The sequence below is a fragment of the Bradyrhizobium sp. I1.14.4 genome (genome assembly GCF_050435825.1).
Classification (GTDB): Bacteria; Pseudomonadota; Alphaproteobacteria; order Rhizobiales; family Xanthobacteraceae; genus Bradyrhizobium.
This window is the reverse complement of the sequence record NZ_JBNDLA010000025.1, coordinates 1-102,504: the sequence shown is the minus strand read 5'-3', so window position 1 is coordinate 102,504 and position 102,504 is coordinate 1. Positions and strand designations below refer to the sequence as shown.

The window sequence follows — 102,504 nt, the reverse complement described above, 5'->3', positions numbered from 1 at the left end:
CCGATGGTGAACGCACCGGAGAAGTCCTCGGTCGCGATCGTCGCCGACGCATTGGTGTCGTGGATATCCTGGGTGCCGGTGAAGTTGCCGCCGGCAAGCCCGCCGTCGAACGTCAGCAATTCTCCCGTCTTCGACCCCGACACCGTCACCGTTGGGGTCTGCGGGCCGTCATCGCCGAACCGGATGTTGCCACCCAGATCCAGCAGCGCCGAGATCGTTGGGGACGAATCACCATCGCGGTCAGTGGTGACCGCGCTTGCCTTCAAGTCGATCAGGTTCGCAGCGAGCTGCTGGATGTCGTTGATGTAGGAGCCGTTGTAGGTGTCGGTCTGCGAGTGATCGATCGACTCAAGCTGGGTCAGCGTCACGATGCCGGTGGTCAGGCCCACGCTCAGCGTGAACACCGTGTTGCCGGCGTTGATGCCGCCTGCCGTGGCCGAGGTCGAACCGGTGATCACACCGCCGACATCGTACAGGAAGATCGCGCTGCCCGCATGGGTCAGCCCGCTCGCGGTGCCGTCAGTCACGCCGGCGTGGAAGCCCAGCGTGTAGTCGATCGTGGTCGCGCCGCCGTCGGCACCGGCAACGCTCAGATCGCCGAAGGTGAACGCCCCGGCGAAGCTCACCGACGCAACCGTCGGCGACGGGTTGGTGTCCCCGGCCGTCTGGACGCCGACGAAGTTGCCGCCGGCCAGGCCGCCGTCAAAGGTCAGCGCGACCGGCTCAACTCCGGATACGGTCACCGTCGGGCTGACCGGGCCATCGTCCAGGATCGTCAGATGCGAACCGACATCGGCGGTCGCGGTTGCGGACTGGCCGAAATTGTCCGTCACCGTCGCGGTCAGCGTGACCAGGCCGGACGCCAGCGTGATGCCTTCATTGAAGTCGCCGGGCGTTGCCTCATGAACGGCGCGCAGATCCGTCAGCGTCACATGGCCCGTGGCATCGACCGCGACCGTGAAGACGAGATCGCCACCGATGGCCGTGCGTCCTTCCACGACGCCGGCCGCATTGACCGTCAGCAGCACGTGCTGACCGGTCGCCGAATCGATCAGACCGGAGTCCTCGTTCGGTGAAGTGACGGACAGCGCATAGGTCAGCGATTGCAGGCCGCCCGGCGCATTGACGTTAAACGACACCTGAACGGACGCGACCGTTGTTCCTGCCGGCCCAAGACCCGAACCGGCAACACCATGGTTGGTCGCAGCGGTCAGGAAGCTCTCGTCGACGATCAGCGACGGTACGAGCCCGCCGGAAATGGTGGGAGCAGGAGTGGATTGCGTGAGGACAAAGCCGGTCGGCTGCTCGCCGGGCTGCGAAGGTGGTATCTCTTCCTGCGGCGCCAATGGATTTGTGGGCACAGGATCCAGCGGATCAACCGCGAACGGACTGAAGTTCGCACCGCTCGCCTGCGCATTGCCGTTCGAGTTGCCGCCATTGTCGGCCGCCGGCAAGACGGAGCCGTCCGTGCTGATCGGAAACAGACTTGCGAACTCCTGGACCGAGACGTCGCGACCGGGCGCCATCTCGATCGTGACGTTGCTCTGCCCATCCGCACGGGAGTCGAAGAACGGCTCAACCGTGACGGTCGACTGGTTGTCGAACAGGATGATCAGCTTTTCGCCGATGTGAACCAGCGTGATCTTTTCATTGGCGATCGACGAAAAGTCGACCTTCGCCTTCTGGTCATATCCAAGATTGACGACCACCGCCTGATCGGTCAGCGGCTTCGTCAGCTTGTAAATTCGTACTGGAGCCGAATTGGTGGAATTGCCGGTGCCGGTAGCCTGAGCGACCTGAAACGATCCCTGCATTATCAACTCCGCAAAATGCGATTAGAGGAAAACTTGTAGAAAAATTTAGTTTTAGGCTATTGTTAACCCTCCCCCCGGTCAAGAAATGTATTTGGTTAATCAATGCTTTCCCTGCGAGTGTGGTAAAGATCGAACACGTCGCAGCTGCAAGAACAACGGCTTAGCCGGTTCGGCTTGGCCGAAAGGCTATATTGGCCGCCTGGCCCAGTTCGTCCTTGTCGGCAATTTGGAGTGGTCGATGCGGGTGATTCTTCAGGCGTGTGCCGCGGCCCTGATTTGCGGCTTTGTCAGCGCGGCGTCCGCGCAATCAGAGGCCGCAAAGCCGGTCCCATCCGAGACCACGGTCGAACGTCAGGTTCGCGCCCAGGCCAACCGGGACACCCAAATCGGCATTTATCTCAACGTACTACCCGACTGCACGTCGGGACCGTTGCCGACCATCCGTCTGGTCAGTCCACCGGCCGCCGGAAAGGTTGTGGTGAAGTCGGCGAAGGCCAAGGCGACCAATTACAAGGCCTGCCTGGCGCTCGAGGTGCCCGCCTATGTCGCTTTCTACAAGGCGCCGCCCGAATTTCTCGGCGACGATACTCTCACCATCGAGGTCAAGTATCAGGGTGGCCGCACCGAAATTCAGAAGATCACTGTCAAGGTCAGCGGGCCAGGCGGTCAGCAAAAGATCTGATGTCGCGACCGGCGATCTTGAAGGCCCGCCGTTCTAGCTAGCTTGTTGTCAAAGCATGATCTTTTCGGAAAACCGCTTCGCACTTTTCCGGATCATGCTCTAGCAAGAGCATCGGCATCCAGTCGCCCCGGGCCTGAGCACCGCCTTAGAGCGGCTCGCCGTCTGCCGACTCCTGCTCCACTTCGTGCGAGACCTCGCTCGGTGCTGCGGCCGGCTGGCCAAGCGAAGCCCTGTCCTCGTGGCAATCGCTGATCCGGCGCGCGACCACCCGGTCCATCCTCGGCGCCCGGCCGTGGACTTCGTTGACCTCGGTATAGGCCTCGTCGCTCAGAACCGTGATCACGGTGCTGACCGGCCCCAGATAGTCGCATCTGTTGGAGAAGACGTATTTGTTACTGACCTTCTCCGGCCTTGAAGAATGGCAATTTCCAATGGATGGGGATGAGAACGTCGCCTTCATGGCCTGGGTCGGGTCGACACACCGCGTCATCTCGCGCTCGAGCAGCTTTTGCCGCCCGTTCGAGGGCGACACTAGCTCCAGCGTCCGCACGAATCGCCACATGCCTTTCCGGAAGGTCGGCCCGCTGAAGTTCTCCTGCGCCGCGGCGCATTGAGGGGCAAGCACCGACCCGGCGAGCGCGATCACAGCGCCAAGCGCGCATGTAAAGACCTTCGACCGCACGCAGCCTTCACGCGAAGTCATTTGCTGAATCCTTGTCGGCCGCACGATGCACATCGCGTGACTTCACTTGAACCACGCCCAACCTCACGTCATTCCAGAACACTTCGCGTTAAGGTCGAGTAAATGCTCGCCCTTTTTGGCTAGGTTCTCCGCGGCCAAATGCTTGCGCCGGCGCGAGGCAACATCAAGGCGGGACGCGGAAAACCTTCTCCGGAAGAATACAGTCTGGGCCCGTCGCCAATCAGGCGTTGCCCCGACCCCTGATGAGCCCGATGCCGGCAAGCTGCCCTGGCTGATCGCGGCTAGTGCTGCAACCGCGCCGCGGCGGATTTTTCGGAGTTAGCCCCAGCGCCATCATCGCAGTCGCCAATCCTCGTCGCGACGACTGTGTCGGTCCTGGGATGCTCACCCGTGCTGACCTCGTTCAACTCGGTATAGGCCTCGTCGCTGCGCACGGTAATGACGGTGCTGACCGCGCCCATATAATCGCATCGGTGCCCGAAGGTGTATTGATTGCCGACCTTTTCAGGCTTGTCCGAGACGCAGCTTCCGACCGGTTCTGTCGAAAAGGTAGCCTTCATGGCGTAGGTTGGGTCGACGCAGCGCGTGGTCTCCGCGTTGACCACCCGGTACTTGAAATTCTTGTTCGCACTCCTGACGACGTCGAGCGTTCGTATGAAGCGCCACAAGCCCTTGCGAAAACTGGGGCCAGAGAACGATTGAACGTCCTGGGCGGGCCGTACCGCCGCGTCCCGGCCGCTCGCCGGTTGAGGAGACGGCGCCTGCGCATGAGCCGTCGGCGCCGACGCAGGGACAATCATCAACGTCAGTAGCGAACCTGCAATGGCACCACGGAAGTTCATTCCCACCCCCGATGTTCGTCCGAAAGCCGTTCGCGATGCGATCCGGTCAGGCGCTTGAAGCAGTCCCACGAAACGACTCAAGCACCCCTCACCACTTGCAGGCCAATTGTGGCCAGTAAAGGCAGGTTGTCGCAGCTGGACAGCCTTTAGCTCAATTCCGCTCCACTGCAGCAAACTTGCAACACTTGACGCTCACCCCCAAGGCTTCGGGCTTAATCCGCTCCACACCGGGTGGCGAGGTTTGACCTTGGAGGTTTTTTTTGCTCATTTAGCGCGAGATATTTTTCCTCAATGACTTAGCCTATCGCTGGACGAGGGGGCACTGATGCGTATTCGATTTTGCTACACGGTTGCGAGCGTAATGGCGTTGGGCGCGACGCTATTTGGTAATTCCACGCCGGCGGCGGCCGCGGACCTCGGCCTGATCACCAAAGGTCCGGCTTCGGTCGGCAGCTGCAGCGAGATCGTCTTCACCTGCGAGAACGGCCGTCAGTATCCACTGTGCCCGCGTGCCGTATCGGTCGAGGGCGAAGTGGTCACGGCCTCACTGCTCACCAGCCATCGCGGCGGCGTGCATGTGCGGCTCGTTCCGATGGGGGTCGGATATCGCTATGCCGGCCGCGGCATCTGGCTGGACGGCTTCCGGGAAAACGCGCTGCTCAACTTCGGCAAGCACCACCAGGTGGCGTGCACCATCGCGCACTCATGAGGGCGCGCTCCGCGCCGAATCGATTGGCGTGACGCGGAGCACTCCAAGTCGCGGATCCGCTCCTCACCCCTTGGTGCGGAGCACGACGCGCGACGATCGCGAGAACATATAAGCCTTTGGATAGACGTAAACCGGGCAGCGGTCCTGCCACTGATACAGCTGCCAATTCCATTTCCAGCAGCCCGATTCGATCTGAGGCTCCTGCACATAGTCCAGCCGGTACGGTGGATCGCCGAACGGATAGTCGCCGCATCGCGCCGCGGTCGACGACAGGACGACGATTGAAGCAGCCGCAGCAATGATGACAGAAAATGACTTTTGCATAACGCCCTCGATCGAATGACGTGACAGTGCGAGAGTGCCAAATCCGCAGGCCCTTATCAAGGTGGCGCCGGCACCACGACGAGCGCCGACCTCCCTAGACGGCGCGATTTTGCGTCGGCGAGCGGCCGCCGCCGTCGGCGACAAGTACCGCGCCCGTCACGAAGGATGCCTCGCCGGAGGCCAGGAACAGGCAGCACGCCGCGATCTCGGCAGGCTTGGCCATCCGTCCCAGGGCGATTCGTCGTTCGACGCCGCGAAACTCGGCATCGGGCGTGGTGCCGTTCTGGTCCGCCAGCAGCTGCATTTCATAGCTGCTCATCGGCGTCCGCACCCAACCAGGTGCGACAGCGTTGGCGCGGATGCCGTCGGCGCCATGCGCGTAGGCCAGCGAGCGCGTGTAGGCAACGACCGCCGCCTTGCTGGCGGCGTAGCTTGCGCTATCCGGGCTGGCGTTGAACGCGGCAACGGAGGCGACGTTCACGATCGCTCCTCCGCGCTGCCGGAGCAGCGGCAGGGATGCGCGACAGATGCGCATTGTCCCGGTGAGGTTGACATCGAGTGTCCTGGCCCAGACCTCGTCGGAGATGCTGGCGGGCTGATCCGGCACGATCAGGCCGGCGGCATTGACGACAATATCGAGCCACGCGCCGCAGGCGGTGACGGCCTTGGCAACGTCGTCCGGACGGGTGACGTCACCATGGACCGCCTGCCCTCCGCACTCTGCCGCGGCGGCCTGAAGCTCGGCGTCACCGAGGCCGAACAGCACGACGCGCGCGCCGCTCAACGCCAGCAGTGTTGCCGTGGCCCGGCCGATCCCGGTGGCTGCGCCGGTCACCAGCGCCGTCTTTCCCTCCAGCCGCGGCATCTAGAGCCCCCACTGCCGTTCGACGGCAAGTCCGGTCTCCGGCAGCGTCGAGCCTCCGTCGACGACGATGGTTTGCCCGGTGACATATCTGGCCTCGGTCGAGGCGAGATAGAGCATCGCACAGGCGATGTCATCGGCGCTGCCCATGTGCCCCATCGGAATGAAGCGCTCGAGCTTCGCCTTGTTCTCCGGCGCGCTCATGGTGCCGCGGCCCGGCTTCTCGATGAAGCCGGCCTCGACGCCGTTGACCGTGATGCCGTCGCGCGCCAGTTCGAACGCGGCACCGCGGATGAACGCGTTCACGCCGGCTTTCGCCGCCGAGTAATGCGCGCCGCCGCCCATCGCGACGCGCGCGGAGACCGAGGATGTCACGAGGATGCGCCCGAAGTGGATAGCGCGCATGTGGGGAATGGCGGCCTGCGCGAGCCAGATGCCGGCGTTCAGATTCAGCGCCAGCGTATCGTTCAGCTTCGCTTCATCAAGCTCTTCAAGCGAGGCCCACGGACAACCGCCGGCATTGTGCACGACGATATCGAGCCGGCCGTACTCCACCGCGACGCGGTCAACCATCGCGCGCAAGCTGGCTCGATCGAGCCTGTCAAAGGGTACGCAATGCGCAGCCCATCCATCGGCCGTCAGTTCGCGTGCCAGCGCCTCGGCCACATCAGGCGCCCGGTTGGCAATCACCAATGTCGCGCCGGCCTGCGCAAGCCGTCTCACGATGGCCGCGCCGATACCCCGGCCGCCACCGGTGACGATGGCGACCCGGCCGTCGAGATTGAACGGCAGCCCCTGCATCAGATTGCTCCTGCTCCTCGCAGCAAATCGATGAACTGCGCGAACACCGCGGTGTGCCTGTCCACGTCCCGCGCCGACGTCGCCGGACACATCAGCAGCATGGTGTGGAATGGCGTGACCAGAATGCCCTCGTTCATGTAGAACGCGTGCAGCAAGGTCTCGAGATCGGGTTGCCGGCCGGCAATGACATCGGCACCGCTGCGCGGCGGCCGCGGCATGAACATGATCTCGGCGCGCGCGCCGATCTGCGTGACGTGCCAGGGCAGACCGGCCGCCTCGATCAACGTGCGGCTTTCCTGCGCGAGCCGGGTCGCCGTTCCAATCATCCGCTCGTAGTTCGCTGATGTCAGCACCTTCTCGAGCACTGCGCGCATGGTCGCGACCGTCAGCGCGTTTCCGGCGAGCGTGCCGCCGAATCCGAGATGCGCGGACTGCCGCTCGCGCGGGTTGACGTGGGGGACGAGTTTCCAGAGCCGCTCAGCGATGTCCTGACTGAGGCCGAACACTCCGGCGGGGATGCCGCCCGCGATCGCCTTGCCTGCGACGAAAATGTCGGGCTCGAGCCCGTGGCTCTCCGTGTAACCGCCCGGTCCGCAGGATAGCGTGTGGGTCTCGTCGATGATGAGGACGGTGCCGGCGCGACGGGTCAGGTCGCGCAGCGCCTGGTGGAACCCCGGATCGACCGGGATCATGCCGAAATTCGTCATCAGCGGCTCGGTCAGCACGCAGGCGACGTCGCCATGTGCAAGCGCCGCCTCCAATGCAGCGACATCGTTGAACTCGACGACCCGGCTCACACTGTCATGATCGATGCCGTTGGGATGGATCATGTTGCGGAGGCCGACCCGACCGTCGCGGATCTCGACATGCGCCTCCTCGACGCCACCATGGTAGCAGCCGGAAAACACCAGCACCTTGCGCCGACCGGTGATCATGCGCGAGATGCGGATCGCGGCGCGGTTGGCATCGGTCGCCGATGTCGTCAGCGTCCAGTATTTCGGACCGAAGCGGCGCGACAGCTCGGCGCCGACCCAGAGACTGTCTTCCGTCGGCAACATCATGGTCGCGCCGCGCTTAAGCTGATGCAGCGCGGCCTCCGTCACCGCCTCGGGCGCGTGCCCGCACATGCCGCCGGTATCGCCGAGGCAGAAATCGACATAGTCGCGTCCGTCGATGTCCCTGATATGTGCGCCACGCGCCTCCTCGACATAGACCGGGAAGCCGCCGGACCAGCGCCGCATCCAGTGCGACGGGCCGCCATAAAGGTAGTGCTGCCTGCCTTCCTGCCACGCCGCCGCCGATCGCGGATGCAGGTGCCGAAAACGCTCTTGCTCGGCATCGAGCAATCGGTTCAGAACGCCTGCACGTTCGGCAGTTGCTGATGTCATAGCGCGATCCAGACGGTCTTGAGGTCGGTATAGGCGTCGAGTGCGTGGAGCGACTTGTCACGTCCGAAGCCGGATTGCTTGAAGCCGCCGAGCGGCACCGTGATGTCGGCGCCGCCATAGGCATTGACGTGCACGACGCCGGCCCTGATGGCGCGCACCATGCGATGCGCCGTCGATAGACTTCCGGTCCACACCGCCGACGCAAGCCCATAGGGCGTCGCATTGGCGAGCGCTGTGGCATCTTCTTCGCTGTCGAACCGCGTGACTGATAGCACCGGGCCGAATACCTCCTCGCGCCAAATCTCCATCGACGGCGTCACGTCGGCGAGGATCGCGGGCGCCATGAAGTTGCCGCCGCTCTCGGCACGGATCTGCTCGCCGCCAATCAGCCGCTTCGCGCCCTGCTGCTCCGCGCGGGCAACGGCGTCCAGGTTCTTGCGCAACTGCACTTTGCTCGAAATGGCACCGATATCCGAGGTCAGTTCGAGAGGATCACCGACCCGCAGCCTTGCGGTGGCGTCGAGCAGCTCATCCATGAAGCGATCATAGATCTCGGATTGCACAAGCAGCCGCGAGCCGGCAACGCAGACCTGGCCCGAGTTCCGGAAGATGGCGTTTGCCGAGACTTTGGCCGCATGCTTGATGTCGGGCACATCGGCGAACACAATATTCGGCGACTTGCCGCCAAGCTCGAGATGGACGCGCTTCAGGTTCGACCGCGCCGAGCATTCGAGCAGGCGGCGGCCGACCGCGCCCGAGCCGGTGAACGCGAGCACGTCGACATCCATGTGCAGCGCGAGCGCTTCGCCGGCCGATGCGCCGCGGCCGGTGACGACGTTGGGCACGCCGTCCGGCAAACCCGCCTCCGTCGCAAGCTCGGCAAGCCGCAGCAGCGTCAGCGATGCAAGCTCCGGCGGCTTGACCACGACCGAATTGCCGGCAGCGAGCGCAGGGCCGATCTTCCACGCTCCGATCATCATCGGAAAATTCCAGGGCACGATCACGCCGACGACGCCGAGCGGCTCGCGATGCACGAGCCCGAGCACGTCGCCGCCTGTCGGCGCGATCTCGCCATACACCTTGTCGATCGCCTCGGCGTAGTAGCGGATAGTGCCGGCCGCCGACAGCGGCTCGGCCTTGTAGGCCATGCTGATCTCGGTGCCGTTGTCGCGCACACCGAGCACCGCGATCTCGAGCGCGTGCCGCTCGATGAGGTCGGCGAACCGCAGCAGCACTTTCTTGCGCTGCACCGGCGCGGCGCGCGACCAGCTGCCCTGCTCGAAGACCTGCTTCGCCTGTTGCACCGCGAGGTCGACATCGGCCGCGTTGCCGTCAGCGATGCTCGTCAGCAGCTGGCCGTCGATCGGCGATACGACATCGAGCCGTGCCTCGCTGACCGCCTGCGCCGGCCGGCCACCGACGAAAAGTTGTTGGGCCGGAATTGCGGCCGATCGTAACGGATCGATCTGGGCTTGCTGCATGCGAGATCATGATGACGAGGACAAAAGCGGCCCCCGACCGGGACCGCTGGCATGGCGCAATCCTCGCCAAATCAAGGCTTTGGCAGCAATCAACCGATAGGTGGATGTCACCGCGGCCAGCGCCCTCATAGCGTGATCGCACGATGGCCGAACGCCTTGCACGCTCGGTGCAAAACCAGTCGCCCACCCTCATTCACGCCTGCCGGCGAGCACTGACAAGGTCATGCCTGAGATTACGCAGCCCCGCATTCTCCTGATCGGAACGGGAGACACCAAGACCGACGAACTGCTGTTCATGAGCGAGTGCATCACGCGCGCCGGCGGCAGATCCATCATGATGGACATCAGCGTGCTTGGCGATCCGCCGTACCAACCCGCGCATGACAAGCACGCGGTGGCGGCCGCCGCGCACACCACGATCGCGGCGATGGCATCGAGCGGCGACGAGAACTCCGCGATGTCCCTGATGGCGGTCGGTGCCGCCAATCTGGCGCGCGAGCTCGCGCAGGGCGACGCCATCGACGGCGTGATCGCGATCGGCGGCACGATGGGAACCGACCTTGCGCTCGACGTCGCGCAGGCGCTGCCGCTCGGCCTACCGAAGCTGATCGTCTCGACCGTCGCATTCTCGCATCTGATCCCGCCGGAGCGTGTCGCCGCCGATCTGATGATGATCCTGTGGGCCGGCGGTCTCTACGGCCTCAACGGCACCTGCACGGCCGTGCTGTCGCAAGCCTGCGGCGCGATCGTCGGCGCGGCGAAGAGCGCAATCAAGCCGAGCCAGGACCGGCCGGTCGTTGCGATCACATCGCTCGGCAAGAGCTGCTTGCGCTATATGGTGGAGCTCAAGCCGCAGCTCGAGCGGCGCGGCTACGAGGTCGTCGTCTTCCACACGACAGGCATGGGCGGCCGCGCGATGGAGTCGATCGCCGCGCAGGGTGGCTTTGCCGCGGTATTGGACCTCAGCCTGCAGGAGGTCGCCAATCAGCTCACCGGCTCGGTGGTCAATTCCGGCGCTGACAGGCTGGAGAATGCCGGCAGAGCCGGCATTCCGCAGATCGTCGCCCCCGGGGCGATCGACATGGTCGACTTCCCGGCATGGCTCGGGGTTCCGAACGAGCTGTCGGATCGTCCGTTTCACGCACACAACCGGCTGCTCGCGTCGGCGACTTCGGGATCCGCCGATCGTCGCCGGATCGCAAGCGCGATTGCGCAGAAACTGGCTGGCGCCAGCGCGCCGGTCGCCTTCGTGCTGCCGGCCGGCGGCATCCAGCAATGGGACCGCGAGGGCGAAGCCTTGCACGATCCCGACGCCCTCGCCGCGTTCGTCAATGCGATGCGGTCGGCGATCCAGCCACCGGTCGAGCTGCACGAGATCAAGGACCACATCAACAGCACGACATTTAATGAAACGGTGCTCGGCATCTTCGACCGATGGGTCGCGGCCGGCATTGTCCGCCCTGGCCGCGCGACGGCTGCGGCATGACGCGGCCGCTCGCCCGGGCGCTGGTGCTCGACTTCGGTGGGGTGATTTCAAAAACCCTGTTCGAGACCCATGACCTGACCGAGCGCGCGCTCGGGCTCGCACCGTGTACGCTGAAATGGCTCGGACCATTTGCCCCCGACAGCGATCCGCTCTGGACGGCGATGCAGCGCGGCGAGATTTCGGAACGCGACTACTGGCTGACCCGCAGCCATGAGGTCGGGCGCATGGTCGGCGAAGACTGGCGCGACATGGAGACCTTCGTGAAGCGCGCGCGCGGTGCCGATCCCGACACCGTGATCCGCCCCGAGGCGGCGCGTGCGATCGCCCTCGCCGCCGACGCCGGGTTCCGGCTTGCCATCCTCTCGAACGAACTCGACCTGTTCTACGGTGCCGATTTCCGCACCCGCCTCTCCATCCTCAAGCGCTTCGACACCATCGTCGACGCAACCCATACCGGGATCCTGAAACCGGATTCCCGCGCCTATCAGAGCGTGCTGGACGAACTGGCGCTGGAGGCAGAAGATTGCGTCTTCGTCGACGACCAGCGCCGCAACATCGCAGGCGCCGAGGCGTGCAACATGCGCACGGTACTGTTTGACGTGCGCAATCCAGCCGCGTCCTACAGCGAGGCGCTGCGGCATTTCGGGCTGCAATTCGACTAAAGCGTTTTCGAGCGAAGTGGGTACCGGTTCGCGTGAAGAAAACGCGTCAAAACTCGAATCTGGAGCCCCGTTCCGATTCCATCGGAACGGAAAAGGCTCCAGCCGGACGGAGAGCGATCATGCGCGACAGAAACTTCCTGGTTGAGAACAACGCCAAGCCGATCTGGCACCCGATGGCCCATCCCGCCGAGATGCGGGCGCAGCCGCCGCGGATCGTGATGAAGGGCGACGGCGTTCACGTTACCGACATCGACGGCCAGACCGTGATCGATGCGGTCGGCGGGTTGTGGAACGTCAATCTCGGCTACAGCTGCGATCCGATCAAGCAGGCGATCGCAGACCAGCTCAGCGCCCTGCCGTATTACTCGGGCTTCCGTGGCACTTCGAGTGGTCCCTCGATCGAGCTCGCCTACGAGCTCACGGAATGGTTCAAGCCGGAAGGCATGGTTCGCGCCTTCTTCACCTCGGGCGGTTCGGACTCGGTCGAGACCGCGCTGCGGCTGGCGCGGCAATACTGGAAGATCAAGGGCCAGGCCGACCGCACCAAGTTTCTGGCGCTGAAGAAGGGCTATCACGGCACCCATTTCGGCGGCGCTTCCGTCAACGGGAACGCCAATTTCCGCCGCAACTATGAGCCGATGCTGCCCGGCGTATTCCATATCCCCGCGCCGTCGAGCTATCGCAATCCCTTCAACGAGACCGATCCCGGAAAGCTCGCGCAGCTTTGCGCGGCGGCGATGGAAGAGGAGATCGCATTCCAGGGCGCCGACACCATCGCCGCGTTCATCATGGAGCCGGTGCTCGGCGCCGGCGGCGTGATCGTGCCGCCGGACAGCTTCATGAAGCTGGTGCGCGAGATCTGCGACCGCCACGGCATCCTGATGATCGCGGACGAGGTCGTCACCGGATTCGGACGCACCGGCGCGTGGTCGGGTTCGCGCCTCTGGGGCGTGAAGCCCGACATGATGACGATGGCCAAGGCGATCACCTCGGGCTATTTCCCGCTCGGCGCGACGCTGATCGGCGAGCAGGTCGCGGAAGCCTTCGAGACTGACACGACCAATTTCGGCTCGATCGGCCATGGCTATACTTATTCGGGCCATCCGGTCGGCTGCGCCGCGGGCCTCGCGGCGCTCGCCGAGACCCGCCGCCTCAGGCTTGACGAGAATGCCGCCGCGCGCGGCGAGGACCTCGCGCGGGCGCTGGCCGCGCTCAAGGCGAAGCATCCACTGGTCGGCGACGTCAGGGGCAAGGGTCTGATGGCCGCGCTTGAACTCGTGGCCGATCGCGACAGCAAGAAGCCCGCCGACAAGAAGACCATGGCGAAGGTGGCCGATGCCGCCTACGAGGCCGGCGTGATGCTGCGCGTCTCGGGCAACAACCTGATCCTGTCGCCGCCCCTCATCCTCACCTCGGCGGACGTGAAGGCGATCGCCGAAGGGATCGACGCCGGCCTCTCAGCGGCCGGCTGACAGCGCACTCACGCATGCCATGGCGCGCTCGAACGGCGCACCATCCGCCGCGTTGCGGTCGAGGCAGTCGGCCAGCGATGCTGCCGACATCCTCTGATCGGTGCAGAATATCCGCATGAAGTCGGCCGCGAGCGCGACCTTGCGCGGCGCGGATTGGCGCGCCCAGTCGCCGCTGCTCAGATAGAGCAAGGACGCATCGACAGCTCCACTCTCGAGCGTCGCGCCATGCGCGACTGGCGTTGTCGCCAACAGCGCCAGCAGCGCGCTCTCTATCGCTCCGATGCGATGCACGCGGCCACTCATTTGGTGTCCTTGGTGGTATCCTTGGCATTCACCATCGGCGGCACATCGAGCGCGGGATTCCGATCGAAGAAGTTGAATGGACGCAGCCGGAAGCCATGCCACAGGCCCGGCATCACCGGCCAATCCTCGGCGCGCGGCACGTGGCGGAAGCCGACCGTGTACCACAGCACGAGGTCGCGATCCTCGATCGGCCGCTTCGCCGCGGTCCATTTCGGCAGGCCATCGACCTCAGGGTTTTCATTTGGGTACTGGCCCGCGGCGTAGCGCTCGTCCTTTGCGTAGGCCGAGGCCCACAGCGTGTAGGCGCTGAAGCCTGCGCGCAGCTGGATCGGATCGTCCTTGGCGAGCAGCGAGACGTCCGAATGGCCCGGCATCAGCTGATAGCTCGTGCGATAGCCGCGGCTGTTGGTCTTGCCCGTACTTTCGATCCTGAACTGCGCCGCGCTCAGCGGCGTCGTGATCGGGCCTTCGGTCGCGACCGGCCTGGTGTCGACCTGCCAGAGACTCTTGCGCTGACCCTGGTCGAGCCGCCGCACGCTGAAGCGGTCCTCGACCAGCCGATTGCCGGTGCCGTCGACGTCCATGTCGATTCGGAACGTCATGTAGTGATCGTGATTGACCGCAAGCAGCCGCTCGTCGACCAGCGTTCCGTAAGCCGTATCCTGCGCGGCCGTCGGGTCGCTCAAATTGCGGCTCGCGACGCCCTTGGTCGCGTCGATGCCATAGGCGCCGAGCCGGACATCGATATTGCCGGCACGGTCGAACACGTAGTCCACCAGATAGTCGTAATTGCCGACCACCGGCGCCATCCGCACCACCAGCTCATTGTTCGGCCGCACCTCGGCGGTGTTGTTGATCAGCTCGCTGTGGCGCCAGATCGGATCGCCGGTCGCGCGCTCGAAGATGCAGACCGCGCCTTTGGAAACAACCGGATTGCCCTTGGTGTCCGAGATCGTCAGGTCGAGGAAATGCGCACCCTCGGGACAATCCACGCCGCGCTGCAATTCGCTGGAGAGCACGCCGAAGCCGTATTCGCCGATATCCATATAGGCGCGGAACGACCAGGTCGGCGACGGGTCCATATAGGGCACGAACATCTCGCTCGCCGAGATCTGGTAGGCGATGTCGCGGAACGTGCCGTGGTCGTCGTAGCGGATCAATGACAGCACGGCACCGACGCGTGGCTCGAGACGAACATGGAACGACCAGTTGTCCCAGCGGACCTGGCCGCCCTCCACCTTCACATTGCTGCCGTCCGGCGCGGTGATATCGATCGGCTTCGGCGGCTTGCGGTATTTTCCGGAGTCGGCATAGGCGTGCGACGGCGTCTGCGGCGGCGGCGGCACCACGCCGAGATCAGTCACCGACAGCACGGTCCTGCTCTTGAGATCGACCTGGGCGAACAGGTTCTCGATCGGCTTGCCCCAGAGGTTGTTGGCGGCGCCCGTCGTGTCGACGCAGGGAACGTTGAGCAGGCGGCGGCCTTTCATAGCAGGATTGGTCACCGGCCCGACCGTCAGCGGCAGGCACATGATATTGCGGAAATCGGTGATGCCGCGCTTGGCCATCGCGGCGACCCAGCGCGGGTCCTGTTTCGGCAGATCACCGGCTGACATCAGCTCGTCGATGGTCAGCGCGGCCTCACGATCCCTGATCTCGTCCCAGCCGAGCAGGCTGCGTGCGGCAAGATCGATATGCGCTTCGCAGAGATGACCGCCGCTCAGAAGCGTCGCGTTGGCGCGGCGCGCGAATGGCTGCCCGGGCCGCCACGCCCGCACCCCGTCCTTGGGATCCTCGTCGACCGTCATGGAGACGACCCGCGCCGCGTCGTCGAGCTTGCCGGCGGCGCGGAGGATTTCGGAGACCGAGCGGATTTCGTCCGTCGTCAGCCCGTCCATTGGGTGCGTCGCGGCCGCCTGCGGCCACATCCTCCGCTCGGCCTGCGCGGGCGGAGGCGCGGCCAATGTCACCGCGACCAGGCCGGCCAATGCGCATGCGTTCACCCGGAATATCAGAGCCATTCCGTCTTCTCCTCAAGCTGGGGCCGTCAGAATACAAGCAACGGTGGCGGCGTGAAGGCCTGCCTCATCCGGTAACCCGTTCCGACGCACCCGGCAGGATCGCGGCCGCGGCCGGGCGCGGCGAAGCGCGGTGCACGTCCAGCAAGCGCACGCCGAAGCGATCGCGCAAGGCCGGCCAGATGCCGCGCGGCGCCACAATCATCACGACGACGGCGATGATGCCGAGCCCGACCAGATACCAGCCGCCGGACAGGCCGAGCGGGCCGGTCATCAGCTCGCGCAGGCCGAAGAAGATGATAACGCCGAGGATCGGGCCCTCGAGGGTTCCGATGCCGCCGATGATCACGATGAACATCATGTAGACCGACCAGTTGACGTCGAATGCCGCAAGCGGCGCGATGAACAGATTGCCCATGAAGCTGAGCGCGCCTGCAAGCCCGCATCCCGCCGCCGACAGCACGAAGGCTATGAAGCGATTGTGGCGGACGTCAACGCCGACGCTCATCGCGGCGAGATCGTTGTCGCGCACGCTCATCAGCCCGAGCCCGAAGCTCGACGTCATCATTTTGTACAGCGCCGCGATGGTGACGAGCGTCAGGCCTCCCGCGAGCCAGAACATGGTCGGCTCGAACCAGTCGAAATCGATCAGTTTGCTGGTGGCGAGCGGCAGCCCCGACGTGCCGCCGACGGCCTGCGATTTCATCGTGAACGCGCCGATGATCTCGGCGAACACCCACATCGCGATCGAGAAATAGGCGTCGCGCAGGCGGAACAGCGGAAAGGCGATGACGGCCGCGACGGCAGCCGACACCAGCGGCGCCACCGGCAGCACCCAGACCGGCGTGACCTCGAGCCAGCCGGACGTCAGGAACAGCGCATAGGCACCGAAGGCGATGAAGACCTGGTGACCGAGCGACACCAGCCCGGCATAGCCCGCCAGCAGGTTCCACATCTGCGCCATCGTCAGCAGCAGCAGGCACTCGGTGGCGAGCCGCAGGATGCCCTCGTTCAGCACGAAGGGCGCACCGGCGACGACCGCAACGAGAACGGCGGCGCAGGCCAGGAGAATTGTCCGCGTCGGCATCGGCGTCACACCCTGCTCGACACGAGACCCGACGGCCGGATCAACAGCATAATGAAGAACAAGAGATGCGCGTAGAGCAGCCCGGCGTTCGGATCGATCTTCAGCCCGATCAACTGCGCCATGCCGAGCGCGATGCCGCCGAGCAGCGCACCCCAGAACGAGCCGAGCCCGCCGAGCACCACGACCTCGAAGGCGATCAGCAACCGCTCGGCGCCCGAGAACGGCGTGAAGCTCGAGCGCACCGCGAGCAGCACGCCGCCGATCGCGCCGAGCGCCAGCGACAGGCCCATCACATAATTATAGACCCGGTCCGGCTTGACCCCGGACAGCCGGACGATGTCGCGGCGATCGGCGGTGGCGCGCACGATCCGCCCGAACTCGGTATGGCGCAGCACGAGTTGCAGCGCCATGAACAGCAGTGCGGCCAGCACCAGCGTGAGCAGCGGCATGATGCCGATGCTGAGGCCGGCAATTTCGAGGCTGGCGCGCGACAGCTCGCCGACCTGGAGGCTGCGCACGTCGGCGCCGAACATTTCGACCATGACGTTGCGCAGGATCACCGAGACGCCGAAGGTCAACAGCAGCGGCGACAGCGGATCGGGCGACGTCACGACCCGGTTGACGATGGCCGCCTGGTAGAGCCATCCGACCGCAAACGACAGCGCGATCACCGGAATCAGCATCAACAGCGGCGAGACTTGCGGAAACAGATTGGCGAGCAGCACGGCGCAGAACGCGCTCAGCACCATGAACTCGCCATGCGCGATGTTGACGACGCGCATCACGCCGAACACCAGAGCGAGCCCGATGCCGAGCAGGCCATAGAGCCCGCCCAGCAGGGCCCCATTGATCAATGTCTCAACCCAGATCATGTCGTGCCAATCCTGGCTAGTTACCGAAATAAGCGTGCGTCAGCTGCTCCGGCTGCAACCCTTGCGCCGGGCCGGTCAGCGACACCCGCCCCTTCAACAGGCAATAGATCCGCTCGGACGTCGCGAGCGCGCGCTTGACGTCCTGCTCGACCAGCACGACCGCGGTCCCCTCGCGGCGGATGTCGGCAAAGGAGCGATAGATCTGCTCGACCACGACGGGCGCGAGCCCGAGCGAGATCTCGTCGCACAGCAGAAGCCGTGGATTCGACATCAGCGCGCGGCCGATGGCGGCCATCTGCTGCTGGCCGCCGGAGAGCTGCCCTGGAACCATCCGCCGCCGCTCTTCCAGGATCGGAAACAGGTCGAACACCCGCCGCAGCGTCCAGCTTCCCTTGCGCCGGTTGACGCTGCCCATCAGCAGGTTCTCCTCGATGGTCAGCGAGTCGAACAGCAGCCGGCCCTCCGGCACCATGATGAGCCCGAGCCGCGACACCTGTTCGGCGGGCATCTGCGAGATGTCGATGCCGTCGAAATGCACTGCCCCTTGCCGCTCCTCGTTGAGCCCGACCAGCGCCTTCAGGAACGTCGACTTGCCGGCGCCGTTGGCGCCGACCAGCGCCACCGCCTCGCCGTCCGCGACCGTGAAGTTCATGTCGAATACGGCCTGGAGATCGCCGTAGAATATCTGCAGGCCGTTCACATCAAGCAACGCCATCGGCCTTCAATCCCATGTAGATCTCGCGCACCACGGCGCTGTCCATAACATCCGCCGGCGGACCTTCCAGCACCTTGCGGCCGAAATCGAGCACCAGGATGCGATCCGACACCGCGCGCAGGGCGTGCGGAATATGCTCGATCCAGATCATCGCATGATCTGCTTTCACCGACTGGATGATGGCGACGAGACGCTCGACCTCGGGCTCGGTCAGCCCGGCGGCGATCTCGTCGAGCAGGATCAGCTGCGGCTTCGAGGCCAGTGCCTTGGCGAATTCCAGCCGCTTGCGGTCGATCAGCGGCAATGCGCCGGCGAGCTTGTCCGCCTTGGCGTCGAGCCCGGTCCGATGCAGCACCTGCATCGTCCAGTCGGACGCCGCCTCGCCATGCAGGCCCGCGCCGTAGGACGCGGCCACCAGCGCGTTCTCGTAGACCGACAGATGCGGGAACGGCTGCGGGATCTGGAATGCTCGCCCGAGCCCCATCCGCGCCCGGCGATGCGGCGAGAGGCCTGATATCTCCTTGTCGTCGAGCATGATCGAGCCGCAGTCGGTCGCGAGCAGGCCGACGATGAGGTTCAGCAGCGAGCTCTTGCCGGCTCCGTTCGGGCCGATCACGCCGAGGCATTCGCCGCGCGCCAGATCGAAGCTGACGTTGTCGGCGACCACGATCTCGCCAAAACGCTTGCACAGTCCGCTGACGCGCAGAAGTGCCGGGCGATCACTGATGGGCTTCGGCACGATCAGTATCTCCGCAAACTCGTCATGCCCGGGCTTGTCCCGGGCATCCACGTCTTCATTTCGGCAAGAAGAAAGACGTGGGTGGCCGGGACAAGCCCGGCCATGACGGTGCCAAACGGTCCGTTCATTCCAAACGCGATAGCCGTGCGCAGAAGCGGTGCCATCTCAGGCCAGCTTGGAGAGCAGCGCGAGGTCGGCCTGCTTCGGGATAAACGGCGCGGTTCCGTTGTGCACGATCAGCAGCTCGTATTTCGACTTGCCGCCCTTGGTCTTGCGCCATTGCCCGCCCGACAGCGAGGTCACCGCGACACTCTTGATCGGGCTGTCCTTGAACTTGACCCGGCCGACGACGGTCTCCATGTCGAGTCCGGCGATCGCATCGCGCAGCGAGTTCTTGTCCTTGGGGTCGCTGTTCTGCAGCGCCGCCAGCGCGACCTCCCAGAGCGCGTGGGCATAGCCGATCGGCTGGGTCCATTGCTTGCCGGTGGTCTTTTCCCATTCCGCGGCCAGGTCGCCCGCGCTCTGCCCGGTCAGCGACGACTTGAACGGATAGGCCGGCGTCCACCACACCTCGGTCGACATGCCGTCGCCCCGATCGCCGAGCGCGTTCACCGCGCTAGGGAACAGGAAGGCGGCCGCCACCGTGCAGATCTGCGGCTTGAAGCCGGCCTGTGCCGCTTGATTCCACAGCGTCACCCAGTGATTGCCGTAAGTGAATCCGGAGACGATATCGACGCCGTTGTTCTTGAACGCCGAGACCTGGTTGGTGAAGTCGTCCGTCGCGATCTGGAATTTGCCGGCAGAGAATTCCTGATAGCCGGCTTTTGCGATGCCGCCGGGCAACCCGACCTTCGGATCGGAGAACGCCTGTCCGGCCGGGTTGTCGATATAGAGCGTACCGACCTTCTTGTTGGTGTCCACCGATTGCCACATGCCGAGGAAGTTCTTGACGACGTCGTCGGCGCCCCAGAAGAAATGGAAGCTGTAGGGGAAGCCCTTGTCCGGCGTCGATTTGCGCGGAAACATCCAGCCCTGCCACGGCACCATGGTCGAGATCGAGGGTATGGCCCGAGCGTCCGAAAGCTCCTGCACCGGTGCCTGCGCGTCGCCGTCCTCGACCAGGATCAGGTCGCATTTCTCGCGCAGCACCAGTTCGCTGGCGACCACCGACGAACGGTTCGGATCGGACTGGTTGTCCTTGAACACGAATTCGATCTGATAGGTCTTGCCGCCGATCTTCAGGCCATCCTTCACGCGCGACTTGATGCGCTCATGGATCCAGGTGTCCGGCTCGGCAAACGGCGCGCGCACGCCGGAGAGGCATCCGACCCAGCCGATCTTGATGGTGTTGCTGGCAGCACGGGCGATATTGACCAGCGGCACGTTCATGGCGGAGGCGAGACCGGTAGCGCCGGCCGCTTTCAAGAGCGTGCGCCGGTCGAGCCGGCCGGAGGACGGTATCGTCTTTGAATTCTCGGTCATGTCCCTCTCCCTGAAACAATTGTCTGAAGTAAGCGCCGCCTAGGCCGCCGATCGCCGGATCGCCGCACGGCTCACCGCCGCGAATTTGCACAATGTGTTTTCGATAATCTGGCGCGGGATGCCGCGCACGATGAAGACGAGCCGCGAGCGCCGGTCCGCCGACGGCCAGCCCTGCAGCGTGATCGGCGGATGGAAGACGTGCTGCACGCCATGCACCACAATTGGTGCATCGGGCTGCTCGGCGACATGCACGATCGCCTTGAAGCGCAGCAGGTCCTCGCCCTTGAGCACGGCGACATAATCGAGCCAGCGTGCAAACGCCTCACGCCGGATCGGCTCGTCGATGATCAGGCTGTAGGACGACACATCAGTGTCATGCGCGTGGTGGCTGTGGTGGCCGCACTCCTCGCCATCGCAATGGTGGTCCGTATTGTCGTGCGGTGCGTTCGCCGCCTGCGATGCCAGATCGAACCAGCGCACGACATCGGCTGAACGGGCCGACGGATCGAACAACCCGGCATCGAGGACTTTTGCCGGGTCGACCATTCCATTCCGGACGTGGTGACGAACCGCGAGCGGATTGATCGCAGCGAGCCGCGCGTCGAGCCGCGCCAGCGCGTCGGCGGCGGCAAGGTCGGTCTTGGTCACGAGCAGCCGGTCGGCGACCGCGATCTGCCTGACGGCTTCGCTGTGCGCCTCGAGGGTCCGCGCACCGTTCACGGCATCGACGGTCGCGACCACGCCGTCGATCCGGTAGCGGCCAACGACGCCGGGCGCCGTCATCAGCGTATGCAGCACGGGCACGGGATCAGCGAGCCCGGTGGTCTCGACCAGCACACGGTGGAACGGCGGTATCGTGCCGGCAGCGCGGCGTGACGCAAGGTCCGTCAGCGTCTCGATCAGATCCTCGCGCACCGAGCAGCAGACGCAGCCATTGTCGAGCAGCGCCAGCCGGTCCTCGCTGCTCTCGACCAGGAGGTGATCCAGCGCCACCTCGCCGAACTCATTGATGATGGCGACGACGCCGTTGAGCTCCGGCTGGCGCAGCAGGTGGTTCAGCACCGTGGTCTTGCCGCTGCCGAGGAATCCGGTGAGCACCGTGACCGGGATCTGATCCACCCGGCCCATCACGCGCCCCGCTCGTAGACCTTGCGGCCCTCGAAGAAGGTCATCTCGACGCGTGTGTCTGCGAGCTGATCCGGCGGTATGTCGAAGATCATCTGGTCGAGCACGATCAGGTCAGCCGATTTGCCTGTTTCAATCGAGCCGATCGACTGGCCGAGACCGGCCGCACGCGCGGCGTCGATGGTGTAGATGTCGATCACGGTGGCGAGATCGAGGGCCTGCTCGGCCCACAGCGACTTGCCGGGAAAATCCCCAGTGGGATTCTGCCGGGTCACCATGCCCTCGATGCCTTGCCAGGGATCGGGGATCGGGATCACCGGCCAGTCTGAGCCGCCGGCCATCAGCGCGCCGGCCTCTTTCAGATCCTTGTTCGGCCAGAAGCGCTGCGCACGCTCCTCGCCCATCGCGGCCTTGTGCGCCTCGAGGAAGATGGTCGGATACCAGATGATCGGCGACAGATCGGCCGCGACACCGAGCTCGGCGAAGCGCTTGATGTCGTCGGGCGCGATGTAGCTCGCATGCGCGATCTGGTGGACCAGATGGGTCGGACCGTTGAAGCTGCGTACGACATCAACAGCGTCGAGCGCCTGCGACACGGCGGCATCTCCCGCGCAGTGGATCTTTGCGGCAAGGCCCAGCTTCTCGCAACGTCCGAGCCAGCGGATCAGGTCCGGCACGGTCAGCATGGTCGCGCCGCGGAAGCAGCAGCCGCGTACGGCATCCGCTAAATAAGGCTCGTGGAAGGCTGCGGTCTTGGCGCCCGGGACGCCGTCGAGGAACACCTTCGCATAATCGGGCTTCACATGCGCGCCGCGATACTGTTCGCGCAGCGCAAACAGCTCCTCGCCGGCCTTGCCGAACATGAAGCCCGGCTCGACCACCGGCATCGCGCAGACCGCCCAGGCGCTGAGTTCGCCGCGGTCGTCGAGCCCCTTCAGCGCCGCCATGATCGGCTGCATGCTGGCAGCGTCGATGAAGGCAGTGACGCCGTAGGCGTTCAACACCGAGATCGAGCGAGCCACCGCGGCGCGATCCATCTCGGCCGTGTAGTGACCGGAGGCCGCAAGCGCCCGCTCGACCAGGCCCGAGGCGGCCTCGATCATGATCCCGGTCAACGTCCCGGTCTTGAGGTCGCGGCCGATCTCGCCGTCGGTGGGATCAGGGGTAGCGGCCTGAACGCCGGCAAGCCGCAGCGCCGCCGAGCTCGCCCAGCGATTGTGATAGGTGTCGTCGCGCAGCACGACGGGATGCCCGAGGCACGCCGCGTCCAGCAGCGCGCAGGACTCCGCGGTGTTCATCTCGTTCAGCAGATTGTTGCCGAACTGCCCGCCGACGATCCAGGCGCCGGGCGCAGCCGCCGACGCAGCCTTGTGCAAGGTCTCGGCGATCCTTGGAACGCTGTCGGCGTTGGAGAAGCGCAGCTCGTAGAGATCGGCCTGCCCGCCCATCATGATGTGATTGTGGATGTCGACGATTCCCGGCATCGCCATCCGTCCGCTGAGATCGACGGTTGCGGTCGCCTCGCCGACCCGCGCCGCAACGTCGCGCTCCTCGCCGACGGCGACGAACCGTCCGGCCTTGACGGCCGCGCATGTCGCCCAAGGCTGCTTGCGGTTCGACGTGTAGATCCGGCCGTTGCGGAAGACCGTGTCGGCGAATATCCTGTTCATGCGGATCAACTTCTCGATTGGGAAAGCCTGCAGCGACCAGCCTTTCGCCGCGCGGTGCACAGCGGCGAACCGCGCCTGACGCCGGCATGATGGCCAAACGTTCGGCATGTCGGCATTTGGAACAATCCACCATCCGGTGGATGCTCCGCCGCCTCGCGCAATGCGGGCAGGCGGCGCCGAGCCGGAGCGTGATCACTCTATTTCGAACGGAGCAGCGGGCCCCGCTTCACCTCGCCCCCAGCGCCAGGCCGTCCTTGCGGTGGTCGGACGCACCGAACAGCCCTCCCCGCGCGCATGGTCGATGCGGATCGCCGACGATATCGTCGTCTCCAGCGACAACACGCCGTCGAAGGCAAAGCAGCGCGGCGCTTCAACTAATTTTGTTCGGCTTTTCCGAATTTAACTTGACAAGTGACCCAACTCAGATGTTCAATGTTGCCGTCTCACCCGACACGAGGGGCGGATCGCGATCGTCACGAACGCGGTGTGAGATGCGGTGGACGCCGGGCGTGCAACTGACGAGTGCGTGCAGGGCGGACGGTGAAGTCGTGTGGTCCTGACGCCCTAGTGGCAGGTGTCTTTTCGCATTGCGCGATGCGCGTTGTGAAGGCGGTGACAAGCAAGCCCAGTCTCGCCGGGGAGAGCACGAAGTAAGCCGTAGCCCATCGCGCAGGGAAAGCCGGATTGCTCCGGTTACACCTGTGGTCCTACCCCCGAGCTTTCTACCCTTTGCTCGGGGCCCATGGGTGCGATCGGCACCCGGCTTTCCCTGCGCCCTCTGTACAAGAGAGGGTGAAACCAAGAGCAAAGCTCGGGTGAAACCAAGAGCAAAGCTCGGGCGATTCATGTCGCGAGAACGCGAAGCTGCGTCCCATCCTCATCTGTCATCGCCCGGCTTGCCGCCTTCGCTAATGCTCCGGCGTGCCAGGGATTCGTGGCCTCGTCGAAGCCTTGGCGTAGAAGCCGGCGTAGACGGGACCGGGCGACCCAGTACGCCGCGGCCCATCGATTCAAGCGCAGGCGCCCCTGGAATACTGGATCACCCGCATGGGCGGGTGATGACACCGAACAACTGTTTGACAGTTGAATCAGAACACACCGCCTCAATGCGGCCGCGACATCAGCGCGACGACGGCGGAGCGGGTCTCAACGCCGAGCTTCTCGAAGATATGGATCAGGTGCGTTTTCACCGTCGCAAGACCGATGTTCAGGCACTCGCCGATCTCGCGGTTGGTTCGGCCGCAGCACAGAAGCTCGACGACCTCCATCTCGCGCGAGGTCAGGCCGTAGCGCGCCGGCTCGTCGGCATTCGACGACAGGCGGCTGGTCAGGTTGAACTCGAGATAGTCGTGGATCTTCTCGGCAATGTGCATGCTGCCGTCGGGGATGGTGCAGCCCGGCGCCCAGAGCACGCTCATTCCGGCGACGATCCGGTCGTTGCGGCGGAAGAAGAACTCGATCATGTCGGCGACACCACATTGGCCGGCGAAGGCGCGGTAGGTCGCCGCCTCCTGGGACGCGCATTGGTCGAGCGCGACGCTCAGCCGCGCAATCGGCCGGTTGCTCGCAGAGCGCGGATGCAACGGATCGAGCCGGTTCATGCCGGCGAGGTACTGGTCGTGGAAGCTCGGCGGGACGTTGCTGCTGAGCACGAAGCGGTTGAGCGTCAGGTTGCCGTCGACCTCGTAGAACGCGGTCGCCGACCCTTCGAGAATCCCCCGTGCGAACTGAATGGCTTGCGTGGTTGCCGGATCCGGTCGGCCCAGAAGCGCGATCATGACCTACCTCCCGATGTTTCCCGATGGCGAACGTCTGCGCGTCGCATGGTCGTCACGCTGGGGCAGCCGCGGGCTACAGTCAAGCAAAATGCGGGCCAACCGCACGGAGCACACATCCCGGAAACGGTTACGCTGAAGTAACCCGATGGCCACCTCCACCATCCGGTTGATTGCAAGCGACGCGGCGCATGCGGAACTTTTGCAGGTCTCCCAATGTCATTGCTGGATCAAGAATGAATTCGCGTCGCATCATGGCCGCCTTCCCATCGGCAGCCGACGAACAGGTCACGCTCGCCAACTGGCGTCAGCATCCCTTCAGCGAGTGGGCATTTCGCAACGTCCGCGAACTGCTACCCACCGCGAACATCGCACGCGCCCAGACGCCGGCGCCGCTGTCCCTTGCGCCGCGCTATCTCGACGACGTCAGCTTCGCAAACCCGCGTGGCGAGACGGTGGGCGTCGGCGAGGCACTGCGCGCGAGCCATACCGACGGCATCGTCGTGTCGCATCGCGGACTGATTGCCTTCGAATGGTATGCGCACGGCCTGACACCTGATACCCCGCACCTCATCTTTTCCATCAGCAAGTCGGTCGCAGGAACGCTGGGCGGCATCCTTGCGGACCGCGGCAAGCTCGATCCAGACGCGTCGGTGACGCGCTACATCCCGGAGATGGAGGGATCGGTCTATGGCGGCAGTTGCACGGTGCGTCACCTGCTGGACATGAGCGTCGGCATCCGGTTCGACGAGGACTACATGGCGCGCGACGGCGACGTCATGAACTACCGGCGTTCGACCGGCTGGGAGCTGCCGGATCCGACCGTTCCGCCGAGCAACCTGCGCGACTATCTGCGCACGCTGCGACCGAATGGCGCGCCGCATGGGCACACCTTCCACTACGTTTCGACCAACACCGACGTGCTCGGCTGGGTCTATGAGCGCGCCTGCGGCCTATCCTATGCGAAAATCCTCTCGCAATATCTGTGGCAGCCGATGGGCGCCGAGCACGACGCCTACATCACCGTCGACTCGCGCGGCGCGGCGCGCATCGCCGGCGGCGTCTGCGCGACACTGCGCGATCTCGCCCGCTTCGGCGAGATGATGCGCAATCAAGGGATCAGCAACGGACGACAGGTCGTGCCAAGCTGGTGGATCGACGACATCAGGCAGAACGGCAATGCCGAGGCCTGGTCGCGCGGCGACCTGACCAAGGTGTTTCCAAACGGCAATTACCGCAACAAGTGGTACACGATCGACCGGCGCGAGACGCCGTTTGCGGCAGTCGGCATCCATGGCCAGTGGATCTACATCGATCCGGCCAGCGAGACCGTGATCGCCCGCGTCTCCTCGCAGCCGCTGCCGATGGATCTCGATCTCGATCACATGTGGATGCGCGGCTACCGCGCGATCGCGGCCAGGCTTGGCGGCAAGGCCTAACCGGTTGCGACAGGCGGACGTTTGACGGCTATCTCATTCGACCGGCGGCCGCCGCGTATGCCAGTCGGTCACCGCCTGGAACGCAGCGCCGGCGCGGACCAGCATGTCCTCGGAGAGATGCGGTCCGACCAATTGCATGCTGAGCGGCATCCGGTCCGAGGCAATGCCCATCGGCAGCGTGATGGTCGGGCTGCCCGAGAAGTCGAACACCGCGGTGAAGCGCAGAATGCTCAAGAGAACGTTGGGGTCGGCGCCGTATTCGCTCATCTTCGTGAGCGTCGGGATCGGCACCGGCATCGTCGGGATCAGCAGCAGGTCGATATCCTCGAACATAGCCGCCAGGCTGCCGCCGAACTTCAGGCGCTCGTGATGGATCGCCGCAATATCGACGCCGCTTACCGACCTGCCCTGCTCGATCAGCTGGGCAAGATCCGGTCCGTAGTCCGACTTGCGCGACGGGTAGGTGTCCAGATGCGCCTCAGCCGTCTCCACCGAGCACATCGCAATCCACTGGCTGACGAGCTTCTGGTAGGGAGGGAAATGCACCTCGCGGATGTCGGCACCGAGACTGGCGAGCGTGCGCTCGGCTTGCAGCAAGGCAACCACAACCTGCCGATCGATTCCCTCCTGGGTGTACCTGCGATCAACGCCGATCCTCAAGCCCCGGATGCCATCGCCTGCCTCGGCCAGATAGTTCGGCACCGGCGCGCGCAACGCGGTCGGGTCGTTGGCATCTGCACCCGCGATGACGCCCAGCATCGCCGCGGCATCCGCAGCGCTCCGGCACATCGGTCCGATGTGATCGAGCGAGTCCGCCAACGGAAAGATGCCGTACCGGCTCACGCGACCCCAGGTCGGCTTGATGCCGGTCAATCCGCAGGTTGCCGACGGAAACCTGATCGAACCGCCGGTGTCGCTGCCGATCGATCCGTAACAGAGCCCCGCCGACGTTGCGACGCCCGATCCGGTCGACGAGGAGCCGACCCAATAGTTCACATTCCATGGATTGAGCGGCGCCTGAACGGCAGGATGGTGACTGGTATAGGCCCCCTCCGTCATCTTGAGCTTGCCGAGCGTCACCGCGCCGGCGAGTTCGAGCCGGTCCACGATCGTGGCATTGAAGGACGGCACGAACTTCGCGTGGATCGTCGTGCCGCCCGCGGTCGGAGCAAACGTCGTGTAGCAGAGGTCCTTCAGCCCGATCGGAACGCCATGCAGCGGGCCGCGCCAGATGACCTTGGCGATCTCGGCGTCGTAATGCTTCGCCTGGGCCATGGCCCGCTCCGCAAGGACGAGTGCGTAGCCATGAAACTGTCCATCCAGCTTCGCGATCCGGCCCAGGATCGCCTCCGTGATCTCCGAGGGTTTTGCCTCCCCGCGGCGGATGAGCCCGGAGATCTCGGTGATCGACTTGTAGTGCAATGGATCCGCTGACATCTGACGCCCTGTGGTTATCGGAAAATACCCGCCCGGACTACCGCCGCCGGCGGCGATCGCGTCGCCGTGCTGGTAGCCGCGCCTAGAACTGGACGCCGCGCGTCAACGCACCGTCCACCACGAGGTTGGTGCCCGTGATGAAACTCGCTGCCTTGCTCGCAAGGAATACCGCGGCGTTTGCCATCTCCTGCGGCGTGCCCATCCGGCCGGTCGGGTTCAGCGCCAGCGCGGACTTGTACAGTTCGGGATTGCCGTCCTTGATCATGTTCCAGACACCGCCCTCGAAATAGGTGTTGCCCGGCGACACGGAGTTGGCCCGAATGCCCTTGCCGGCGAGCTGGTAGGCGAGGCCCTGTGTGTAGTGGATGATCGCGGCCTTGAATGTCCCGTAAGGACCGCTGGCAAAATCGACTTCGCGCCCCGATACGCTGGCGATGGTGACGATCGCGGCCGCGGCGCTCTTCTCGAGATACGGCATCGCCGCGTTGACGAGGCGCACCGTCCCCATCATGTCGGTGGAGAATTCCTTCTCCCAGCTCTCCTCGTCCTGCCCGATCGACAGCGCGCTGACATTGGCGACCACGACATCGATACCGCCGAGCTTCGCAGCCATGTCGGCGACCCAGGCCTTCAGCGCCGGTCCGTTCGAGACGTCGACGGCAGCGCCGAACGCCGCAACCCCTTTCGCCTTGATCGCGGCAATCGCCGCATCGACATCCGCCTGGTTGCGGGCACAGATTCCGACATTGGCGCCCTCGGCCGCAAACGTGTCGGCGATCGCCCTGCCGATCCCCTTGGTGCTGCCGGTAACGAGAACCTTTGCTCCCTTGAGTCCCAGATCCATGTCCATTCCCTCCGTGATTATCGATTATGGAACGCGCACTTCCTCACCACATGGCGCGGCCGATCAAAGCAACAGCTGCGCGCGAACATTGTCCGCGTTGACCTCCTCGCCGGCCAGCGATCGCGTGATCTGGCCCTTTTCCATGATGTAGCAGCGCTGGGCGATCGCCAGGATGGTGTCGAGGTTCTGCTCGACGAAGATGATCGTCGTCCCAAGCTCGTCCCGGAACGATTTCAGCGCCTCGCAGATGTGCTGCACGATCGACGGCTGGATCCCCTCGGACGGCTCGTCGAGGATCATCAGGGACGGGTTTCCGATCAGCGCGCGACCGATCGCGAGCTGCTGCTGCTCGCCGCCCGACATGGTGCCCGCGATTTGCCGCCGGCGCTCCTTCAGGCGCGGAAAATACGCATAGACCAGCTCCGGCAGCTTCTTGCCGTCAGGGCCGCCGATCAGCTCGCCGACCTGCAGGTTCTCCTCGACGCTCATTTGCGGAAACACGTCGCGGCCCTGCGGGATGTAGCCGAAGCCGGCGCGCGCCCGCGCATCGGCCTCGAGTTGAGTCACATCCTGGTCCATGAAGGTGATGGTGCCGCGCCAGGTCTGGAGCAGGCCGATCAGGCATCGCATCAGCGTCGACTTGCCAACACCATTGCGGCCGATGACGCCGACGATCTCGCCGCGCGAGACCGACATGCTGACGCCCTGCAGGATCGGCGTCGCGCCGTAGCCCGCCCAAAGTCCCGACACGTCCAGAATGCGATCAGTGGGCATGGGTCTTACCCAGGTAGATTTCCGCGACCTTCTCGTCTTCCAGGATCGCCTCCAAGCTGCCGCGCGCGAAGATCTTGCCAAGATGCAGCACGGTGACCCGTTGGGCGACCTGGCGCACGAACGCCATGTCGTGCTCGACCACCAGGACGGTCATGCCCTCGGCATTGAACGACTTGATCAGTTCGCCGGTCTTGTAGGTCTCTTCCGGCGACATGCCGGCGGTCGGCTCGTCCAGCAGCAGGAGCCGCGGCTCCAATGCCAGCGCCATCCCGATCTCCAGCCATTGCTGCTGGCCATGCGACAGCGCACCGGCGAGCTTGCCGCTGTCATCCGCCAGATTGAGCAGCAACAGCAGCCGTTCCTCTTCAGCCACGCGTTCAGCGCCCGAAAGACGCTCTTGCAGCGCGATCTGGATGTTCTGCCGCACCGGCAGTTCCTTGAAGACGCTCGGCGCCTGCATCTTGATGCTCATGCCGCGCTGCACCCGCGCGTAGGGACGCTCGGCGGTGATATCGATGGAATCGAAAAAGATGCTGCCCGTGGTCGGCGGATAGAGGCCGACGATCAGCTTGAACAGGGTGCTCTTCCCGGCTCCGTTGGGCCCGATCAGGCAGTGGACCTCGCCGGCATTGACCGTCAGGTCGACATCGGAGACGGCGGTCAATCCGCCGAAGCGCTTGGATACGCCTTTCACATCGACCAGTGGCATGGATCAGGTCTCATCCGATTGCAAACGGCCGGTATCGGCCAGCGCGGGAGCCTCGTCACGCCGCCGGCGTCGGGTCCACCAATCGACGACGACCTTTCCGATCCCCAGCACGAACCCCTGCGGCGCCAACATCACGGTGGCGAGCAGGAGTACGCCCATCAGCACCAGCGCCGCCTGCTGGCTGTAGACCGTGATGGTCTGGAAGCCGAACAGCAGCAGGAACGACCCAACCAGGGTCGCGGTCAGATCGTTGCGTCCGGAGAACGCCACCCACACGATCGGCATTGCCGCAGCCGGCAGGCCGATGCTGGATGGGGTGATGAACTGCCCCCAGGACGTGTAGAGCGCGCCGCTGAGGCCCGCGAGGCCGCTGCCGATCACGAATGTCAGAAGCTGATACTTGCGAACATCGTAACCCAGCATCTCGGCGCGCTGCGGATTTTCCCGCGTCGCCACGATCACGTTGCCGACGCCCGAATTCACCAGCATGCGCAGCGCGATGTAGACGATCACGATCAGCGCGATCAGGACGTAATAGAGCGCAGATCCCTCGATGTCGAAGTTTCCGACGGTGAGCGGGTCCATTCCCTTCATGCCATTGAAGCCGTTCAGCCGGGCCGGACCGATATGCCATTCAGGTCCCGCGGTCTGCCCGAGGAAGAAGGCAAGCACCAGCGTTGCCGACAGCGTCACGATGCCGAAGAATATCCCGCTGATGCCGCCCCAGATCATGAAGTATCCGAGGACCCCCGCCGCGATCATCGCGATGACAACCGAGAGGACGAGCGCGGCGATGGTGGCCGTTCCCCCGCCCATGTTGATCGCGAGCACGCCATAGCCGTAGCCGGCGATACCGAAGAAGAAGGTCTGGCCGAACGACAGCATGCCGCCGTACCCCCACATCAGGCAGAGGCCGAGCGCCATGAAGATCCAGATCAGGAAGTAGGCGAAGTTGCCGACATCATAGGAATCGGCAAACAGCGGATAGATCAGTGCGCCCGCCAGCACAAAATGGAAGCAGGACCAGAAGATCTTGCCTCGTCCGAGCGTCTGCGGACCGTCGAGCAGCTTGAACATCCAAAATTCCCGTCTAGCGCCCACGGCGAACCAGCACGCTGGATAGTCCCTCGGGCAGGACACGTATGATCAGGATGACGGCAAACAGCATGCCGATCTGTCCGATGATCTGTCCGTAGCTTGCATTCAGTGCCATCCGGATCATCGCCAGAAACACCGCGGCCGGTGCGGTTCCGAGCAGCACATTCGCGCCTCCGATCACCACCGTGACAAAACTCTCGACCACGAAGGTCGCTCCCATGGTCGGAATCAGCGTCATGGTCGGCGCGTAGAGCGCGCCACAGAGTCCCGCGAGCGCCGTTCCGATCCCGAAGCTGATCGAATAGATCCGTCCCGTGCGCGCCCCGAGTGCCTTGGCCATCGCCGCGTTCTGCATCGTTGCGCGCGCGATCACGCCAAAGCGCGTCTTCATGAAGATGATATAGAGCCCCGCCAGCACCGCCACGGCACAGCCGAACAGAACAAGGCGGTAGGTCGAGAACGTGTAACCACCGATCGCAAAGCTTCCCTCCGGCGTGCCGATACCGCGCACCGCGGAGCCAACGATCAGCAGCATCGATTGCGTCACGATCAGGCTGAGGCCCCAGGTCGCGAGCAGCGAGTCGAGCGGACGCTTGTAGAAGCGCCGCACGATCAGGAACTCGACGATGACGCCAAGGATTCCTGCCGTCAGCGCGGCCAATATCTGGGCGATCGGCAGCGGTACGCCGAGATTCACAAGCCCTACGGTCACATAGGCGCCGCACATGATGAACTCGCCATGCGCCATGTTGATGACGCCCATCATGCCGAACACGATGGCAAGGCCCGCCGCCGACAGGATCAGGAACGCGAAGACGTCGGCGAACTGATAGAATACCGAGAAGAGTTCAGCCGACATTCCTGTCTCCCTGATCGCGGCGCCGCAGCATTGCGGCGCCGGTTCGGTTCAAAGCCGTGATGCACAGCACGAGCAAGATTCGTGCCCGTCCGCATCACGATTTGCTGGGAAGATGACTCGGCGTGTACTGGTCCTTGTCGTTCTTCTTGGTGAGGTCGCAGCCGATCTCGCCAAGCCAGTACGGCTGGATCGTCCCGTAGTCCTTCTCGACGGTCACCTCATGCTTGGGCCCGACTGAGATCAGGCGCATGCGGTGCGACGTATGCTGACTCTTCGGATCGATGCAGACCTTGCCCTCGGGGGCGTCGATGCAGGCATCGCCGGTTGCGATCACCTTGCGCAGGTCCTCGAGCTTGGTCGACTTCGCCTTCTCGACCAGCGTCTTGTACATGTAGAGCGCGTTGTAGGCGTTGTAGCCCATGTCATTGATGTAGAGCTCGTCAGGGAATTTCGCGTGCCAGCGCTTTTTGAAGTCGTTGGCTTCGGGCGTGTCGATCTCCTCGAACCAGTTCGCGGTCGCATGCATGTTGTTGAGCGCCGGCGGCTTGAACCGCTTGTGCTCGAAGCCGAGCATGATCTTGATCGAAGACCCCATCGGCAAATTGAGGTTGGCCGCGGCCGCCTGCTCGAAGAATGAGTCCTGCGCGGCGCCGACATTGATCGTCAGCAGCCAGTCCGGCTTCGCCTTCTGAATGTTCTGGATCGTCTGCGCGAACTGCGACACGCCGAGCGGGATGAACTCCTCTCCCACCACCTCGCCGCCTAGATCCTTCATGATCTTGCGGTTCCACTCCGCGGAGATCTGGCCGAAATTGTAGTCGGCGGCGATGACGTAGACCTTCTTGCCGAACTTCTGGACCATCCAGGGGATCAGGGTCGAGAACTGCTGCTCCGGCACCGCGCCCATGCTGATCATGCTGGCGTCGCACACGCCGCCTTCATATTGGTTCGTATAGAAGTACGGCGTGGTGGTGCGATCGACGATCGGACGCAATGCCTCGCGCGATGCCGAGGTGATGCCGCCGATCAGCACGTCGACTTTGTCGCGATTGAGCAGCCGCCGGCCGAACTCCTGATAGCGGGCGTTGTCGCCCTGCGGATCGAGGTGGATCAGCTCGATCTGTCGCCCGAGGATGCCACCGCTCTTGTTGATCTCCTCGACCGCAAGCTGCGAGCCGTGCAGCTTCGGCATCCCCATGAATGCGAGGTCGCCGGAGACGTCCTCCAGCAAGCCGATCTTCAACGGCGGCTCGGCCGCCTGAGCAGCACCAATTGCCGCCGTCCCGAGCACTGCACCTAGCAGAGCCATTCCGACTACACGCCCCGAATACATCGCGATATCCCCTGTCGTTGAAGGATGTTTGAAGTCACGCCTTGAGGTAATTCTTCAGGATCGACGCTCCCATCGTGTATTTGGGGTCGACCATGTTGCCGAGCCGCATGCGGCCGGCCTGGCTGAGCAGCATGTAAGCGTCGATCTCATCGAAGCCGTAATCGGCGCTCATCCACCGCACGAGCTCGCGATAGGCGATACGCGCCGCGTCTTCGAGCGGACGCGCACTGCCGATCGTCATGATGAAGTCGCGCGTCTCCAGCCGCGGCCAGGCAAAGCTCCAGTTCTTGATCAGATCGATCTGCAGCGTGACGGTCGCGCGTTGTTCGAGCGCGACGCCCGACAGCTCGCCATCGCCCTGCGTGGCGTGGCAGTCGCCGACATAGAGCAGCCCGCCTTCGGTGTGTACCGGCAGATAGAGGACCGCACCGGGCGCAACGTCAGGCAGGTCCATGTTGCCGCCGTGATAATCGGGCTGCAGCGAGGAGATCGCCTCGATTTCGGGCGACACGCCGATCGTGCCGATGAACGGTTCGTAAGGCAGCGTGATCTTGTCGTTCCAGCGCACGCCATTGCGGTCGACATGCAGCTTCCTGACGCGCTCGGGCAGCGGCGGATTGAGCATCGCGGTTGAGCTCGTGCTGACCAGGCCGCCAAACTCCGGAATGATGCAGGTCGTCCCGGCCGGCTGCGCGCCGCGGGTCTCGACGTCGCGGATATAGACGGCGAGACAATCGCCTTTCTTGGCGCCCTTGACCGCGATCGGCCCGCATTGCGGGTTGAGGTAAGGGAAGTTCAGCTTCGCCGTGGGGCTGTCGCTTTCGCTGGTAAGCACGCCGCCGAAGGCGTCTTCGGTCTCGACCACGACCACGCCACCGGGATCGATCGACAGGGTCGGCTTGGCATAGGGTCCATAGACGTAGTGGAAGCCGCCTTGTTGCTCGATCGTCAAACTATGGGTCGTGCCCGGCGCGCCCCTGGCAACGGCCCGCGTGGCCATGATGGAATTCTTCAACCAGTCTTCGGTCATACGAACGGCTCCTCAACTCAGATCGCGGGATGGCGCTTGTGCCAGTCGGTGACGCGCTGGAAGGCATCCCCCGCGCGAACGAGACTTGCTTCGTCGAAGTGACGTCCGACGAACTGGAAGGCGACCGGACCGCCGTTCGGCGCGAAGCCGCCGGGAAGCGTCACAGTCGGGCTGCCGGTCATGTCGAACGGACAGGTGAAGCGCAGCAGCCCGGTAATCAGCGACGGGTCCTCGCCGAGCGCCGCCATCTTGGCCAATGTCGGCGCGGCAAACGCCTGAGCCGGGACGGCGATCAGATCGACCGTCTCGAACAGCAGCCGCACGGCGCCGCGAAACGCTTCGCGCCGCAGCACGATCTTCTGATAGTCCATGCCGGATTGCGCCCGACCGAGATCGAGCAGGCCGGCGAGTGCCGGACCGTATTCATCCTTGCGTGCGGGATAGGTGTCTTCGTGCGCAACGGCCACTTCGATGCCGCACAGCGGGAACCAGTCCTCGATGACGGCCTTCGGATCGGGAAACGTGATGTCCTTGATCTTCGCGCCCAGATCGGCGGCAACCCGCAGGCCTTCGCTGAGCACTTTGCCGGCAGCCTCGTCGGTCCCCTCGCTGGTCCAGCGCCGATCGACCCCGATCGTCACGCCGCGCAGGTCTCCGGACAGGCCGGCGAGATAGTCCGGCACAGGCAGCGGCACCGACGTGGTGTCCTTGGGATCCTGACCCGCGATCACCGCCAGTATCGCGCCGCAATCGGCCGCGCTGCGCGCCATCGGCCCGATGTGATCCAGCGTTGCGGCGAGTTCGAACGCGCCGTAACGGCTGACGCGGCCCCAGGTCGGCTTCAGCCCGGTGATGCCGTTGGCGGCCGACGGAAAGCGGATCGAGCCGCCGGTGTCGGTTCCAAGCGAGCCGAAGCAAAGCCCCGCTGCCGTGGCGACGCCGGAACCGCTCGACGAAGCGCCGGACCACAGATCGGCATTCCATGGATTCTTCGGCGGATCGATCTTCGGGTGATGGTCGGCATAGGCGCCCTCGGTCTGCTGCAGCTTGCCGAGGATGATCGCGCCGGCACCCTTCAACCGCGCGACCACCGTGGCGTCCTCGCTCGGACGGAAGTCACGGTGGATGGTCATGCCGTGCGCGGCTGGCGCGCCCTTGACCCAGCACAGGTCCTTGACGGCGATCGGCACGCCGTGCAGCGGCCCCTTGATCTTGCGGGACGCGATCTCCTTTTCGGCTGCCGCGGCCTCGGCAAGCGCTGCATCGCCCATCAGGTGGGCGTAGCTCTTGAGCTTGCCGTCGAGCTGCTCGATACGCCCGAGCATCGCCTTGGTCACCTCGACCGGCGAGAGCTTCCTGGCCTGGATTTGCTGCCCGACCTCAATGAGTCCGAGATAGTGAAGATCCGTCGTCGGCATTGTTCTCATCCCCCCACTTGACATGACGCAAGCGCCGGCACTGCCCATCACCGCGCATGCGCCTCCGGCAGGCGACACGGACGTGTCGCCGATTTGTTTGGCGGCAAAAGCAAAAAGCCACCCGCCCCTCCGAAACGAAGGCGACGAATGGCCCAAATGCCGCGGCTATGAACTATCGCTTGGGGCTCAGGATCGAACGGAGCACTCTGCGCGGCGATCGGGACGTCATCGGCCAAATCGACGCACGCAAGGTTCGACAGGAAGCCCTGTAGGAGAAAATTCTAAGGAGATGTCCTGCGCATTGTCAACGAGGCTGGCTGCACAAATTTCGCTAGGTGCATGCGCAGCAAATCGGCATGATCTCTTGCCCCGACCTCTGCGATGATGATTTCCTCCATGCGTTGCGCCGCAGAAAGCTATCAATGACAAAGCCGTCGATTCCAGTTGGCATCATCTGCTCGCAGCACGGGCCCTACCAGGCGATGGGCCGTGAGCTCCTCAAGAGCACCATGATGGCGGTCGACGAGATCAACGATCAGGACGAGTTCGACTTCTCGATCGCCGCGCATGTCCGCGATCCGCGCGGAGTCGTTTCCGAGTATCACACGGCCTGCGACGACCTCATTCGCAATGTCGGTGTCGAGCATATCGTCGGCTGCTACACCTCGGCATCGCGCAAGCAGGTGTTGCCGATCGTCGAACGTACCGACCGTCTGCTCTGGCATCCCGCCCGCTATGAAGGGTTCGAATGCTCGGACAACGTCATCTATGTGGGCGCCTCGCCCAACCACAATGTGCTGCCGCTCGTGCGCTATGTGCTAGACAACCTGTCGCGCGAGATCTTCTGCGTCGGCTCCAACTATGTCTGGTCCTGGGAGACCAATCGCGTCACCCGCGAGCTGGCGACCGCTGCGCACGGGCGGATTCTCGCCGAACGATTGCTCGAGCTCGGCGAAAGCGCGGTCGGTCACATCGTCGACGAGATCATCCGCCGCAGACCGCCGGTCGTCTTCAATACGCTGGTCGGAAGCTCGAGCTACGATTTCATTCGTGCCTTCCACGCCGCGACCACGGCTGCGGGTCTCACGATTCCGATGGTAAGCTGCAGCCTGTGCGAACCGGAGCTCAAAATCGTGGGGCCTGCGTCGGCCGGATGCATCACCTCGTCCGCCTATTTCGAAAGCATTCGCCTGCCCGAGAACCGGGCCTTCGTCGCGCGCTGGAAGGCACGTTACGGCGAACACAGCAGCCCGTCCGTGGACGGGCAATCCGCCTATGTCGCGGTCTTCCTGCTGGCCCGTGCGCTGCAGCGCGCCGGCACGTCCGATATCGGTGAGGTGCGACGCGCCGCAGCCGGCCATCGCTACAATTCGCCACAGGGTCCGGTCTGGATCGACGGCAGCAACAACCACTGCGTCCTGACGCCGCGGCTGGCCGTATCCAACGCCGAAGGACAGTTTGACATCTTCTGGGAAGCCGAAGCTCCGGTTAGACCGGATCCTTATCTAACGCAGCTCGACGTCGCCGCCAGTCCTGCAAGGGATCGGACGTTACCGAATGCGCCACACTTGCGGGTTGTGAAATGAGCAAGCCGTCTTCATTTTCGCTCCGGGGGCGCAAGGCACTCGTCGCCATCAAGGATGAGCGCGACGCCACCATCGTCAGGCGCCAGTTCGAGCGTCTCGGGATCGACATCGTCACATGGGATGGCAGTGCCGATATCGACTGCCGGCCGGATGTGACGCTGATCGACGACGAGTTGCTGCCGCTCACCTCAGCGGCGCAGCGTGCGTCGCTTGGACGAAGCCCGGTGATCGCTCTGCTCGGCACCGAGACGCCCAGCCGCCTCAAGCTGGTGCTCGACCTCGATCCGGCATCGTTCCTGGTCAAGCCGCTGCGCTCGGCCGGCATCTATGCCGCGCTCGTCCTGGCCTTCGAACGAAGCGGGCGCACCAACGAGCTGAAGCAGCAGGTGCTCAAGCTCGAACAGCGTCTTCGATCGCGCCGTGTCGTGCTCGCCGCCGTCCTTCAGGTCATGCACACGCGTGCGCTGGCGGAGCCGGCCGCCTTTGCGCTGATCCGGCGGGCCGCCATGGAACAGCGCAAGACGATCGAGGAGCTCTCGGCCGAGATCACGGCAAGGGGCTCCCTGCCCCGGGCAATCGGCTAGATTCTACGACTATTTCTTCAGTTCCGCGTAGAGCTGCATCACCCGTTGCGGCAACACCTCGATGCGCGGCACGCGGAGCGTGTAGCGTTCACCGAAAATGCGATCGAGCTGGGGAAAGCTGTCCTCACCGATGCCAAAAGCGAAAATATCGATGCCACGCCGCCGCAGCTGCTGCGCGGCACGGCGCGCGTCCTCCACAAGATATTGCGGGTCCGGCGCATCGACATCGCAAGGCTCGCCATCGGTCAGAACCAGCAGCACCTTCCGGAACGCGCGTCGTCCTGCGAGGTAGCCCCCGGCATGGCGCAACGCCGCGCCAAGCCGGGTGGAATGGCTGCTGCCAAGGCCGGCAAGACGCGAACGAACGACGGCGTCCATCGGCTCCTCAAAGCCCTTGATGCGCAGATAGCGCACGCGCTCGCGGCCGTCGGAGCTGAAGCCATGCACCGCGATTGCGTCATTGGCGGCGTCGACCGCCGCCGCCATGATCGCGGCCGCCTTGCGCTCGACATCGAGAACCGTCCGGCCACGGCGGTCACGATCGGCCGTCGATTGCGACAGGTCCAACAGTTGCAGAATAGCGAGATCGCGCGGTCCCGGGGTATCGCGCTGATAAACCCTGGGCTCGCTGATAGCGCCGGCCCGCCGCTCGATCGTCAGGGCGATCGCCGCGTCAATGTCGAGCGCGTCGCCATCACGCTGGCCTTTGTGACGGACGCGGCGGCCGATTGACGCATCGCGGGTCAACTCCGTGATCCGGCGCATCGCCTCGGCGTCCGTCGAAGGAGCGAAGGGCTGCGCGGAAACGGCGGCTTCGGCTTCCAGGATCGTTGTCCAGTCCGCCCGCTCGGTGCGCGTGGCATAGTCCCATTCCGGGTAGGTCGCGACGGGAAATCCGTCCAGCAACGTCACCGCGCTGGCCTTCGCGCGCAGCGTTTCGTCCGGCTTTACGTTGTCGTCGGTCGAACGTCCGCCCGTATCGTCGCGTTGTTCGATCCGCACCGAATCCACCGCAAGTTCGATCGTCTCGGTCGGGCTGTCCGGTTGAACACCAAAATCCCATAGTGCCAGATTATCGTCGCGATAGGCCGGTTCGACGACATAGCTCCTGGCGTTGAACTGCAGCCGCATCTGCCCGATGTCGTTGCCGAGCAGTCCGCCGATCTCGCGGCTGATAGCGGGATCCGTCCAGCGGCCGGCGGCATCGGCAAACAGTGTCCGCCCCTTGGTCACCCACGCGTCTGGATCCCGATAGTCCCGATCGATCAGCGCCCGCGCCAGCCGCATCATCAGCCCGGCCGCAGTTGCCTGGCCGGGCGGCGTCGCGGTGTGGAACGGCAGCCACAGCCGGCGCAGGCCGGGCATCTCGCGGCACGCCAGCGTCTCCACCCTGGCATCCTCGATCAGCGCGACCAGCGCGATCTGCAGTGCCTTCAGCCGCCCCACAGGAAAGCGGACGGTGGAATGCGCCTGATGGGCTCCAGCATGCGCGGCCGCCGCGAGATAGACGGCATCGGCCGTCTCACCCTCGAAGCCGGGAAAGGTCTCCGGGAGGCCGATGAAGCCGGCAGCGAGCGAGGTACGCCGCGGCACCTGCGTCGGCGTGATGGCAAGCTTGCGAAAGCGAGGCTTTCTTTTCCAAAGGGCCATCGTGGTCGCAGCGAGGCGCTTCTCCAGCCGCGCAAAATCATCGCCAGTCCGGCCGACTGCGAACAGCCGGGCCGACAGCGGATCGTCGAGCGCGAAATAAGCGCGCCGTCGAACAGCGCGGCCGCCGCTTGCGCGCAAGCCGGCGGAAACCCAGGCGGAAAAATCCTCGCCTCCGGCATGCGCCAGCAGCGGCCCCAGCCGGCCGATCGCAAGGCCCACCGATTCCGGCCCCGTGTCCGCGAGTTGGCCAAGCGCGCCAAGAACGGCGGTGAGTTCGCCAACACCCGCAAGCCGCGGCAGCACTTTGGACATTTCGGTCAGCAACGCATGGGCAATGCGGCTTCCGGCATTGCGGCCGATATCCCCGGCGGCGCGTCCGATCACGATCAGATCGTCGATCGATCGCTGCGTCGGCCATTGCACCGATAGCTGCAGAAAGCCCAAAACCACGGCCTGGCCGAGGTTGGCCTCGAACAGACCATGCACAACCTCATCCCAGACCGCGAGGTGATCGGACGGACCTACCCGGTGCAATGCGGCCCGCGCCGCCTGCACGGCCGAGCCTATGTCATCGTGGCCGCGCAACAATGCCGCAAGCCGGCGCCCGGATCGGAAGCTATCGAGCGAACTGATTTGCGCGACCGCCACCTCCGAGCTTCCATTCACGCACAGGCCGAAATCACGTCACGCAACGTGTTCCTGGTGTCCGCGTCGTCGGTCAAGGGAACGACGATCGTGGTCTCGCACGCCTTCTCGAGGCTGATGCCGCATCCGATCAAGCGGCCGGCATTGACCAGCATCCGGGTCGACGCACCTTCGTCGAGCCCCTGGCCCTTCAGGTTGCGGCTGTGTTGCGCGATCTTCACCAGGAGATCGGCGAGGTTCAGTTCGATGCCAGCCTCGCGCGATACCACCTCGGTTTCGGCCGACCGGTCAGGGTATCCGAAATCCAGCGCCGCGAAGCGCTGCTTGGTGGATTCCTTGAGGTCCTTGATGGCGCTCTGGTAGCCCGGATTGTAGGAAATCACGAGCTGGAAGTCGGAATGGGCGTGGATCAACTCGCCACGCTTTTCCAGCGGCAGCACACGACGGTCGTCGGTCAAGGGATGGATCACGACCGTCGTGTCCTGGCGCGCTTCGACGACCTCGTCGAGGTAGCAGATCGCGCCAAGACGCACTGCCGTCGTGAGCGGCCCGTCACTCCACACCGTGCCTTCTGCATCGAGCAGCCATCGTCCCACCAGATCCGCCGCCGTCATGTCTTCGTGACAGGCCACCGTGATGAGCGGACGGCCGAGCCGCCAGGCCATATATTCAATGAAGCGGGTCTTGCCGCAGCCGGTGGGGCCTTTCAGCATCACCGGCATGCGGCTCGCATAGGCTGCACCGAACAGTTCGACCTCATCCTTCAGCGGCCGGTAATACGGCTCCTGCCGGAGGCGGTACTGGTCAAGCAGCAAAGCGTTATTGGACAAGCTCACGCCTCCCATGATCGCGCAGCCAGCCGTTTGCAACCGGTCGAAATCACGATGCGAGCAGTTCCTTGAGCTTGCTATCGATGAAGGCGACATCGACCGGGTTGGTCCCCGGCCCGCCTGCGAAGTGGCCCCAGATCGACGGCACCGGCACGAACTTGGCGTTCGGCATGTGCGCCACCTCGAACTCGCTATCTTCAGGCGGAAAGTAAAGATCGGTCTGCCCCGGCATAACATAGGCCTTGGCCTTGATCGCTCTAAGCGCAGCCTTGAGGTCGCCGTTGTAGATCTCGTTGGCGCTGACGTCGCCGTTCTGCCAGGTCCACAGCATGGTGAGCAGGTTGTTTGGATCCTTCGGCAGGAAGAAGCCCTCCCAGAACGCCACCAGGAAATCCTCCAGCGACGAATAGCCCATCGTCTTGATGTCGAGCTGCTGGCGATAGAAGGCCTGCGAAAAGCCCCAGCCGGCATAGACACGGGCGGCGGCGCGCAGGCCGCGGGCAGGCTTGTCGGTGTACCAGCCCTCCTTCCATGCGGCATCCGCCGTCAGTGCTGCCTTCACGCCCTCGAGGAACACGTAGTTGTGGCGCGAGCATTTGGCCGAGCCGCAGAACGGCGCCAGCAGAGCCATCATGTCCGGATAGAGCGCGCCCCAATGGAAGGTCTGCAACGCGCCCATCGACCAGCCGGTTACCAGGCGGATGTGCTTGATACCGAATTTCTCGGTAACCAGCCGGTGTTGCGCCCGCACGTTGTCATAGGCCGTTACTTGCGGAAAGCGGGGTCCGTTGTACGGCTCCGGCGTGTTGCTCGGCGACGACGACAGGCCATTGCCCAACATATTGGGAATGATGATGAAGTATCTCGCGGGATCGAGCGCCATGCCCGGCCCGATCAGCCATTCATTGTCGTAGTGCTGCCCGGAGTACCAGGTCGGATAGACGATCACGTTGTCCTTGGCCGCGTTGAGCTGGCCAAACGTCTTGTAGGCGAGCTTGCAGTCGCGAATGGTTGCGCCGCTCTGCAAGGTCAAATTGCCGAGATCATGGATCTGATAGTCGACGCTCATCGGTGTATCCTTCTTGCTTGATTGAGCTCGTTGCTTACGCGGGACGCGCCACCTTTTCGGTCGACGACTCCACCCGCACGATCGCCCCGTACACGATGCCGGCGACCAGCGCAGCGGAAATCGCAGTGGACAGCCCCGGCATCAGATTTTCAACCGCAAAGGCGCAAAGCGACCCGATGCCCCAGGCAAGGAACGGTTTTGCCCGCCAGTCCACGTCGGCTCGCGCATCGGCACGAAGCAGATACTGATCGACCAGAATGATCGCGCCGATCGGCGGTACGAGGATGCCGAGCAGCGACAGCCACTGGATGAAGAACGCCCAGACATTGCCCGCGGCGACAACGATACCGATGGCGCCGAGCACCACCGCCATCAGCCGCATATTGGTGCCGAGAATGCGCGACCAGCCGGTTGCCGCATTGTACAGGCAGTGCGAGCAGACCGAGCCGAGATTGGTATAGAGGAAGATAAAGGCGAGGATGCTGAGCCACGTGAGCTGCTTGCCGTTCATGTAGCCGAACATGTTGTCGACACCGAATGGATTGGCGTTCGGCACGGCGAGCGCAGCCGTCATCACGCCGCCAACCAGCATCGCGACCAGATTGGCGAAGGGAAACGCGCTGAACGTGGCGAACAACGACGCCCGTGCACTCGGCGCCCAGCGATTGAAATCCGCAGTTACGGTGCCGGCGTCGATGAACAGTGCAAGCACCACCGTGAGACCGACGCCCATCGACATGCTGGCTACGCCATTATTGCCGGCATAACCGAAGATCGCTGCCGCGGTCGTGGTCGAGGCCGCATCAGCCGCGACCCAGAGGCCGAGCACGACAAACAGCGGCACCGAGGCCAAACCGATCCAATGCAATCCCTTCACGCCGACGAAGGTAATCCCGATATAGAGCACGCCAGCGACGACGGTCATCGCCACGTAGTTGAGGCCGTAGGTCGAGGAGATCAATGCGCCCGTGATGCCGGTCTGCACCGCATACCAGCCGAGCAGCAAGGTCGACAGCAGGCCCGACGCCAGCACGTAACCCTTCCTTCCGAATACAATGCTCGCGATCAGCGCGAAGTTCATGCCGCGCCTGGTGCCGATCAGGCCGAGCGCGCCGACATAGACGAACATGATCAAATTGCCGACGATCATCGCCACCAGTGCGTTCTTGAAACCCATGCCGAGCACCAGCAGCGATCCGGTCATGGCGCCGGTGATGATCATCGGAAAGCCGAGCCACACCATCGTGACCGAGAAGGCGCTGCGCCGGGCGCTCATCGGCACCGGCTCGTGCTCGAATTCATGGCCGAGGAGCTCGTCGATCTGCTCCTCGGTCTGATGAACTAGCCCGCTATTCGATTGACCGCTCATGATGTCCCCTCTGTTTCCTCCGCGAGGCAGCGCCCGCCGCTGCATCGAACCGCGCCGGCGCGAAACCTCGCGCCGGCGCCGATCGTCGATGTCGCTCAGCGATGCGCGACTTTCTGATTCGGAATGCCCTCGATGGGGCATTCGTCGGTTCCGACGGTCGGACGGGTCATGGCTTCAACCATTTCCCGCGTGCCCTCGGGGTCCGTGATCCAGTTCTTGTAGAAGGTGTAGGGGCACACCGCGTGGCCGCGGTCGCCGTCTCCGGAGTTGATGAGGCCGGTATAGCCGCGGTGCATCAGCTTGAAGAGATGGTTCTGCGACTGCATGTTGCGGCGGGCGTCGCGGATCAGCGACACCGAGAGCTGCGCGTACTGGATGCCGTTCTCCTCGGTACCGCACTCGCCGAGTGTCCTTCCGTCGAAGCCGATGATCGCGGAATGGCCGAAGTAGGAATAGACGCCATCGAAGCCCGCGGCGTTGGCGACCGCGACGTAGCAGTTGTTGGCCCAGGCCATCGACTTCGAGATCTGGATCTGCTGCTCCTTGGCCGGATACATGTAGCCCTGGCAGCGGACGATCAGTTCGGCGCCGCGCATGGCGCAGTCACGCCAGATCTCCGGATAATTGCCATCGTCGCAGATGATCAGGCTGATCTTCAGTCCCTTCGGCCCGTCCGAGACGTAGGTGCAGTCGCCCGGATACCAGCCTTCGATCGGCACCCACGGCATGATCTTGCGATACTTCTGGACGATCTCGCCCTTGTCGTTCATCAGGATCAGGGTGTTGTACGGTGCTTTGTTGGGGTGCTCCTCATGGCGCTCGCCGGTCAGCGAGAACACGCCCCAGACCTTCGACTTGCGGCATGCGTCGGCGAAGATGCGGGTTTCCTCGCCCGGCACCGACGATGCCGTCTCGTACATCTCCTTGGAATCGTACATGATGCCGTGGGTCGAGTATTCCGGGAAGATCACGAGATCCATGCCGGGCAGGCCGAGCTTCATGCCCTCGACCATCTTGGCGATGTTGTGCGCGTTATCCAGCACCTGCGCCTTGGTGTGCAGACGCGGCATCTTGTAGTTGACCACGGCGACGCCGACCGTGTCCTTGCTGCTCGATATGTCTCCATGCAACATGTCTCGACTCCCTTTCTTGAACCATAGTTCCCGCTACACCGCCATGTGCAGCTGGATGAGATCATCGGTGAGCTCACCGATCGCGCCCTTGGCAACGACGCGTCCCTTTTCGAGCAACGCGAAGCGGTGAGAGGCGCGCCGCGCGAACGCGACATTCTGTTCGACCAGCACGACCGTGATCCCGCGCTCGCGATTGAGCCTGACGATCACGTCCTCGATCTGCTCGACGATGTTTGGCTGGATGCCCTCGGTCGGCTCGTCCAGCAGCATGACCTTGGGCTGGGCAAGCAGCGCACGCGCGATCGCAAGTTGCTGCTGCTGGCCGCCGGAGAGATTGCCGCCGTAGCGATTGAGAAAATCCTTGAGCACGGGAAACAGCTCAAGCACCCACTCCTCGATGCCGTTGGCCGATTTCGCGGCGAAAGTTCCCAGCGTCAGATTCTCCCGCACGGTGAAGCGTGGCAGGATTCCGCGGCCTTGCGGCACATAGGCGATGCCGGCCTTGGCGCGCTGATAGGTCCGCAATGGCGAAATGTCGGCGCCGTCGAGCGACAAGCGCCCGGTGACCCGGTCCATCAGGCCGAGGATGCTTCGCATCAGCGTGGTCTTGCCGACGCCGTTGCGGCCGAGCACCGACAGGAATTCGCCGTTGCCAACGATCAGGTTGATGCTCTGCAGGGCGCGGCTGTTGCCATAGAAAGCGTCGATGTCGGTCAGCTCAAGCATGGCTGATGCCTCCCGATCCCAGATAGGCACGGCGCACTTCGGGATGCGCCTCGACTTCCGCCGCACTGCCTTCGGCGAGCATCTGGCCCATATGCATCACCGAGATGATGTCGCCGATCGCCTTGACGAATCCCATGTCGTGCTCGACCACGATCAGCGTGTGCTTGCCCTTCAGCCGTGCGAACAGTTCGGCGGTCTTGCGGGTCTCCTGCGCCGTCATGCCCGCGGTCGGTTCGTCCATCAGGATCAGCTCGGCGTCCTGGGCGACCAGCATGCCGATCTCGAGCCACTGGGTCTGGCCGTGGGACAGATAGGCGGCCGGCCGGTCGAGCTGCTCGGTGAGCCCGACCAGTTCGGCAAGACGTTCGACATGCTCACGCCCGGAGTTGCCGATGCTCCAGCGAAGATTGCCGAGCACGGAGGTGCGGCGGGCCCGTGCCACTTCAAGATTCTCGGAGACCGCGAGCTCCCGGAAGACGCTCGGCACCTGGAACTTGCGGCCGACACCGGCGCGGGCGATCTCGTATTCCTCAAGATCCTGCAGCGCCGTCCCATCGAAGCTGACGGTGCCGGTGCTCGGCCTGACCTTGCCGCAGATGATGTCCAGCGCCGTGGTTTTGCCCGCACCGTTCGGCCCGATCAGGCAGCGTAGCTCGCCCTTGCGCACGCTCATGTTGAGGCCATTGAGCGCCTTGAAGCCGTTGAAGCTGACCGAGACGTCACGGAGATCGAGATGGGAGTTCATGTGCTGCCCTCCGTCTGGCCGACGCCTTGCGCAACGCCGCGGCCGGCGGCCTGGCGGCGCTGCACGATCCAGCGCAAGACGAGTTGCGCGAGGCCGGCGAGCCCCTTCGGCAGGAACAGAACCACAAGCACGAACAGCGCGCCCATCACCAGCGTCCAGGTCTCGAGGAACGCCGCAGATTCCGACAGCGCGCCCTGCATCCCCGCCACCAGCACCGCGCCGAGGAACGCGCCGACCAGGCTCTGCCGGCCGCCGACAGCGCACCACACCACCACGGAAAGCGAAATCTGCACGCCAAGGAAGGTCGGCGAGGCAAACTCCATCACCACCGTGTAGAGCATGCCGGCAAGACCCGCGATCGCGGCCGACAGCGCGAACACGAAGATCTGGTAGAGCGCGACGTCGTAGCCGAAGTAGCGCACCCTGCTCTCATGGTCGCGGATCGCCTGCACGATCAGGCCGGCCCTGGTCCTTGTGAAGGCAAAGGCAACCAGCAGGCTGAGCAACACGCAGCCGGCGACGAGGTAGTAGGTTGCACGGCCATAGGCGTCGAAAGCGACCCCGAAGATCTCGAGCTGGGCTAGATCGGTGATGCCGTTGAAGCCGCCGGTGTAGCTCTGCTGGTCGATGATCACGAGATTGATCACCACCATGGTGGCGAGCGTGATGATCGAGACGTAGACACCGGTCACGCGTCCGCGGAACATGAACCAGCCGAGCGCCGCCGCAACCAGCGCCGGCACGAGCAGGCCCGCTGCGATGGCGAACGACAGCGACCGGAACGGCTCCCAGAACCACGGCAGATGCTGGACGTTGTTCCAGACCATGAAGTCCGGCAGCCCGCTGGCTCCCGTATGCACCGGCACGGTCTTGAGCTTCAGCGCCATCGCCATGGCATAGGAGCCGAGCCCGAAACTCATCGCCTGGCCGAGATTCAGGATGCCGCCGAAACCCCAGGACAGGCCGAGCGATATTGTCAGGATGCCGAGCACCAGATAACGCGCGACTTTGTTGAGCAGGAAGTCATTGTTGAGCAGCACCGGGAGCGCGAACACCAGCGCGGAGACGATGAGCAACGGCGCAAGCTGCGCCATGAGGCGCTGCAATCCGCTGGAGGTAGCTACATGCGACGGCATGAATGAGCGATCTGTCTCAGGCCCGCACGCGTGCGGTGAAAAGCCCCTCGGGGCGGAAACGGATGAGGACGACGATGGCGAGCAGCACGATCGCCTTGGCTACCGTGTCGTTCTGCAGGAAGGCGATGCCACCGGAGAGCTCGCCGAGGATGAAGGCGCTCGCCACGGTCCCGGCGAGGCTCTGCACGCCCCCCAGCACGACCACCATGAAGGCATCGACCACATAGCCGGTGCCCATATCGGGCGACACGCTCTTGAGCGGCGACACCAGCGCGCCGGCAAGTCCCGCAAGTCCCGCGCCGTATGCGAAGGTCAGCGCATAGACCCGCTTGGCGTTGATGCCGAACGATGCGGCGACCGAACGGTCCTGGATGATGGCGCGCAACTTCATCCCCACCGTCGTGCGGTTCATCAGCAGCCATGTCGCACCGAACAGCGCGATCGACACGACGAAGAGGAACACCCGATACGATGAGACCGAGATGCCGAACAGGTCCATGCTGTCGGACAATGCCGGCGGCAATTGCACGTAGCGCAATTCGCTGCCCACCATCAGCCGCACCGCCTGCTGCAGCATGATGCCGACGCCCCAGGTCGCAAGTATCGTATCCAGCGGCCGGTTGTTGAGCAGGCTCAAAACGTAGCGTTCGATGACCCAGCCGAACGTGGCAACCACAAGGAAGATTGGAACGAGGCTCGCCAGCAGGCCGAGCCCGAGATAGGTGTGGAACACCCAGGCGGCGTAAGCGCCGAGCATCACGAACTCGCCATGCGCGAGATTGATGATGCCCATCGAGCCGTAGATGATCGACAGTCCCAGCGCGACCAGCAGCAGAATCGACCCGATGCTGAGGCCCGTGACAATTTGTTCGATGAATTGGTCCACGTCGGGATCCGCTTTTCCGTGTTCGTTTGGTGCGCCCTGTCTCTCGCACGCCTTTGTGCGAGAGACGGCATTCGTTGGCGGAAGCTGGCCGCCGGCGCCGCACGCCGACGGCCCTCGTCAGCCCCCGTCGTCAGCTCTTCTCGACCAGGCCCTTCTCGGTGCAGGACTGTCCGGGATAGGCCGCGTAAGGCACCGGCTTCAGCCATTCCTTGGCCTCGACGAGAATCTCGAACTGGCCGTTTGACTTCGCCTGGGCAATCTTGGGCCATAGCCAGGTGTGCAGGTTCTCAGGCTCGATCTGGACCTTGCCCTGCGGCGCAATCATTCCCTCGCCCTTGACCGCGTCGCGGATGTTCGGCGGCGTGAGGTCGCTGGTCGCGAGCTTCTCGACCGCCTGCTTGAACAAATAGGTCTGGAAGTAACAGGCCTCCGACACGAAATGCGTGACCTTGTCGGCGCCCCAGCGCTTCTTGTAGGCCTCGACGAACTTCTCGTTCTCCGGCGACTTGTGCACCATGAAGTACGGCGCCGAGGTGAAGTGACCGGCGGCCGCCTCTCCGCCCATCGCCGCGACTTCGTTCTCGGACGTCGTCAGGCTGGCCATCGGCATCTTCTCGGGATCGAGGCCGGCAGCGCGATACTGGCGGTGCAGCGCGACCACGGAATCGCCGACCACGGTGGAGAAGATCACGTTCGGCTGGCTCGAGCGGATCTTGTTGATGACGGAAGAGAATTCGGAATGGCCGAGCGGCACATATTCTTCCGCCACGACCTCGCCGCCGAGTTTCTCAAGCAGCTTCTTGCAATAGTTGTTCTCTTCCTTCGGATAGATGTAGTTGGAGCCGATCAGATAGAACTTCTTGCCGAATTTCTTGACCAGCCAGGGCACGAACTCGTCCTGCTGCTGGTTAGGCACCGCGCCGGTGTAGATGACGTTCTTCGAGCACTCGCGGCCTTCATAGAGCGTCGGATACCAATAGAGGTTGTTCTGCCGCTCGAAGACCGGAAGCACCGCCTTGCGGCTCGCCGACGTGTAGGAGCCGAACACGCTCACGCATTTGTCGCCGACGACGAGCTTGCGCGCCTTCTCCGAGAACGTCGCCGGATCGGACGCAGGATCCTCGACGATCGGCACGATCTTGCTGCCCTTGATGCCACCGGCGGCGTTGATTTCCTCGATCGCGAGCAGCGTCGCCTTGTTGAGCGATTCCTCGATGATCGCGGTCGTTCCCGTCAGCGAGAACAGCACGCCGACTTTGATCTCGCCGCCGGCGGCGTAAGCGAGGTCGGCGTTCTTGATCCAGATGTGCGGCAGTCCGGCGCCGGCAAACGCGCCAAGCGCAGCGGTATTCCTCAGCAAAGTCCGCCGTGAAATGCTCATCCTTAGCTCCCTTCAGGACTGAAAAAACAAAAAGCCCTCCCGATGCGCGCTGACGCGAGCATTGGGAGGGCTTTGTTGCCGGTTGTGTCGAAGGCGGCGCTGTCGCCGCCGGCCCCGCTATTGGGGCTTACTGTTGATGATCGTAGCCAAGCAGTTCGAACGAGTCAACAATCGCCGCGGCGACTGCACTTGCCGACACGCGACGATCCATCGCCTGTCGCCTGATGAAGCCATAGGCTTCGGTTTCCGGCATTTGTCGCGTCGCCATCAGAATGGCCTTGGCACGTTCCACCGTGCGCATCGAGCGCAGATTGTCGTCAAGCTTCTCGATCTTGCTGCGCAGCCGCCGTTCGTAGCCGAACTGGCTGCGCGCCAGCACAAGGCTGGACAACACGGCATTCTGCGTGAATGGCCGCGGCAGAACGGCGTTGGGCGTCGCATGACACAGCGCGTCGGCGTGAACGGTTTCCGTCGCCGGCAGGATCACGACGAGCGCCGAACGCGCGTCGCCGGGAATCCAGGGCAGGCGCCGCGCCAGATCCGGAGAATATTCGCAATACACCACGTCGGCATCGGCCGGCACGCTCTCCGGCATCGGCCAGACCTGCCGCACCCGCATCCTGAATCGCTGCAATTCGCGTAACAGCATGCCGACCTGGTCGTCGACCGGCGCGACCACCACGGCCGACAGATCGGCAAGTTCCTGAACCATGGTCTTGCGTCCGCCGACGTCTCGGCTCAGCGACGGCTTACGCGACATCTCGTTCATTGGACGCTTCCTGTTTGCGTTGCACGACCGTATCCGATCAGGAACGGATCCGCATGCACCGGCTCCTTCGACTGGCTGACGACATCGAACTGTCCCTGACGGTTGGCGCGCCCGATGCGCGTCCACAGATCGGTATGACCGGACATCGGATTGACGGTGACGGCACCTTGCGGTGCATCGAAGCTGGTGCCGAACACCATGGAGCGGAGCACTTCGGTGTCGAGCGAATTGACCTGTTCGAGCGCCTTCGCAAACAGATGCAGCTGGAAATAGGATGCCTCGGCGCACATGTTGGTCGAGATATCGGCGCCGAATCGCTTCTTGAAGCGCTGCACAAACGCGTTGTTGGCGCTGCCCTCGACGCCCTGAAAATACGATGCCGCCGTCACATGTCCTTCGCCGACGTCGAAGCCCATGGCGGCTATTTCGGCTTCTGTCGTGGTCAGGCTGGCGATCGGCATCTGCTTTGGATCGAGCCCGACATTCGCATAGGCCTGATAGAGGAACACGGTGCCCTCCCCGACCACGGTCGAGAAGATCACGTCGGGCCTGACACGCTTGATGTCCTGGATGATCGGCACGAAGTCCTGCCAGCGCGCATAGACGTTGACATAACGTTCGCCCACGACTGAGCCGCCATTGCTCCTAAGCAGTTCCCGCATCACCCGGTTGGACTCGCGCGGATAGATGTAATCCGACCCCACGAAGTAGAACCGAGTTCCGAACGTATCCATCAAATAGCGGCACAGCGCGAGGCTGTTCTGGTTCGGCGAGGCGCCGGTGTAGATAACGTTCGGCGATGCCTCGAACCCCTCGTAAAGCGTCGGGTACCAAAGCAGGCCGTTCAGCCGTTCGACCACCGGCAGCACGGCCTTGCGGCTCGACGAAGTGTAGCAGCCGAAGATGGTGCTGACCTGGTCCTCAACCATCAGCCGCTTGGCGTAATGCCCATAGGCTGCCGAATCCGAGCCGGGGTCATAGGCAACGGGAACCAGTTCGCGGCCGCAGACGCCGCCCGCTTCGTTCACCTCTTCGATCGCGAGTTGCGTACCTTGATACTGGGTCTCCTCGATGACCGACATGAAGCCGGTGCGCGAGAACAGCACTCCTATCCGCCACGGAGCGGACGTCGTTTGGGTAAGGTTCGACATGATCAGGCCCTCGACAGAATTGGAGGGACGAGAGGGATTATTGTTGTTGTTGCTCTCGAACAGCATTGCCGGCTGCGGAAGATTGCATGTCGTCTGCCACGAAACAAGGACCCCGACCGCTCATCCTGTCAGCGAAGCTGACGCGAAAGCAGGCAGATTATTAATGTGTCACCAGCGACGGATCACAGGAGCGGCGCTCCACGGACCAGCTATCTCCGGTAGCTACACCACCGATTTCCCGTATCAAGGCATGTCTGGCCGGTCACCTCGCCTACATCAACCGGAAGGTTGAGAGCCACACAAGGATTGCTCGCTAACCTGCGAAACCCGATCAGGAGATGCGCTGAACGGCGAGTGACTCCCGATCCATCGACTCCGGTCAGCGCAGGCTCGGCAGATCGAGCCCGTTGGCGTCGGCGCATTCGATCGCCGTCTCGTAACCGGCGTCGGCATGGCGCATGACGCCTGTCGCCGGGTCGTTCCACAGCACGCGTTCGAGCCGGCGCGCCGCCTCCGGCGTCCCATCCGCCACGATGACCATGCCGGCGTGCTGTGAATAGCCGATGCCGACGCCGCCACCATGGTGCAGCGACACCCACGTGGCGCCGCTCGCACAGTTGAGCAGTGCGTTGAGCAACGGCCAATCGGACACCGCATCGGAGCCATCGCGCATCGCCTCGGTCTCGCGGTTCGGGCTCGCCACCGACCCGCTGTCCAGATGGTCGCGGCCGATCACGATCGGCGCCTTCAGCTCGCCGCGCGCAACCATCTCGTTGAACGCAAGGCCAAGGCGATGGCGGTCGCCGAGGCCGACCCAGCAAATCCGCGCCGGCAGCCCCTGAAACTTGATGCGCGCCTTTGCCATGTCGAGCCAATTGTGCAGGTGGCTATCGTTGGGCATCAGCTCCTTGACCTTGGCATCGGTCTTGAAGATGTCTTCGGGATCTCCCGATAGCGCCGCCCAGCGGAACGGTCCGACGCCGCGGCAAAACAGCGGACGGATATAGGCCGGAACAAAGCCCGGAAAATCGAACGCCTGCTTCAGGCCCATGTCCTTGGCCATCTGGCGGATGTTGTTGCCGTAATCCAGCGTCGGGATTCCCCGCGCGTGGAAATCCAGCATGGCTTGGACGTGATCGACCATCGAGGTCTTGGCTGCGGTCTCGACCGCCTTCGGGTCAGCCGCGCGCCTGGCTTCCCACTCGGCGAGCGTCCATCCCTTTGGCAGGTAACCGTTGATCGGATCGTGCGCGCTGGTCTGGTCGGTGACGATGTCCGGGCGCACGCCGCGGCGCACCAGCTCGGGAAATATCTCGGCCGCATTGCCGAGCAGACCGACCGAAACCGGCTTTTGGGTCTTGGCCGCATCAGCAATGATTGCGAGCGCTTCGTCGAGCGTCGTCGCCTGGCGATCGAGATAGCCCGTACGCAGCCGCATCTCGATGCGGCTCGGCTGGCACTCGACTGCGAGCATCGAGGCGCCGGCCATGGTCGCGGCCAGCGGCTGGGCACCACCCATGCCGCCGAGGCCCGCCGTGAGGATCCATTTGCCTGCGAGACTGCCGCCATAGTGACGTCGGCCGACCTCGACAAATGTCTCGTAAGTCCCCTGCACGATCCCCTGGCTGCCGATATAAATCCACGACCCTGCCGTCATCTGGCCGAACATCATCAGGCCCTGCCGGTCGAGTTCGTTGAAATGATCGAGCGTCGCCCAATGCGGCACCAGGTTCGAATTCGCGATCAGCACGCGCGGCGCATCCGCATGCGTGCGGAAAATCCCGACCGGCTTGCCGGATTGCACCAGCAGCGTCTGATCGGCCTCGAGCTTGCGCAAGGAGGCTGCAATCCGGTCAAAACTCTCCCAGTCGCGCGCCGCACGCCCGATACCGCCATAGACCACGAGCTCGCTCGGACGCTCGGCGACGTCCGGATCGAGATTGTTCATCAGCATCCGCAGCGGCGCTTCCGTCAGCCAGCTCTTCGCGCTGATGTCGGTGCCGCGGGGAGCGCGGATGATACGTTCGTTGTCCAGTCGGCGGTTCATGACGGATGTCCCTGTCGGCTAAGCAAGTTTTGGAAACGGATCGGTCGGAAGGACCGCGACCACAGCCGCGGGCAACGCGCTGGCTTCGATCAGCCTCGCGGCCCGCGCGAGATCATCGGCCATGTAACGGTCCGCGGCGAGCGCCGGAACATGCTCACGCAACGCGGCGATCACCGCAGCGAGCGGCGCGCTGGTCGCATGCGGTGCGCGCAGCGTGATGCCTTGCGCCGCGACCAAAAGCTCAATGCCAAGGATAGCCGCGAGATTGTCGGCCATGTCGGACAGCCGGCGCGCAGCATGCGCAGCCATCGAGACGTGATCTTCCTGATTGGCGCTGGTCGGCGTGGAGTCGATCGAGCACGGCATCGCACGCTGCTTGTTCTCGGCATAGAGCGCCGCCGCCGTCACCTCGGCGATCATGAACCCGGAATTGATGCCGGGCTCGGGCGTCAGGAACGGCGGCAGGCCGAAGTTCAGGGCGGGATCGACGAGGGTCGCGATCCGGCGCTCGCTGGTGGCGCCGATCTCCGACAGCGCCAACGCGATCTGGTCGGCGGCAAACGCCACCGGTTCAGCGTGAAAATTGCCGCCCGACACAATCTCGCCGGTCTCGACCAGGACCAGCGGGTTATCCGTCACAGCATTGGCCTCAATCGTCAATCCACGGGCGGCTTGTACGAGCAGGTCGAGCACGGCGCCCGCGACCTGCGGCTGGCAGCGCAGGCAATAAGGGTCCTGCACGCGCTCGTCGCCATCGAGGTGCGATTGCCTGATGTCGCTCCCGTCCAGCAGCGCGGTCAGGACAGCGGCCGCCGCGATCTGCCCCTCATGGCCGCGCAAGGATTGAATTTCCGGACGAAACGGCACCGTCGAGGCCATCGCGGCATCGACCGACAGCGCACCGGTGACCAAGGCGGCACAAGCCAGGCGATGCGCGCGAAGCAGGCCGGAAATCGCGTAAGCGGTCGAAAACTGCGTACCGTTGATCAGCGCAAGCCCCTCCTTGGGACCGAGCGTCAACGGCGCGAGACCGGCGGCCGCAAGCGCTTCATGGCCAGGCACGACCATGCCATCAAGGATCGCCTGCCCTTCGCCGATCATCACCGCGGTCATATGGGCGAGCGGCGCGAGATCGCCGGAGGCGCCAACCGAGCCCTGCTGCGGTACCAGCGGATAAACGCCGCGAGCCAGCATGCCCTGCAACTGCTCGATGACATCGCGGCGCACGCCGGATGCGCCGCGCCCGAGCGAGATCACTTTCAACGCCATCATCAGCCGCACGACCGGTTCGGGCGTGGCCGGCCCGACCCCACAGCAATGCGACAGGATCAGGTTGCGCTGAAGCAGCGCGGTCTGGTCGGCCGCGATGCGCGTCGATGCCAGCTTACCGAATCCGGTATTGATGCCATAGACGGGAACGTCGATACGCGCAGCCTTCGCCACGATCGCCGCGGCCGCCTCGACGCGCGGCCAGAACGATGGATCGAGCACGATGGGCGCGCCCGCGAGCACGCGCGCCAGAACATCCAGACCGACGGTCCCAGGCGTCACGACGACCGGCGCATCAGGAGCGCTCATTGCCCTCTCCACACGCGGCGGTGCAGCGGGTTGAAACCGATGCGGTAGACCAGTTCGGCGGGGCGCTCGATGTCCCAGATCGCCAGATCGCACCATTTGCCGGCTTCGAGCGTGCCGGTCTCGGCGAGCATGCCGAGCGCGCGCGCCCCTTCCCGTGTCACGCCAGCGAGGCATTCGGCGACCGTCATCCGGAACAACGTTGCGCCCATGTTCATGGCAAGCAAGAGAGAGGTCAGCGGCGAGCTGCCGGGATTGCAGTCGGTCGCCAGCGCCATGTTGACACCGTGGGTGCGGAACAGCTCGACCGGCGGCTTCTGCGTTTCACGAATGAAATAGAACGCGCCGGGCAGCAGCACCGCTGTTGTCCCCGCCCTCGCCATCGCGGCGGCGCCGGCTTCATCGGTGTGCTCCAAATGATCGGCTGACAGCGCGGAGAATTTTGCGGCGAGTGCCGCGCCGCCGAGATTCGACAGTTGATCCGCATGCAGCTTCACGGGGAGCCCCAACGCACCTGCCGCCTTGAACACTTGCGCTGTCTGCTCTCCGGAAAATGCGATGCCCTCCATAAAGGCGTCGACGGCATCGGCAAGGCCGGCCTTGGCCACCGCCGGCAGCATCTCGCTGCAAACCAGATCGATGTAACGGTCCTTGTCGCCGTTGGCTTCAGGCGGCAGCGCGTGCGCACCGAGAAAAGACGTGCGGATCGCAACCTGCCGCAAGCGGCCGAGGCTGCGTGCCGCCGCCAGCTGCCGCATCTCGGTCTCGGCACTGAGGCCATAGCCGGACTTGATCTCGACGGTGGTTGCCCCCTCGCCGATCAGCGCGTCGAGCCGCGGCAGCGCGCCGGCGACAAGCTCGGCCTCGGTCGCACTGCGCGTAGCCGCAACGGTCGAGACGATGCCGCCGCCCGCGCGCGCGATCTCCTCGTAGCTCGCGCCCTTCAGGCGAAGCTCGAACTCGTGCGCGCGATTGCCGCCAAAGACCAGATGGGTGTGGCAATCGACCAGTCCCGGCGTGATCCAGCGGCCGCCGCAATCGATCCGTTCAACGGCATCCGCATCCACAGGAAAGTCCGACTGTGCGCCTGCGTAGACGATGCGACCGGCGCGCGCCGCGATTAGGCCTCGCTCGATCTCGCCGAGATCGGCGCGCATCGTGGCGAGCCGGGCGTTGTGCCAGATAAGGTCGAAGCGCTCTGCCATGCGATCGTCCCTCAAGGTGGGATGCTTGACTTATATGTCTAGACATATAATCGTGTCCGGGTTCTGTCCAGCCGACGTGGAAAAATGACACGACTGCATTTCGCATTCGCGCTTACGCCTTCGGGCTGGGCCAATGATGTGCAGGTCGTGGTCACCGACGGCACGATCGCCTCGGTGATATCGGGCATTGCGCCGGCCGCCGGCGACGAACGTCACCAACTGGCGGTTCCCGGATTGGCGAGCTTGCACAGCCACGCGTTTCAGCGCGGCATGGCCGGCCTTGCCGAATTGCGCGGCGACACGACCGACACGTTCTGGACCTGGCGCGAGACGATGTATCGCTTCGCGCTGACGATGACACCGGACGACGTCGCGGCCGTCGCGACCCTGCTCTATGTCGAGATGCTCGAGCGGGGCTTTACCCGCGTCGGCGAGTTCCACTATCTCCATCATGATCGGGACGGCTCGCCTTACGCCAATCCGGCCGAGATGGCCGTGCGCATTGCGGAGGCGTCTGACGCCTCCGGCATCGGGCTCACGCTGCTGCCGAGCTTTTATGCACATGGCACTTTCGGCGGCGCAGCACCGCATGCCGGGCAACGCCGCTTCATCTGCTCGGTCGATCAGTTCGCCGCCTTGATGGCAGCCTCGCGCGAGGCGATCCGAAAATTGTCCAGCGCCAATATCGGCATCGCCCCGCACAGCCTGCGCGCCGTGGCGCCGGATGAGCTCGCGGCGCTCATTCCGCTTGCCGGCGCGGATCCAATCCACATTCACGCCGCCGAACAGGCGCGCGAGGTGGAGGATTGCATGGCCTGGTCGAGGCGGCGGCCGGTGGAGTGGCTGCTCGAAAACGCCCCGATCGATCAGCGCTGGTGCCTGATTCACGCGACTCACATGACGGAACAGGAGGTCGATGCGCTCGCCCGCAGCGGCGCTGTTGCCGGCCTCTGCCCCGTCACTGAAGCAAGCCTCGGTGACGGCATCTTTTCTGCGCGCGAGTTCCTTGCCGCGGGCGGCCGGTTCGGCATCGGGACAGATTCCAATGTGCTGGTCGGGGTCGCGGACGAACTTCGTCAACTCGAATACGGCCAGCGGCTGAAGCACCGCGAGCGCAACGTGCTTTCGGGACGTCCGGGCGCCTCCACCGGCCGCGCCCTGTTCGATCACGCGTTCGCCGGCGGCGCGCGGGCTCTGGCACAAACCCAAGTTGGGCTGGCGCCCGGTGCGCTGGCCGACATCGTCACGCTCGATACTGCGCATCCGTCCCTGGCGGGACGGTCGGGCGATGCGGTCCTCGACGGCTGGCTGTTTGCGGCCGGAGGCGACGCGATCGATTGCGTCTGGGCCGGCGGCGACAAGGTGGTCGCAAGTGGGCGGCACAGATTGCGCGACAAGGCGCGCGAGCGGTTCAATGCCAGCATCCGGAGGCTCGTCGCATGAGCCTCGCCTCCGATCGGGTCCGCCCTGCTGCGGCCGGCAAGCCGACGCTCTACAAGCGCATCCGGCTCGATATCGAGACCCGGATCCTGACCGGCGAATGGCCACCGGGCCATCGTATCCCGTTCGAGCACCAGTTGATGGCGCGCTATCGCTGCTCGCGCATGACGGTCAACAAGGCGCTGTCGGAACTGGCGCAGGCCGACCTGATCGAGCGGCGCCGGCGTGCCGGCACATTCGTGCGCCGTCCGCAACATCTGTCGGCGGTGCTCAAGATCGCCGACATCAGGGCCGAGATCACCGCGCTCGGCCGTAGCTACGGCTATCAGCTCATCGATTGCCGGCGGCGTGCCGCCACCGCCGCCGATCGCGCCCGGCTCGGCGTGAGCACGGCCGGCAAGGTGATTGCGATCGCCTGCCGGCACAGCGCCGACGATGTGCCGTTCGCCGTCGAGGACCGGCTGATCGATCTCTCCACGGTTCCGGAAGCCGCAAACGCGGACTTCGCGCGCGAACCGCCGGGGTCGTGGCTGCTGCACCATGTGCCGTGGACGGAGGCTGAGCATACGATCAGCGCAGTGGTTGCCGACGACCGCACGGCAAAGGCGCTCGACATCGCGGTCGGTGCGCCCTGCCTCGTCATCGACCGCTACACCTGGCGCAGTGCGCGCACGGTGACGGCGGTGCGGCTGCACTATCCAGGCGAAACGCACCGCTTGGTGGCTCGCTTCCAGGGAGGCTGAGGACGCCTTGCGCGGCATATTTCATGCAATGCATCATGCGCCACCATCCACCGACTTGCATCATGCGGCAATCCGCCGCGACTGACGTGAAGAAATCACCGGGTTCAATCCATCGTTCAAGGGGTCGACAATGCGTTCCTTCAAGCTATTGCCCGCAATCGCAGCTCTGCTCGCGTCCACCGCCGCATTCGCGGATGACGTCAAGGTCGGCGTCGGCATTTCCGGCTGGACCGGCTTCGCGCCGCTGACGCTCGCCAAGGAAGCCGGCATCTTCAAGAAGAACGGCCTCGACGTGACCTTGAAGAAAATCCCGCAGAAGGACCGGCATCTCGCGATCGCTTCGGGCGACATCCAGTGTGCGGCGACGACGGTGGAGACCTGGATATCCTGGAATGCCAACGGCGTCGCGACCAAGCAGATCTTCCAGCTCGACAAGAGCTATGGCGCCGACGGCATGGCCGTGCGCAACGACGTCGCCGCGATCAAGGACCTCAAGGGCAAGACCGTCGCGGCATCGGCGCCCGGCACCTCGCCCTATTTCGCGCTGGCCTGGATGCTGAAAAAGAACGGCCTCTCGGTGAAGGACGTCACGGTGGTGAATCTGGAGCCCGCCGCCGCGGCGCAGGCTTTCGTCTCCGGCCAGAATGATGCTGCGATGACCTACGAGCCCTATTTGTCGACGGTGCGCGCAGCCCCTGACAAGGGCAAGATCATCGCCACCACGCTCGACTATCCGATCGTGATGGATACGTTCGGCTGCACGCCGAAATTCCTGACCGACAATCCGAAGGCGGCCCAGGCGCTGGCCAACAGCTATTTTGAGGCGCTCGACATGATCGCCAAGGATCAGGCCAAGGCCTACGAGATCATGGGCGCGGACGTGAAGCAGAGCGGCGAGCAGTTCGGCAACTCGGCAAAGTATCTGCGCTGGCAGGACAAGGCCGCCAACCAGAAGTTCTTCGCCGGCGACTTCCTCACCTTCAACAAGGACGCCGCGGAACTCCTGCTCGAGGTCGGCATCATCAAGGCCGCACCGAAGGTCGAGGACCTCTACGACGCCGGCTTCATCAAGTAATGCAGCCATCATTTCGGCCGGCCCTGCCTCGCGGCAAAGCGAGCGGGACCGGCGCATGAGATACGCCCGGATAAATTGATGCGTCCCCTCGAGCCCACAACATCGAAGCAGCGCGTGGCCTATGGCCTCGCCTTCTTCGTGCTGTTCGTCGCCCTCTGGTCCTGGGCGACGTTCGGCGGTCATGTGTCGAAGACATTCCTCGCCAACCCGCTGACCATGGTGCAGGAAGGCTACGAGCTGCTCGCCAAGCAGGGCTTCCTGTTCGACATCGGAATGACGATCTGGCGCGTCATCGGCGGCTTTGCCCTTGCCGCCGTGATCGCGGTGCCGCTGGGCGTGCTGATGGGGGCCTACAAGCCGGTCGAGGCGTTTCTCGAACCCTTCGTGTCCTTTGCGCGCTATCTGCCGGCGTCCGCCTTCATCCCGCTGTTGATCCTGTGGGCGGGCATCGGCGAATTGCAAAAGCTGCTCGTGATCTTCATCGGCGCGGTGTTTCAGATCATCCTGATGGTGGCCGTGACCGTCGGCGCCACGCGGCGCGATTTGGTCGAGGCCGCCTACACGCTCGGCGCCGGCGACAGCGGCGTCATCCGCCGCGTCCTACTGCCCTCCGCGGCCCCCGAGATCGCCGAGATCCTCAGGCTGGTGCTGGGCTGGGCCTGGACCTACGTCATCGTGGCCGAATTGATCGGCTCGTCATCCGGCATCGGGCACATGATCACCGACAGCCAGGCGCTGCTCAACACCGGCCAGATCATCTTCGGCATCATCGTCATCGGGCTGATCGGCCTGATCTCCGATTTCCTGTTCAAGGCGTTCAACGCCTGGCTATTCCCGTGGAAGTTCGCATGACCGCGCTCAGGATCGACCAGGTCTCGCGAACCTTTCCCGCCCGCGCGGGCAACGCGCCGACGAGAGCGCTCGAGCCGACCACGCTCGATATCGGCGACAATGATTTCGTCACCATTCTCGGCCCCTCCGGCTGTGGGAAATCCACCTTGCTCCGGATCATCGCCGGGCTCGACCGGCCGACCAGTGGATGGGTCACGCTCGATGGGCGCGAGGTCACCGGCCCCGGCGCCGACCGCGGCATGGTGTTTCAGTCCTACACGCTGTTTCCGTGGCTGACCGTACGGGAGAACATCGCCTTCGGCCTGCGCGAGCGCGGTGTTGCGCAAGGAGAGCGCAATGACATCGCCGACGCCTTCATCCGACGGGTCGGGCTATCGGGCTTCGAAAATCATTGGCCCAAGCAGCTGTCGGGCGGCATGCAGCAGCGCACGGCGATCGCCCGCGCGCTCGCCAATGATCCGAAGATCCTGCTGCTCGACGAGCCGTTCGGCGCGCTCGACAACCAGACGCGAGCCTTGATGCAGGAGATGCTGCTCGGGATCTGGGAGCGCGATCAGAAGACGGTGCTGTTCGTCACCCACGATATCGAGGAGGCGATCTTCCTCGGCAGCCGCGTCATCGTCATGAGCGCGCGTCCCGGCCGCATCAAGGCGGAGATCGCGGTCGACCTGCCGCATCCCCGCTCCTACAAGATCAAGACCACGCCTGAATTCGTCGCCCTGAAGGAACGGCTGGTCGAGGAGATCCGCACCGAAGCGTTGAAGGTTGCTGAACAGGCCTGACGGTCAGCCACGTCGTCAGTGGCTGATCATCCAGGGACGCGCGGTCGGAAAGCCCTTGGCGCCGCTCTTCGTCTTGGTCATCAGCCGCGCCGGCTTCTTCTCTCCCGTGGAGCAGCAGCCACACCCCGGACCGTGCGCCGCCTTGTACTGATCGAGCGTCTTCGGCGCATGCCGGCTCTGCTCGTTGGTGGCGTGCGCCTTGCGCTTGTCCGAGGGCATGCAGAAGAACGCTGGCGCGGTCAGGATCACGCGCGGCGACGTTGTTTCGCATTGCGGGCAGTCCTGCGGCAGGTCGCATTCCGCCATCGGCCGCATGTCGGTGAAGGGACCGCAATCGTTGCAGAGATATTCGTAGATGGGCATTTCCGTATCCTTGCGCAGTCGTGTGAAATCCGGCGATGGATGCGGGGCGGCCAATACGCAGCCGTCCCGCACCCTTCGCGCAGGGATCACCTAAAGGATCACTTATCGGGCGAGATCGGCATCTGCACGTCGCCCTTGATGTGCTTGATCGGACCTGCCGACGACGGCATCACGTCGAAGTCGAAGATCTCCGTCGGCAGCCACAGCGTGGCGCAGGCGTTGGGCACGTCGACCACGCCGGAGATGTGGCCCTGGCACGGTGCGGTGCCGAGGATCGAATAGGCCTGGGCGCCGGAGTAGCCGAACTTCTTCAGATATTCGATCGCGTTCAGGCAGGCCTGCCGGTAGGCGATATGGACGTCGAGATAGTGCTGCTTGCCGGCCTCGTCGACCGAGATGCCCTCGAAGATCAGATAGTCCTTGTAGTTCGGCGTGATCGGCGACGGCTTGAACACGGGGTTCTTGATGCCGTATTTCGACACGCCGTCCTTGATGACGTCGACCTTGATGTGCAGCCAGCCGGCCATTTCGATGGCGCCGCAGAAGGTGATCTCGCCATCGCCCTGGCTGAAATGCAGGTCGCCCATCGAGAGGCCGCCGCCCGGCACATAAACCGGGAAATAGATCTTCGAGCCGCGCGAGAGATCCTTGATGTCGCAATTGCCGCCATGCTCGCGCGGCGGCACGGTGCGGGCGCCCTCGAGGCCGATCTTGGCCTTGACGTCACCCTTGGCCTGGCCGGCATGCGCGGTCGGCGCGAACGGCGGATTGGCGAGGCCCGGCACGCGGGTCGGGTCGGTCGCGATCAATTCAGCTTCGCGTTTGTTCCAGGCCGCCAGCATCTTGGCATCGGGCAGACAGCCGATCAGGCCAGGATGGATCAGGCCGGCAAAGTTGACGCCGGGGACGTGACGCGACGAGGTATAGAGGCCCTTGATGTCCCAGATCGACTTCTGCGCCAGCGGGAAATGGTCGGTGAGGAAGCCGCCGCCATTCTGCTTGGAGAAGAAGCCGTTGAAGCCCCACAGGCTCTCCTTGAGCGGACCGACATCGAGCAGGTCGACGACCAGGAGATCGCCGGGCTCGGCGCCCTTGACGCCGATCGGGCCGGACAGGAAGTGCACGATCGAGAGATCGATGTCACGCACGTCATCGGCGGAATCGTTGTTCTTGATGAAGCCGCCGGTCCAGTCGACGGTTTCGATGATGAAGTCGTCGCCGGGGCTGACCCACTCGACGATCGGAACCTCCGGATGCCAGCGGTTGTGAATCTTGTCGTTTTCATAGGCCGATTTGCTGAGGTCGACCTTGATCAGTGTATCTGGCATCGAGATGCTCCCCTTGGGTTACGCAGTTGAACGTTTGAGCATGATCTTGCCGGAAAACTGCATCGCACTTTTCCGGATCAAGCTCTGGTTAGACGGACAGGTATTTGGAGATCTGCGCGGCATCGACGCCGGCGCGGGGATCGTCGCGGACGATCTCGCCATTCTCGATGACGAGCACGCGGTCGGCGATGTCGAGCGCAAAACTCAGGACCTGCTCGGAGACGACGATCGACAGCCCCCGCTCGTCGCGAATGCGCTTCAAGGTGCGCGCCAAGTCCTTGATGATCGACGGCTGGATGCCTTCGGTCGGCTCGTCGAGCAGCAGCACCTTCGGCTTGGTCGCAAGCGCGCGGGCGATCGCAAGCTGCTGCTGTTGCCCACCCGAGAGATTGCCGCCGCGGCGGCCCTTCATCTCGAGCAGCACCGGGAACAATTCGTAGATGTCGCCGGGAACCTCGGAACCGCCTGACACCACGAGCCCGGTCTCGATGTTTTCCTTCACCGTCATGGTGGAGAAGATCATGCGGCCCTGCGGCACGTAGGCGAGGCCCTTCGCCACCCGCTCGTAGCTCTTCATCGCGCCGAGTTCGGTGCCGTCCATGGTCACCTTGCCGCTCTTGGCCGGCAGGATGCCCATCAGCGACTTCATCAGCGTGGTCTTGCCCATGCCGTTGCGGCCCATGATCGCAACGATCTCGTTGGGCGCGACGGAGACGTTGAGGCCGTGCAGCACCTCGCTCTGGCCGTAGGCGACATGAAGATCATTGATTGCCAGCATCGCTTTAAATCCTTAATGGCCCAGGTAAACTTCAATGACCTTGGGATCGTTCTTGACGTGCTCCATCGTCCCCTCGGACAGGATCTGTCCCTGGTGCAGCACCGTGACCTTGTGCGCGATGTCCTCGACGAACTTCATGTCGTGCTCGATCACCAGCACCGAGCGGTCCTTGATGATGCGGTTGAGCAACTCGGCCGTCTTGGCGCGCTCGGACACGCTCATGCCAGCGACCGGCTCGTCGAGCATCAGCAGGTCCGGATCCTGGATCAGCAGCATGCCGATCTCGAGCCACTGCTTCTGGCCATGGCTGAGCTGATCGGCATAGGTGTTGAGGCGGTCCCTGAGGAAGATCATCTCGGCGACCTCCTCGACCCGTTGCTTGACGGTGTCGTCGCGCTGGAAGGTCAGTGAACCGAACACGGTGCGGCCGCGCGGGAAGGAGATTTCGAGGTTCTCGAACACGGTGAGATCCTCGAACACCGACGGCGTCTGGAACTTGCGGCCGACGCCGGCCTGCACGATCTCGTTCTCGCGCAGCCTGGTCAGCTCCTGGCCACGGAACTGGATGGAGCCTGACGTCGCCCTGGTCTTGCCGCAGATCAGGTCGAGCACCGTGGTCTTGCCGGCGCCGTTCGGGCCGATGATGACCCGGATCTCGTTCTCCTCGACATAGAAGGAGAGATCGTTGACGGCCTTGAAGCCGTCAAAGGACACGGTGAGGCCGGAGACCGCGAGCAGGAAGTCCTTGGGCTGATGACCGACGAGCATGATGGTTCCTCCTCACTCAGCCGGCGCGCCGTCGGCGACAAGTCCCGCCGATTTTGATCTTCGCGATGCCAGCAGGCGATCGATGCGGGGCTGGACGTGGTCCGCCCAGATCCCGGAGAGCCCGTTCGGGAAGGCGAGCACGACCGCGATGAACAACGCGCCGAGGCCGAACAGCCAAAGCTGCGGGAAGGATTCCGAGAGACTGGTCTTGGCGAAATTGACCAGCAGCGCGCCCCAGACCGCGCCGAAGATCGACATCCGGCCGCCGACGGCGGTGTAGATCACCATCTCGATCGACGGCACGATGCCGACAAAGGACGGCGACATGAAGCCGACCTCGAGCGTGAACATGGCGCCGCCGATCGCCGCGAACACCGCCGCGGCACAGAACGCGAAGATCTTGAAATTGGCGACGCTGTAACCGGAGAAACGCACGCGATCCTCCTGCTCTCTCATCGCCACCAGGATCCGCCCGAGCTTTGTCAGGCGGATGAATTGCGCGGCGACGATGCAACCGAACAGCAGCACAACCTCGACAAAGTACAGAATGAACTTGGCGTGATCGGTGCGGATGTCCCAGCCGTGCAGCGTGCGCAGGTCGGTGATGCCGTTGATGCCGCCGGTGTAGCCCTGTTGCCCGACGATCAGAATGGTGAGGATGGCCGCAATGGCCTGGGTGATGATCGCAAAATACACACCGCCGACCCGGCGCTTGAACATCGCGGCGCCGATGACCAGCGCGAAGAAGGCGGGAACCAGCAGGATCGCCAGCACCGTAAGCGGAAAGCTGTGGAACGGTTTCCAGAACAGCGGCAGCTGCGTGATCTGGTTCCAGTCCATGAAGTCCGGGATGCCCGGCGTCGACTGTATCTTGGTGTTCGCGACCGAGGATGCCTCGAGCTTGAGGTACATCGCCATGCAGTAGCCGCCGAGGCCGAAGAACACGCCCTGCCCGAGGCTCAGGATGCCGCCATAACCCCAACACAGCACGAGACCGATGCCGACGAAGGCGTAGGTCAGGTATTTGGCGACCAGGTTGAGGCGGAAGATGTCGAGCGATAGCGGCAGGATGAGAAGCAACAGCACCGCGAGCGCAAGGAAGCCGAGCAGTTCGGAGCGATTGAAAAAGCGCGAGTTGATGATCATGACCTGCCTGCTTGTTCTTATTTGCGGACCTTGAGCGCGAACAGCCCCTGCGGACGCACCATCAGGATCGCGACGATCGTGAGCAGCGTGATCACCTTGGCCATCGATCCCGACAGGAAGAATTCCAGCGTCGACTGGGTCTGCGAGATCGAGAAGGCGGAGGCGATGGTGCCGAACAGTGAAGCAGCGCCGCCGAACACGACGACCAGGAAGGTGTCGACGATGTAGAGCTGGCCGGCGGTCGGCCCGGTCGAGCCGATCATCGTGAAGGCCGAGCCTGCGATCCCGGCGATGCCGCAACCGAGGCCAAAGGTGTAGCGATCGACCTTCTCGGTGTTGATGCCGACGGCGCCGGCCATCACGCGGTTCTGCACCACGGCCCGCACCTGCTTGCCCCAGCTCGACCAGAACAGCACGTAGGCGACCGCAATCGTGATCAGGGTGGTCAGCGCCATCACGAACATGCCGTTGATCGGGATCTGGATCGAGTCGGTCGCCTGCCAGGAGCCCATCATCCATTCCGGCAGCTCGACGCCGACCTCACGCGCGCCGAAGATCGAGCGATAGGACTGTTGCAGGATCAGGCTGAGGCCCCAGGTCGCGAGCAGGGTATCGAGCGGCCGCTTGTAGAGATGGCGGATCAGCGCCCATTCGACCAGCATGCCGAGCGCGCCGGAGGCGATGAACGCCAGGATCATCGCGATGAAGAAGTAGCCGGGGAACAGCCAGGGCGCGACGTGCTGCACGGCGTTCGACGTCATCCAGGTGACGTAGGCCCCAAGGATCATGAACTCGCCATGAGCCATGTTGATGACGCCCATCTGGCCGAAGATAATGGCAAGCCCCAGCGCCATCAGCACATAGACGGAGAACAGGATGAGCCCGGCAAATCCCTGCATCGCGAGGATGGCGCCGAGGTCGCTGATCGAATAGTCACCGAACATCGTGGTCCTCCGTCATTCCAAGGGGCATACGCCGCCAGTCAAGCGTCGCTCGTTCCGTGGCGTGGACGATGACGTCCACGCCGCGATGCGTTATGGAGATTCGTAGCCCGGTGAGCAGTAGCGATACCCGGGACGGCCCGCATATCGCTCCGCTCATGCGGGCTACTGGCTCACTGGTAGCCCTTGGGGAACGGATCCGGCTCGACGAGATCGGCGGTCTCGTAGATCAGCTCGTACTGGCCATCGGCCTTGGCGCGTCCGACGCGGGTCTTCGACCAGAGGTGATGGTTTTCGTGGATCCGGACATAGCCTTCCGGCGCGCCCTTGAACTCGACGCCGGGTGACGCGGCCGCCACCTTGTCGATGTCGAAGGAACCGGCCTTCTCCACAGTCAACTTCCACAGCCACGGGCCGAGATACGCAGCCTGCGTCACGTCGCCGATCACGGTCTTCTCGCCCCACATCTTCTTGAACGCGGGCACGAAGGCCTTGTTGTTCGGATTGTCGAGCGACTGGAAATACTTCATGCAGGCATAGGCGCCGGCGATGTTCTCGCCGCCGATACCGTCGATCTCGTCCTCGGTGACCGAGATCGTCAGCAGCGTCTGCTTGGACAAATCGATGCCCGCCGCCTTGAGCTGCTTGTAGAACGCGACGTTCGAGCCGCCGACGATGATCGCGTAGATCACGTCCGGCTTGGTCAGCTTGATCTTGTTGATGACCGAGTTGAACTGGGTCGAGCCGAGCGGGAAGTATTCCTCACCGACCACCTTGCAGCCCTGCAGATGGTTCTCGATGTGCTTGCGCGCGATCTTGTTCGAGGTGCGCGGCCAGATGTAGTCCGAGCCGAGCAGATAGAAGCTCTTGGCGCCCTTGGTCTTGTTGACCCAGTCGAGGCCGGCGATGATCTGCTGCGTCGCCTCCTGACCGGTGTAGATCACGTTCTTCGACTGCTCGAGGCCCTCGTAGAAGGTCGGATAGTACAGCATGCCGTTGTACTGCTCGAACACCGGCAGCACCGCCTTGCGCGAGGCCGAGGTCCAGCAGCCCATCACGGCCGCGCATTTGTCGTTGACCAGGAGTTTCTTCGCCTTTTCCGCGAAAGTCGGCCAGTCGCTGGCGCCGTCTTCCTGGATGAACTTGATCTTGCGGCCGAGCACGCCGCCGGCGGCGTTGATCTGCTCGATTGCGAGCTTCTCGGCCTCGACCGATCCGGTCTCGGAGATCGCCATCGTGCCGGTGACGGAGTGCAGGATGCCGACGGTGACCTCGCTATCGGTGACTGCAAGCCCCGTGGTGTTGACCGCGGAGGTTGCAGGAACGTCCGCAAATGCGGGACGGCCCAGCATCGAGATGGCCGGCAATGCGGCCATTCCCATCAAAAGCTTGCGCCGAAGCGGAGAATGCAGTCCTGGTTTTGTTTCGTCTGACATGAGCACCCCATTGGTTCGAGAACGCTTATTGATGAGGCGAGGATTGCTTACTTTTGTGCACCGCACTGATACGCAAGATCGCGTATACTGCACCGCAAAATAGCGACGTAGATTTTTGGTACGGGATTTGCCCGCGATCAAAGCATCGTGGACCAGGAGTAAGAGCGAGTGGCAGGGCGGCAGCGGATAGACCGCGTCAGGCGCCAATACAATCAATGGGTCGCCAACCAGACGCTGGAAGACTATGCGCTGCGCTTCACGGCCAAGAGCGCCAGGCGCTGGTCAGCCGCCCGCGTCGCCAACACCGCGTTGGGGGCGATCTCCTTCCTCGCGCTGGAAGCGATCGGCGGCACCATCACGCTGAACTACGGCGCGATCAACGCCTCCGCCGCGATCCTGGTCGTCAGCATCATCATCTTCCTCTGCGGGCTGCCGATCGCCTACCATGCCGCGAAAAGCGGCATCGACATCGACCTGCTGACCCGCGGCGCCGGCTTCGGCTATATCGGCTCAACCATCACCTCGCTGATCTATGCCTCCTTCACCTTCATCTTCTTTGCGATCGAGGCCGTGATCCTGGCCAGCGCGCTGGACATGTGTTTCGGCATTCCGCGACCGATCGGCTACCTGATCAGCGCGGTCGTGATCATTCCGCTGGTCATCTACGGCATCACGCTGATCAGCCGCTTCCAGCTCTGGACCCAGCCACTCTGGATCATCCTCCACATCATGCCATTCGCGGCGATTGCCTGGGCCAATCCGCACTCGTTCACCGAGTGGCGCAAGTTCGCCGGCGATCACGGCGATCCCTCGGGCAATCTCGATCTCCTGCTGTTCGGCACGGCGGCCTCCGTCGTGTTCGCGCTGGTGGCGCAGATCGGCGAGCAGGTCGACTTCCTGCGCTTCCTGCCGCGCGACCGCCGTACCTCGCGAAAGGCCTGGTGGATCGCGCTGCTGAGCGCCGGTCCGGGCTGGATCGTGCTTGGTGCGCTCAAGCTGCTGGCCGGCTCGTTCCTGGCCTTCTTCGCGCTCAGCCACGGCGTCTCCGCCGAGCACGCGGCCGAGCCCGCGAACATGTACCTCGAAGCCTTCCGTTACGTGCTGTCGCAGCCGGACCTGGCGATGGCGTTGACCGGGACGTTCGTGATCCTGTCGCAGGTCAAGATTAACGTAACCAACGCCTATGCCGGTTCAATCGCCTGGTCGAACTTCTTCTCCCGCCTCACCCATTCGCATCCCGGCCGCGTGGTGTGGCTCGTCTTTAACGTCGTCGTCGCGCTGCTGTTGATGGAGATCGGCGTCTACAAGGCGCTGGAGCAGACGCTCGCGCTGTACTCCAACGTCGCGATCGCCTGGGTCGGCGCGCTGGTCGCCGATCTCGTCATCAACAAGCCACTCGGTCTTCGCCCACAGCACATCGAATTCAAGCGCGCCCATCTCTGCGACATCAATCCGGTCGGTGTCGGCGCAATGACGATCGCGACCGTGGTCTCGATCAGCGCGTTCTATGGCCTGTTCGGGCCGACCGCGAAGGCGCTGTCCGCCTTCGTGGCGCTTGCGGTCGCATTCATCACTGCCCCGCTCATTGCCTGGGCGACCGACGGCAAGTACTACATCGCGCGCAAGCCGAAGCGGAGCTGGCAGAACATCGAATCGATCCAGTGCTGCATCTGCGAGCATTCGTTCGAGCCCGAGGACATGGCTTCGTGCCCGGCCTATGCCGGCCCGATCTGCTCGCTGTGCTGCTCGCTCGATGCGCGCTGCCACGATCTTTGCAAGCCGCACGCACGGATCGGCGCGCAGGTGTCGGAAACACTGGGCAAGCTGTTGCCGCAGCCGATCTATGCCCGCATCAACTCGCAGCTTGGACATTACCTCGGCGTGTTCGCAGTCTCGGCCGGCCTCGTGGCGCTGGTGCTCGGCCTGATCTACCTGCAGACCACAGCGGCCGTGCATGCCAATGAATTGTTGGCCGACGTGCTGTGGAAGGTGTTCTTTGCGCTGACTCTCATCATCGGCGTCGTCGCCTGGCTGTTCGTACTGGCGCAACAGAGCCGGCGCGCCGCGGAAGCGGAAACACGCCGCCAGACCACGCTGCTGATCCAGGAAATCGACGCTCACAAGCGCACCGATGCCGAGTTGCAGCGCGCCAAGGAGGTTGCCGAGTCCGCCAATCTCGCCAAGAGCAGATACGTCGTCGGCCTCAGCCACGAGCTTCGCTCGCCGCTCAACGCGATCTCCGGCTATGCGCAATTGCTGGAGCAGGACGACAGCCTCCAGGTGCGGCCGCGCGGGCAGGTGCGCGTGGTCCGCCGCAGCGCCGACCATCTGTCGGGACTGATCGACGGCATTCTTGACATCTCCAAGATCGAAGCCGGCCGTCTCTATCTTTCGCGCGACGAGGTGCGGCTGAACGATTTCCTCGAGCAGCTGGTCGGCATGTTCCGCCTGCAAGCGGCGGCCAAGGGCATCGACTTCGTGTTCAGGCGGCCGGCGGTGCTGCCCGTCGTTGTCTATGCCGATGAGAAGCGGCTGCGGCAAATCCTGATCAACCTGCTCTCGAACGCGATCAAGTTCACCCAATGCGGCCGGGTGCAGTTCGTGGTGCATTACCGCAGCCCGGTCGCCGAGTTCGAGGTGATCGATACCGGGCCGGGCGTCCAGCCCGACGACCTCGAGCGGATCTTCGCGCCGTTCGAGCGCGGCGCGCTCGGCGTCACCCAGCCGCAGACCGGCACCGGGCTTGGCCTGACCATCAGCCGCCTGCTCGCAGGCGTGATGGGTGGCGACATCAAGGTCTTGAGCACGGTCGGCACCGGCAGCACGTTCCGCGTCAAGCTCCTGCTCTCCGAGGTCACCAATCCGCGCCGCGAAGCGCCGGTCGAGGCCCCCATCTATGGCTATCACGGCCCGCGCAAGACCATCCTGATCACCGACGATGACCCGACCCATCGCGACCTCCTGCGCGAGATCCTGGCGCCGCTCGGCTTCATCCTGCTCAGCGCACCGGACGGACCGGGCTGCCTTGCGCTCGCCCAGCATTGCCGGCCGGACATGTTTCTGCTCGACATCTCGATGGCGGCCATGGACGGCTGGACGGTCGCCGAGACGCTGCGCTCGGAAGGCCATCACCAGGCTCGAATCCTGATGATCTCGGCAAGTGCGCTGGAGGCCCATGGCGCGCCGCTGGCGCAACCATTCCACGACGGCTACCTGATGAAGCCGATCGACATCCCGCGGCTGTTAGAGACCATCCGCCAATTGCTCAAGATCGAGTGGCAGTATGAGGCCGAGCCGGCCCCGCCCCCGCAATGGAAGCCCGACAGCGGTTCGCGCCCGCCGGTGAAATATGTCGAAGAGCTGATCAGCCTCGGCCAGCTCGGCTATATCAGGGCGATCCAGCTCAAGCTCGACGAAATCGGCAATGAGTGTCCCGAGCATGCCGATTTCGTCGGCCAGATGCGCACGCTGATCGACCGGTTCGATCTCGATCAATATATGGCGACGTTGAAAACATTGCACAGCTATGACCATTGAACAGAGAAAGCGCGACGTCGCGCTCGTCGTCGACGACTCTCCCGAGACGTTGCGCCTGCTGACCGACGCGCTCGACGGCGCCGGCATGACCGTGATGGTCGCGCTCGACGGCACCTCCGCGATGCGTATCGTCGACCAGATCACGCCCGATATCGTGCTGCTCGATGCCGTGATGCCCGGCATGGACGGCTTCGAGACCTGCCGGCGGCTGAAGCGCGACGCCGGGCTCGACGGCGTCCCGATCATCTTCATGACGGGGCTGGCCGAAACCGAGCACATCGTGCGTGGGCTCGAGGCCGGCGGCGTCGACTATGTGACGAAGCCGATCGTGGTCGAGGAGATGCTGGCGCGCATCCGAGTCCATCTCGCCAACGCGCGGATGACGCACAGCGCCCGCGCGGCGCTCGACGTCTCCGGCCGCTATCTGCTCGCGGTCAACAGTGCCGGTGCGCTGCTGTGGGCGACGCCGCAGGCGCAGCGACTGCTATCGGATACGCTCGCCGACGCCGCCGACAATTTCGTGCTGCCGGACCCGATGCCGCAATGGCTCGAGCAGGCGCAAAAAGGCAAGGCGGGATCGAAGACCGCGACCGTGGCGGCATACCCCGGCAACGAGCAGCTTCGGCTGCAATATATGGGCAAGCTAGGCCCCAACGAATTCCTGCTGCGGCTGGCCAAGGACACCAGCGGCGACATGCCGGCCGAGTTCTCCAGCGAGCTCGGCCTGACCACCCGCGAGGGAGAGGTGCTGTCCTGGCTCTCCAAGGGCAAGACCAACCGCGACATCGCGCAGATCCTGGGCTTAAGCCCGCGCACCGTCGACAAGCATCTCGAGCAGATCTACGCCAAGCTCGGCGTCGAGAACCGCACCGCCGCCGCCGCGATCGCGGTCAACGCAAGGCATCGCAAGTCTTAGGGATTGATCCTCCGCCTGCCCAGGCTTGCCTGGAAATGGCCAATTACCCCAGACCGTGACAGGATGGGCGATATCGCTCATTCCCGGGGAGAATAGCCATGGATCGTCTTGCGGCGATGGAGACGTTCGTGCGGGTGGTCGAAACCGGTTCGTTCTCCGGAGCGGCGCGGCAGCTCCTGGTCGGCCAGCCGGCGGTCTCGAAATCGGTCGCGCAGCTCGAGGAATTTCTCGGGGTCAAGCTGCTCACGCGCTCGACTCATGGCCTCACCCCGACGGAAGCCGGGCTTGGCTATCTCGAGCGCGCCAGGCGCGCGCTTGAAGAGGCTGCCGAAGCCGAGATCGCCGCGCGCGGCGCCGGAGCCGGCCTCAAGGGACGATTGCGGATCTGCGCCGCGGTCACCTTCGCCCGGATCCATCTCATTCCAATGCTGCCGAAGTTTCTCGCGCAGCACCCGGAGCTGGAGCTCGAAGTCGTGCTCGACGACCGCCAGATCGATCTCGTGCAGGAAGGCATCGACGTCGCCCTGCGGATGGGCAGGATGGCGGATTCGACGCTGACCGCACGCCGTGTCGCGAGATGTAAACGCCTCGTGCTGGGCACGCCGGCCTATTTCGACCGCGCCGGCATACCGGCCACGCCGAGCGAACTGAGCCGGCACCAGGCCGTCGTCTATCTCCGCGAGGGCGGCGTATGGTCATTTCAACGTGAAAGTACCGAACTGGCCGTCACGGTGCGGAGCCGGCTGCGGGTGACCGCGGCCGAAGGCGTCCGGGCTGCGGTGCTCGCCGATGCCGGGCTCGCGATCGCGTCGGAATGGATGTTCACCCCCGAGCTCAAATCGGGCGCCGTGCGCGCGGTCCTGCCGGAATGGAGCCTCCCCGCGCTTGATCTCTGGGTGGTGCTTCCGACCGGGCGCGCCGCGACGGCCAAGGCACGGAGATTCGCGAGTTTCTTCGAGCGCAGCTTCAATGCATGACGCATCATCCGGCAGTTGAAGCGGACCACGCTTATTCTGGTCAGGAATAAGCACTAGTCCAACGGCAGCGCTAGCCGGCGCGGCCATCTCCTTTAGCTTCCTGCGTGTGAGTTCAACAAGCCGGATGGCGCCGCCGAAAGCCGGAAAACCACCGTACAACGTTCCGCGAACGGTCATCGATATCATGCACCGCGCCACCGCGGAGCTGATCGCGTCCGGTGCCGCCCAGCGCGCCAGGAAGGCCGGCGATGTTGCCCCCGCCTTCTCACTGCGTGACCCCGAGGGCAATATCGTCAACTCGGCCGATCTGTTGAAGCGCGGCCCGCTGGTGCTCAGCTTCTACCGCGGCGTCTGGTGCCCGTATTGCAACATGGAGCTACAGGCGCTGGAAGCCGCCAAGCCGGCATTCGACAAATACGGCGCCTCGCTGGCCGCGATCTCGCCGCAGACCGCGCCGAACAGCCGCAAGTCAGTGCGCCAGAACAAGCTCTCCTTCCCGATCCTGTCCGACGTGAAGGGTCAGGTCGGCGACGCCTTCGGACTGCGCTTCCATCTGCCCGACTACCTGGTCGAGCTCTACAAGCAGCTGAAGAACGATCTGCCGACCTTCAACGACGATCCAAGCTGGACACTGCCGATGCCGGCCCGCTACGTCATCGGACAGGACGGCGTGATCCTCTACTCGGAGGTGAACCCCGACTATACCCGCCGCCCGGAGCCAGAGGACATGATTCCAGTTCTTCAGCAGGCAGCCACTGTCAGGGCATAACGGCTCGCGAAGCGACCGATGGCGAGCAACCATCGGCCGCTTGCCTGTCCTTGATCAAACTTGCATGGCGCGCGGCGGATCGGCTGGTGCACCAGGGCCCGTCGCGACATCCAGTTCGAACGACTGCGCCTTTCGCCACTGCGCCGGCGTCACGCCCATGTGGCTCTTGAAGGCACGCTGGAAGGCGGCCTCCGATTGGTAGCCGACCGTCTCCGCGACGGCGCCGGTCGACAGCGATGATCTCTTCAACGCATTCGCCGCAAGCGTCATCCTGATATCGGTGAGCAGATCGCTGGCGGATCGCCCGAGCCTCTCCTGGAATTGCCGCGCCAGCGTGGCGCGCGACATGTTGCAGAAGCGCGCCAACTCCGGCAGCGACCATGCGCGCGCAGGCTGGTTGAACATGGCCGCCACGGCCGGCGCAAGGCGGGGATCACCGACCAGTGCAAGCAGACCGCGAGACCTGTCATCGGTCTCGCTCGCAAGCCGCAGCACAAGCGCGAACATCGCCGTGGACAGCGCGTCCAGCATGGCGCGACCGCCCAGATGATCGTCGGCCGTTTCGCTGCGCATCAGGGACACGAGTCCGGCGAGCTGCGCGGCCGTCCCCTTTCCCACACGCGGGCCGGCATGCACGACAAGACGCGGCGGAAGATAGTTGCGCAACAGACGGTCGTGCGGAGGTGCAATCGCGAAGTGCCCGCACAGCAGGTCGAGCCGTTCGTCCGAACCCAGGTTTTCGCTGATCGTGAAATTCTGTGCCGCCCGATTGCGCGCCGGCAGCGGCGTCGCCCCGCCGCCATCATGCATCACGTGTCGCGGGTTGCCGGGCAACAGAAGAATGTCGCCGGTCTTCAGCAGCAACGGCTGACCGCTTGCGGGATCGTCCAGGATCGCCGAGCCGGCAAGCACCGCATGATAGGGGATCTCGTTGGCCGCGCCCGGCCCTTGGTCGATGCGCCAGGGCACGCTGTAGCTGCAGCGAAGGTCGAGCCGCCCGCGCACCGGCATCATCTCGAACAGCCGGCTGAGCCAATCCATGGCAGTCCCCCAAAGCGATCTGATTGAGACGATCGAGCATATATCTGAGCTAAATTGACATTCAATGTCTCACATCTCGACCCTATTGTCACTCCGCAATCGTTCACCACCCCCAACAAGGAGTGCCACCATGTCCCGTCTCTCAGTCCCCAATCTCGAAACCGATACCGGCCCGTCGGGCCAGATCTACGCCCAGATCAAGAAGGCGATCGGCGGCGTTCCGAACACCTACACGGCGATTGCGGCTCATGGTCCAGCCGCGCTCAAGTCGATCCTTGCGGCCGATGCCGTGCTGACTGGCGGCAGCCTGCCCAAGCGCGACCTGGAGGTCGTGAAGCTCGTCATCAGCACCGCGGGCGGCTGCGACTACTGTGTCGCCGCGCATTCTCATCTCGCCAGGCTCTCCGGCGTGACGGCCGATGTGCTGAAGCAGATCCGCAACGGCGAGCCGAGCGGTGATGCCAAGCGCGATGCGCTCGTCGGCTTCGTTCGCAAGCTCGCAAAGTCCAGCGGCACCGTGAGCGACGAGGATTTCGCCGCGATCAAGGCCGCCGGCTACAGCGACGCGCAGCTGGTCGAGATCAGCCTGGCGTTCGCGACCACCGTCTTCACCAACGTCTTCAACCGCATCAATGACACCGACATCGACTTCCCCGCAGTCGCGTGAAGCGATCGAGCGATGTCACGCGAAAGGATCACGACCATGACCACGCTTACCAACACCACACAAAATCCGCTTGTCCGCGCACTCTACAGGTCCGGGCTGCTCGCGGAGGATCTCGACTACCACGTCGTCCGGGCCTCGATGGTGATCATGTTCCTCTTCTTCGGTTACCAGAAGTGGTTTCCCTACGAGTTCGAGCGACTGGTCCCGTTCATCAGCAACGGTCCGCTGATCTGGTGGCTGTACCCGCTCTTCGGCCACGCCGGCGCCAGCTATTTCCTCGGCGCCTCCGAGTGGACGTTTGGATCCCTGCTGCTTGCAGGCTTCTGGGACAAGCGGCTCGGCGCTCTTGGCGCGCTCGGATCGACCGGCACCTTTGTCGCGACGGTCACCATCATCCCGTTCATGCCGGAAGGCTGGGACGTCGCCGCCGGAGGCTTTCCTGCAATGACCGGCAACGTGCCCTTTCTGATGAAGGACGTCGTCCTGCTCGCCGTCTCGCTCTACCTGCTGCGACAGGATGTGGTTCGCCTGACGCGGCAATAGGTGGCATCCGCTGATCGCGATGGATCGCCGGCGAACCTTGCGTTCGCCGGCGATCGCGGGTCGATCTGGGACTGGGGAACCGACGGCATCGCAACATGGCAGCCCTTGTTGCGGCGCAAGCCGGGTCAGATCGTCCTTGGACCTCACGCGATAACTCATTGCTGAATTTGCGGAATGCGTTTGCAGCTACCGATCCATTCCCGTGAGAGATCCGACTGTTCGATCCGGCCGCGTCCGCGTTGCCATGCACGAAATGACCCGTAGCTCTCCAGCCATGAACATAGTTCCGCCGCGCGGTCTGGGTTACAAAATACCGCCGGTGTTGTTCTGGGGTGAGTTGATGAAGAAGGACGACGTCACCTGCCCGCGCTGCGGGGCTGGATTCCGGCGCCTTGAGCTGGCATCCGGATCAGGAAGCAAGGGCGAGTATCGCTGCCCGGTCTGCGAGACAACCCTCGAGCAGTTCGACGGTGACAAGCTCGTCGCCTATCGCCTGACCATCCAACCCTCGATTCGCGGGTTGAAGACCTAGAGCAATTTCGGTTCTGATCGAATCAGAACCGAAGCCCTAGATTCTTGGCGTCCACTTCGCACGAAAGCGCTCTGGCAGCGCACGCTGCGTGGAATGCCGACGCAATCCCTGGATCACGATCTCCGCTTGAGGACATAGCTGTCCATGATCCAGCCGTGCTGCTCACGCGCATCCCGGCGCGTGGCGACGATGCGAGGCCCGACCTCGGCTAACTCCCCTGCCATGACGATTTGATCGGGCATGCCAAGATAGGCGCCCCACCAGATCTGCAGCCCGGCGGGATCCAGCGTCTGGAAGACGGCGCCGCCATCGAGCATCACGACGACGGTGTCGACACCGGAAGGCCAGCCGCCCTCGCGCAGCCGCCGACCCGTCGTGACCAGGAACGGCTCGCCGATCTCGTTGAGCGGCAGCGCATGCGCCGCGCATAGCGCCTGGATCGAGGTGATGCCCGGGATCACGTCGATCAAGGGCACCGGATCGAGCCGTTGCGCAATCCGCAGGCTCGAATCGTAGAGCGAAGGATCGCCCCAGATCAGCAGGGCGACGCGTCCGTCGCCGCCGAGATGGCGCGCGATTTCCTGTGACCAGGCCGCGGCGATTGCATCATGCCAATCGTCCACGCCCTTGCGATAGTCCTCCTCACCGCCGTCACGCACCGGCAGGTCGAACTCGGCAATGCGTGTGCGGTCATTGCTCAGTGCTTGCGCGCAAATCGTTCGGCGCAATTCGGCGAGATCCGACTTCGCGGTACCCTTACGTGGGATCAGGATCAAATCGGCGGCGTTGATGGCGGCGATCGCAGCGAGGGTGAGCTGCCGGGGATCGCCACAACCAATGCCGATCAGGGAAAGCGTCAACATGGCCGCGTCAACCTTGCTCCGGCGCCAGCGAACCAAACAGGATGACGGCAGCCGCCGTGGCAGCGCCGGCATCCGTGAGCCGTTCGGCCAGTTCAGCGATCGTCGTACGAACGAGCCGCTCGTCGGCGTGGCCGAGCGACTCCGCCAACAGTGCAGGCGTGTCGGGGGCGAGACCATGCGCAATCAGTCTTGCGGCCAGGGCCGGGAAAGTGCGCCGCCCCATATAGACGACGGTCGTCGCTTCCGGATCGGCCAGCGCCGCCCAATTCAAATCTGCCGGCAACTGGCCGGTGACGTCGGCACCGGTCACGAACTGGACCCGGCGCGAGGTCAGCCGTCGCGTCAGCGGAATGCCGGCCTGCGCGGCGGCGACCGAGGCCGAGGTCACGCCGGGAATGATCTCGTAGCCGATGCCTGCATTGCGCAGCGCCTCGATCTCCTCCTCGAGCCGTCCAAAGATGCCGGCGTCACCGGATTTCAGCCGCACCACCCGCACGCCGGTCGCTGCGTAGTCGACCAGCAGCCGGCTGACATGATGCTGCCTCGCCGACAGGCGGCCGGCGCGCTTGCCGACCGCGACGAGATTGGCGCCTGTGCGCGCGAGATCGAGGATCGCGCCCGAGGCGAGGTCGTCATAGAGCACCACGTCGGCCTCACGCAGACGGGTGGCTCCCTTTATTGTCAGGAGTTCGGGATCGCCGGGGCCGGCCGAAACGAAGGAAACAAATCCGCTCACCGGTCCTCCGCAATCATATGGAAGAATGTACCCGTTGTGTTGCCCCGCCGCGATCCGGTCTCCGCAACGACTACGCCAGTCGCATCACGCACCACCGCGAGCGGCGTATCGGGCTGCCCGACGATCGTCGAATAGTGAAATTCGTGACCGCGCAACCGTGCTCCTGGGCTGTGCCCGGGTATCGGTTCAGCAAGCTCGGCGAGGCGGTAGCCCAGATGCATGCGGCGCCTGGCATAGCTCGTCTCAAGGCCGAGCAAGCCCGCCATCTCGTGGCGCACGCCTTCGGCGTCGGTCAGCGCGGCGCCCAACACCATGTAGCCCCCGCACTCGCCATGCACCGGCCTCGTCTCGGCGAAGGCGCGTACCCCACTGAGAAATCGCCCGTTGGCAGCAAGCCGACCGGCATGCAGTTCAGGATAGCCGCCGGGCAGCCAGCACACATCGGCGTCCGCGTCGGGGCCTTCGTCGGCAAGCGGCGAGAATGTCACGATCTCAGCGCCGGCTGCGCGCCAGGCTTCAAGCATGTGCGGGTAGACGAAGGAGAACGCGGCGTCGCGCGCAAGCGCAATGCGCTGGCCGGGCGGCGTGATGTCCAGGCCACGCGCGGCTGATTGCGGCGACCAAATGCGTGCCGACTGCATCACCGCGTCCAGATCGACATGTTCGACGACGAAGCGTGCGGCTTCGTCGATCAGACCGTCGATTTGGGCCTGCTCTTCGGCCTGCACCAGGCCGAGATGACGCTTCGGCAAGGCGATCTCGGCATGGCGGGGCAGCGCACCTAACACCGGAATGCCCGCGCCTGCCATGGCATCGCGCACCAGAGCTTCGTGCCTCGCACTCGCGACACGGTTGAGAACGACGCCCGCAAGCCGCACGCCGGCGCGAAAATCACGCAATCCCGCCGCGACCGCCGCGGCCGTCTGCGCCTGGCCTGACGGATCGATCACCAGCAGCACCGGCCATCCCATCATCTCGGCGATATCAGCCGTGGCGCCGGTACCCGAGACGCCACGCACAGCGACGCCGTCAAACAATCCCATCGAGCCTTCGGCCAGCACGAGATCGGCGTCCGCGCCGCGGCTTGCCAGATGTGCGATCGCGTCGCACGCCATCGCCCAACTATCGACGTTGACGGATGCGCGTCCCGTAGCGACCGCGTGAAAGGCGGGATCGATGTAATCCGGCCCGCTCTTGAGGCATTGCACCTTCAAGCCACGATTGCGATAGGCGCGCGCCAGCGCCAGGGTCAGCGTCGTCTTGCCGACACCGGATGCCGGCGCAGAGATGACGAGGCCCGCGGTCATCGCGACGGCTCGGGAAAGCGCGGCTCCGGCCCAACCGGGCGGTAGCGGCGGTCGTAGTCGGCCGCATAGAGCCGGCTTTCGGTGAATTCGCCCGCGCCGAGCGTCTTGCCGACCAGGATGAGCGCGGTGCGTTCGAGCTCGGGGCCAACCGCGGCATCGAGCGTCGCAAGCGTCGCGCGCACGATGCGCTGGTCCGGCCAGCTCGCGCGCCAGACGATCGCCACCGGACAATCCGCGCCATAGTGCGGTGTGAGCTCGGCGACGACCTTGTCCAGCAGATGGATCGAGAGATGGATGGCGAGCACCGCGCCGGTCGTGGCAAAGGCCGCCAGCGTCTCGCCATCAGGCATCGCGCTGGCGCGGCCCGGCGTGCGCGTCAGCACCACCGATTGCGCAAGGCCGGGCAGCGTCAGTTCGGCCTCCAGTGCCGCTGCGGCCGCCGAGAACGCCGGCACGCCGGGCGTGACCGAATAGGGAATCTGTAACGCGCGCAACCGACGCAGTTGTTCCCCCATTGCCGACCAGATCGAGAGATCGCCCGAATGCAGCCGCACGACGTCCTTGCGCTCTGCATGTGCCGCGGCGATCTCGGCGATGATGTCGTCAAGCGAGAGCGGCGCGGTGTTGACGATACGCGCGTCCGGCGGGCAATGCGCCAGGACACCGGCCGGCACCAGCGATCCGGCATAGAGACAGACCGGGCAAGAGGCGATGAGATCGCGCCCACGCAAGGTCAAGAGATCGGCGGCGCCCGGTCCTGCGCCGATGAAATGCACCGTCATTCACCGTCTCCTTCTGCGATCGCCGCGGTGGCCATCCGATCCTGTGACGTCGCCCGGCGCGCAATCAGGCGCGCGCCGCGCCCGGCGGCCGCGACCGCCGCCGCTTCGGCGATCGAGCCCGTCCCGAACCTGGCCCTGATGAATTCGGATTGTGTTGCGGTCTTTATCTTAGCCAATATCGCGGCAGGAATGCCGCGGATCGGCACTCCCAACTCCTGCGCGAGCGCTTTCAACGCCACCGCATCGGCCTTGTCGCTCACCGTTGCAACTGCCGCAAGGCCTTCGGAACCGCCGGCGGCGTCGAGCGCTTCGCGCAACGACGTGACAGTGGAACCGCGCCTGAATCCCAAACCCGCGACCTTCATCGGACCGCGCTCCATTGCACGATCGGCCGCGCGGCTTTCCAGGAGCGATACAGGCCCAACGGCTCGGCCTGGGCGATCTCCAGGCGCATCAATTCGCCGCCGTAGCGTTGATGCAGATCGGCAAGCAGCGCCTCGGTTTCCAGAGTCACCGCATGCGCAATCAGTCGCGCTCCCGGCGCGATGCGCGACCAGATCGCATCGAACATATCAGCATCGAGGCCACCGCCGATAAACACGGCATCGGGCGCCTCGAGGCTCGATAAAATGCCGGGCGCCTCGCCTTCGATGACGGTGATCCGGTGGATCAAGCCGAAGCTCGCCGCATTGCTGCGGATGTTGGCGGCGCGATCGCCGCGGGCCTCGATGGCAACCGCCGTCCCTCCGCAGAGCGCCCACTCGATGGAGATCGAGCCGGAGCCCGCGCCGACATCCCACAATCTCTCACCCGGTCGCGGCGAAAGTGCCGACAGCGCAAGCGCGCGGACCGGCCGCTTTGTCAATTGCCCGTCATGCGCAAAGAGCGCGTCGGGAAGACCCGAGCTGTGTGCGATCCCTTGCATTCCCCTCGCCTCCAGCGCAACTGCGACCAGGCTGTCGCCCGAATCGCCGGCATAGTTGTCGGCGCGATGCTGCGTGATGGCTTCACGCGGTCCGCCAAGTGCGGAAAGCATCCACATCGCCGATGGCCCCCAGCCGCGCTCCGTGAGCCAACGCCCGAGATCGGAAGCCGCGTTGCCATCCCGCATTAGGCAGATGATCCGTGCGCCACGCGCCAGATGCGGCAACAGCCGTTCGAACGGTGCGGCATGAAGTCCAAGGCAGGTGACATTCTCGAGGCGCCAGCCCAGGCGGGCTGCCGCCAGCGAGAACGTCGACGGCGCGGAGTGCGCGATCCACTCATCGGCTTGCAGCTTCTCGGCGAGGCTTCCGCCGACGCCGTGCCAGAACGGATCACCCGAGGCGAGCACAACAGTCGGGCGACCGCGGCAGCCCAGCACGATGTCCGCATCGAACGGCACCGGCCAGGCACGACCACGGTCGATGATGCCGGCCAGCGCGAGGTGACGTTCGCCGCCGAAAACCGTTTCGGCTTCACGAAGCGCCTTTCGGCTTGCGTCGGAAAGGCCGGCAAGGCCATCTTCGCCGATGCCGATGATGGTCAACCAGGGATTACCCATGATGCGCGCCCTGATTCTGGGCGGAACGGCCGACGCCAATTTGCTCGCTGCTACAATCGCGCGCGCGGGGATCGACGCGATCTATTCCTATGGCGGCCGCACCCGTGCGCCGGCCGATCAGCCGTTGCCGACGCGTATCGGCGGATTCGGCGGCGTCGGCAGTCTTGCCGATTATCTGCGTCGCAAAAGCATCACGCATGTGATCGATGCGACGCATCCATTCGCCGCCGAGATGAGCCGCAACGCGATCGCCGCATGTGCGCAAACCGCGACGCCATTGATCGCGCTCGAACGTGCGCCCTGGAACAAAACCTCCGGCGATCACTGGATCGAGGTCGCGGACCTTGTCTCGGCGGTCGCGGCGTTGCCCGACAGCCCCACGCGCGTGTTCCTCGCGATCGGCCGCCAGCACATCGCGCCCTTCGGCAGCCGGCCGCAGCATGCCTACACGTTGCGTTTCGTCGACCCACCCGACGAGAGGCTGCCGTTGCCCGGTGCCGACGTCATCGTCTCGCGCGGGCCATTCACGCTCGACAACGAACTCGCGATGATGCGTGCGCGTCGCATCGAATGGATCGTCGCCCGCAATTCCGGCGGAACCGGCGCGCGCGCCAAGATCGATGCCGGCCGCGCGCTTGGCCTTCCCGTCATCATGATCACGCGGCCGCCGCTGCCCGAGAGGCCGCGGGTGGAAAACGTGAGCGAAGTGATGGAGTGGCTCGGTCATCGGACCTGCCTCGGCGCGTAGACCCAGCGGCCGACCCGCCGCGTCGCCGAATTGCCGAGGATCACGAGCGTCCGCATGTCGGCCATCTCGGGCCGCGCGTCGCGCAATTCGACAGTCTCTATCCGCTGCTCGGGCGTACTGACGGCACGCGCGAACACCACGATCCGCTCGTCATTGCCCGCCTCGCGCAGGATCTCGAGCACGCGACGGAAACCCTCCGGCCGGCTCGCCGAGCGCGGATTGTACATCGCGATCGCGAAGTCGGCCTCGACCGCGAGCCGCAGGCGCTTCTCGATCAGCGGCCATGGCTTGAGATTGTCGGAGAGGTTGATCGCGCAAAAATCATGACCGAGCGGCGCACCGGCGCTCGCTGCCGCCGCTAGCATCGCCGTAACGCCGGGCAGAACGCGAATCGGCAGGTCGTGCCATTGCGGCGCATCCTCAAGCGCTTCGAACACGGCGGATGCCATGGCGAAGACCCCCGGATCGCCTGAGGACACCACAACGACATGGTGTCCTTCGGACGCAAGCCGCAGCGCCTCGCCGGCGCGCTGTAACTCCACGCGATTGTCCGAGGGATGCAGCGTGAGCCCGGCGCGCGGTCGCACCCGTGTCACATAGGGCGCATAGCCGATGATGTCGCTCGCAATTGCGAGCGCCGCGGAGACTTCCGGCGTGATCAGCGCCTCATCGCCCGGCCCAAGTCCCGCGATGGTCAGCGTTCCGGTCATTGCGGCGCCTCCCTGCGCCGCCCCTGCCCGTGCACCAGCACGATCGCAAAATACGGACAGTCTGCCTCGCCGGTATCTGCGAGCCGGGCGACCCGCTGATCCGGCATGGTGCCGCGTTCGACGAGCCACGCATCGTCGAGACGCCCGGCGGAAGCGAGTGCGCGGCGGATCTTCTTGAGATTGCGGCCGGTCTTCATGACGACGAGCGCGTCGGAGCTGCGCATCCGCTGCTCGAGCTCGGCCTCCGGCAGCGTGCCCATCAGAACCATGGTCACATCGTCGGCGAGCGCGATCGGCCGACCGACCGAATTCCAGCAACCGGCCATGCCGGGAATGCCGGCGATCACCTCGATCTCGATACGTCCCTGCAGGCGCGCATGCAGATGCATGAACGAACCGTAGAAATAGGGATCGCCCTCGCAGAGCACGATGATGTCGATCGCGCGCGCAAGCCGCGCCAGGCGCTCGGCCCATTCGTCGTAAAAGCCCGCGAGCAGCCGCGCGTAGTCCGGACTGTCGAAAGCGATCTCCGTCGTGACCGGATATTCCATCGGATATTCGCTGACGTCGGCGGCAAGTAATCCTTCCACGATGCGGCGCGCCTGTCCCAACTGCCCCTTCTTGCGAAAATAGGCGACATGCTTCGCGGCACGCACAATGCGGTCGGCGCGCACGCTCATCAAGTCCGGATCGCCTGGGCCGAGGCCGCAGCAAATGATGCGCCCCATCGCTATTCGCTCCGGCTCGCCAGCGCGTTGACGGCCGCAACCGTGATCGCCGACCCGCCAAGACGCCCTTCGACTGTCAGCGCCGGCACGGGGGGATCAGCCATCAATGCCGCCTTGGACTCGGTCGCGCCGACGAAGCCGACCGGACAGCCAATGATCGCCGCCGGCCTCGGACAATCGGGATCCTCCAGCATGTTGAGAAGATGGAACAGCGCCGTCGGAGCATTGCCGATCGCAACGATCGCACCGGCCAGATGTGGCCGCCACAGCTCGAGCGCTGCCGCGGAGCGCGTATTGCGCATCGATTGCGCGAGTGCCGGAACCTGGGCATCACCAAGCGTGCACATGACGGCGTTGCCGGCCGGCAGCCGTGCGCGCGTGATGCCCTCAGACACCATGCGCGCGTCGCAGAGGATCGGCGCGCCGCTCTGCAAGGCTGTCCGTGCGCGCGCAGCCATGCCGGGCGTGAAGCGGACATGCGCTTCCAGGCCTATCATGCCCGCGGCATGGATCATGCGAACGACCACCGGCTCCTCGTCGGGCGTAAAGCCCGCAAGGTCGGCCTCGGACCGGATGGTGGCAAAGGACTGCCGATAGATCGCCGCACCGTCGGTCTGGTAGACATGCGGCATCAATGGCCTCCCGTCAGCACGGAGGGATTTGCGACAAGGTACGAACCGGTCAGTCCGCGCAGGGCCGGCACACCCCGGGTCGTGCCGCGGCGGATGAGATCGAACCCCTCGCTTGACGCAACGAGGGTGACGTCAGCAGAGCCGGAATGGGCACAGCCCTTGGTGCAGCCGGAGACGTGAAGCCGTGCGTCCACCGGGATAAACGATGCAAGCGCCGATGCCAGTGCACGCGTATCCGCATGCGCCTCACGACAGCGCGGTGCGCCGCTGCAAGCGATCATGCGGAGCGCCGGATCACTGGGATCAGTGACGAGGTCCGCCCCACGGGGCATCTCGTGCATCCCCTCCGCCAGCACCATCCGCCACGGCGTTATGCGGAGAGCCTGCGTGCACCCGGCGAGATGGCTGAGCGTCTGATGCGGCATTTGCCCGAAGGCAACACCAACCATCGCACCGATCGGATAGAGGCCGGGAACAGGCTCTGCCGATCGGGCCACAGGCTCCGCTTCACCGCGAAGCGACTGCGGCAAGCTCCCGCCGCCGGCCAGATGAGACGCCATCCGTCGCTTCTCACCCTTGGCTCCGCCGGAGGTGACAAACCATTCGGCCATCGCGAGCGCGATATCCACCGCCTCTCTGCGCGAGACAGAGCGACCGTAACGTGCGCCATCGGCACGTACCAGCAGTCCGCCGTCGCGGTCGCGCTCGATCCTGATATCCGCCGACGCGCGAGCCAACACCCGTTCATTGCCATCATCGATCGCGAATCCGAACTTGGTCGGAAGATCGAGCGACGTGCCGGCCAGCGCCCGTTCGAGCTCGGCCGCGAGCAAGCGCGTATCGTCATCGGCGGTCCAGAATGGCGCCACCAAAACGTTGCGTTGCGCCTCGGTATCCCTATCCGCGTCCAGCAACGCGAGTTCGGTGAGCCCATCGATCAAGAGTGGATAACCCGCATCGCCAACGCCGCGGATCTGGAGATTGGCGCGGCTGGTCAGATCGATCAGGCCGTTGCCATATCGCCCAGCGAGCTCAGCGATTCCTGCCGCCTCCGTTGCGTCGAGCCGCCCGTCGCGCGGGCGGATGCGCACCACGAGGCCATCGCCGGACTGCATCGGCCGCAGCGCGCCTGGACACCAGCCCTTGATAACAACCGCGCTCACGAGGCCTCCTGCAATGCCGCCGCAATCGAGTTGCGCCGCGTCGGCCAGAGCGAGGCTTCGTGCAACCGGGTGAAGCAGGTTTCGATCGCAGCCAGCGTCGCCGGGTTTTCACGCGCCATGAACGCGCGAACCTCGTCATTGCCGAGCGTCGCGTCGTAGTAAAGGTCAAACAGATGTGGCGGCACCACACCGGCGAGATGCGCGAACGCCGCCATGTGCTCCAGCGTTGCCGATATCTCGGCGGCGCCACGGAAGCCGTGGCGCATCATGCCGGCGATCCACGCAGGATTGGCGGCGCGTGCGCGCACCACCCGCGAGATTTCCTCGGTCAGTGAACGAGCATGCGGTTGATCCGGCCGTGTCGCATCGAGGTGATAGAGCGACGGGACCTTTGCGCCAAGCCGACGCGCCGCCGCGGCGATACCGGCCTCGTGCACGGCATAGTCTGCCGCCAGCAGCAGATCGGTCTCCGGCAGATCCTGGGTGTGGACGAAGCTGTCGGCAGCAGCGAGCCTTGCCTCGATGCCGGCGCGGTCGGGCCGCATCTCGCCATCGGACGCGAGTGCCCAGGACGATGCCGACAGCCAGGCTTCGCCGGCCGCGTCGCGCGCTTCCTCCGTGAAAACATCGGGCACCGACGCGATGCCGGCGCCGTAGTGTCCGGGGCTAGGACCGAACACGCGCGAGATGCGCCGCCGGTAGGGGTTCTCGTCCACCTCCTCGCTGCGCTCGGACAATGCCTGCGCCGCGGCTTCGAACAACTGCGCCAGCCCCGTAAACACGTCGCGGAACAATCCCGACACGCGCAGCGTCACGTCGATGCGCGGACGGCCGAGCTCCGCCGGCGCGATGATGTCGTAGCCCGACACCCGGCCCGACCCATGATCCCAGCGCGGCGCGATCCCGGCGAGATGCAGAGCCATCGCAAAATCCTCGCCGGCGGTGCGCATCGTCGACGATCCCCAGAGGTCGACGACAAGTCCTTTCGGCCAGTCGCCGTGATCCTGCAGGTGACGGCGCAGCAGCTCCTCGGCAAGCTTCACGCCTTGCGCTTGCGCCGACGGCGTCGGCACCGCGCGCGGATCGACCGCAAACAGGTTGCGGCCGGTCGGCAGCACGTCGCTCCGCCCGCGATAGGGCGAGCCCGACGGTCCCGGCGCAACACGCCGGCCGGCGAGTGCATCGCGCAACGCCGCCCTTTCGGCTTCGCCGCAGGCGCCCTGCCCGAACACGTGCAGGCCGTCGCCGAACTGGCTTTCCTTGAGATCGCAGACGAAACGATCGATCTGCGGAATGGCCTCCGCCGCTGAGATCGACGCGGCGAGACCTAGATCGTCCTCCAGGCCGGCCAGCCGCGCTTCCTCGCGGATATCAGCAATCAGGCGCTGCCGCCGCGCCGGATCAAGACCGTCGGCGGTGGAATATTCATCAAGCAACTGCTCAAGCCGGCGCAAGCCTTGCGGCAGCGCCGCTTGCGCGAGCGGCGGCGGCAAATGACCGATCGTCACGGCGCCGATCCGGCGCTTGGCCTGCGCCGCCTCGCCGGGATCGTTGACGATGAAGGGATAGACAACGGGCAGATCGCCGATCAGCGCTTCCGGCCAGCATGCGGATGACAGCGCAACCGATTTGCCGGGCAGCCACTCCAGCGTTCCATGTGCACCCATGTGAACGACGGCATCGATACCCTGCTGCTTGAGCCACAGATAGAACGCGACGTAAGCATGACGAGGTGTGCGCGAGAGATCGTGATAGTCGGCATCGCGGTGACCGGCCTCACCGCGCTCGGGCTGAACGGCGATGATCGACTTGCCGCACCGGAGCGCCGCAAAATGAAATGCGCCGTCACGGCAATCGGGATCATCTTCCGGCGCGCCCCATGCGCGGGCGAGTTCGTCTTGCAATTGTTGCGGAAGGCTGGAACGTGCAGCGCAATACTCGGCGGTGCTCCAATTCAATTTCTGGCGTGAGAGCACCGCGCCCAGCGACTCCACCGGCTCAAGATCAAATCCCTCAGCCCCGAGATCAGCCAGCAACGCCTCGACCGACGCAAGTGCGTCGAGGCCAACGGCATGCGCGATCTGATACGGGCGGCCCGGATAGTTCGAGAGCACGAGCGCGAGTTGCTTGTCCTGCGCCGGCTTGTCGGCAAGCCGCTGCCAAGCTGCCACGCGCGCGGCAATCGCTGCAACGCGCTCGGCATCCGGCCGATGCGCAAGATGCGCGAACTGCAGATCTGGATCGCGCTCACCGGGCGACTTGAAGCTCACGACGCCCGCGAACAGGCGTCCGTCGACCTCCGGCAGCACCACATGCATTGCGAGATCGCCCGGCGAAAGACCGCGGAGCGACCCGGCCCAATCCTCGCGCCGCGCCGTGGACAGGGCGACCTGGTACACCGGGCACGATGCGGCGTCGAACGCCGTCGTGCCATCATCACCAGCCGCGGAGAACGCAGTCGCATTGACGATTGCGGCCGGCGGGCATTGCGCAAACTGAACGCGCAGCCAAGCGGCCACGTCCGCCGCCTTCAACGAGGTGACGAACACACCGTGGGCATCAAAGCCTTTCCCGCGCAACGCATCAATCAGCGCATCGACCGGTGCCGTGTCGCCGGCTGCCAGATAGGAGCGATAAAAGGTCACCAGCGCCCGCGGGCGACCATCCGATGCCGGCAGCGCCGCGACGGCGCCGCGACGGCAATCGTAGACGCCGATCTCGGGAAGATCGATCTCGCCAGTGACAGGCCCGGCATAAAGTCCTGACGCCAGCGCCAGCTGCGCGATCACGGCCTGCGCGGCAACCGGGCCGCCCTTGTCGCACAGCACCTTGAGCCGACGGAGCGTCGAGACCGGCAGCGTTGAAAATTCATCCAGCCGCAAATCGTCGCGGCCATCTGCCGGGAGCACGACCAGCGCGATGTCGCGCTCCTTCGCCAGACGATGCACTGCGGCCAGCCCGTATGACCAATACGGCTCGCCGCCGATCAGCCGCACCAGGATGCCGCGGGCGTGCGACAGCGTCCGCTCGATATAGGTATCAACCGACAGCGGGTGGCGCAGCTCCGCGAGATTGGCGAGCCGCAGCGACGGCAACGCGGCGCGGCCCCGCCGCCAGCCGGCCGCGAAGGCAGCGAGATCGCTGTCGGAAAACGACAACACCACGAGATCGGCCGGATCCTGGCCGAGGTCCCTCGGTGTCGCGGTCTCCTCAAGGCCGCGGCTCTCGCGGAAGACGACGTGCATCAGACACCAAGCCGAGCCCTGATCGCGGCTTCATCGATATCGCCGTGTTCGCCGATCACGACGAGCTTCGACTGCCGCGGGCGTACGCCCCAGGGCATGTCGAACTGATGCCTGACCCGCTCGCCGACCGATTGCACCAGCAACCGCATCGGTTTGCCCTCGACTGCAATGTAACCCTTTGCGCGCAGCACATTCTGCTCGCGCGCCAGCCCCTTGATCGACGTGACCAACGCATCGATATCCGCGATCTCGGGAAGATCGATCACAACGGAATTGAAATCGTTGTGTTCGTGCTCGTCCTCGCCGTCGTGGTGAGACGGCCGCGACGCGAGGTCATCCTCCGCCGCGGCACCGAGCCCCAGGATCACGCGCGCGTCGATCGCGCCATCAACGACAGGTAACATCGGCACCTCGCGCGGCATTTCAGCTGCGATCAGCGCCTTGGCCGCCTTGATCCCCGCCGCCCCTGCGAGATCGGCCTTGGTCAGCAGCACGATGTCGGCGCATGCGATCTGGTCCTCGAACACTTCCGACAGCGGCGTCTCGTGGTCGAGATTCTCGTCCGCAGCCCGCTGCGCATCCACCGCGGCTGGGTCCGGCGCGAAGCGGCCGGCCGCAACGGCCTCGGCATCGGCCAACGCGATCACGCCGTCGACCGTGATCCGCGAACGGATCTCCGGCCAGTCGAACGCCTTCAGCAACGGCTTCGGCAGCGCGAGCCCCGATGTCTCGATCACGATGTGGTCTGGCCGCACGCGCCGCGCCAGCAATTGCTCCATGGCCGGGATGAAATCGTCGGCGACGGTGCAGCAGATGCAGCCATTGGCGAGCTCGACGATGTTCTCGGTCGGGCAATTGGCGTCGGCGCACGACTTCAAGATGTCGCCGTCGACGCCTTCGCTGCCGAATTCATTCACCAGCACCGCAAGCTTCTTGCCACTGGCATTCCGGATCAGATGCTGGATCAGCGTCGTCTTGCCGGACCCGAGAAAGCCGGTCACGACGGTGACCGGAACCTTGGCGAGCGTGGTCATTCTGCGGCCTCCGGCACGACGGTGATGGGTGGAATGCGGGCAAGCGATTGCTTGCGAAAGATTTCCGGACGGCTGCGCCATGGCACAATGCCGTCAGGCGCCGCCGCATAAGCGGAGGCGCCGGCAATCACATCCCGGGCATTGGCTTCGGAAAGTCGGCCATAGACATAGGACCACCGCCCCGGCGCGCTGAGCGCGACCGAGCAACCCTGGCTGCAGGCTGACAGGCATTCGACGGGAACCAGATTGACGTCATCGGGCACGCCGGCCTCAAGAAGCGCGGCGTGCAGGCGCGCGCCAGGCGCAGTCTCGCCTTCCGCCGGCGTTTGGCCGGCGCGACAGGTGACACAGACATGAAGAGTAACGCTCATCGCCCTTCCTGGATTGACTGCGGGAAGCGATGAGGCACACGAACCGGTGGACAGGTTCGTTCCCCGTCGCGGAACACCCCGTCCGCCGGTCTCACAACATGCTGCGTTGGCAGGTCTCCCGGCTTGCGGAGCAGGATTTCTCCCTTTGATGCCCACCTTCCCGACTCCATATGGAATCAGTGGCTTGGGCATCTCTCCGGTCACGGTCGCGGGGGCGGCTGCGTTTCAGGCCCACTTTGGGCCCTATCGCATTCCCTCTTCGCCTGTCGTAGGACAGGAACCAACGCGGGCCCACCATTCGTCCAAGCCTCGCACTTGTCAAGCCGAAGGAACGTGATGATTTCTGATGGAAACGACGCCGGGAATGGCACCGTCGGCACCGACCCATCGCTCGATGCGCGCCATGCGGCCAAGATGGCGAAGAAGAAGGTCGCCCGCGACAAGATCATGGCGACCAAGGGCGGTGAAAAGGGCCTGGTCATCGTTCATACCGGCGCCGGCAAAGGAAAATCGTCCTCGGCCTTCGGCATGATCGTGCGCTGTGTGGCGCATGGCTTTCCCTGCGCCGTGGTGCAATTCATCAAGGGCGCCTGGGATACCGGCGAGCGCCGCCTGCTGACCGGGCATTTCGGCGATCTCTGTCAATTCCACGCGATGGGCGAAGGTTTTACCTGGGAGACGCAGGATCGCGCGCGCGACATCGCGGCCGCCCAGGCCGGCTGGGAAAAGGCCAAGCAGCTGATCGCGGACCCGAGCTTGCGCATGGTGGTGCTCGACGAGATCAACATCGCGCTGCGCTACGATTATCTTGCGGTCGCCGATGTCGTCGACTTCCTGACGACGTCGAAGCCGCCAATGACTCATGTTGTGCTCACCGGGCGCAATGCCAAGGACGAATTGATCGAGGTTGCAGATCTCGTCACCGAGATGACGCTGGTCAAGCATCCGTTCCGATCCGGCATCAAGGCCCAGGCGGGCGTCGAGTTCTGACTGACATCACCATGGCGCGCGCATTGATGATCCAGGGAGCCGGCTCGGACGTGGGCAAGTCGCTCATCGTCGCGGGCCTCGCGCGCGCCGCCAGACGGCGCGGCCTGCACGTGCTGCCTTTCAAGCCGCAGAACATGTCGAACAACGCCGCCGTGACCGTCGACGGCGGCGAGATCGGACGCGCGCAGGCATTGCAGGCGTTCGCCGCCGGCGTCGAGCCGCACACCGACATGAACCCGGTGCTGCTGAAGCCGGAAACCGATGTCGGAGCGCAGATCATCGTTCACGGCAAGCGCGTCGCGACCGCCCGCGCGCGGGAATATGCCGGCATGAAACCGTCATTGATGGGCGCGGTGCTTGAGAGTTTTGCGCGTCTGAAGGCGCGCGCCGATCTGGTGCTGGTCGAAGGCGCCGGCAGCCCCGCCGAGGTCAATCTGCGCAAGGCCGACATCGCCAATATGGGCTTTGCGCGCAGGGCTGACGTCCCTGTGGTGCTGGTCGGCGACATCGACCGCGGCGGCGTGATCGCGCAGCTCGTCGGCATCAAGACGGTGATCGATCCGGAGGATGCCGCAATGATCCGGGGCTTCGTCATCAACAAATTCCGTGGCGATCCGACGCTGTTCGACGACGGCTACCGCCTGATCGAAGCCCGCACCGCGTGGCGCGGCTTTGGCGTGCTGCCCTGGTTCGTCCGCGCCGGCGAGCTTCCGGCTGAAGATGCGCTCGGACTCGGCGACGCGCGCAAACCCGGCCAGTGCAAGATCGCCTTTCTGGCGTTGTCGCGGATCGCCAATTTCGACGATCTCGATCCGCTGAAGCTCGAGCCCGGCGTCGATCTCGTGATGGTTCGTCCCGGCGAAGCCATCCCGGGTGATGCGCGGCTGGTCATCCTGCCCGGCTCGAAATCGACCCGCGGCGATCTCGCCTTCCTGCGTGCGCAAGGCTGGGACATCGATCTCCTCGCGCATCATCGCCGCGGTGGCCATGTGCTCGGTCTGTGTGGCGGGTACCAGATGCTCGGACAGACCGTCGCCGATCCCGATGGGATCGAGGGTCCCGCCGGCGAAACGCGCGGGCTCGGATTGCTCGATGTCACGACGACCATGTCCGAGCAGAAGACGCTGACGCGCGTCAATGCGGTGCATGCTGCGACCCATCAACCGATCAGCGCCTACGAGATCCACATCGGGCGCACCGATGGCGTGGACCGCGCGCGGCCATTTGCGTCACTTGACGGTGCAGCTGAAGGTGCCATTTCCGCAGACGGGCGCGTTCACGGCAGCTATCTGCATGGCCTGTTCACCTCCGACGATTTCCGCAAGGCCTTCCTTGCGCGACTCGACATCCCCGCGGCTGACCAGCCGTACGGCGCCAGGGTCGAGAGCGCGCTCGACGCACTTGCCGATCACATCGAGACCCATCTTGATGTCGAGGGCCTGCTCGCGCTGGCGCGTTAAGCCGACAGCACGGCGGAAAGGTGGGACCACTCTGTTTCGCTGCCCGGCAAGCCCAGGCGCAGCCATCCCGGCTTTTGCTGGAAGACGCGCGACCAGATCCGCGCACGGGCAAGCTTCTCTTGCGCGGCCAACGCATCGCCGGTCTCGTAGAGACGGAACAGCGGCGTGCCACCGACCAACGTCCAACCCTGCGATCGCGCCTCCGCATCGAGCCTGACGCAGTCGTCCACGAGCCGTGCGGCCGTGGCCCTTGCCCAGTCGTGATCGCGCAGCGCGCGCCGCCCGATCGCGATCGCGGCGCCCGAAACCGGCCATGGGCCCGTCGTCGCCGCAAGCGCGGCGATATCCGACTCGCTGCCGATCGCGAAACCGAGCCGCAAGCCGGCAAGTCCGTAAAACTTGCCGAATGAGCGCAGGATCAGGAGCCTCGCGCGCCCTGCCTCCGGTGCAAGCGAGATGCCGGGTACGGAATCCGCAAAACTCTCGTCAATCACGAGGCGTCCAACGCGCGGCAGCATCGCGAGCAGTTCGCGCCGATCATGGTGTCGCCCATCCGGATTGTTCGGATTGACGACGACGGCAATGTCCGCTCCTGCGAGCGCTGCGAGATCGGGCACCTCGGCAACGTCCCAACCGGCGGCCGACAACACCGCGGCATACTCGTTGTAGGTCGGCGCAAGGATACGCGCACGCCCGCGAGACGCCAGATGCGGCAGCAACTGAATGGCCGCTTGCGCACCGCCCATCGCCACGATCGGCGCTGAGGTGGCGTAGGCCTGCCGCGCCGCGCGGTGGAGGGATTTAATCTCGGATCGCGACGGCAACGCGCTCCATTGCCGCGGCTCCACATCGACATCAGGATAAGGCACCCGATTGATCCCGGTCGACAGATCGATCCAGTCTTCGGCAGCCCCGCCGAAGCGCTGCTGGGCGACATCGAGATTCCCGCCATGCTCACGCATGCGCCGCTCCTTCACGCCAGCGCCAGGACAACGAACGCCCCGGCCAACAGCACCATGGCGTAACGATAGAGCTTCAACCCGGTGAGGATATCTGCGGCACCCGGATCGCGCGCCCCTTCGTTCAGCCAGGACTCATCCGCAATCTGACCGTGGTAGATGCGCGGCCCGCTGAGCCGCACGCCGAGCGCGCCGGCCATCGCGGCTTCCGGCCAACCGGCATTCGGCGAGCGATGGCGCCGCGCATCGTGCAGCATGCATGACCACGCCTGCGAAGGCCGTGGAGCGAGCAGCACGAACAGAAAGCCAGTCAGCCGCGCCGGAATGATGTTGGCGAGATCGTCGATCCGGGCAGCGGCCCAGCCGAAGGCTTCGTGCCGCTCGGTGCGATGGCCTATCATGGAGTCCAGCGTGTTGATCGCCTTGTAGCCAAGGATTCCCGGCAGGCCGAACAGCGCCCCCCAGAACACCGGCGCCACGATGCCGTCGGAGGCATTTTCGGCGAGGCTCTCGATCGTCGCGCGTGCGATGCCGGCGTCGTCGAGCATTGCCGGATTGCGTCCGACGATTTGCGCGACCGCCGAACGTGCACCCCTGATGTCGCCGGATGCCAGCGGATTGGCCACCGCCGCGACATGCTGATGCAGCGAGCGCAAGGCCACCAGCGGCCACGCCACGACACCGACGAGGACGACGCGCACCCATCCTGATGCGAGCACGGACTGCACGGCCCAACCGAGTAAAGCTGCCAGCGCGATCACGAGGATGGCGGCCGCAACACCCGCCATGCGCCGAAACGCCGGCGGATCAAGGGCCCGGTTCCAGGCGCCATCGACAAAATTGATCAGCCGGCCGAGCCAGGTCACGGGGTGCCCGATGCGGGCAAACAGCCACGACGGCCAGCCGGTCAAGGCATCCACAGCCATCGCCACCGCCATCGCTCCCGCAAAACCCACGCACCTCTCCTCGCCTTGATCCCCCTGATGCGCAAGACGTCGGCCGAGTGCAAGCCCTCCGTGACGGATTTCGGCTTTGTCTTTCACCGCGATTGGTGGTTAGAGCGTTTTCGGGCGAAGTAGTACCGCTCGCAACAGGGGATCATATGGCCGTCATTCTGATCACGGGCGGAGCCCGTTCGGGGAAGAGCCGGCGCGCCGAACTTCGCGCGCACAGCTTTCCGGGTCAGCCGGTCTATATCGCCACTGCCGAGGCGCTCGATGCGGAAATGAACGAGCGGATCGCCAAACATCGCGCGCGGCGCGGCAGCCACTGGATCGAACGCGAGGTGCCGCTCGACCTCGTCGCATCGCTGTCTGAGACCGATGGGGGCGGCGCAAGGCTGGTCGATTGCCTGACGCTCTGGCTATCCAACCTGCTGCATGCGGAGCGCGACTGGTCGCAGGAAGTCATGCGGCTGGCAGATGCGCTGCCGGGTCAGCACAGCCCGGTTATCCTGGTCACCAACGAAGTTGGCCTCGGCATCGTGCCCGACAATGCGCTGGCGCGGACCTTCCGCGACGCCGCCGGTCTCATGAACCAGACAATCGCCGGCGTGGCCGACGAAGTCGAATTCGTCGTTGCCGGCCAGCCGATGAAGCTTAAATGAAGTCTGCGATCGATCCAGTCAAAGGCCCCGCGATGATCTCATTCGACGACGCGTTTCGCCGCCAACTGCACGAGCTGTTCGTGTGGCGGCGCGACGTACGGCGCTTCCGAACCGATCCGCTGCCGGATGGTACGATCGAGCGGCTGATCGAGATTGCCTGCCTTTCGCCTTCGGTCGGCCTGAGCCAGCCCTGGCGGTTCGTCATTGTCGACGATGAGGCACGTCGCGGCGCGGTGATCGAAGACTTCAAGGCCTGCAACGCCGATGCGCTGCGGTCCTATTCGGGCGAGCGGGCCGCAAAATATGCAGCCTTGAAGCTATCGGGCCTCGAGGAGGCGCCTGGCCATCTGGCCGTGTTCGCCGAGAAGACCGATCATATCGGTTCCGGGCTTGGGCGCGCGACGATGCCCGAGACGACAGAATATTCCGTGGTGGCCGCGATCTGCTCGATGTGGCTTGCCGCGCGCGCCGAAGGCATTGGGCTGGGCTGGGTGTCGATCCTCAATCCAGGTCGCGTTCATCAGATCCTGGAGATACCGGACGGGTGGAAATTTGTCGGCTACCTCTGCATCGGTTACCCTCAGGCAGAATGTGATCGTCCGGAGCTCGAACAGGCCAAATGGGAATCGCGGCGAGGTCCCGGTGAATTCACCATCCGACGCTGACGTCGCACCTGGAGTCGGCAGCGCCGCGAACGGCGACGTTCACTGGCGTGCCGATATCGCCTCCCTGATCTTTCCCGTCCCGGAGCATGGTGCCATCTGCGCGGTGCATCGGGGTGCTTTCCGGACGCTGCTCGGCCTGGACCCAACGCCGGAGGCCTGCATCGGCTATTTCGCGCGGTTTGAATGCGCGTTCAAGTCCGCGGCGTGCGCCAAGATCCAGCGCAGGCGCATTCCGGTTGGAACAAATCTGCATCTTACCAGTCGCGACATCGCTCGAAAGCTGCTAGAAGCCGACCAAATCGAACGTGGAGAACGACCATGAGCCATTCCCAGGTCACGCGAACCCAGGTCAGGCAAGCTCAAGTCACGCATCTGCCGGTCGCTACCGGACAGGTCGGACGGCTTGCCCAGTCCCTGATGGCGATGACGCTGGGTCTGTTCATCGTCGGAGTGGTCGGCTTCTCGCATATCGACGTGATCCACAATGCCGCGCACGACCTGCGCCATTCCAACGCATTCCCCTGCCACTGACTTCGTTGCAATGAGCACGTTTCGCTCGATCGTCTTCTCGTCGGTCATCGCGGGATTCATCGTTGGCCTGATCGTGACGGCAGTCCAGCAGTTCGGCACCGTTCCCCTGATCCTCAAGGCCGAGGTCTATGAGAAGGCGGCCGAGCACCGGCACCAGGCGTCAACGCTGCCGCAGGCGACCCTCGTGCACGATCATTCAGATCATGATCATGGCGCGGAGGCATGGGAGCCACGGGACGGACTCGAGCGCAACGCCTACACGGCAGCGGCGAACATCCTGACCGCAATCGGCTTTGCACTTCTGCTCGGCGGCTTCTTCGCCGTCCGCAGTGGCGCGACCGGCGAGCCGATCTCGTGGCACGAAGGCTTGATGTGGGGGCTCGCAGGCTTTGCCGTCTTCACGATCGCCCCGGGTCTTGGGCTGCCGCCTGAGCTGCCGGGCGTCCCCGCCGCTCCGCTGCTCTCGCGGCAGATCTGGTGGACGACAGCGGTGCTGGCGACATCAGCCGGCCTCGGGCTGATCGTTTTCCGGCGCTTGATGCCCGCCGCCATCGCCGGCGTGGTCCTGATCATGCTGCCGCATTTGATCGGTGCGCCTGAGCTCGAGCACGTCGAGACCAACGTGCCCTCGTCATTGTCGCACCAGTTCGTGGTCGCCGTCACACTGACCAGCCTGGTGTTCTGGACGCTGCTCGGCAGCCTGACGAGTGCCGCATTCGCGTATTTCGACCGGCCCGCGTCGGCGTGAGGCCACTGTCCGGTACCTTCATCCCGAAAGAACGCATCGGCCCGGTCGCTTGGCGATAGCGCTAGGAATCATTTGAGATTCTCGGCGGAGCCTGATTAGGTTCGGCGATGCTGTCTGCCGCGCGCCGCAATTGGCGCGCCTGGCGGCGGCAATGCCGAACCGACAGGACCCGACCACCGATGACCAAGGCACGGCGGACACGACCGACGATTCGTGACGTCGCGGCCGAGGCCGGCGTCTCCGTCAGCAGCGTCAGCCGGACGCTCAACGGCGGCATCTACACCAGCGCGGAACTGCATGCCCGCATCATGCGTGCGGTGAAGCGCCTCGGGTTCGAGCCCGACCAGGCGGCGCAGGCGCTGCGCTCGCGGGCCTCCAGCACGATCGGCTGCATGGTGGCCGATTTCTCCAATCCGCACTACACCGGCATGGTGAGCGCGGCGGAAGAGGAATTCCAGCGCGCCGGCTTCCTGCTGATGCTGGCGGCGACCAAGCACGAAGAGGCGCGCGAGGCGGCGTTCCTGTCGGCGGTGCGGCGGCGCCAGATGGATGGATTGCTGCTGTTCGCGGGCGACAATTCCCACAAGGACTTCATGAAGGGGCTGGCAACGCTCGACCTGCCCTGCGTCACCGTCGACCGCGAGGTGCCGGGCAGCGTCCCGGTTCGCGTCGATCACCGGGGTGGTGCGTTGGAGGCGACGCGCTATCTGATCGGACTCGGACATCGCCGGATCGCGCTGCTCACCGGAAGCGCCGCGGTGCTGCCGAGCTCGGAGCGGCTCGCGGGTTATCGGCAGGCGCACCAGGAGGCGAGGATCGAGGTCGATCCAGGCCTGATCCGTCCGCACATGCAGGGCGCCAACACCGCCTTCAGCTCGGTATGCCAGTTGCTGCAGTCGGCGAAGCCACCGACCGCGATCATCTCGCTCGGCACCAGCATGCTGGCCGAAGTGCTCGAGGCGATCACCAGCAACGGCCTGCGCTATCCGCAGGACGTGTCGCTCGTGTGCAGCGGCGACACCGACCTCGCCCGCCATGCGACGCCCGCGATATCGGCCTTGAGCTGGGACATGAACGAGGTCGGCCGCACCGCCGCGCGGCTGTTGCTCGAGCGGATCCGCGGCGACAAGGCCGGCAGCAGTGAACCGATCTTCCTGCCGACGCGCTTCATCCTGCGCCATTCCTGCGCCGCGCCGGCGGCGCGAGGACGGAGGTAATGTCCTGATCTGCGATCCCCCACTGGAAACGGTTCCAGTGCTAGATAACCTATCCGCGTCATTGCGAGCGAAGCGAACCAATCCATCTTTCGTGCAATGGAGAAATGGATTGCTTCGCTTCGCTCGCAACGACGGAGGCGAAAGACCGGCTTCAACGCAGCTCAAACCCCTCATAACCGCGCTGCGCGATCTGCGCGATGCGGTGGCGATAGCCCTGGCCGACATAGGGCATGAACACGCGCGGCTTCCCGGCGATGTTAGCGCCCTGGTACCAGGAATTGGCCTTTGGATAGAGCGTGCGGCTGGCAGCATCCGCGACATGCGCCATCCAGGCGCGTTCGGCGTCGCGTTCCGGCTCGATCCGCGTCAATCCCCTGGCGCGCATGCTGCCGAGGCAGGCCGTGATCCACTCGACATGGTTCTCGCAGGCATGAATCACGTTGCCGATGACAGATGGGCTGCCCGGCCCGGTCACGACGAACAGGTTTGGGAAGCCCGACACCATCAGGCCGAGATAGGCGCTCGGTCCGCCGGCCCAGGCCTCCTTCAACGTCGCACCGGCGCGCCCGCGAATTTGCATCGCGGCCAGCGCCCCGGTCATCGCGTCATAGCCCGTCGCCAGCACCAGCGCGTCGAGCGCGAAGGACCGCGTCGCGGTCTCGACGCCGGTCTCCGTGACAGACTTCAGCGGCTCCGCGCGCAGATCGACCAGCTCGACATGCGGCAGGTTGTAGGTCGCGAAATAGCCGGTATCGATGCAGATGCGCTTGACGCCGAGCGGATAATCCTTCGGTGACAGCGCCTCCGCCGTGGTCGCGTCGTTTACGATGCCGCGGATCTTGTCGCGCACGAAGTCGCAGGCGACATCGTTGACGGCCGCATCGGTCAGGATGTTCGGGAACGCGGTCAGAATGCCTCCGCCGCCCTGCTCCCATAGCTGTTCATAGCGCGCCCATTGCACGTCCCGCGCCGGCACCGGAGCGTCGAACGCATTCGCAGGGACCCGTCCGAACTCCGGTGTCTCGAGGCTCTCGCGATATTTCGCGATGACGGGCTCGGCGGTGGCGATGTCGGCGCCAGACAGCGGCGCATTGCGCGCCGGGACCGAGTAGTTTGGCGTGCGCTGGAATACGGTCAAGCGGCTCGCCGCCTTTGCGACCATCGGGATCGTCTGCACGCCCGACGAGCCGGTGCCGATCACCGCAACACGCAAGCCGGAAAAGTCGATCTCCTCATGCGGCCACTGCCCGGTGTGATAGACGGGCCCACCAAAACGCTCCAGGCCCGACAGCTTCGGCTTGTTGGGCACCGAAAGATTACCGGTCGCCATCACGCAAGTGGATGCGACGATGCAATCGCCGTGATCGGTGCGCACGGTCCAGCTCTCGCCTGCCTCGTCCCAGTCGGCGCTCGTCACGCGGGTGTCGAAGCGGATCAAGGAGCGCAGATCGAACCGGTCGGCGACGCGTTGCGCATAGCGCAGGATCTCGGGCTGGGCGGCGTATTTCTCGCTCCAGCGCCATTCCTGCCGCAGCTCCGGCGACCAGGTGTAGGAGTAGAACAGGCTCGGCACGTCGCAGCGCGCGCCGGGATAGCGATTCCAGTACCAGGTGCCGCCGACATCGGACGCGGCCTCAATGCCGATCACCTTCAGCCCGAGCTCGCGCAAGCGATAGATCGCATAGAGTCCGCCGAAGCCGGCACCGACCACGACGGCATCGCATTCGGCGACCAGCGGCGGCCTCGAGCCGCGGTCCGGGCTCGTCTGCTCCAGTCTGCTCATTTGTCACATCTCTCCGGCCGCAGGGAATATTGCCATCGGCAGCAACACGCGCTAATCTGGAAACGTTTCCAGACTGGAATCGATTACGACAATCTTCGCCGGGCGTCAACGCATCGGCCCTCAAGCGGGTCCACGCCGACGTCACAAGGCGATCAGCTGATATCGGGGAGTAACTCAGGGATGTTGAACGGTTTTTGCCTTCGCGCGTGCGCAGCGATCGCTGCAACGGTCGGCGCGTTGTCGCCGGCGCTCGCGCAAAAGAACTATGGCCCGGGAGTGTCGGATACCGAGATCAAGGTCGGCAACATCATGCCCTATAGCGGGCCCGCGTCCGCCTACGGCGCGATCGGCCGGACCGAATCGGCCTATTTCAAGATGATCAACGACCAGGGCGGCATCAACGGACGCAAGATCAACTTCATCAGCTATGACGACGGCTTCTCGCCACCGAAATCCGTCGAGCAGGCACGCAAGCTGGTCGAAGGTGACGAGGTGCTGCTGGTGTTCCAGCCGCTCGGCACCGCGCCCAACGTCGCGATCCAGAAATATCTGAACGGCAAGAAGGTCCCTCACATCTTCATCGCATCGGGCGCGACGCGCTTCGGCGATCCCAAGGACTTTCCCTGGACGATGGGCTGGCAGCCAAACTACCAGAGCGAAGGGCGCATCTACGCCAAGTACATCCTGGACAAACTCCCGAACGGCAAGATCGCAGTGCTCTGGCAGAACGACGATGCCGGCAAGGACGCCCTCAAGGGGTTGCGCGATGGCCTCGGCGACAAGGCCAGCAGCATGATCGTCGCCGACAAGTCCTACGAGCTGACCGATCCGACGCTGGATTCGCAGATCGTGGCGCTGCGCGCCTCGGGCGCCGACATCCTGTTCACCTGGGCGGCACCGAAGGGCGCGGCGCAGACCATCAAGAAAGTCGCCGAGCTCGGCTGGAAGCCGACCTTCTTTCTGACTTCCACCGCGACATCGGTCGCCTCGGTGATGCGCGCTGCCGGCATCGAACATTCGCAAGGCATCATCTCGGTCGCCTACCTCAAGGATCCGACCGACACGATCTGGAACGACGATGCCGAGACCAGGGAGTGGCGGGCGTTCATGGACAAGTACATGCCCGACGGCGACAAGACCAACGGCAACCACGTCTATGGCTACGCCGCCGCGCAAACACTCGCGCAGGTGCTCAAGCAGTGCGGCGACGATCTCACGCGCGAGAACATCATGAAGCAGGCCGCCAGCCTGAAGGACTTTGCGCCGAAGATGATCCTGCCGGGGATCAGGATCAACACCAGCGCGACTGACTTCCGCCCGATCGAGCAGTCGCAGTTGATGCGGTTCGAAGGCGAGAGCTGGAAGCTGTTCGGCAACATCATCACCGGCGAGGTCGGCAGCGAATAGTGCCGCCGTGCCTCTGTTCAATGAGAGGACGGAACGGGACGCAAAGCTGAGGCAATTCGCGTCGCGACAACGCGGGTGTTTGACTCACGGGCGTGCAGCATGTTCGACGTCGTCCCTGCGAAAGCAGGGACCCATATGTGGACGGCCCCCGTGGCACAAGAGCTTTTTGAGTAGATCGGATCGCTTGCATCCATATGTCCGG

97 protein-coding genes and 1 riboswitch are annotated in these 102,504 nt (G+C 64.5%); of the genes, 31 read left to right on the top strand and 66 right to left on the bottom strand.

All coding sequences use genetic code 11. The features are described from left to right. Window positions 1-1,814: DUF5801 repeats-in-toxin domain-containing protein (locus ABIB78_RS32070; RefSeq protein ID WP_429031994.1), on the bottom strand; the 1,814-nt coding region annotated here is incomplete at its 3' end. A gap of 85 nt (window positions 1,815-1,899) precedes the next feature. Between ABIB78_RS32070 and ABIB78_RS32065 the strand changes: the two genes are divergently transcribed. Further along, complete coding sequence (locus ABIB78_RS32065) at window positions 1,900-2,496, top strand: hypothetical protein (RefSeq protein ID WP_429031992.1); 597 nt, start codon at window positions 1,900-1,902, stop codon at window positions 2,494-2,496. 145 nt (window positions 2,497-2,641) lie between these two features. Here ABIB78_RS32065 and ABIB78_RS32060 read toward each other — a convergent pair whose 3' ends face one another. Together ABIB78_RS32060 and ABIB78_RS32055 are read right to left on the bottom strand one after the other, a co-directional pair. Further along, the gene (locus ABIB78_RS32060) at window positions 2,642-3,232 is read right to left on the bottom strand and encodes a DUF3617 domain-containing protein (RefSeq protein ID WP_429031989.1); all 591 of its coding nucleotides are present in this window, start codon (window positions 3,230-3,232) and stop codon (window positions 2,642-2,644) included. A gap of 248 nt (window positions 3,233-3,480) precedes the next feature. After that, window positions 3,481-4,041: a hypothetical protein gene (locus tag ABIB78_RS32055; RefSeq protein WP_429031987.1), complete on the bottom strand. Its 561-nt coding sequence runs from the start codon at window positions 4,039-4,041 to the stop codon at window positions 3,481-3,483. A 325-nt stretch (window positions 4,042-4,366) separates the two neighbouring features. Between ABIB78_RS32055 and ABIB78_RS32050 the strand changes: the two genes are divergently transcribed. Then, entirely contained in the window at window positions 4,367-4,750 is a 384-nt protein-coding gene (locus ABIB78_RS32050) for a hypothetical protein (RefSeq protein ID WP_429031984.1), read from the top strand. 63 nt (window positions 4,751-4,813) lie between these two features. Here ABIB78_RS32050 and ABIB78_RS32045 read toward each other — a convergent pair whose 3' ends face one another. The 5 genes from ABIB78_RS32045 to ABIB78_RS32025 all read right to left on the bottom strand — a co-directional run bounded on the left by ABIB78_RS32045 (window position 4,814) and on the right by ABIB78_RS32025 (window position 9,606). Further along, complete coding sequence (locus ABIB78_RS32045) at window positions 4,814-5,074, bottom strand: hypothetical protein (RefSeq protein ID WP_429031981.1); 261 nt, start codon at window positions 5,072-5,074, stop codon at window positions 4,814-4,816. Window positions 5,075-5,168: 94 nt separating this feature from the next. Next, window positions 5,169-5,939, bottom strand: a complete 771-nt coding sequence (locus ABIB78_RS32040) for an SDR family NAD(P)-dependent oxidoreductase (RefSeq protein ID WP_429031979.1) — start codon at window positions 5,937-5,939, stop codon at window positions 5,169-5,171. Then, window positions 5,940-6,737 (bottom strand): SDR family oxidoreductase, encoded by a 798-nt coding sequence (locus tag ABIB78_RS32035; protein WP_429031976.1) that lies wholly within the window; start codon window positions 6,735-6,737, stop codon window positions 5,940-5,942. It abuts the gene before it with no gap. Next, the gene (locus tag ABIB78_RS32030) at window positions 6,737-8,125 is read right to left on the bottom strand and encodes a transaminase (protein ID WP_429031974.1); all 1,389 of its coding nucleotides are present in this window, start codon (window positions 8,123-8,125) and stop codon (window positions 6,737-6,739) included. The genes ABIB78_RS32035 and ABIB78_RS32030 overlap by 1 nt, the downstream gene beginning before the upstream one ends. Further along, window positions 8,122-9,606: an aldehyde dehydrogenase gene (locus ABIB78_RS32025; RefSeq protein ID WP_429031971.1), complete on the bottom strand. Its 1,485-nt coding sequence runs from the start codon at window positions 9,604-9,606 to the stop codon at window positions 8,122-8,124. The genes ABIB78_RS32030 and ABIB78_RS32025 overlap by 4 nt, the downstream gene beginning before the upstream one ends. Window positions 9,607-9,829: 223 nt before the next feature. On the opposite strand from ABIB78_RS32025, the gene ABIB78_RS32020 reads away from it, so the two are divergent. The 3 genes from ABIB78_RS32020 (at window position 9,830) to ABIB78_RS32010 (ending at window position 13,226) form a co-directional block, all read left to right on the top strand. After that, window positions 9,830-11,092 carry a Tm-1-like ATP-binding domain-containing protein gene (locus ABIB78_RS32020; protein WP_429031968.1) on the top strand — a complete coding sequence of 421 codons (1,263 nt, stop codon included), beginning with the start codon at window positions 9,830-9,832 and terminating at the stop codon, window positions 11,090-11,092. Next, entirely contained in the window at window positions 11,089-11,754 is a 666-nt protein-coding gene (locus tag ABIB78_RS32015) for an HAD-IA family hydrolase (protein ID WP_429031965.1), read from the top strand. The genes ABIB78_RS32020 and ABIB78_RS32015 overlap by 4 nt, the downstream gene beginning before the upstream one ends. 119 nt (window positions 11,755-11,873) lie before the next feature. Then, window positions 11,874-13,226 carry an aminotransferase class III-fold pyridoxal phosphate-dependent enzyme gene (locus ABIB78_RS32010; RefSeq protein ID WP_429031964.1) on the top strand — a complete coding sequence of 451 codons (1,353 nt, stop codon included), beginning with the start codon at window positions 11,874-11,876 and terminating at the stop codon, window positions 13,224-13,226. Here ABIB78_RS32010 and ABIB78_RS32005 read toward each other — a convergent pair. The 10 genes from ABIB78_RS32005 to ABIB78_RS31960 form a co-directional block, all read right to left on the bottom strand. Next, on the bottom strand, window positions 13,212-13,529 hold the full coding sequence (locus tag ABIB78_RS32005) for a hypothetical protein (RefSeq protein ID WP_429031962.1): 318 nt from the start codon (window positions 13,527-13,529) through the stop codon (window positions 13,212-13,214). The genes ABIB78_RS32010 and ABIB78_RS32005 overlap by 15 nt on opposite strands. Continuing rightward, window positions 13,526-15,550 (bottom strand): tyramine oxidase, encoded by a 2,025-nt coding sequence (locus ABIB78_RS32000; RefSeq protein ID WP_429031960.1) that lies wholly within the window; start codon window positions 15,548-15,550, stop codon window positions 13,526-13,528. The genes ABIB78_RS32005 and ABIB78_RS32000 overlap by 4 nt, the downstream gene beginning before the upstream one ends. 64 nt (window positions 15,551-15,614) lie before the next feature. Then, on the bottom strand, window positions 15,615-16,634 hold the full coding sequence (locus ABIB78_RS31995) for a branched-chain amino acid ABC transporter permease (protein WP_429031958.1): 1,020 nt from the start codon (window positions 16,632-16,634) through the stop codon (window positions 15,615-15,617). Window positions 16,635-16,639: 5 nt separating this feature from the next. After that, on the bottom strand, window positions 16,640-17,506 hold the full coding sequence (locus ABIB78_RS31990) for a branched-chain amino acid ABC transporter permease (RefSeq protein WP_429031957.1): 867 nt from the start codon (window positions 17,504-17,506) through the stop codon (window positions 16,640-16,642). 16 nt (window positions 17,507-17,522) lie between these two features. Further along, the gene (locus tag ABIB78_RS31985; protein WP_429031954.1) at window positions 17,523-18,221 is read right to left on the bottom strand and encodes an ABC transporter ATP-binding protein; all 699 of its coding nucleotides are present in this window, start codon (window positions 18,219-18,221) and stop codon (window positions 17,523-17,525) included. Continuing rightward, entirely contained in the window at window positions 18,208-18,960 is a 753-nt protein-coding gene (locus tag ABIB78_RS31980; RefSeq protein ID WP_429031952.1) for an ABC transporter ATP-binding protein, read from the bottom strand. Before ABIB78_RS31980 ends, ABIB78_RS31985 begins: the two co-directional genes overlap by 14 nt. A 165-nt stretch (window positions 18,961-19,125) precedes the next feature. Then, complete coding sequence (locus ABIB78_RS31975) at window positions 19,126-20,442, bottom strand: ABC transporter substrate-binding protein (RefSeq protein WP_429031949.1); 1,317 nt, start codon at window positions 20,440-20,442, stop codon at window positions 19,126-19,128. 39 nt (window positions 20,443-20,481) lie between these two features. Further along, entirely contained in the window at window positions 20,482-21,570 is a 1,089-nt protein-coding gene (locus ABIB78_RS31970; protein ID WP_429031947.1) for a CobW family GTP-binding protein, read from the bottom strand. Then, window positions 21,570-23,237, bottom strand: coding sequence for an amidohydrolase (locus tag ABIB78_RS31965; RefSeq protein WP_429031944.1), 1,668 nt, complete (start codon window positions 23,235-23,237; stop codon window positions 21,570-21,572). The genes ABIB78_RS31970 and ABIB78_RS31965 overlap by 1 nt, the downstream gene beginning before the upstream one ends. 1,103 nt (window positions 23,238-24,340) lie before the next feature. Beyond that, entirely contained in the window at window positions 24,341-25,015 is a 675-nt protein-coding gene (locus ABIB78_RS31960) for a response regulator transcription factor (protein ID WP_429031942.1), read from the bottom strand. Window positions 25,016-25,248: 233 nt separating this feature from the next. Here ABIB78_RS31960 and ABIB78_RS31955 point away from each other — a divergent pair, with 233 nt between their 5' ends. After that, window positions 25,249-26,451: a serine hydrolase domain-containing protein gene (locus tag ABIB78_RS31955; RefSeq protein WP_429031939.1), complete on the top strand. Its 1,203-nt coding sequence runs from the start codon at window positions 25,249-25,251 to the stop codon at window positions 26,449-26,451. A 33-nt stretch (window positions 26,452-26,484) separates the two neighbouring features. On the opposite strand, the gene ABIB78_RS31950 is transcribed toward ABIB78_RS31955, so the two are convergent. From ABIB78_RS31950 to ABIB78_RS31910, 9 genes are all read right to left on the bottom strand, one after another. Beyond that, window positions 26,485-27,888, bottom strand: a complete 1,404-nt coding sequence (locus ABIB78_RS31950; protein ID WP_429031937.1) for an amidase — start codon at window positions 27,886-27,888, stop codon at window positions 26,485-26,487. 82 nt (window positions 27,889-27,970) lie between these two features. Further along, complete coding sequence (locus ABIB78_RS31945) at window positions 27,971-28,732, bottom strand: SDR family NAD(P)-dependent oxidoreductase (protein ID WP_429031935.1); 762 nt, start codon at window positions 28,730-28,732, stop codon at window positions 27,971-27,973. Window positions 28,733-28,795: 63 nt separating this feature from the next. Beyond that, window positions 28,796-29,506, bottom strand: a complete 711-nt coding sequence (locus ABIB78_RS31940) for an ABC transporter ATP-binding protein (protein WP_429031934.1) — start codon at window positions 29,504-29,506, stop codon at window positions 28,796-28,798. Next, window positions 29,496-30,215: an ATP-binding cassette domain-containing protein gene (locus ABIB78_RS31935; RefSeq protein WP_429031931.1), complete on the bottom strand. Its 720-nt coding sequence runs from the start codon at window positions 30,213-30,215 to the stop codon at window positions 29,496-29,498. The genes ABIB78_RS31940 and ABIB78_RS31935 overlap by 11 nt, the downstream gene beginning before the upstream one ends. Window positions 30,216-30,218: 3 nt before the next feature. Beyond that, window positions 30,219-31,292 (bottom strand): branched-chain amino acid ABC transporter permease, encoded by a 1,074-nt coding sequence (locus ABIB78_RS31930; protein ID WP_429031929.1) that lies wholly within the window; start codon window positions 31,290-31,292, stop codon window positions 30,219-30,221. Window positions 31,293-31,305: 13 nt separating this feature from the next. Continuing rightward, a complete protein-coding gene (locus ABIB78_RS31925; RefSeq protein WP_429031926.1) occupies window positions 31,306-32,172 on the bottom strand; it encodes an ABC transporter permease subunit in 867 nt (288 codons plus the stop codon). A 94-nt stretch (window positions 32,173-32,266) separates the two neighbouring features. Beyond that, window positions 32,267-33,481, bottom strand: coding sequence for an urea ABC transporter substrate-binding protein (locus tag ABIB78_RS31920; protein ID WP_429031923.1), 1,215 nt, complete (start codon window positions 33,479-33,481; stop codon window positions 32,267-32,269). A 58-nt stretch (window positions 33,482-33,539) separates the two neighbouring features. Then, entirely contained in the window at window positions 33,540-34,535 is a 996-nt protein-coding gene (locus ABIB78_RS31915) for an acetamidase/formamidase family protein (RefSeq protein ID WP_429031921.1), read from the bottom strand. 17 nt (window positions 34,536-34,552) lie between these two features. After that, window positions 34,553-35,953, bottom strand: coding sequence for an amidase (locus tag ABIB78_RS31910; protein WP_429031919.1), 1,401 nt, complete (start codon window positions 35,951-35,953; stop codon window positions 34,553-34,555). A 422-nt stretch (window positions 35,954-36,375) separates the two neighbouring features. Here ABIB78_RS31910 and ABIB78_RS31905 point away from each other — a divergent pair, with 422 nt between their 5' ends. Continuing rightward, window positions 36,376-37,539, top strand: coding sequence for a transporter substrate-binding domain-containing protein (locus ABIB78_RS31905; protein WP_429031917.1), 1,164 nt, complete (start codon window positions 36,376-36,378; stop codon window positions 37,537-37,539). Beyond that, window positions 37,536-38,123: an ANTAR domain-containing response regulator gene (locus ABIB78_RS31900; protein WP_429031914.1), complete on the top strand. Its 588-nt coding sequence runs from the start codon at window positions 37,536-37,538 to the stop codon at window positions 38,121-38,123. Before ABIB78_RS31905 ends, ABIB78_RS31900 begins: the two co-directional genes overlap by 4 nt. Window positions 38,124-38,132: 9 nt before the next feature. Here ABIB78_RS31900 and ABIB78_RS31895 read toward each other — a convergent pair whose 3' ends face one another. Then, entirely contained in the window at window positions 38,133-39,488 is a 1,356-nt protein-coding gene (locus tag ABIB78_RS31895; RefSeq protein WP_429031912.1) for a nitric oxide reductase activation protein NorD, read from the bottom strand. A 99-nt stretch (window positions 39,489-39,587) separates the two neighbouring features. Between ABIB78_RS31895 and ABIB78_RS31890 the strand changes: the two genes are divergently transcribed. Continuing rightward, window positions 39,588-40,202: a hypothetical protein gene (locus tag ABIB78_RS31890; protein WP_429031910.1), complete on the top strand. Its 615-nt coding sequence runs from the start codon at window positions 39,588-39,590 to the stop codon at window positions 40,200-40,202. A gap of 233 nt (window positions 40,203-40,435) precedes the next feature. Here ABIB78_RS31890 and ABIB78_RS31885 read toward each other — a convergent pair whose 3' ends face one another. The 14 genes from ABIB78_RS31885 to hutI all read right to left on the bottom strand — a co-directional run bounded on the left by ABIB78_RS31885 (window position 40,436) and on the right by hutI (window position 56,440). Further along, window positions 40,436-41,263: a CbbQ/NirQ/NorQ/GpvN family protein gene (locus ABIB78_RS31885; protein WP_429031909.1), complete on the bottom strand. Its 828-nt coding sequence runs from the start codon at window positions 41,261-41,263 to the stop codon at window positions 40,436-40,438. Between the two features lie 34 nt (window positions 41,264-41,297). Then, window positions 41,298-42,317 carry an alpha/beta fold hydrolase gene (locus tag ABIB78_RS31880; protein ID WP_429031906.1) on the bottom strand — a complete coding sequence of 340 codons (1,020 nt, stop codon included), beginning with the start codon at window positions 42,315-42,317 and terminating at the stop codon, window positions 41,298-41,300. 34 nt (window positions 42,318-42,351) lie between these two features. Then, on the bottom strand, window positions 42,352-43,686 hold the full coding sequence (locus tag ABIB78_RS31875) for a purine-cytosine permease family protein (RefSeq protein ID WP_429031903.1): 1,335 nt from the start codon (window positions 43,684-43,686) through the stop codon (window positions 42,352-42,354). Between the two features lie 95 nt (window positions 43,687-43,781). Further along, entirely contained in the window at window positions 43,782-44,819 is a 1,038-nt protein-coding gene (locus ABIB78_RS31870; protein ID WP_429031902.1) for an aliphatic amidase, read from the bottom strand. A 33-nt stretch (window positions 44,820-44,852) separates the two neighbouring features. Then, complete coding sequence (urtE, locus tag ABIB78_RS31865) at window positions 44,853-45,545, bottom strand: urea ABC transporter ATP-binding subunit UrtE (protein ID WP_429031900.1); 693 nt, start codon at window positions 45,543-45,545, stop codon at window positions 44,853-44,855. After that, on the bottom strand, window positions 45,538-46,290 hold the full coding sequence (gene urtD, locus ABIB78_RS31860) for an urea ABC transporter ATP-binding protein UrtD (RefSeq protein WP_429031898.1): 753 nt from the start codon (window positions 46,288-46,290) through the stop codon (window positions 45,538-45,540). Before urtD (ABIB78_RS31860) ends, urtE (ABIB78_RS31865) begins: the two co-directional genes overlap by 8 nt. After that, on the bottom strand, window positions 46,287-47,384 hold the full coding sequence (gene urtC, locus ABIB78_RS31855; protein WP_429031895.1) for an urea ABC transporter permease subunit UrtC: 1,098 nt from the start codon (window positions 47,382-47,384) through the stop codon (window positions 46,287-46,289). The genes urtD (ABIB78_RS31860) and urtC (ABIB78_RS31855) overlap by 4 nt, the downstream gene beginning before the upstream one ends. 58 nt (window positions 47,385-47,442) lie before the next feature. Continuing rightward, on the bottom strand, window positions 47,443-48,312 hold the full coding sequence (gene urtB / locus ABIB78_RS31850; protein ID WP_429031894.1) for an urea ABC transporter permease subunit UrtB: 870 nt from the start codon (window positions 48,310-48,312) through the stop codon (window positions 47,443-47,445). 130 nt (window positions 48,313-48,442) lie between these two features. Further along, complete coding sequence (locus ABIB78_RS31845; protein ID WP_429031893.1) at window positions 48,443-49,693, bottom strand: transporter substrate-binding domain-containing protein; 1,251 nt, start codon at window positions 49,691-49,693, stop codon at window positions 48,443-48,445. A 127-nt stretch (window positions 49,694-49,820) separates the two neighbouring features. Continuing rightward, the gene (locus tag ABIB78_RS31840) at window positions 49,821-50,462 is read right to left on the bottom strand and encodes an ANTAR domain-containing response regulator (RefSeq protein WP_016845707.1); all 642 of its coding nucleotides are present in this window, start codon (window positions 50,460-50,462) and stop codon (window positions 49,821-49,823) included. Beyond that, entirely contained in the window at window positions 50,459-51,613 is a 1,155-nt protein-coding gene (locus ABIB78_RS31835; protein WP_429031890.1) for a transporter substrate-binding domain-containing protein, read from the bottom strand. The genes ABIB78_RS31840 and ABIB78_RS31835 overlap by 4 nt, the downstream gene beginning before the upstream one ends. Window positions 51,614-51,992: 379 nt before the next feature. Beyond that, the gene (gene hutU, locus ABIB78_RS31830; RefSeq protein ID WP_429031888.1) at window positions 51,993-53,660 is read right to left on the bottom strand and encodes a urocanate hydratase; all 1,668 of its coding nucleotides are present in this window, start codon (window positions 53,658-53,660) and stop codon (window positions 51,993-51,995) included. An 18-nt stretch (window positions 53,661-53,678) separates the two neighbouring features. Beyond that, window positions 53,679-55,238: a histidine ammonia-lyase gene (gene hutH, locus ABIB78_RS31825; protein ID WP_429031886.1), complete on the bottom strand. Its 1,560-nt coding sequence runs from the start codon at window positions 55,236-55,238 to the stop codon at window positions 53,679-53,681. Further along, the gene (hutI, locus tag ABIB78_RS31820; RefSeq protein ID WP_429031884.1) at window positions 55,235-56,440 is read right to left on the bottom strand and encodes an imidazolonepropionase; all 1,206 of its coding nucleotides are present in this window, start codon (window positions 56,438-56,440) and stop codon (window positions 55,235-55,237) included. Before hutI ends, hutH begins: the two co-directional genes overlap by 4 nt. An 84-nt stretch (window positions 56,441-56,524) precedes the next feature. Between hutI and ABIB78_RS31815 the strand changes: the two genes are divergently transcribed. The 5 genes from ABIB78_RS31815 (at window position 56,525) to ABIB78_RS31795 (ending at window position 61,332) form a co-directional block, all read left to right on the top strand. Further along, entirely contained in the window at window positions 56,525-57,883 is a 1,359-nt protein-coding gene (locus ABIB78_RS31815) for a formimidoylglutamate deiminase (RefSeq protein ID WP_429031882.1), read from the top strand. Further along, window positions 57,880-58,623 carry a histidine utilization repressor gene (gene hutC, locus ABIB78_RS31810; protein ID WP_429031881.1) on the top strand — a complete coding sequence of 248 codons (744 nt, stop codon included), beginning with the start codon at window positions 57,880-57,882 and terminating at the stop codon, window positions 58,621-58,623. The genes ABIB78_RS31815 and hutC overlap by 4 nt, the downstream gene beginning before the upstream one ends. Window positions 58,624-58,753: 130 nt before the next feature. Beyond that, the gene (locus ABIB78_RS31805) at window positions 58,754-59,698 is read left to right on the top strand and encodes an ABC transporter substrate-binding protein (RefSeq protein ID WP_429031878.1); all 945 of its coding nucleotides are present in this window, start codon (window positions 58,754-58,756) and stop codon (window positions 59,696-59,698) included. A gap of 78 nt (window positions 59,699-59,776) precedes the next feature. Then, window positions 59,777-60,550 (top strand): ABC transporter permease, encoded by a 774-nt coding sequence (locus ABIB78_RS31800; protein WP_429031875.1) that lies wholly within the window; start codon window positions 59,777-59,779, stop codon window positions 60,548-60,550. Next, window positions 60,547-61,332 carry an ABC transporter ATP-binding protein gene (locus ABIB78_RS31795; protein WP_429031874.1) on the top strand — a complete coding sequence of 262 codons (786 nt, stop codon included), beginning with the start codon at window positions 60,547-60,549 and terminating at the stop codon, window positions 61,330-61,332. The genes ABIB78_RS31800 and ABIB78_RS31795 overlap by 4 nt, the downstream gene beginning before the upstream one ends. Window positions 61,333-61,347: 15 nt before the next feature. Here ABIB78_RS31795 and ABIB78_RS31790 read toward each other — a convergent pair whose 3' ends face one another. From ABIB78_RS31790 to urtA, 7 genes are all read right to left on the bottom strand, one after another. Beyond that, window positions 61,348-61,695: an FmdB family zinc ribbon protein gene (locus ABIB78_RS31790; RefSeq protein ID WP_429031872.1), complete on the bottom strand. Its 348-nt coding sequence runs from the start codon at window positions 61,693-61,695 to the stop codon at window positions 61,348-61,350. Window positions 61,696-61,793: 98 nt separating this feature from the next. Continuing rightward, on the bottom strand, window positions 61,794-63,023 hold the full coding sequence (gene fmdA / locus ABIB78_RS31785) for a formamidase (RefSeq protein ID WP_429031869.1): 1,230 nt from the start codon (window positions 63,021-63,023) through the stop codon (window positions 61,794-61,796). Window positions 63,024-63,111: 88 nt separating this feature from the next. Beyond that, window positions 63,112-63,801: an urea ABC transporter ATP-binding subunit UrtE gene (urtE, locus tag ABIB78_RS31780; RefSeq protein ID WP_429031866.1), complete on the bottom strand. Its 690-nt coding sequence runs from the start codon at window positions 63,799-63,801 to the stop codon at window positions 63,112-63,114. Between the two features lie 12 nt (window positions 63,802-63,813). Next, window positions 63,814-64,569, bottom strand: a complete 756-nt coding sequence (gene urtD / locus ABIB78_RS31775) for an urea ABC transporter ATP-binding protein UrtD (protein WP_429031864.1) — start codon at window positions 64,567-64,569, stop codon at window positions 63,814-63,816. Between the two features lie 12 nt (window positions 64,570-64,581). Then, on the bottom strand, window positions 64,582-65,715 hold the full coding sequence (gene urtC / locus ABIB78_RS31770; protein WP_429031861.1) for an urea ABC transporter permease subunit UrtC: 1,134 nt from the start codon (window positions 65,713-65,715) through the stop codon (window positions 64,582-64,584). 17 nt (window positions 65,716-65,732) lie between these two features. Next, window positions 65,733-66,659, bottom strand: a complete 927-nt coding sequence (urtB, locus tag ABIB78_RS31765; RefSeq protein WP_429031859.1) for an urea ABC transporter permease subunit UrtB — start codon at window positions 66,657-66,659, stop codon at window positions 65,733-65,735. Between the two features lie 170 nt (window positions 66,660-66,829). Further along, entirely contained in the window at window positions 66,830-68,092 is a 1,263-nt protein-coding gene (gene urtA / locus ABIB78_RS31760) for an urea ABC transporter substrate-binding protein (RefSeq protein ID WP_429031857.1), read from the bottom strand. A gap of 168 nt (window positions 68,093-68,260) precedes the next feature. On the opposite strand from urtA, the gene ABIB78_RS31755 reads away from it, so the two are divergent. From ABIB78_RS31755 to ABIB78_RS31740, 4 genes are all read left to right on the top strand, one after another. Then, window positions 68,261-71,629 (top strand): hybrid sensor histidine kinase/response regulator, encoded by a 3,369-nt coding sequence (locus ABIB78_RS31755; RefSeq protein ID WP_429031856.1) that lies wholly within the window; start codon window positions 68,261-68,263, stop codon window positions 71,627-71,629. Further along, a complete protein-coding gene (locus ABIB78_RS31750; protein ID WP_429031854.1) occupies window positions 71,619-72,545 on the top strand; it encodes a response regulator in 927 nt (308 codons plus the stop codon). The genes ABIB78_RS31755 and ABIB78_RS31750 overlap by 11 nt, the downstream gene beginning before the upstream one ends. 98 nt (window positions 72,546-72,643) lie before the next feature. Then, window positions 72,644-73,522 carry a LysR family transcriptional regulator gene (locus ABIB78_RS31745; RefSeq protein WP_429031851.1) on the top strand — a complete coding sequence of 293 codons (879 nt, stop codon included), beginning with the start codon at window positions 72,644-72,646 and terminating at the stop codon, window positions 73,520-73,522. 184 nt (window positions 73,523-73,706) lie between these two features. Beyond that, window positions 73,707-74,291 (top strand): peroxiredoxin-like family protein, encoded by a 585-nt coding sequence (locus ABIB78_RS31740; RefSeq protein WP_429031849.1) that lies wholly within the window; start codon window positions 73,707-73,709, stop codon window positions 74,289-74,291. A 54-nt stretch (window positions 74,292-74,345) separates the two neighbouring features. Here ABIB78_RS31740 and ABIB78_RS31735 read toward each other — a convergent pair whose 3' ends face one another. Then, window positions 74,346-75,332: an AraC family transcriptional regulator gene (locus ABIB78_RS31735; RefSeq protein WP_429031846.1), complete on the bottom strand. Its 987-nt coding sequence runs from the start codon at window positions 75,330-75,332 to the stop codon at window positions 74,346-74,348. 130 nt (window positions 75,333-75,462) lie between these two features. Here ABIB78_RS31735 and ABIB78_RS31730 point away from each other — a divergent pair, with 130 nt between their 5' ends. From ABIB78_RS31730 to ABIB78_RS31720, 3 genes are all read left to right on the top strand, one after another. Beyond that, the gene (locus ABIB78_RS31730) at window positions 75,463-75,999 is read left to right on the top strand and encodes a carboxymuconolactone decarboxylase family protein (protein WP_429031844.1); all 537 of its coding nucleotides are present in this window, start codon (window positions 75,463-75,465) and stop codon (window positions 75,997-75,999) included. A 36-nt stretch (window positions 76,000-76,035) separates the two neighbouring features. Beyond that, window positions 76,036-76,542 carry a YkgB family protein gene (locus tag ABIB78_RS31725; protein ID WP_429031842.1) on the top strand — a complete coding sequence of 169 codons (507 nt, stop codon included), beginning with the start codon at window positions 76,036-76,038 and terminating at the stop codon, window positions 76,540-76,542. Between the two features lie 340 nt (window positions 76,543-76,882). Then, entirely contained in the window at window positions 76,883-77,074 is a 192-nt protein-coding gene (locus ABIB78_RS31720) for a hypothetical protein (protein ID WP_076866933.1), read from the top strand. 113 nt (window positions 77,075-77,187) lie between these two features. On the opposite strand, the gene cobF is transcribed toward ABIB78_RS31720, so the two are convergent. The 6 genes from cobF to cbiE are packed head-to-tail and all read right to left on the bottom strand — an operon-like array spanning window position 77,188 to window position 82,305. Further along, on the bottom strand, window positions 77,188-77,937 hold the full coding sequence (gene cobF / locus ABIB78_RS31715; RefSeq protein WP_429031999.1) for a precorrin-6A synthase (deacetylating): 750 nt from the start codon (window positions 77,935-77,937) through the stop codon (window positions 77,188-77,190). 7 nt (window positions 77,938-77,944) lie between these two features. Then, window positions 77,945-78,673, bottom strand: coding sequence for a uroporphyrinogen-III C-methyltransferase (gene cobA, locus ABIB78_RS31710; protein ID WP_429031840.1), 729 nt, complete (start codon window positions 78,671-78,673; stop codon window positions 77,945-77,947). Continuing rightward, on the bottom strand, window positions 78,670-79,980 hold the full coding sequence (locus tag ABIB78_RS31705) for a cobyrinate a,c-diamide synthase (protein ID WP_429031838.1): 1,311 nt from the start codon (window positions 79,978-79,980) through the stop codon (window positions 78,670-78,672). The genes cobA and ABIB78_RS31705 overlap by 4 nt, the downstream gene beginning before the upstream one ends. Next, a complete protein-coding gene (cobM, locus tag ABIB78_RS31700) occupies window positions 79,977-80,762 on the bottom strand; it encodes a precorrin-4 C(11)-methyltransferase (RefSeq protein ID WP_429031835.1) in 786 nt (261 codons plus the stop codon). The genes ABIB78_RS31705 and cobM overlap by 4 nt, the downstream gene beginning before the upstream one ends. Beyond that, window positions 80,759-81,127, bottom strand: a complete 369-nt coding sequence (locus ABIB78_RS31695; protein WP_429031832.1) for a cobalamin biosynthesis protein — start codon at window positions 81,125-81,127, stop codon at window positions 80,759-80,761. Before ABIB78_RS31695 ends, cobM begins: the two co-directional genes overlap by 4 nt. Then, window positions 81,124-82,305 (bottom strand): precorrin-6y C5,15-methyltransferase (decarboxylating) subunit CbiE, encoded by a 1,182-nt coding sequence (gene cbiE, locus ABIB78_RS31690; RefSeq protein ID WP_429031830.1) that lies wholly within the window; start codon window positions 82,303-82,305, stop codon window positions 81,124-81,126. Before cbiE ends, ABIB78_RS31695 begins: the two co-directional genes overlap by 4 nt. On the opposite strand from cbiE, the gene ABIB78_RS31685 reads away from it, so the two are divergent. After that, a complete protein-coding gene (locus ABIB78_RS31685) occupies window positions 82,304-83,053 on the top strand; it encodes a cobalt-precorrin-6A reductase (RefSeq protein ID WP_429031827.1) in 750 nt (249 codons plus the stop codon). The genes cbiE and ABIB78_RS31685 overlap by 2 nt on opposite strands. On the opposite strand, the gene cobJ is transcribed toward ABIB78_RS31685, so the two are convergent. From cobJ to ABIB78_RS31650, 7 genes are read right to left on the bottom strand one after another with little or no spacing between them, the layout of a single operon-like run. Further along, window positions 83,029-83,763, bottom strand: coding sequence for a precorrin-3B C(17)-methyltransferase (gene cobJ, locus ABIB78_RS31680; RefSeq protein WP_429031825.1), 735 nt, complete (start codon window positions 83,761-83,763; stop codon window positions 83,029-83,031). The genes ABIB78_RS31685 and cobJ overlap by 25 nt on opposite strands. Continuing rightward, a complete protein-coding gene (locus ABIB78_RS31675; protein ID WP_429031824.1) occupies window positions 83,760-84,491 on the bottom strand; it encodes a precorrin-2 C(20)-methyltransferase in 732 nt (243 codons plus the stop codon). The genes cobJ and ABIB78_RS31675 overlap by 4 nt, the downstream gene beginning before the upstream one ends. 2 nt (window positions 84,492-84,493) lie before the next feature. Then, window positions 84,494-85,123: a precorrin-8X methylmutase gene (locus tag ABIB78_RS31670; protein WP_429031822.1), complete on the bottom strand. Its 630-nt coding sequence runs from the start codon at window positions 85,121-85,123 to the stop codon at window positions 84,494-84,496. Continuing rightward, window positions 85,123-86,286, bottom strand: a complete 1,164-nt coding sequence (gene cobG, locus ABIB78_RS31665; RefSeq protein WP_429031820.1) for a precorrin-3B synthase — start codon at window positions 86,284-86,286, stop codon at window positions 85,123-85,125. The genes ABIB78_RS31670 and cobG overlap by 1 nt, the downstream gene beginning before the upstream one ends. Further along, complete coding sequence (gene cobN / locus ABIB78_RS31660; protein WP_429031818.1) at window positions 86,283-89,531, bottom strand: cobaltochelatase subunit CobN; 3,249 nt, start codon at window positions 89,529-89,531, stop codon at window positions 86,283-86,285. Before cobN ends, cobG begins: the two co-directional genes overlap by 4 nt. Continuing rightward, window positions 89,531-90,565, bottom strand: coding sequence for a cobalamin biosynthesis protein CobW (gene cobW, locus ABIB78_RS31655; protein WP_429031815.1), 1,035 nt, complete (start codon window positions 90,563-90,565; stop codon window positions 89,531-89,533). Before cobW ends, cobN begins: the two co-directional genes overlap by 1 nt. Further along, window positions 90,562-90,936 carry a DUF1636 family protein gene (locus ABIB78_RS31650; protein WP_429031813.1) on the bottom strand — a complete coding sequence of 125 codons (375 nt, stop codon included), beginning with the start codon at window positions 90,934-90,936 and terminating at the stop codon, window positions 90,562-90,564. Before ABIB78_RS31650 ends, cobW begins: the two co-directional genes overlap by 4 nt. Window positions 90,937-91,027: 91 nt before the next feature. After that, window positions 91,028-91,236, bottom strand: a riboswitch (cobalamin riboswitch). A gap of 36 nt (window positions 91,237-91,272) precedes the next feature. Here ABIB78_RS31650 and cobO point away from each other — a divergent pair. Both cobO and ABIB78_RS31640 read left to right on the top strand, forming a co-directional pair. Then, window positions 91,273-91,926: a cob(I)yrinic acid a,c-diamide adenosyltransferase gene (gene cobO, locus ABIB78_RS31645; RefSeq protein ID WP_429031810.1), complete on the top strand. Its 654-nt coding sequence runs from the start codon at window positions 91,273-91,275 to the stop codon at window positions 91,924-91,926. Window positions 91,927-91,937: 11 nt separating this feature from the next. Beyond that, window positions 91,938-93,386 carry a cobyric acid synthase gene (locus ABIB78_RS31640; protein ID WP_429031808.1) on the top strand — a complete coding sequence of 483 codons (1,449 nt, stop codon included), beginning with the start codon at window positions 91,938-91,940 and terminating at the stop codon, window positions 93,384-93,386. On the opposite strand, the gene cobD is transcribed toward ABIB78_RS31640, so the two are convergent. Continuing rightward, the gene (gene cobD, locus ABIB78_RS31635; RefSeq protein ID WP_429031806.1) at window positions 93,383-94,348 is read right to left on the bottom strand and encodes a threonine-phosphate decarboxylase CobD; all 966 of its coding nucleotides are present in this window, start codon (window positions 94,346-94,348) and stop codon (window positions 93,383-93,385) included. The two genes, ABIB78_RS31640 and cobD, sit on opposite strands and share 4 nt — an antisense overlap. Before the next feature lie 11 nt (window positions 94,349-94,359). Beyond that, window positions 94,360-95,301: an adenosylcobinamide-phosphate synthase CbiB gene (cbiB, locus tag ABIB78_RS31630; RefSeq protein WP_429031805.1), complete on the bottom strand. Its 942-nt coding sequence runs from the start codon at window positions 95,299-95,301 to the stop codon at window positions 94,360-94,362. A gap of 146 nt (window positions 95,302-95,447) precedes the next feature. On the opposite strand from cbiB, the gene cobU reads away from it, so the two are divergent. The 6 genes from cobU (at window position 95,448) to ABIB78_RS31600 (ending at window position 99,112) form a co-directional block, all read left to right on the top strand. Next, window positions 95,448-95,951: a bifunctional adenosylcobinamide kinase/adenosylcobinamide-phosphate guanylyltransferase gene (gene cobU / locus ABIB78_RS31625; protein WP_429031802.1), complete on the top strand. Its 504-nt coding sequence runs from the start codon at window positions 95,448-95,450 to the stop codon at window positions 95,949-95,951. A gap of 32 nt (window positions 95,952-95,983) precedes the next feature. Further along, window positions 95,984-96,616: a 5,6-dimethylbenzimidazole synthase gene (bluB, locus tag ABIB78_RS31620; protein ID WP_429031997.1), complete on the top strand. Its 633-nt coding sequence runs from the start codon at window positions 95,984-95,986 to the stop codon at window positions 96,614-96,616. Next, complete coding sequence (locus ABIB78_RS31615; protein WP_429031800.1) at window positions 96,594-96,938, top strand: hypothetical protein; 345 nt, start codon at window positions 96,594-96,596, stop codon at window positions 96,936-96,938. The genes bluB and ABIB78_RS31615 overlap by 23 nt, the downstream gene beginning before the upstream one ends. After that, entirely contained in the window at window positions 96,935-97,147 is a 213-nt protein-coding gene (locus ABIB78_RS31610; protein WP_429031797.1) for a CbtB domain-containing protein, read from the top strand. Before ABIB78_RS31615 ends, ABIB78_RS31610 begins: the two co-directional genes overlap by 4 nt. A 10-nt stretch (window positions 97,148-97,157) precedes the next feature. After that, window positions 97,158-97,895, top strand: coding sequence for a CbtA family protein (locus tag ABIB78_RS31605; RefSeq protein WP_429031795.1), 738 nt, complete (start codon window positions 97,158-97,160; stop codon window positions 97,893-97,895). A gap of 179 nt (window positions 97,896-98,074) precedes the next feature. Then, complete coding sequence (locus tag ABIB78_RS31600; RefSeq protein WP_429031793.1) at window positions 98,075-99,112, top strand: LacI family DNA-binding transcriptional regulator; 1,038 nt, start codon at window positions 98,075-98,077, stop codon at window positions 99,110-99,112. 151 nt (window positions 99,113-99,263) lie between these two features. On the opposite strand, the gene ABIB78_RS31595 is transcribed toward ABIB78_RS31600, so the two are convergent. Further along, complete coding sequence (locus ABIB78_RS31595) at window positions 99,264-100,895, bottom strand: flavin-containing monooxygenase (protein WP_429031790.1); 1,632 nt, start codon at window positions 100,893-100,895, stop codon at window positions 99,264-99,266. Window positions 100,896-101,075: 180 nt separating this feature from the next. Here ABIB78_RS31595 and ABIB78_RS31590 point away from each other — a divergent pair, with 180 nt between their 5' ends. After that, window positions 101,076-102,302, top strand: a complete 1,227-nt coding sequence (locus tag ABIB78_RS31590; RefSeq protein ID WP_429031787.1) for an ABC transporter substrate-binding protein — start codon at window positions 101,076-101,078, stop codon at window positions 102,300-102,302. Window positions 102,303-102,504: the final 202 nt, after the last annotated feature.

Coding starts and splice junctions, on each gene's coding strand:
- ABIB78_RS32065 (WP_429031992.1), top strand. CDS start 1,900: ATGTATTTGGTTAATCAATGCTTTCCCTGCGAGTGTGGTAAAGATCGA.
- ABIB78_RS32060 (WP_429031989.1), bottom strand. CDS start 3,232: ATGTGCATCGTGCGGCCGACAAGGATTCAGCAAATGACTTCGCGTGAA.
- ABIB78_RS32055 (WP_429031987.1), bottom strand. CDS start 4,041: ATGAACTTCCGTGGTGCCATTGCAGGTTCGCTACTGACGTTGATGATT.
- ABIB78_RS32050 (WP_429031984.1), top strand. CDS start 4,367: ATGCGTATTCGATTTTGCTACACGGTTGCGAGCGTAATGGCGTTGGGC.
- ABIB78_RS32045 (WP_429031981.1), bottom strand. CDS start 5,074: ATGCAAAAGTCATTTTCTGTCATCATTGCTGCGGCTGCTTCAATCGTC.
- ABIB78_RS32040 (WP_429031979.1), bottom strand. CDS start 5,939: ATGCCGCGGCTGGAGGGAAAGACGGCGCTGGTGACCGGCGCAGCCACC.
- ABIB78_RS32035 (WP_429031976.1), bottom strand. CDS start 6,737: ATGCAGGGGCTGCCGTTCAATCTCGACGGCCGGGTCGCCATCGTCACC.
- ABIB78_RS32030 (WP_429031974.1), bottom strand. CDS start 8,125: ATGACATCAGCAACTGCCGAACGTGCAGGCGTTCTGAACCGATTGCTC.
- ABIB78_RS32025 (WP_429031971.1), bottom strand. CDS start 9,606: ATGCAGCAAGCCCAGATCGATCCGTTACGATCGGCCGCAATTCCGGCC.
- ABIB78_RS32020 (WP_429031968.1), top strand. CDS start 9,830: ATGCCTGAGATTACGCAGCCCCGCATTCTCCTGATCGGAACGGGAGAC.
- ABIB78_RS32015 (WP_429031965.1), top strand. CDS start 11,089: ATGACGCGGCCGCTCGCCCGGGCGCTGGTGCTCGACTTCGGTGGGGTG.
- ABIB78_RS32010 (WP_429031964.1), top strand. CDS start 11,874: ATGCGCGACAGAAACTTCCTGGTTGAGAACAACGCCAAGCCGATCTGG.
- ABIB78_RS32005 (WP_429031962.1), bottom strand. CDS start 13,529: ATGAGTGGCCGCGTGCATCGCATCGGAGCGATAGAGAGCGCGCTGCTG.
- ABIB78_RS32000 (WP_429031960.1), bottom strand. CDS start 15,550: ATGGCTCTGATATTCCGGGTGAACGCATGCGCATTGGCCGGCCTGGTC.
- ABIB78_RS31995 (WP_429031958.1), bottom strand. CDS start 16,634: ATGCCGACGCGGACAATTCTCCTGGCCTGCGCCGCCGTTCTCGTTGCG.
- ABIB78_RS31990 (WP_429031957.1), bottom strand. CDS start 17,506: ATGATCTGGGTTGAGACATTGATCAATGGGGCCCTGCTGGGCGGGCTC.
- ABIB78_RS31985 (WP_429031954.1), bottom strand. CDS start 18,221: ATGGCGTTGCTTGATGTGAACGGCCTGCAGATATTCTACGGCGATCTC.
- ABIB78_RS31975 (WP_429031949.1), bottom strand. CDS start 20,442: ATGACCGAGAATTCAAAGACGATACCGTCCTCCGGCCGGCTCGACCGG.
- ABIB78_RS31970 (WP_429031947.1), bottom strand. CDS start 21,570: ATGGGCCGGGTGGATCAGATCCCGGTCACGGTGCTCACCGGATTCCTC.
- ABIB78_RS31965 (WP_429031944.1), bottom strand. CDS start 23,237: ATGAACAGGATATTCGCCGACACGGTCTTCCGCAACGGCCGGATCTAC.
- ABIB78_RS31960 (WP_429031942.1), bottom strand. CDS start 25,015: ATGATCGCGCTTCTGGGCCGACCGGATCCGGCAACCACGCAAGCCATT.
- ABIB78_RS31955 (WP_429031939.1), top strand. CDS start 25,249: ATGAATTCGCGTCGCATCATGGCCGCCTTCCCATCGGCAGCCGACGAA.
- ABIB78_RS31950 (WP_429031937.1), bottom strand. CDS start 27,888: ATGTCAGCGGATCCATTGCACTACAAGTCGATCACCGAGATCTCCGGG.
- ABIB78_RS31945 (WP_429031935.1), bottom strand. CDS start 28,732: ATGGATCTGGGACTCAAGGGAGCAAAGGTTCTCGTTACCGGCAGCACC.
- ABIB78_RS31940 (WP_429031934.1), bottom strand. CDS start 29,506: ATGCCCACTGATCGCATTCTGGACGTGTCGGGACTTTGGGCGGGCTAC.
- ABIB78_RS31935 (WP_429031931.1), bottom strand. CDS start 30,215: ATGCCACTGGTCGATGTGAAAGGCGTATCCAAGCGCTTCGGCGGATTG.
- ABIB78_RS31930 (WP_429031929.1), bottom strand. CDS start 31,292: ATGTTCAAGCTGCTCGACGGTCCGCAGACGCTCGGACGAGGCAAGATC.
- ABIB78_RS31925 (WP_429031926.1), bottom strand. CDS start 32,172: ATGTCGGCTGAACTCTTCTCGGTATTCTATCAGTTCGCCGACGTCTTC.
- ABIB78_RS31920 (WP_429031923.1), bottom strand. CDS start 33,481: ATGGCTCTGCTAGGTGCAGTGCTCGGGACGGCGGCAATTGGTGCTGCT.
- ABIB78_RS31915 (WP_429031921.1), bottom strand. CDS start 34,535: ATGACCGAAGACTGGTTGAAGAATTCCATCATGGCCACGCGGGCCGTT.
- ABIB78_RS31910 (WP_429031919.1), bottom strand. CDS start 35,953: ATGCCGACGACGGATCTTCACTATCTCGGACTCATTGAGGTCGGGCAG.
- ABIB78_RS31905 (WP_429031917.1), top strand. CDS start 36,376: ATGACAAAGCCGTCGATTCCAGTTGGCATCATCTGCTCGCAGCACGGG.
- ABIB78_RS31900 (WP_429031914.1), top strand. CDS start 37,536: ATGAGCAAGCCGTCTTCATTTTCGCTCCGGGGGCGCAAGGCACTCGTC.
- ABIB78_RS31895 (WP_429031912.1), bottom strand. CDS start 39,488: ATGCCCGGCCTGCGCCGGCTGTGGCTGCCGTTCCACACCGCGACGCCG.
- ABIB78_RS31890 (WP_429031910.1), top strand. CDS start 39,588: ATGCGCCTGATGGGCTCCAGCATGCGCGGCCGCCGCGAGATAGACGGC.
- ABIB78_RS31885 (WP_429031909.1), bottom strand. CDS start 41,263: ATGGGAGGCGTGAGCTTGTCCAATAACGCTTTGCTGCTTGACCAGTAC.
- ABIB78_RS31880 (WP_429031906.1), bottom strand. CDS start 42,317: ATGAGCGTCGACTATCAGATCCATGATCTCGGCAATTTGACCTTGCAG.
- ABIB78_RS31875 (WP_429031903.1), bottom strand. CDS start 43,686: ATGAGCGGTCAATCGAATAGCGGGCTAGTTCATCAGACCGAGGAGCAG.
- ABIB78_RS31870 (WP_429031902.1), bottom strand. CDS start 44,819: ATGTTGCATGGAGACATATCGAGCAGCAAGGACACGGTCGGCGTCGCC.
- urtE (WP_429031900.1), bottom strand. CDS start 45,545: ATGCTTGAGCTGACCGACATCGACGCTTTCTATGGCAACAGCCGCGCC.
- urtD (WP_429031898.1), bottom strand. CDS start 46,290: ATGAACTCCCATCTCGATCTCCGTGACGTCTCGGTCAGCTTCAACGGC.
- urtC (WP_429031895.1), bottom strand. CDS start 47,384: ATGGCGCAGCTTGCGCCGTTGCTCATCGTCTCCGCGCTGGTGTTCGCG.
- ABIB78_RS31845 (WP_429031893.1), bottom strand. CDS start 49,693: ATGAGCATTTCACGGCGGACTTTGCTGAGGAATACCGCTGCGCTTGGC.
- ABIB78_RS31840 (WP_016845707.1), bottom strand. CDS start 50,462: ATGAACGAGATGTCGCGTAAGCCGTCGCTGAGCCGAGACGTCGGCGGA.
- ABIB78_RS31835 (WP_429031890.1), bottom strand. CDS start 51,613: ATGTCGAACCTTACCCAAACGACGTCCGCTCCGTGGCGGATAGGAGTG.
- hutU (WP_429031888.1), bottom strand. CDS start 53,660: ATGAACCGCCGACTGGACAACGAACGTATCATCCGCGCTCCCCGCGGC.
- hutH (WP_429031886.1), bottom strand. CDS start 55,238: ATGAGCGCTCCTGATGCGCCGGTCGTCGTGACGCCTGGGACCGTCGGT.
- hutI (WP_429031884.1), bottom strand. CDS start 56,440: ATGGCAGAGCGCTTCGACCTTATCTGGCACAACGCCCGGCTCGCCACG.
- ABIB78_RS31815 (WP_429031882.1), top strand. CDS start 56,525: ATGACACGACTGCATTTCGCATTCGCGCTTACGCCTTCGGGCTGGGCC.
- hutC (WP_429031881.1), top strand. CDS start 57,880: ATGAGCCTCGCCTCCGATCGGGTCCGCCCTGCTGCGGCCGGCAAGCCG.
- ABIB78_RS31805 (WP_429031878.1), top strand. CDS start 58,754: ATGCGTTCCTTCAAGCTATTGCCCGCAATCGCAGCTCTGCTCGCGTCC.
- ABIB78_RS31800 (WP_429031875.1), top strand. CDS start 59,777: ATGCGTCCCCTCGAGCCCACAACATCGAAGCAGCGCGTGGCCTATGGC.
- ABIB78_RS31795 (WP_429031874.1), top strand. CDS start 60,547: ATGACCGCGCTCAGGATCGACCAGGTCTCGCGAACCTTTCCCGCCCGC.
- ABIB78_RS31790 (WP_429031872.1), bottom strand. CDS start 61,695: ATGCCCATCTACGAATATCTCTGCAACGATTGCGGTCCCTTCACCGAC.
- fmdA (WP_429031869.1), bottom strand. CDS start 63,023: ATGCCAGATACACTGATCAAGGTCGACCTCAGCAAATCGGCCTATGAA.
- urtE (WP_429031866.1), bottom strand. CDS start 63,801: ATGCTGGCAATCAATGATCTTCATGTCGCCTACGGCCAGAGCGAGGTG.
- urtD (WP_429031864.1), bottom strand. CDS start 64,569: ATGCTCGTCGGTCATCAGCCCAAGGACTTCCTGCTCGCGGTCTCCGGC.
- urtC (WP_429031861.1), bottom strand. CDS start 65,715: ATGATCATCAACTCGCGCTTTTTCAATCGCTCCGAACTGCTCGGCTTC.
- urtB (WP_429031859.1), bottom strand. CDS start 66,659: ATGTTCGGTGACTATTCGATCAGCGACCTCGGCGCCATCCTCGCGATG.
- urtA (WP_429031857.1), bottom strand. CDS start 68,092: ATGTCAGACGAAACAAAACCAGGACTGCATTCTCCGCTTCGGCGCAAG.
- ABIB78_RS31750 (WP_429031854.1), top strand. CDS start 71,619: ATGACCATTGAACAGAGAAAGCGCGACGTCGCGCTCGTCGTCGACGAC.
- ABIB78_RS31745 (WP_429031851.1), top strand. CDS start 72,644: ATGGATCGTCTTGCGGCGATGGAGACGTTCGTGCGGGTGGTCGAAACC.
- ABIB78_RS31740 (WP_429031849.1), top strand. CDS start 73,707: ATGCACCGCGCCACCGCGGAGCTGATCGCGTCCGGTGCCGCCCAGCGC.
- ABIB78_RS31735 (WP_429031846.1), bottom strand. CDS start 75,332: ATGGATTGGCTCAGCCGGCTGTTCGAGATGATGCCGGTGCGCGGGCGG.
- ABIB78_RS31730 (WP_429031844.1), top strand. CDS start 75,463: ATGTCCCGTCTCTCAGTCCCCAATCTCGAAACCGATACCGGCCCGTCG.
- ABIB78_RS31725 (WP_429031842.1), top strand. CDS start 76,036: ATGACCACGCTTACCAACACCACACAAAATCCGCTTGTCCGCGCACTC.
- ABIB78_RS31720 (WP_076866933.1), top strand. CDS start 76,883: ATGAAGAAGGACGACGTCACCTGCCCGCGCTGCGGGGCTGGATTCCGG.
- cobF (WP_429031999.1), bottom strand. CDS start 77,937: ATGTTGACGCTTTCCCTGATCGGCATTGGTTGTGGCGATCCCCGGCAG.
- ABIB78_RS31705 (WP_429031838.1), bottom strand. CDS start 79,980: ATGACCGCGGGCCTCGTCATCTCTGCGCCGGCATCCGGTGTCGGCAAG.
- cobM (WP_429031835.1), bottom strand. CDS start 80,762: ATGACGGTGCATTTCATCGGCGCAGGACCGGGCGCCGCCGATCTCTTG.
- ABIB78_RS31695 (WP_429031832.1), bottom strand. CDS start 81,127: ATGAAGGTCGCGGGTTTGGGATTCAGGCGCGGTTCCACTGTCACGTCG.
- ABIB78_RS31685 (WP_429031827.1), top strand. CDS start 82,304: ATGATGCGCGCCCTGATTCTGGGCGGAACGGCCGACGCCAATTTGCTC.
- cbiE (WP_429031830.1), bottom strand. CDS start 82,305: ATGGGTAATCCCTGGTTGACCATCATCGGCATCGGCGAAGATGGCCTT.
- cobJ (WP_429031825.1), bottom strand. CDS start 83,763: ATGACCGGAACGCTGACCATCGCGGGACTTGGGCCGGGCGATGAGGCG.
- ABIB78_RS31675 (WP_429031824.1), bottom strand. CDS start 84,491: ATGGGGCGCATCATTTGCTGCGGCCTCGGCCCAGGCGATCCGGACTTG.
- ABIB78_RS31670 (WP_429031822.1), bottom strand. CDS start 85,123: ATGCCGCATGTCTACCAGACCGACGGTGCGGCGATCTATCGGCAGTCC.
- cobN (WP_429031818.1), bottom strand. CDS start 89,531: ATGCACGTCGTCTTCCGCGAGAGCCGCGGCCTTGAGGAGACCGCGACA.
- cobW (WP_429031815.1), bottom strand. CDS start 90,565: ATGACCACGCTCGCCAAGGTTCCGGTCACCGTCGTGACCGGCTTTCTC.
- ABIB78_RS31650 (WP_429031813.1), bottom strand. CDS start 90,936: ATGAGCGTTACTCTTCATGTCTGTGTCACCTGTCGCGCCGGCCAAACG.
- cobO (WP_429031810.1), top strand. CDS start 91,273: ATGATTTCTGATGGAAACGACGCCGGGAATGGCACCGTCGGCACCGAC.
- ABIB78_RS31640 (WP_429031808.1), top strand. CDS start 91,938: ATGGCGCGCGCATTGATGATCCAGGGAGCCGGCTCGGACGTGGGCAAG.
- cobD (WP_429031806.1), bottom strand. CDS start 94,348: ATGCGTGAGCATGGCGGGAATCTCGATGTCGCCCAGCAGCGCTTCGGC.
- cobU (WP_429031802.1), top strand. CDS start 95,448: ATGGCCGTCATTCTGATCACGGGCGGAGCCCGTTCGGGGAAGAGCCGG.
- bluB (WP_429031997.1), top strand. CDS start 95,984: ATGATCTCATTCGACGACGCGTTTCGCCGCCAACTGCACGAGCTGTTC.
- ABIB78_RS31610 (WP_429031797.1), top strand. CDS start 96,935: ATGAGCCATTCCCAGGTCACGCGAACCCAGGTCAGGCAAGCTCAAGTC.
- ABIB78_RS31605 (WP_429031795.1), top strand. CDS start 97,158: ATGAGCACGTTTCGCTCGATCGTCTTCTCGTCGGTCATCGCGGGATTC.
- ABIB78_RS31600 (WP_429031793.1), top strand. CDS start 98,075: ATGACCAAGGCACGGCGGACACGACCGACGATTCGTGACGTCGCGGCC.
- ABIB78_RS31595 (WP_429031790.1), bottom strand. CDS start 100,895: ATGAGCAGACTGGAGCAGACGAGCCCGGACCGCGGCTCGAGGCCGCCG.
- ABIB78_RS31590 (WP_429031787.1), top strand. CDS start 101,076: ATGTTGAACGGTTTTTGCCTTCGCGCGTGCGCAGCGATCGCTGCAACG.